The 88,855-nt window shown below is 72.4% G+C and carries 81 protein-coding genes and 2 pseudogenes; 31 read left to right on the top strand and 52 right to left on the bottom strand.

From position 1 onward, the window contains the following. Positions 1 to 132: integrase core domain-containing protein (locus tag HHX41_RS36660; protein ID WP_182909623.1), on the top strand; the 132-nt coding region annotated here is incomplete at its 5' end. Here HHX41_RS36660 and HHX41_RS36665 read toward each other — a convergent pair. Further along, complete coding sequence (locus HHX41_RS36665) at positions 129 to 734, bottom strand: DedA family protein (RefSeq protein WP_182909624.1); 606 nt, start codon at positions 732 to 734, stop codon at positions 129 to 131. The genes HHX41_RS36660 and HHX41_RS36665 overlap by 4 nt on opposite strands. Before the next feature lie 311 nt (positions 735 to 1,045). Here HHX41_RS36665 and HHX41_RS36670 point away from each other — a divergent pair, with 311 nt between their 5' ends. Both HHX41_RS36670 and HHX41_RS36675 read left to right on the top strand, forming a co-directional pair. Beyond that, a complete protein-coding gene (locus tag HHX41_RS36670) occupies positions 1,046 to 2,257 on the top strand; it encodes a cytochrome P450 (RefSeq protein WP_182909625.1) in 1,212 nt (403 codons plus the stop codon). 41 nt (positions 2,258 to 2,298) lie between these two features. After that, positions 2,299 to 2,499: a ferredoxin gene (locus HHX41_RS36675; protein WP_169985118.1), complete on the top strand. Its 201-nt coding sequence runs from the start codon at positions 2,299 to 2,301 to the stop codon at positions 2,497 to 2,499. A gap of 75 nt (positions 2,500 to 2,574) precedes the next feature. On the opposite strand, the gene HHX41_RS36680 is transcribed toward HHX41_RS36675, so the two are convergent. After that, on the bottom strand, positions 2,575 to 3,834 hold the full coding sequence (locus HHX41_RS36680) for a YncE family protein (protein WP_182909626.1): 1,260 nt from the start codon (positions 3,832 to 3,834) through the stop codon (positions 2,575 to 2,577). 186 nt (positions 3,835 to 4,020) lie between these two features. On the opposite strand from HHX41_RS36680, the gene HHX41_RS36685 reads away from it, so the two are divergent. The 3 genes from HHX41_RS36685 to HHX41_RS36695 all read left to right on the top strand — a co-directional run bounded on the left by HHX41_RS36685 (position 4,021) and on the right by HHX41_RS36695 (position 6,140). Then, on the top strand, positions 4,021 to 4,719 hold the full coding sequence (locus tag HHX41_RS36685; RefSeq protein ID WP_182909627.1) for a TetR/AcrR family transcriptional regulator: 699 nt from the start codon (positions 4,021 to 4,023) through the stop codon (positions 4,717 to 4,719). A gap of 393 nt (positions 4,720 to 5,112) precedes the next feature. Continuing rightward, complete coding sequence (locus HHX41_RS36690; protein WP_182909628.1) at positions 5,113 to 5,451, top strand: helix-turn-helix transcriptional regulator; 339 nt, start codon at positions 5,113 to 5,115, stop codon at positions 5,449 to 5,451. Beyond that, positions 5,448 to 6,140, top strand: a complete 693-nt coding sequence (locus HHX41_RS36695) for a cation transporter (RefSeq protein WP_182909629.1) — start codon at positions 5,448 to 5,450, stop codon at positions 6,138 to 6,140. Before HHX41_RS36690 ends, HHX41_RS36695 begins: the two co-directional genes overlap by 4 nt. A gap of 26 nt (positions 6,141 to 6,166) precedes the next feature. Here the strand turns inward: HHX41_RS36695 and HHX41_RS36700 are convergent, their stop codons facing one another. Beyond that, positions 6,167 to 7,264 carry a LacI family DNA-binding transcriptional regulator gene (locus HHX41_RS36700; RefSeq protein WP_220504755.1) on the bottom strand — a complete coding sequence of 366 codons (1,098 nt, stop codon included), beginning with the start codon at positions 7,262 to 7,264 and terminating at the stop codon, positions 6,167 to 6,169. Between the two features lie 274 nt (positions 7,265 to 7,538). Between HHX41_RS36700 and HHX41_RS36705 the strand changes: the two genes are divergently transcribed. The 4 genes from HHX41_RS36705 (at position 7,539) to HHX41_RS36720 (ending at position 12,953) form a co-directional block, all read left to right on the top strand. Next, positions 7,539 to 8,447, top strand: coding sequence for a sugar ABC transporter permease (locus tag HHX41_RS36705; protein ID WP_310742342.1), 909 nt, complete (start codon positions 7,539 to 7,541; stop codon positions 8,445 to 8,447). A 3-nt stretch (positions 8,448 to 8,450) separates the two neighbouring features. Further along, complete coding sequence (locus HHX41_RS36710) at positions 8,451 to 9,377, top strand: carbohydrate ABC transporter permease (protein WP_182909631.1); 927 nt, start codon at positions 8,451 to 8,453, stop codon at positions 9,375 to 9,377. A 79-nt stretch (positions 9,378 to 9,456) separates the two neighbouring features. After that, entirely contained in the window at positions 9,457 to 10,821 is a 1,365-nt protein-coding gene (locus HHX41_RS36715) for a sugar ABC transporter substrate-binding protein (protein ID WP_182909632.1), read from the top strand. Between the two features lie 86 nt (positions 10,822 to 10,907). Further along, a complete protein-coding gene (locus HHX41_RS36720; RefSeq protein WP_310742343.1) occupies positions 10,908 to 12,953 on the top strand; it encodes a beta-galactosidase in 2,046 nt (681 codons plus the stop codon). A 26-nt stretch (positions 12,954 to 12,979) separates the two neighbouring features. Here the strand turns inward: HHX41_RS36720 and HHX41_RS36725 are convergent, their stop codons facing one another. From HHX41_RS36725 to HHX41_RS36745, 5 genes are all read right to left on the bottom strand, one after another. Continuing rightward, complete coding sequence (locus HHX41_RS36725; protein ID WP_182909633.1) at positions 12,980 to 13,648, bottom strand: maltokinase N-terminal cap-like domain-containing protein; 669 nt, start codon at positions 13,646 to 13,648, stop codon at positions 12,980 to 12,982. 117 nt (positions 13,649 to 13,765) lie between these two features. Next, on the bottom strand, positions 13,766 to 15,574 hold the full coding sequence (locus tag HHX41_RS36730) for an ABC transporter ATP-binding protein (RefSeq protein WP_310742344.1): 1,809 nt from the start codon (positions 15,572 to 15,574) through the stop codon (positions 13,766 to 13,768). A 5-nt stretch (positions 15,575 to 15,579) separates the two neighbouring features. Further along, complete coding sequence (locus tag HHX41_RS36735) at positions 15,580 to 16,149, bottom strand: peroxiredoxin (RefSeq protein ID WP_169984934.1); 570 nt, start codon at positions 16,147 to 16,149, stop codon at positions 15,580 to 15,582. 7 nt (positions 16,150 to 16,156) lie between these two features. Continuing rightward, positions 16,157 to 16,672: a MauE/DoxX family redox-associated membrane protein gene (locus HHX41_RS36740; RefSeq protein ID WP_182909634.1), complete on the bottom strand. Its 516-nt coding sequence runs from the start codon at positions 16,670 to 16,672 to the stop codon at positions 16,157 to 16,159. 30 nt (positions 16,673 to 16,702) lie between these two features. Then, complete coding sequence (locus tag HHX41_RS36745; protein WP_169984937.1) at positions 16,703 to 16,912, bottom strand: hypothetical protein; 210 nt, start codon at positions 16,910 to 16,912, stop codon at positions 16,703 to 16,705. Between the two features lie 184 nt (positions 16,913 to 17,096). Between HHX41_RS36745 and HHX41_RS36750 the strand changes: the two genes are divergently transcribed. After that, on the top strand, positions 17,097 to 17,549 hold the full coding sequence (locus tag HHX41_RS36750) for a S26 family signal peptidase (RefSeq protein ID WP_169984938.1): 453 nt from the start codon (positions 17,097 to 17,099) through the stop codon (positions 17,547 to 17,549). Between the two features lie 79 nt (positions 17,550 to 17,628). Here the strand turns inward: HHX41_RS36750 and HHX41_RS36755 are convergent, their stop codons facing one another. The 4 genes from HHX41_RS36755 to HHX41_RS36770 all read right to left on the bottom strand — a co-directional run bounded on the left by HHX41_RS36755 (position 17,629) and on the right by HHX41_RS36770 (position 26,287). Continuing rightward, a complete protein-coding gene (locus HHX41_RS36755; protein WP_182909635.1) occupies positions 17,629 to 20,808 on the bottom strand; it encodes a BTAD domain-containing putative transcriptional regulator in 3,180 nt (1,059 codons plus the stop codon). Positions 20,809 to 21,061: 253 nt separating this feature from the next. Beyond that, a complete protein-coding gene (locus tag HHX41_RS36760) occupies positions 21,062 to 22,099 on the bottom strand; it encodes a hypothetical protein (protein WP_182909636.1) in 1,038 nt (345 codons plus the stop codon). 5 nt (positions 22,100 to 22,104) lie between these two features. Next, positions 22,105 to 25,737 carry a WD40 repeat domain-containing serine/threonine-protein kinase gene (locus HHX41_RS36765; RefSeq protein WP_182909637.1) on the bottom strand — a complete coding sequence of 1,211 codons (3,633 nt, stop codon included), beginning with the start codon at positions 25,735 to 25,737 and terminating at the stop codon, positions 22,105 to 22,107. A gap of 109 nt (positions 25,738 to 25,846) precedes the next feature. After that, positions 25,847 to 26,287: a MarR family winged helix-turn-helix transcriptional regulator gene (locus tag HHX41_RS36770; RefSeq protein ID WP_182909638.1), complete on the bottom strand. Its 441-nt coding sequence runs from the start codon at positions 26,285 to 26,287 to the stop codon at positions 25,847 to 25,849. Positions 26,288 to 26,498: 211 nt separating this feature from the next. Here HHX41_RS36770 and HHX41_RS36775 point away from each other — a divergent pair, with 211 nt between their 5' ends. Next, a complete protein-coding gene (locus HHX41_RS36775) occupies positions 26,499 to 27,611 on the top strand; it encodes an epoxide hydrolase family protein (RefSeq protein ID WP_182909639.1) in 1,113 nt (370 codons plus the stop codon). Here the strand turns inward: HHX41_RS36775 and HHX41_RS36780 are convergent. Both HHX41_RS36780 and HHX41_RS36785 read right to left on the bottom strand, forming a co-directional pair. Continuing rightward, entirely contained in the window at positions 27,605 to 28,030 is a 426-nt protein-coding gene (locus HHX41_RS36780) for a tautomerase family protein (RefSeq protein ID WP_182909640.1), read from the bottom strand. The two genes, HHX41_RS36775 and HHX41_RS36780, sit on opposite strands and share 7 nt — an antisense overlap. A gap of 29 nt (positions 28,031 to 28,059) precedes the next feature. Next, a complete protein-coding gene (locus HHX41_RS36785) occupies positions 28,060 to 28,761 on the bottom strand; it encodes an SDR family oxidoreductase (RefSeq protein ID WP_169984945.1) in 702 nt (233 codons plus the stop codon). A 93-nt stretch (positions 28,762 to 28,854) separates the two neighbouring features. Between HHX41_RS36785 and HHX41_RS36790 the strand changes: the two genes are divergently transcribed. Then, positions 28,855 to 29,337 carry a helix-turn-helix domain-containing protein gene (locus HHX41_RS36790; RefSeq protein ID WP_220504765.1) on the top strand — a complete coding sequence of 161 codons (483 nt, stop codon included), beginning with the start codon at positions 28,855 to 28,857 and terminating at the stop codon, positions 29,335 to 29,337. Between the two features lie 6 nt (positions 29,338 to 29,343). On the opposite strand, the pseudogene gap reads toward HHX41_RS36790, so the two are convergent. Continuing rightward, positions 29,344 to 30,375 (bottom strand): annotated as a pseudogene (gap, locus tag HHX41_RS36795) (type I glyceraldehyde-3-phosphate dehydrogenase); the annotation flags it as partial. 129 nt (positions 30,376 to 30,504) lie between these two features. Between gap and HHX41_RS36800 the strand changes: the two are divergent. Further along, positions 30,505 to 31,206 carry a CBS domain-containing protein gene (locus tag HHX41_RS36800; RefSeq protein WP_182909642.1) on the top strand — a complete coding sequence of 234 codons (702 nt, stop codon included), beginning with the start codon at positions 30,505 to 30,507 and terminating at the stop codon, positions 31,204 to 31,206. Positions 31,207 to 31,290: 84 nt separating this feature from the next. Here HHX41_RS36800 and HHX41_RS41405 read toward each other — a convergent pair. Continuing rightward, positions 31,291 to 31,743, bottom strand: a pseudogene (locus HHX41_RS41405) (universal stress protein); the annotation flags it as partial. Between the two features lie 62 nt (positions 31,744 to 31,805). Here HHX41_RS41405 and HHX41_RS36810 point away from each other — a divergent pair. Further along, positions 31,806 to 32,384 (top strand): hypothetical protein, encoded by a 579-nt coding sequence (locus HHX41_RS36810; RefSeq protein WP_182909643.1) that lies wholly within the window; start codon positions 31,806 to 31,808, stop codon positions 32,382 to 32,384. Between the two features lie 125 nt (positions 32,385 to 32,509). On the opposite strand, the gene HHX41_RS36815 is transcribed toward HHX41_RS36810, so the two are convergent. Genes HHX41_RS36815 through HHX41_RS36825 form a run of 3 tightly spaced genes read right to left on the bottom strand, consistent with a single transcriptional unit; the run spans position 32,510 to position 35,233 of the window. Further along, complete coding sequence (locus tag HHX41_RS36815; protein ID WP_182909644.1) at positions 32,510 to 33,487, bottom strand: ABC transporter substrate-binding protein; 978 nt, start codon at positions 33,485 to 33,487, stop codon at positions 32,510 to 32,512. Between the two features lie 16 nt (positions 33,488 to 33,503). After that, positions 33,504 to 34,268 carry an amino acid ABC transporter ATP-binding protein gene (locus tag HHX41_RS36820; RefSeq protein WP_283246883.1) on the bottom strand — a complete coding sequence of 255 codons (765 nt, stop codon included), beginning with the start codon at positions 34,266 to 34,268 and terminating at the stop codon, positions 33,504 to 33,506. Then, the gene (locus HHX41_RS36825) at positions 34,265 to 35,233 is read right to left on the bottom strand and encodes an amino acid ABC transporter permease (protein ID WP_182909645.1); all 969 of its coding nucleotides are present in this window, start codon (positions 35,231 to 35,233) and stop codon (positions 34,265 to 34,267) included. The genes HHX41_RS36820 and HHX41_RS36825 overlap by 4 nt, the downstream gene beginning before the upstream one ends. A gap of 319 nt (positions 35,234 to 35,552) precedes the next feature. On the opposite strand from HHX41_RS36825, the gene HHX41_RS36830 reads away from it, so the two are divergent. The 5 genes from HHX41_RS36830 to HHX41_RS36850 all read left to right on the top strand — a co-directional run bounded on the left by HHX41_RS36830 (position 35,553) and on the right by HHX41_RS36850 (position 41,168). After that, positions 35,553 to 36,251 (top strand): GNAT family N-acetyltransferase, encoded by a 699-nt coding sequence (locus tag HHX41_RS36830; RefSeq protein ID WP_310742345.1) that lies wholly within the window; start codon positions 35,553 to 35,555, stop codon positions 36,249 to 36,251. A gap of 115 nt (positions 36,252 to 36,366) precedes the next feature. After that, positions 36,367 to 37,716 (top strand): NtaA/DmoA family FMN-dependent monooxygenase, encoded by a 1,350-nt coding sequence (locus HHX41_RS36835; protein WP_310742346.1) that lies wholly within the window; start codon positions 36,367 to 36,369, stop codon positions 37,714 to 37,716. Beyond that, on the top strand, positions 37,716 to 38,906 hold the full coding sequence (locus tag HHX41_RS36840; RefSeq protein WP_182909647.1) for an LLM class flavin-dependent oxidoreductase: 1,191 nt from the start codon (positions 37,716 to 37,718) through the stop codon (positions 38,904 to 38,906). The genes HHX41_RS36835 and HHX41_RS36840 overlap by 1 nt, the downstream gene beginning before the upstream one ends. Positions 38,907 to 38,988: 82 nt before the next feature. After that, positions 38,989 to 40,044, top strand: a complete 1,056-nt coding sequence (locus HHX41_RS36845) for an LLM class flavin-dependent oxidoreductase (protein WP_182909648.1) — start codon at positions 38,989 to 38,991, stop codon at positions 40,042 to 40,044. Then, positions 40,041 to 41,168 carry an LLM class flavin-dependent oxidoreductase gene (locus HHX41_RS36850; RefSeq protein WP_182909649.1) on the top strand — a complete coding sequence of 376 codons (1,128 nt, stop codon included), beginning with the start codon at positions 40,041 to 40,043 and terminating at the stop codon, positions 41,166 to 41,168. The genes HHX41_RS36845 and HHX41_RS36850 overlap by 4 nt, the downstream gene beginning before the upstream one ends. Positions 41,169 to 41,380: 212 nt before the next feature. Here the strand turns inward: HHX41_RS36850 and HHX41_RS36855 are convergent, their stop codons facing one another. The 11 genes from HHX41_RS36855 to HHX41_RS36905 all read right to left on the bottom strand — a co-directional run bounded on the left by HHX41_RS36855 (position 41,381) and on the right by HHX41_RS36905 (position 53,884). Then, complete coding sequence (locus HHX41_RS36855) at positions 41,381 to 42,355, bottom strand: glutathione S-transferase C-terminal domain-containing protein (RefSeq protein WP_182909650.1); 975 nt, start codon at positions 42,353 to 42,355, stop codon at positions 41,381 to 41,383. A 62-nt stretch (positions 42,356 to 42,417) separates the two neighbouring features. Then, on the bottom strand, positions 42,418 to 43,575 hold the full coding sequence (locus tag HHX41_RS36860) for an FAD-binding oxidoreductase (RefSeq protein WP_182909651.1): 1,158 nt from the start codon (positions 43,573 to 43,575) through the stop codon (positions 42,418 to 42,420). Continuing rightward, positions 43,572 to 45,233: an ABC transporter ATP-binding protein gene (locus HHX41_RS36865; RefSeq protein WP_310742347.1), complete on the bottom strand. Its 1,662-nt coding sequence runs from the start codon at positions 45,231 to 45,233 to the stop codon at positions 43,572 to 43,574. Before HHX41_RS36865 ends, HHX41_RS36860 begins: the two co-directional genes overlap by 4 nt. Then, the gene (locus tag HHX41_RS36870) at positions 45,230 to 46,090 is read right to left on the bottom strand and encodes an ABC transporter permease (protein ID WP_310742348.1); all 861 of its coding nucleotides are present in this window, start codon (positions 46,088 to 46,090) and stop codon (positions 45,230 to 45,232) included. The genes HHX41_RS36865 and HHX41_RS36870 overlap by 4 nt, the downstream gene beginning before the upstream one ends. Then, positions 46,091 to 47,050: an ABC transporter permease gene (locus HHX41_RS36875; RefSeq protein WP_182909653.1), complete on the bottom strand. Its 960-nt coding sequence runs from the start codon at positions 47,048 to 47,050 to the stop codon at positions 46,091 to 46,093. Beyond that, positions 47,047 to 48,696, bottom strand: a complete 1,650-nt coding sequence (locus tag HHX41_RS36880; protein WP_182909654.1) for an ABC transporter substrate-binding protein — start codon at positions 48,694 to 48,696, stop codon at positions 47,047 to 47,049. Before HHX41_RS36880 ends, HHX41_RS36875 begins: the two co-directional genes overlap by 4 nt. A gap of 94 nt (positions 48,697 to 48,790) precedes the next feature. Next, positions 48,791 to 49,324 (bottom strand): NADPH-dependent FMN reductase, encoded by a 534-nt coding sequence (locus HHX41_RS36885; RefSeq protein ID WP_182909655.1) that lies wholly within the window; start codon positions 49,322 to 49,324, stop codon positions 48,791 to 48,793. A 150-nt stretch (positions 49,325 to 49,474) separates the two neighbouring features. Then, entirely contained in the window at positions 49,475 to 49,981 is a 507-nt protein-coding gene (locus HHX41_RS36890) for a flavin reductase family protein (protein ID WP_182909656.1), read from the bottom strand. A 219-nt stretch (positions 49,982 to 50,200) separates the two neighbouring features. Continuing rightward, the gene (locus tag HHX41_RS36895) at positions 50,201 to 51,187 is read right to left on the bottom strand and encodes an MsnO8 family LLM class oxidoreductase (RefSeq protein ID WP_220504758.1); all 987 of its coding nucleotides are present in this window, start codon (positions 51,185 to 51,187) and stop codon (positions 50,201 to 50,203) included. A 114-nt stretch (positions 51,188 to 51,301) separates the two neighbouring features. Then, on the bottom strand, positions 51,302 to 52,471 hold the full coding sequence (locus HHX41_RS36900; protein WP_182909657.1) for a sulfite oxidase: 1,170 nt from the start codon (positions 52,469 to 52,471) through the stop codon (positions 51,302 to 51,304). A 21-nt stretch (positions 52,472 to 52,492) separates the two neighbouring features. Continuing rightward, complete coding sequence (locus tag HHX41_RS36905) at positions 52,493 to 53,884, bottom strand: lanthionine synthetase LanC family protein (protein ID WP_182909658.1); 1,392 nt, start codon at positions 53,882 to 53,884, stop codon at positions 52,493 to 52,495. Positions 53,885 to 54,025: 141 nt separating this feature from the next. On the opposite strand from HHX41_RS36905, the gene HHX41_RS36910 reads away from it, so the two are divergent. Continuing rightward, on the top strand, positions 54,026 to 54,163 hold the full coding sequence (locus tag HHX41_RS36910; RefSeq protein WP_169984971.1) for a hypothetical protein: 138 nt from the start codon (positions 54,026 to 54,028) through the stop codon (positions 54,161 to 54,163). Further along, positions 54,163 to 55,269, top strand: a complete 1,107-nt coding sequence (locus tag HHX41_RS36915) for a YeiH family protein (RefSeq protein ID WP_182909659.1) — start codon at positions 54,163 to 54,165, stop codon at positions 55,267 to 55,269. The genes HHX41_RS36910 and HHX41_RS36915 overlap by 1 nt, the downstream gene beginning before the upstream one ends. A 75-nt stretch (positions 55,270 to 55,344) precedes the next feature. On the opposite strand, the gene HHX41_RS36920 is transcribed toward HHX41_RS36915, so the two are convergent. The 8 genes from HHX41_RS36920 to HHX41_RS36955 form a co-directional block, all read right to left on the bottom strand. Further along, entirely contained in the window at positions 55,345 to 55,563 is a 219-nt protein-coding gene (locus HHX41_RS36920; protein ID WP_182909660.1) for a hypothetical protein, read from the bottom strand. A gap of 90 nt (positions 55,564 to 55,653) precedes the next feature. Continuing rightward, positions 55,654 to 58,413 (bottom strand): fumarate reductase/succinate dehydrogenase flavoprotein subunit, encoded by a 2,760-nt coding sequence (locus HHX41_RS36925; RefSeq protein ID WP_182909661.1) that lies wholly within the window; start codon positions 58,411 to 58,413, stop codon positions 55,654 to 55,656. Between the two features lie 2 nt (positions 58,414 to 58,415). Continuing rightward, positions 58,416 to 59,189 carry an ABC transporter ATP-binding protein gene (locus tag HHX41_RS36930; RefSeq protein ID WP_182909662.1) on the bottom strand — a complete coding sequence of 258 codons (774 nt, stop codon included), beginning with the start codon at positions 59,187 to 59,189 and terminating at the stop codon, positions 58,416 to 58,418. Beyond that, the gene (locus HHX41_RS36935; RefSeq protein ID WP_182909663.1) at positions 59,186 to 60,058 is read right to left on the bottom strand and encodes an ABC transporter permease; all 873 of its coding nucleotides are present in this window, start codon (positions 60,056 to 60,058) and stop codon (positions 59,186 to 59,188) included. Before HHX41_RS36935 ends, HHX41_RS36930 begins: the two co-directional genes overlap by 4 nt. Then, entirely contained in the window at positions 60,055 to 61,488 is a 1,434-nt protein-coding gene (locus tag HHX41_RS36940) for an ABC transporter substrate-binding protein (RefSeq protein WP_182909664.1), read from the bottom strand. The genes HHX41_RS36935 and HHX41_RS36940 overlap by 4 nt, the downstream gene beginning before the upstream one ends. A 13-nt stretch (positions 61,489 to 61,501) precedes the next feature. Continuing rightward, positions 61,502 to 61,729 (bottom strand): 4Fe-4S dicluster domain-containing protein, encoded by a 228-nt coding sequence (locus HHX41_RS36945; protein ID WP_079312946.1) that lies wholly within the window; start codon positions 61,727 to 61,729, stop codon positions 61,502 to 61,504. Beyond that, positions 61,713 to 62,462 (bottom strand): GntR family transcriptional regulator, encoded by a 750-nt coding sequence (locus HHX41_RS36950; RefSeq protein ID WP_169984985.1) that lies wholly within the window; start codon positions 62,460 to 62,462, stop codon positions 61,713 to 61,715. The genes HHX41_RS36945 and HHX41_RS36950 overlap by 17 nt, the downstream gene beginning before the upstream one ends. 223 nt (positions 62,463 to 62,685) lie before the next feature. After that, the gene (locus tag HHX41_RS36955; protein WP_182909665.1) at positions 62,686 to 63,327 is read right to left on the bottom strand and encodes a TetR/AcrR family transcriptional regulator; all 642 of its coding nucleotides are present in this window, start codon (positions 63,325 to 63,327) and stop codon (positions 62,686 to 62,688) included. An 83-nt stretch (positions 63,328 to 63,410) separates the two neighbouring features. Here HHX41_RS36955 and HHX41_RS36960 point away from each other — a divergent pair, with 83 nt between their 5' ends. From HHX41_RS36960 to HHX41_RS36970, 3 genes are all read left to right on the top strand, one after another. Beyond that, positions 63,411 to 64,904, top strand: coding sequence for an FAD-dependent monooxygenase (locus HHX41_RS36960; protein ID WP_310742349.1), 1,494 nt, complete (start codon positions 63,411 to 63,413; stop codon positions 64,902 to 64,904). Positions 64,905 to 65,022: 118 nt separating this feature from the next. Continuing rightward, positions 65,023 to 66,801, top strand: coding sequence for a hypothetical protein (locus HHX41_RS36965; protein ID WP_182909667.1), 1,779 nt, complete (start codon positions 65,023 to 65,025; stop codon positions 66,799 to 66,801). 109 nt (positions 66,802 to 66,910) lie between these two features. Beyond that, positions 66,911 to 68,065 carry an alpha-hydroxy-acid oxidizing protein gene (locus tag HHX41_RS36970; protein ID WP_182909668.1) on the top strand — a complete coding sequence of 385 codons (1,155 nt, stop codon included), beginning with the start codon at positions 66,911 to 66,913 and terminating at the stop codon, positions 68,063 to 68,065. A gap of 57 nt (positions 68,066 to 68,122) precedes the next feature. Here HHX41_RS36970 and HHX41_RS36975 read toward each other — a convergent pair whose 3' ends face one another. Next, the gene (locus HHX41_RS36975; RefSeq protein WP_182909669.1) at positions 68,123 to 69,475 is read right to left on the bottom strand and encodes a family 43 glycosylhydrolase; all 1,353 of its coding nucleotides are present in this window, start codon (positions 69,473 to 69,475) and stop codon (positions 68,123 to 68,125) included. A gap of 351 nt (positions 69,476 to 69,826) precedes the next feature. Between HHX41_RS36975 and HHX41_RS36980 the strand changes: the two genes are divergently transcribed. Next, positions 69,827 to 70,723 carry an aminoglycoside phosphotransferase family protein gene (locus HHX41_RS36980; protein WP_182909687.1) on the top strand — a complete coding sequence of 299 codons (897 nt, stop codon included), beginning with the start codon at positions 69,827 to 69,829 and terminating at the stop codon, positions 70,721 to 70,723. Between the two features lie 27 nt (positions 70,724 to 70,750). Here HHX41_RS36980 and HHX41_RS36985 read toward each other — a convergent pair whose 3' ends face one another. The 9 genes from HHX41_RS36985 to HHX41_RS37025 all read right to left on the bottom strand — a co-directional run bounded on the left by HHX41_RS36985 (position 70,751) and on the right by HHX41_RS37025 (position 78,015). Beyond that, positions 70,751 to 71,020 carry a hypothetical protein gene (locus HHX41_RS36985; protein WP_182909670.1) on the bottom strand — a complete coding sequence of 90 codons (270 nt, stop codon included), beginning with the start codon at positions 71,018 to 71,020 and terminating at the stop codon, positions 70,751 to 70,753. 108 nt (positions 71,021 to 71,128) lie between these two features. After that, on the bottom strand, positions 71,129 to 72,019 hold the full coding sequence (locus HHX41_RS36990; RefSeq protein ID WP_310742350.1) for an amidohydrolase family protein: 891 nt from the start codon (positions 72,017 to 72,019) through the stop codon (positions 71,129 to 71,131). Next, a complete protein-coding gene (gene larC, locus HHX41_RS36995) occupies positions 72,016 to 73,143 on the bottom strand; it encodes a nickel pincer cofactor biosynthesis protein LarC (RefSeq protein WP_182909671.1) in 1,128 nt (375 codons plus the stop codon). The genes HHX41_RS36990 and larC overlap by 4 nt, the downstream gene beginning before the upstream one ends. Next, on the bottom strand, positions 73,140 to 73,805 hold the full coding sequence (gene larB / locus HHX41_RS37000; protein WP_182909672.1) for a nickel pincer cofactor biosynthesis protein LarB: 666 nt from the start codon (positions 73,803 to 73,805) through the stop codon (positions 73,140 to 73,142). The genes larC and larB overlap by 4 nt, the downstream gene beginning before the upstream one ends. A gap of 46 nt (positions 73,806 to 73,851) precedes the next feature. After that, positions 73,852 to 74,274 carry an RbsD/FucU family protein gene (locus HHX41_RS37005; RefSeq protein ID WP_182909673.1) on the bottom strand — a complete coding sequence of 141 codons (423 nt, stop codon included), beginning with the start codon at positions 74,272 to 74,274 and terminating at the stop codon, positions 73,852 to 73,854. A gap of 1 nt (position 74,275) precedes the next feature. Next, a complete protein-coding gene (larA, locus tag HHX41_RS37010; RefSeq protein ID WP_169985003.1) occupies positions 74,276 to 75,532 on the bottom strand; it encodes a nickel-dependent lactate racemase in 1,257 nt (418 codons plus the stop codon). Then, on the bottom strand, positions 75,522 to 76,436 hold the full coding sequence (locus tag HHX41_RS37015; RefSeq protein ID WP_182909674.1) for an aldo/keto reductase: 915 nt from the start codon (positions 76,434 to 76,436) through the stop codon (positions 75,522 to 75,524). Before HHX41_RS37015 ends, larA begins: the two co-directional genes overlap by 11 nt. After that, a complete protein-coding gene (locus HHX41_RS37020; protein ID WP_169985007.1) occupies positions 76,433 to 77,170 on the bottom strand; it encodes an SDR family NAD(P)-dependent oxidoreductase in 738 nt (245 codons plus the stop codon). The genes HHX41_RS37015 and HHX41_RS37020 overlap by 4 nt, the downstream gene beginning before the upstream one ends. Next, positions 77,167 to 78,015: a fumarylacetoacetate hydrolase family protein gene (locus tag HHX41_RS37025; protein ID WP_182909675.1), complete on the bottom strand. Its 849-nt coding sequence runs from the start codon at positions 78,013 to 78,015 to the stop codon at positions 77,167 to 77,169. Before HHX41_RS37025 ends, HHX41_RS37020 begins: the two co-directional genes overlap by 4 nt. A gap of 168 nt (positions 78,016 to 78,183) precedes the next feature. On the opposite strand from HHX41_RS37025, the gene HHX41_RS37030 reads away from it, so the two are divergent. Genes HHX41_RS37030 through larE form a run of 3 tightly spaced genes read left to right on the top strand, consistent with a single transcriptional unit; the run spans position 78,184 to position 81,052 of the window. Next, positions 78,184 to 79,473: an enolase C-terminal domain-like protein gene (locus HHX41_RS37030; protein ID WP_182909676.1), complete on the top strand. Its 1,290-nt coding sequence runs from the start codon at positions 78,184 to 78,186 to the stop codon at positions 79,471 to 79,473. Further along, positions 79,474 to 80,181 (top strand): FCD domain-containing protein, encoded by a 708-nt coding sequence (locus HHX41_RS37035; RefSeq protein WP_182909677.1) that lies wholly within the window; start codon positions 79,474 to 79,476, stop codon positions 80,179 to 80,181. Next, entirely contained in the window at positions 80,174 to 81,052 is an 879-nt protein-coding gene (gene larE / locus HHX41_RS37040) for an ATP-dependent sacrificial sulfur transferase LarE (protein WP_220504761.1), read from the top strand. Before HHX41_RS37035 ends, larE begins: the two co-directional genes overlap by 8 nt. A gap of 128 nt (positions 81,053 to 81,180) precedes the next feature. Here larE and HHX41_RS37045 read toward each other — a convergent pair whose 3' ends face one another. Genes HHX41_RS37045 through HHX41_RS37055 form a run of 3 tightly spaced genes read right to left on the bottom strand, consistent with a single transcriptional unit; the run spans position 81,181 to position 84,872 of the window. Next, positions 81,181 to 82,224 carry an ABC transporter permease gene (locus HHX41_RS37045; RefSeq protein ID WP_169985015.1) on the bottom strand — a complete coding sequence of 348 codons (1,044 nt, stop codon included), beginning with the start codon at positions 82,222 to 82,224 and terminating at the stop codon, positions 81,181 to 81,183. Further along, positions 82,217 to 83,782, bottom strand: coding sequence for a sugar ABC transporter ATP-binding protein (locus HHX41_RS37050; RefSeq protein ID WP_182909678.1), 1,566 nt, complete (start codon positions 83,780 to 83,782; stop codon positions 82,217 to 82,219). Before HHX41_RS37050 ends, HHX41_RS37045 begins: the two co-directional genes overlap by 8 nt. 13 nt (positions 83,783 to 83,795) lie before the next feature. Further along, complete coding sequence (locus HHX41_RS37055; protein ID WP_169985019.1) at positions 83,796 to 84,872, bottom strand: sugar ABC transporter substrate-binding protein; 1,077 nt, start codon at positions 84,870 to 84,872, stop codon at positions 83,796 to 83,798. A gap of 328 nt (positions 84,873 to 85,200) precedes the next feature. On the opposite strand from HHX41_RS37055, the gene HHX41_RS37060 reads away from it, so the two are divergent. Further along, positions 85,201 to 85,914: a FadR/GntR family transcriptional regulator gene (locus HHX41_RS37060; RefSeq protein WP_169985021.1), complete on the top strand. Its 714-nt coding sequence runs from the start codon at positions 85,201 to 85,203 to the stop codon at positions 85,912 to 85,914. Positions 85,915 to 86,377: 463 nt separating this feature from the next. Then, positions 86,378 to 88,360, top strand: a complete 1,983-nt coding sequence (locus tag HHX41_RS41415; protein ID WP_182909679.1) for an alpha-L-fucosidase — start codon at positions 86,378 to 86,380, stop codon at positions 88,358 to 88,360. A gap of 49 nt (positions 88,361 to 88,409) precedes the next feature. Here the strand turns inward: HHX41_RS41415 and HHX41_RS37070 are convergent. Then, positions 88,410 to 88,855, bottom strand: a 446-nt coding sequence (locus HHX41_RS37070; protein ID WP_182909680.1) for a FadR/GntR family transcriptional regulator, incomplete at its 5' end; no start/stop codon positions are given.

The following is an 88,855-nucleotide window of genomic DNA, read 5'->3' on the forward strand; positions in this document are numbered from 1 at the left end:
ACCTCCGAGACCCAACGCCGCGCCGCCCTACCCGCCTGGTTACACACCTACAATCACCACCGCGGCCACACCGCGCTGAACGGCCTACCACCCGCCAGCCGCGTACCCAACCTCATGGGACAGAACACCTAGCGCATGCCGCGGTGCCGCCGGACGCGCCACACGACCAGGGCGGTCACGACGACCGCGGCGAGAACGGCCGCGACCACACCGCCGACGGCCGACTGCACCTGCTCGTACGCCGCCCCGGCGAAGAAGCCCAGGAGGGTGTAACCGACTCCCCAGAGCACCCCGCCCAGGACGTTGAACAGGAAGAACCGCCGGTAGCTCATACGCGAGACCCCGGCCAGGGTCGGCATCATGGCGCGGAGGAACGCGGCGAACCGAGCGAAGAACACCGCCTGAGGACCCCACTGGCGGATCAGCACCTGGGCCCTCTCCACGCGGTGGCCACGGCGGCGCAGGACCCGTACGTTCAGGACCGTGGGGCCGAGGCGACGGCCGATGAAGTAGCCCACACTGTCGCCGGCTATCGCGGCAAGCGTCACCACGAGCCCCACCCAGTACACCGACAGCCTGCCCTGACTGGCGAGCACGCCGCCCAGCACGGCGGCCGTCTCCCCCGGCACGACGAACCCCACGAACAACGCGTCCTCGGCGAAGACCAGCGCCGCCACGACCGCGTACAGCACCGTCCCCGACAGGCCCCAGAGCCAGTTGATGATCGCGTCCACCCGTCCTCCATGCGCCTCCCCGTTGTCGTGTCCCCGAGGAGGCGCGCGTACGCGCGCCGCAGGCCGGGCGTGGTTCACCCAGCGTGCCGCCCGGACCGCCCGGTCAGGCGTCCATGCCCCTGCGGAGCAGGGCCCATGCCCGCGCGGACGTGCCCCGCTGAGACACCCGCCCCCTGGAAACGAAGGAACTTTGCACGCGGACGGGCACAGGCACGACCGGCCTTCACGCCGACCCGGGCATACGTGAGGGGCGCCGCCCCTCCAACCGGGAGAGTGCACGGCGGCCGACCGTCTACAGGAGGAGATGCCGAATGAGCACCGACGAGCAGGTCCTGAGCTACCCGATCCCCAACGACGCGGCGCTGGACCCGCCCGCCGAGTGGGCCGAGCTGCGCGCGACGTGCCCGGTGGCCCACGTCACGCTGCCCAGCGGCGACCGGGCGACCCTGCTGACCCGGTACGAGGACGTCAAGCAGGTGCTGGCCGACCCGCGCTTCACCCGCCAGCTCAACGCACCCGACGCCGCCCGGTTGTCGGCGGACGGCGGCGGCGTGTTCAGCGGCGAGATGGCGACGATCATCCCCGACAGCGGCGAGGAGCACCAGCACTGGCGGCGCCTGGTCGGCAGGTGGTTCACCGCCAAGCGCATGAACGCGATGCGGCCCGCCATGATCCAGATCGCCGAGGATCTCGTCGACGACATGGTCAAGCGCGGCGCGCCCGGCGACCTCAGGGCGAGCCTCGGTTTCCCGCTGCCGGTCTACGTCATCTGCGACATGCTCGGCGTGCCCGCCGCCGACCGGGACCGGTTCTCCTACTGGTCCGACACACTGCTCAACCTGACCCGCTACGGCAAGGCCGAGACCGAGGCCGCCCAGGGCGAGTTCTTCCAGTACATGTCCGACCTCGTCACGGCCAAGCGCGCCGAGCCCGGCGACGACCTGCTGAGCGAGCTGATCACGGCCGGCGGTCCTGAGAACGGCGGGCTGTCCGACATCCAGATCCTGGTCACGGGCATGGCGCTGCTGGTCGCCGGGCACGAGACCACCGCCAACATGATCGGCAAGATGGTCTCCATGCTGCTGGCCGACCGCTCCCGATGGGAGCGGCTGCTGGCCGACCCGTCGCTGATCCGCACCGCTGTGGAGGAGTCGCTGCGCTTCGACGCCAACTCCGGCTTCGGCCTGCCCCGCTACCTGAACGCGGAGACCGAGGTCAGCGGCACGATCCTGCCCCGCGGCACGACCGTGGTGTGCAGCATGGCCGCCGCCAACCGCGACGAGACCGCCTTCGAGAACGCCGGCGAGATGGACCTGACCCGCAGCCCGAACCCCCATTTGTCCTTCGGCTCCGGCGCCCACTCCTGCCTGGGGCAGGCGCTGGCCCGCACCGAGCTGCAGGTCGTCCTGGAGGTGCTGCTGCGCAGGCTGCCGACGCTGGAGCCGGCCGTGCCCGTGGAGGGACTGGAACGCGTGGAAGGGCTCGCCGTCGGCGGCCTGCGCGAGGTCCCGGTCCGCTGGTGACCCCTGACCACAGAGGCTCGATCGGCAAGGAGGACATGGACATGAAGGTCGTCGTCGACGAGGCGAGGTGCTGCGGCGCCGGCCAGTGCGTGCTGATCGCACCGGAGGTGTTCGACCAGCGCGACGAGGACGGCGTCGTCGTCCTGCTGGAGCCCGAGCCCGCCGAGGACCGGCACGACGCGGTCCGCGAGGCCGCCGCCGTCTGCCCCGCCGCCGCCATCCAGGTGGACGAGGACGCCTGAACCCCCATCGCCTCTGACCCGGGAGCACGCCCGATGGTGCCGGGACGGGACGATCCGTCCCGGCACCGGGGGGCCTCAGCCGGCGGCCGGAGGGATCCAGCCGGCCGGGACGCGGGCGATGCGTACGCGCTGCGGGTGGTCGCCGACCGGCACCGAGGTGATCTTCTGTCCGGTCGCGAAGTCGATGGCCGTGACCCGGTCGGCGCCGCTCTCGGAGATGACGCAGGCCCGCCCGTCGCCGCTGACGGTCGCCCAGTAGGGCTTCGAGGCGCTCACCAGCGGGCCCTCCCGCAGCGTGGCCCGGTCGACGACGGTGGCGTAGTCGTCCATCGTCCCGGCGACGCACAGCTTGTCGCCGGCGGGGTTGATCGACAACCCGTGGTGCCGGGAGTCGTTGACCCAGGTGGTGCGGTCCTCGCTGGTGGCCGGGTTCTTCGGCAGGGTCTTGATCCGGGTGATCGTGTCGGTGGCCGTGTCGTACTCGGCGAAGCCGTTGAAGAACGAGACCTGGAAATACAGCTTCGACTCGTCCGGGGTGAGGACGGCGGGCCGCACCGCGTCCGACAGGTCCTTGCGGCCGAAGGCGTCCAGCCGGTCGCGCATGTCGATGGTCCTGACGACCTTGTACGTCGAGGCGTCCGCGATCGTGATGTGGCGGTCGCCCTTCAGCCAGTCCTGGGACGGGCTGTCGAAGTCGTTGTTGACCTCGCCGATCGACATGTTCCAGATGTACCTGCCGCCGCCGGTGAAGATGTTCTCGTGCGGCTTGTCCCCCGTGCGGAACGAGCCGAGCTGCCTGCCGGTGGCGATGTCCAGGACGTGCACGGTGTTGGAGGTGGAGGCCGACACCGCGACCCGGGTCCCGTCGGGGGACACGGCCATGTGGTCGGCGCGGAAGCCGGAGACCGGGAAGCGCCATCTGATCGCGCCGGTGGTCAGGTCGATGGACACCACGTCGGCGAAGCTCGGGCGGGAGACGACCATGGCCGTGCCGTCCGGGGTGGCGTACATGTCGTCGACGAACTGGTCGTGCCCCTCGCCCGGCCCCTGCCGGATGCCCAGGAAGAAGGCCAGCTTGATGGGGTTGAGGTAGATCTCGGCCAGCCGCCGGGCCTTGTCGGGGATGACGTCGATCCGGCCGATCCTGGCGAAGTCGCCGCTCGACTCGATGACGTCCGCGGTGCCGTCCCAGTTGTTGCCGACGAACATCACCTCGCGCGGTCCGTCGGCGGCGCTCGCGGGAGCGGCCGGAACGCCGCAGACGACGGCGCCTCCGACCGCCACGGCGGCGGCGAGCAGGGATCTGCGCAGGCGTGCGAGGGCCGAAGCGTGCATGTGCTTCCTCCGGGGGGTGGGAGGTGGGCGGTGAGCGAGCATGGCCGGCCGAGGGTCCGCGCGCCTTCGGCGCGTGGACTCGCACAAGTCTGAACATTTCAATATTCAGACTGTGTTACTGGATAGTAGGCACCTCTGACCTCCGCTACAAGGCCCAAAATTCATGACAACGGAGCGGAGGGCGCGGTGGCGGGCAGGATCACACCGGCGGCGGGCCGGTACGGCGGCAGGCCCGCGGCGGAACGGCAGGCCGAGCGCCGCAGGCGCTTCCTGGAGGCGGGCCTCGACCTGTTCGGCGCCGGGCCCGGCTACCGCGCCACCAGGATCACGGACGTGTGCCGGGCCGCCGGGCTGTCCAGCCGCCAGTTCTACGAGGAGTTCCACACGCTGGAGGACCTGCTGGCCGAGTTGCACCTGTACGTCAACGACGTCGCGCAGCAGGCGGTCCTCGGCGTACTCCCCCAGGTGCGGCACCTGGAACCCATCGAACGCTGCAGCCGGCTGTTCCGTGCGTACGCCGCCGGGGCCACCGCCGACCCCCGCCACACCCGCATCGCCTTCGTGGAGATCATCGGCGTCAGCCCCCGCCTGGACCGCCAGCGCCTGGACCGCCGGGCCCGCTGGATAGCCTTCCTGTGCGAGCAGCTGGACGACGCCGCGGGCCGCGGCGAGATCCCCGCTCGCGACTTCCGCGTCACGGCCGCCGCCTTCATCGGTGCGATCAACGGCCTCATGCACGACTGGGCCGTCGGCTGGGTCGACGCCACCCTCGACCAGATCGTCGACGAGCTCCTGCTGATGCTCCTGGGCCGCCTCCAGGTCCCCGGCGAGACCGGCCCCGCCGGTGCGGCTCAAGACGTTCCGGCTCAGGACGTTCCGCGATAAGCAGTGGCGGCCCCTCCACCATGGCGTGAGATCCTGCGTCCACCCCGAGATCGAGCCAGGCGGCGGAGGCCGAGGAGACGACGTCATGAGCGACAAGACCGCCCTCGGCGACCGCATGAAGGCGTACGAGCGCGTCACCAGGAGCGTGCTGCCGCGTCGTCGTCCGGGAGACCGGGCGACGCGAGACCGGCTACCGGGACGGCCGGACGGGGAAGGCGGAGACCATCCTCACCACACGGTCCTGGTGGGAGGTGCGGGAGGCGTCGCACTTCACCGCGGATCCGGATGGCTGGCTCGCCGCCGTGATCCCCGCCCTGCCGTCGCTGACCGCCCGTCCGTAGACGCGTTGAGTTCAGGATCAGCTGAATTCAAAATCTCCTGTACTGTCGAAGGGTGCTCACCATCGCTCCCGACGTCGAGGTGCTCGCCCGCTTCGGCCGCGCCCTGGCCGACCCGATCCGCTGCCGCATCCTCCTCGCGCTCCGCGAGGCCCCGGCCCATCCCGCCGACCTGGCCGAGCTGCTGGGCGTCTCCCGCACCCGCTTGAGCAACCACCTGGCCTGTCTGCGCGACTGCGGTCTCATCGTGGCCGTGCCCGTCGGCCGCCGCACCCGCTACGAACTGGCCGACGAGCGGCTCGGCCGCGCCCTGGACGACCTGCGCACCGTGGTGATCGCGGTCGCCGCCGACGGCACCTGCCCCGACGCGGCCGAGGAAGGCTGCTGCCGATGACCGCGATCTCCCTCGGCCCCACCCCGGCCCGCCGCGACACGCTCCGGCGGCGCGTCCGGCTCCTGGTGGCCGCCACGATCACCTACAACGTCGCCGAGGCCGTCGTCGCCATCACCGCCGGCACCCTGGCCTCCTCGGCCGCTCTGGTCGGATTCGGGCTGGACTCCGTAGTGGAGGTCGCCTCCGCCGCGGCGGTGGCCTGGCAGTTCTCCACACCCGAGCACGAGAAGCGGGAGAAGACCGCCCTGAGAGTCATCGCGCTCTCTTTCTTCGCCCTGGCCGCCTACGTCACCGTCGACGCGCTGCGGACCCTGCTCGGCGCCGGCGAGGCCGATCACTCCACCCCCGGCCTGATACTGGCCGCCCTGTCGCTGATCGTCATGCCGCTACTGTCGTACGCCCAGCGCCGCGCCGGCCGCGAACTCGGCTCGGCCTCGGCGGTCGCCGACTCCAGGCAGACCCTGCTGTGCACCTACCTGTCCGCGGTGCTCCTGGCGGGACTGGCGCTCAACAGCGCCTTCGGCTGGTCCTGGGCCGACCCGATCGCCGCGCTGGTCATCGCCGCCGTGGCGGTCAAGGAAGGTCGCGAAGCCTGGCGCGGGGACCCCTGCTGTGCCGTCCCGGCGGCCTCGGTCTCCGCACCCGCCGACACCGCTCACGACGACGGCTGCGCCGGCGGCTGCCGCTGACCTGATCCCCGCCCCCGGGGCCTCCCTCAGGCCCGGGGGCGCGGCGGCGCCGTGCTGTGGCGGACGACCAGACGGGTGGGGACGAGGTCGGTGCCCGGCCGAGCGGCCCCGCCTCCGCGGATCTGCCGCAGGACGCCCTGGACGCAGCGCCGGCCGACCTCGGCGAAGTCCTGGTGGACGGTAGTGAGCGGCGGGACGAAGCAGGAGGCGTCGGGGATGTCGTCGAAGCCGACCACGCTGACGTCGGCGGGGACCGCCAGCCCCCGCTCATGGAAGGCGCGCAGCAGGCCGAGGGCCATCTGGTCGTTGGAGGCGAACACCGCCGTGCAGCCGGGTTCGCCGGCCAGCGCCAGCCCGGCGGCGTAGCCGGACTCGGCGGACCAGTCGCCGTGCAGCGGCGGGGGCACCGGCCGCCCGGCCTCCTCCAGGGCCAGCCGCCACGCCTGGGCGCGGCGCTGACTCGCGAAGGACGTCTCCGGGCCGGTGACGTGCCAGACCGTTTCGTGGCCCAGGCCGAGGAGGTGGCGTACGGCGAGCCGGGCGCCCTCGGCCTGGTCGGTGTCGACGACGCTGTAGCGGTCTCCCGCGTCGGAGTCCACCACGACGACGTGGACTCCGGGGGGCAGCGTCACCGTGCCGGCGTCGAGGAGGTGGATCTCGATGATGACGATGACGGCGTCGACGGCGAGCTCGCCCATCCGGGTGAAAGCGCCCAGCACGTTGTCCTGGGTGGGGATGCCGATGGGGATCAGCGTGATCGCGTAGCCCTCGGCCGCGGCGTGGGTGGCGATCGCCTCCACGGTGCGGCTGTTGCCGGTCGACGCCAGCCCGAAGAGGATCACGCCGATCGTGTTGAACTGCCCGTACCGCAGCGCCCGGGCGGCGCTGTTGGGCCGGTAACCCAGCTCCCGCATCGCCGCCAGCACCTGCTCGCGCGTCGCGCCGACGACGCCGGGATGGCCGTTGGCGACCCTGGAGACCGTCTGGGACGAGACACCCGCGAGCCTGGCCACGTCGGCCATCGAGACCCGTTGCTTGCGCCGCCCGCCGGGGATGCCCGAGCCGCCCCGCTGCGCCCCGCCGATCGGCGCCGGGACCTGCCGGGCCGGGCCGTCCGGATCCATTCCTGTGTCGCTCCCGCCTGCTCGCCCCCGTCGCCGGAGATCGTACGCCGCGATCCGACCGGATGTGACCCGGGGGCCCTTGACCTCCCGTAGGGCCGGTGCCACCATACCGCAGCAGAAGTTTACGTAAACATAACTGCGGCGACTCAAGAGATCACCCTTCGCGACGAACCGACCCCACGCTCGTTCGCTCGCGATGTTCACGTAAACACGGTGTTCACGTAAACGCATGGGAGCCACGACCGACGGACACGCCGCGGAGAGGAGCGAACCGGTGGTCTCGGAAGGGTATTCGGACGTTCGGGGAGGCCGGGCCGCCAGACGCCGGTCATGGGCCGGCTGGCAGTTCGTCGCGCCGTTCATGGCGGTGTTCGCGCTGGTCTTCCTGGCTCCGATCGCGTACTCGCTCCACCTGAGCCTGTTCCGCACCCGGCTGATCGGCGGGACGTCCTTCGTCGGCGCCGACAACTACCTCAAGGTCCTGCAGGACCCGCAGTTCTGGTCGGCGTTCGGGCGCGTCGCGCTCTTCCTGGTCGTCCAGGTGCCGATCATGCTCTTCCTCGCACTGCTGGTCGCCCTCGCGATCGACAGCGGCAGGCTCTACGGGTCGGCGTTCTTCCGGATCTCCGTGTTCCTGCCGTACGCGGTGCCCGCGGTCGTCGCCACGCTGATGTGGGGCTTCATGTACGGCACCAGGTTCGGCCTGATCGGCAACGTCAACGAGGCGTTCGGGCTCTCGCTGCCCGATCCGCTGTCGCCAGACCTGATCCTCGCCTCCGTCGGCAACATCGTGACCTGGGAGTTCGTGGGCTACAACATGCTGATCCTCTACTCGGCGCTGCGGGTGGTGAACCCCTCGCTGTACGAGGCCGCCGCGCTCGACGGAGCCGGCCAGTTCCGGATCATCTGGGCGATCAAGCTGCCCGCCCTGCGCGGCGCGCTGCTGATCGCCACGATCTTCTCGATCATCGGCAGCTTCCAGCTGTTCAACGAGCCGAGCATCCTCAAGACGATCGTGCCGAACTCGATCATCACGTACTTCACGCCGAACTACTACGCCTACTCGCTGTCCTTCCAGGGCCAGCAGTTCAACTACTCCGCCACCGTGGCCATCGTCATGGGGATCATCACGATGGTCGTCGCCTACCTGGTCCAGCTGCGCGGCATGCGGAAGGCGGTCTGAGCCATGGCGACCTCCACTCCCACCGCCGGCCGCCCGAAGACCGTCGCGGCCCGGGGCCCTCTGGTCGTCCGGCGGCGACGGTCCCCGCAGGGCCGCCGCAGCGCGACACTGACCGTGCTGACCGCGCTCATGCTCGTCTACACGCTGCTTCCCCTGGTGTGGCTGGCGGTCAACGCCACCAAGACCCAGGAAGGACTGCTGGGCTCCTTCGGCCTGTGGTTCGCCGGCGACTTCGCCCTGTTCGACAACATCGGCGCGACCTTCACCTACGGCGACGGCATCTTCGTCCGCTGGCTGCTCAACACCCTGCTGTACGTGGTCGCCGGGGCGGGCGGGGCGACCCTGCTGGCGGCCCTCGGCGGCTACGGGCTGGCGAAGTTCGACTTCCCCGGCAAGAAGGCGGTGTTCGCCGTCGTGATCGGGGCGGTCGCGGTGCCCGGCACGGCGCTGGCCGTCCCCACGTTCCTGATGTTCTCGAAGATGGGCCTGACCGACACGCCGTGGGCGATCATCATCCCGTCGCTCGTCTCGCCGTTCGGGCTCTACCTGATGTGGACCTTCGCCACCGACGCCGTGCCGGAGGAGATCCTGGAGTCGGCGCGGGTGGACGGCTCGGGCGAGTTCCGCACCTTCTTCCGGATCAGCCTGCCGCTGCTGGCGCCCGGCCTGGTCACGGTCCTGCTGTTCAACGTGGTCGCCACCTGGAACAACTACTTCCTGCCGCTGATCATGCTGAAGGACCCCGGCTGGTACCCCCTCACCGTCGGGCTGAAGTCGTGGAACCAGCAGGCCCTCACGGCGGGCGGCGAGGCCGTCTTCAACCTCGTGATCACCGGATCGCTGCTCACCATCGTCCCGCTGATCGCGGCGTTCCTGCTGCTCCAGCGCTACTGGCAGTCGGGCCTGGCCGCCGGAAGCGTCAAGGAGTGACCGGCGAGGGACGACCCGGCATGGAATGACCGCCCCCATCGACGTCTGCCTCCCCCGACAACCCAGAAAGGCACTCCCCATGGCGATAACCCGCCGTCGCGCCCTCCTGCTGGGCGCGGCCCTGACCGTGTCGCTCACCGCCGGCGCCTGCGGCTCCTCCGGCTCCTCCGGCGGAGGCGGCTCCGCAGGCGACGCCGCCGCGGCGTCCGCGGCCGTCTCCGACGCCGACATCAGGAAGGCCCTCGACACCGGCGGCTCGATCACCGTGTGGGCGTGGGAACCGACGCTGAAGCAGGTCGTCGAGGACTTCCAGGCCAAGTATCCGAAGGTCAAGGTCAACCTGGTCAACGCCGGCACCGGCAACGACCAGTACACCGCCCTGCAGAACGCGGTCAAGGCCGGCTCCGGGGTTCCGGACGTCGCCCAGGTGGAGTACTACGCCCTGCCGCAGTTCGCCCTCGCCAAGTCGGTCGCCGACCTCGGCGCCCTCGGCGCGGGCACACTGGACGGCACCTTCACCCCCGGCCCGTGGAGCTCCGTGCACGTCGGCGGCGGCATCTACGGCCTGCCCATGGACTCCGGCCCGATGGCCCTGTTCTACAACAAGGAGGTCTTCGACAAATACGACCTCAAGGTGCCCGCCACCTGGGACGAGTTCGCGGCGGCCGCGGAGAGCCTGCACAAGGCCAACCCGAAGGCGTACATCACCAACGACGCGGGCGACGCGGGCTTCACCACCAGCATGATCTGGCAGGCGGGCGGCAAGCCGTACACCGTCGACGGCACCACGGTCGGGATCGACTTCACCGAGCCGGGCACCCAGAAGTTCACCGCCCTCTGGCAGAAACTGATCGACGGCAAGCTGCTCGCGCCGGTCACCAGCTGGAGCGACGAGTGGTACAAGGGCCTGGGCGACGGCACCATCGCCGGCCTGGTCATCGGCGCGTGGATGCCCGCCAACCTCGAGTCCGGGGTCAAGGCCGGCGAAGGCAAGTGGCAGGTCGCGCCCATGCCGCAGTGGGAGGCCGGAGGCGGGGCCACCGCCGAGAACGGCGGCAGCTCGCTGGCGATCCCCGAGGCCGGCCCGAACAAGACCCTCGCCTACGCCTTCCTCAAGTACGCCACGGTCGACGAGGGGGTGCAGGCCCGGGTGGACGGAGGCGCCTTCCCCGCCACCACCGCCCAGTTGCGGGACCCGAAGTTCCAGGACAAGGAGTTCCCCTACTTCGGCGGCCAGAAGGTGAACAAGGTGCTCGCCGAGTCCGCCTCGCAGGTCGTGAGCGGCTGGTCGTACCTGCCCTTCCAGGTCTACGCCAACAGCATCTTCAACGACACGGTCGGCAAGGCCTACACCTCCTCCACCACGCTGCGGGACGGCCTGAAGGCCTGGCAGGACGCCTCGCTCAAGTACGGCGAGGAGCAGGGCTTCACCGTCAGGCAGTAGGAACCGGGTCAGGTACGCCTGGGGCCACGCACGGCGGGGCCGACCAGCAGTGGAAGACCACGTAACCATCACTCGAAGGAGACGTTGTGCACTCTGACCACGGCCACCGGTGGCTCCGCTGGCCGTCCGAGCCCGGACGGGCCCGGATGGCGTTCGGCGCCGACTACAACCCGGAGCAGTGGCCTCGCGAAATCTGGGACGAGGACATGCGCGCGATGCGCGCGGCCGGAGTGAACATCGTCTCCTTGGCGATCTTCTCGTGGGCGCGGATCCAGCCGGACGAGGACGTCTGGGACTTCGACTGGCTCGACGAGGCGATGGACCTGCTGCACGCCAACGGGATCGCGGTCGACCTGGCCACGGCGACGGCCTCGCCGCCGCCGTGGCTGACGACCAGGCACCCGGAGATCCTCCCCGTGGACCGGCACGGCCACCCGGTGTGGCCGGGTGCGCGGCAGCACTGGCGGCCGACCTCGCCCGTCTTCCGCGCGCACGCGCTACGGCTGACCCGGGCCCTCGCCGAGCGCTACGGCGGCCATCCCGCCCTCGCCGCCTGGCACGTCTCCAACGAACTCGGCTGCCACAACGTCTACGACTTCTCCGACGACGCGGCGGCCGCCTTCCGTGAGTGGCTGCGGGCCAGGTACGGAACCCTGGACGAGCTGAACCGCGCCTGGGCGACCTCGTTCTGGTCCCAGCGCTACGGCGACTGGTCGCAGATCCTGCCGCCGCGTCTGGCGGCCTCCTTCCCCAACCCCACCCAGCAACTGGACTTCAAGCGGTTCTCCTCCGACGCGCTGAAGGACCACCTGCGCGCGGAACGGGACATCCTGCGCGAGCTGACCCCGGACGTCCCCGTGACCACGAACTTCATGGTCATGGGCGAGACCAAGGGCATGGACTACGCCGACTGGGCCGGCGAGGTCGACTTCGTCTCCAACGACCACTACCTGCTGACCGGTCCGCAGGCCCAGGACGAGCTGTCCTTCTCCGCGAACCTCACCGGCTCGCTCGCCGGCGGACGGCCGTGGTTCCTGATGGAGCACTCCACCAGCGCGGTCAACTGGCAGCCGGTCAACCTGGCCAAGAGGCCCGGCGGCCTGGCCCGCGACTCCCTCACCCACGTCGCGTACGGCGCCGACGCGGTCTGCTTCTTCCAGTGGCGGCAGTCGGCGGGGGGCGCCGAGAAGTACCACTCCGCGATGGTCCCCCACGCGGGCACCGACAGCGAGGTGTTCCGGTCGGTCGCCGACCTCGGCGCGACGCTCGCCGCCCTCGCGCCGGTCGCGGGCACCCGGCGCCGCCGCGCGCACGTGGCGATCGTGTTCGACTGGGACTCGTGGTGGGCCGCCGAACTCGACTCCCACCCCACCTCGCTGCTGCGTTACCGACAGGAGGCCCTCGACTGGTATTCGGCGCTCCTCGACGCGGGAGTCCGGGTGGACGTGGTCGACGTGGACGACGACCTCGGCGGCTACCGGCTGCTCGTGGCGCCGATCCTGCACGTCGTGCCCGGCTCGCTCGCCCGCAGGCTGGAGGACTACGCCGCCTCCGGCGGCCACGTCGTCACCACCTACTTCTCCGGCATCGTCAACGAGGACGACCACGTGTGGCTAGGCGGCTACCCCGGAGCCCTGCGCGACCTGCTCGGCATCCGCGTCGAGGAGTTCTGTCCCCTGCCGGACGGCGACGCCGTCGACCTCGACCTCGGCGTGTCCGGCACCCTGTGGACCGACCGGATCGACCTCATCGACCCGGCGGCCGAGGTCCTCGCGACGTACAAGACCGGGGACCACGCCGGGCGCCCCGCCATCACGACGCGGCGCGCGGGAGCGGGCTCGGCGTCGTACGTCTCCACCCGCCTCGGCCCCGAGGGGCTCGGGGTCGTGCTCCCCCGCCTGCTGGACGTCGCCGAAGTCTCCTCCGAGCTGCCCTCGGAGGCCCGCGGCCTGGTCGACCTCGCCGTACGCACCGACGGCACCGACGACTACTGGTTCCTGGTCAACCGCACCGACCGGCACGTCGACCTGTCCGCGATTCCCGGCGAGCCCCTCCACGGCCCCGCCCTGGCCGCCGGCACGACCCTGGCCCCCCGGCAGGTCCGGATTCTCCGCCGCGCCCGCGACCGGTGAGAACGCCTGGTGGTCGCGACCGGGGGTCAGACGTCCCTGACGACGGCGAACACCCCGCGGACCTCGGCCTCGTCCGGCAGACGCCATCCGGCCGTGATGTGGCCCCGCGCCTCGGCGGCGTCCTCCGCGCCGGGCCGCAGGACGCGGGTCACCCGCACGGCCAGCCGCTCGCCCGGCTCGCCGTCCGCTGCGGTGTGCACGACGACGTCGGTGCCGTGCGGCCCGTCGTCCGTGGTGGCCGACAGGATCGGGCCCCAGGCGGGAGTTCCTGTGAAGCTCCTGGTCACGGTGGGATCGGGGGTGTCGCTCTCGTTCTGGTGCTGCGGCTTGGCATCGCCCCGGAACACGGCGAGAAGCTGGGCGAGGAGGACCGGGTCGTGGGTCCCGTCGTAGATCCATCGCCGGCCCAGGACCCCGTGCTCCCCCGTGCCGATGAGGGCGTGCTCGGCTCCCTCCAGCGGCGCCCCCCGATAGGTGAGCGGGACGTGGTAGGAGACCGGCCGGTCGCCGCTCGCGTCGTTGACCACCATGAACTCCATCCCGACCTCACCCTCGGGATCGTCGAGCCGGAAGCCGCCGGCCTTCGTCAGCTCCGGCCGGCGCCCCGGCGCCTGGTACCAGGGCCGGGCGGGCAGCCACGACGTGAGCAGCTCCAGTTTGCTGGGCGTCAGAGTGGTGTGATGAATGACAGCCATACCGTGCAGGCCTCCGTCGGCGTCCCGTCCCCGTGCTCCCCGGCGTCACCGTCCGGGGCCGATCATCGTCTCACACAGCGCGTGGCGGCGGTGAGCGAAAGCGGACTGGCGGACAGGTCAGGGCTGCGTGAGCTGAAAATCGGCCGCCTGACGGGTGAACAGGCGGGCGTACTCTCCGCCGAGGGCCATCAGCTCGTCATGGGTGCCCTCCTCGGCTGTCCGGCCGTCGGCGAGGACGACGATGTGGTCCGCGGCGCGCACCGTGTTGAGGCGGTGCGAGATGAGAAGGCTCGTACGGCCGCTGCGGTAGTCGCGGAGCCGCTGGTGGACGGCGTACTCGGCCTCGGGGTCGAGTCCCGAGCTGGGCTCGTCGAGGATGAGCAGGTCGGCGGTGTCCGCGCGGAGGAGTGCGCGGGCGAGGGCGACGCGCTGCCACTGCCCCCCGGACAGCAGCACGCCCTGGCCGGGGTCGTCGTCCTGTTCCGCGGCGAAGAAGCGCGACAGGAGGGTGTCGTAGCCGCGGGGAAGGCTCGCCAGCGTGTCGTGGACGTCCGCCCGGCGGGCCGCCTCGTGGATGCGTTCCGGCCGGTCGAGGGAGCCGACGTCGCCGACGGCCACGTTCTCCGCCGCGGTCAGGTCGTAGGCCATGTAGTCCTGGAACACCGCTCCGATCCGGCGGCGCAGGTCGTCGGCGCGCAGGTCGCGCAGGTCGGCGCCGTCCCAGCGGACGCTGCCGCGCTCGGGGTCGTACAGACGGCACAGGAGCTTGACGATCGTGCTCTTGCCCGCGCCGTTGAGGCCGACCAGGGCCAAGCTCCGCCCGTACGGGATGGTCAGGTTCAGGCCGCGGAGCACCCACGGGTGGCCGGGGTCGTACCGGAACCAGACGTCGCGGAGTTCGATGCCGTGCCGTAGCGGTGTCACGTCGCCACCGGTGACGGGCTCGGGCAGGTCGGGTCCGATGGTGACGACGTGGGCGTAGTGGCCGGCCAGGACGAGTGCCTCGTTCAGGTGGGCCAGCTGGATCACCACGCCGGAGAGGGAGGACTGGGTGCCGGCGAGGGCGGCGGTGAGGACTGCCAGGTCGCCGACGCCGGCCTGACCCCCCGCTATCCGGGAGACCAGCACGATCAGCGCGGCCCCCGCGATGACCGTGCTGAGGGCGGTGAGCGCGCCGTTGTAGCGGATGGCCGTCAGGTCCATCCGGCGTTCCGCCCCCTGCTCGGCGGCCAGTTCGCCCAGCATGCGCCGCCGCAGGAAGCCTCCGATGCCGAACAGCCGGATCTCCTTGGCGGCCTGATGGTCGAACATCAGCGTCTGGTAGAACATCCGGCGGCGTTCCGCGGGGGCCATCTCCAGGCGGAGGTACGCCCGCCGGCGGCCGAGCCTGAGCTGGACGATCAGTTCGGGCACGGCGGCCGCGGCCACGACGGCGGCGAGGAGCGGGCTGAGCGTGGCGAGGGCGCCCAGGAGCCCGGCGACGGTGATACCGCCACGTGCCGCTCCGAGCGCCGACTCGGTGACGAGTTGCGGGGCGGTCTGGGCGGACTGCTGGGCCAGCTGGAGTCGATTGTGGAAATCCGGGTTCTCCAGCCTGGTCAGGCCCTGCATGCGGCACACCGCGGTGAACAGTTCGTCGCTGGTGCGCCACGCGATGCGGCGCTGCTGCTCCCGCTGGACGTACCCGGACAGGTGGGGCAGCAGCGCGCTCAGGGCTCCAAGCACGGCCATCGCGGCGGCAAGCGGCGTCGTCGAGGGGCCTGACCCGGTGGTCAGGCGATCGATCAGAAGTTTGGTGAGCCACGTGATCGCGACGGGGGAAGCGCCGTTCAGAACCGCCATGGCGACCTGGGACAGGGCGAGAGCCGGCCCGGCCCGCCAGACGAGCGCCAGGGTGAGCCGCAGCGGCCCGAGTCGTGACCCCACGCCGGTCAGGCCGGGGACGGCACGGCCGTCGGCAGCTCCGGCTTCAGGCTGCTGCCGGCGACGGTCCCGTCGGGGCCGACCAGGAAGAAGGACGGGAAGGCCCTGACCTCGAACGCGTCCGCCATCGCGCCGCCCTCGCTCTCCACGACGACGCTCACGTCGTCCGTGAGGGCGGCGAGCAGCTCGGCGGATCTCTGCTCGCCCTCCACCACCACCGCCAGTACTCGTATGCCGTCGGCCGCGGCGTCACGTGCGGTTGCGACGAAGGTGGGTGCCTTCGGCAGGCAGTGCGGGCAGTCGGTGCTGAAGAACCCGACGAGGGTGCGCTCGCCCGCGAAGTCGTCCGCGGTGACCTTCGTGTCCGTGACCGTGAGCGCGGAGAAGGCCGGGACCTCGGCGCCCACGGCGAGTCCGGGGCTTCCGGGAACCCTCCCGGCAAGGGAGTCCTTGGTGATCTTTCGGAGTTTCCTGATGACCGCGCCGGTCAGGAGCAGGTTCACCAGGACGAGCCCGCCGAGCAGGACGACGGCGGCGGCCAGGACGGCCATGGGCGTTCCCTTCGATTCGAGGGTCATTCGAGGGTCAACGGAGGAGATGGAGCAGGTCGTCGAGGAGCACGACGGCGCCGACGGCGATCGAGGCCCCGAGCAGGCAGAGCACGGCGGCGGGCGGCGCGACGGGCGTGCCGCCCGCCGCGGGCGTCATGGCGGCCCCGGCCACCGCACACGCGACGAGAACGGCGTTGCGCGCCACGTGCCGGCGGTTGACCGGCTCGTCCGATCCGCCGAAGCATCGGCACGCGACGGTCGTTCCGCGCCGCAGCGCCGTCACCAGGACCGCGGCGAACCCGAGGAGCAGGCCCCCGGCGAGCAGGAGGCCCGCCCTGCCGTCGCCGTCGAGGCCGGGCGCCGCCAGCATGGCGACGGTTCCGGCCTCGACGGCGACGACCACCACGGCGGCGGGCGTCCCGAGACGCGGGGGAAGGCCCCCGAGCCGCCGTACCGCCGTGGTGAAATCGCCGAAGGCCCGCCGCGTGCGCAGCTTCGTGAGGACGGAGACCAGGAAGACCCCCATCAGCACGAGCCGGACAGTCAGCACGGCGTAGGCCATTGGACGTGTCGGCCGGCGTCAGCAGTAACCGATGTTCTGCCAGGCGCCGCCGCAGCTGCTCCGCCAGTACGTGATGCAGAGGAAGCCGGTCGGGTTGGGGTAGCAGTCCTTGTAGCGGTTGCAGCCACCCGACGGCCAGTATTCGAAACAGTTGTCGGCCTGGGCTTCGGCACCGGGGAGGAGCTTTTCGAGCAGCCTGTCTCCCAGGCGGTTCAGCTTACGGATCATGGTTTCTCCCTTTGCTGGGTTCGGGCGTGGTAGGCCGCCCGCCCTGTGAGGATGCTCGGCGCGGCCTTCGCCGCGGTTGCGGCCGGTCGCGGGTGCGGCGCAGGCGCCGCGCTACCGCGGCGCTACCTCGGCGCTACCTCGGCGGGACAGAATCGCGATCGGCTGACAGGCCGAAAGGTTGATCATGCAATATTTCGTGATTTCGCTGCTGTCGCTGGCCGTGGTCGCCGGGGTGGTCGCGGCCCGGCGACGCTTCGTCGTGGTACGGGTGGCCGGGACGAGCATGGTTCCGACGTACCAGCCGGGAGATCGGGTGCTCATACGGCGCGGCGGGCGGGCGGTCCTGCGGTGCGGCCAGGTGGTGGTCTTCCGGCGCCTGCAGCCGGACGGCGTCGGCTCTTCTGGACGCGCGTCCGGACTGCGCGGGACGGAGTGGCTGATCAAGCGGGTCGCCGCGATGCCGGGCGACAGGGTGCCCGACCAGGTCGCGCCGGGCGTGCACGCCGCGCCGGGCGACGTGGTCCCGGCCGACCGGCTGGTGGTCCTCGGCGACGGACCCACCAGCCGGGACTCGCGGCATTGGGGCTACCTGCCGGTGAGCGAGGTGCTGGGCGTCGTCATCCGCAGGTTGTCGTGAGACACCTGTCCGCCGCCTCGGGCGAGAGCGGGGGCCGATACGCCGAGGCCGGTCGACGACAGGCGTGCGGAACACCTCCCTAGTTCGGGACACGAGCCATCGGGATTCCGGCGGGGGACGCCCGGTCCGTCAGCAACACGGCGATCTCGGTGGCCTCGGCGGTGTTGCCGAGCCGCTGGAACAGCCGGTGGGCCGCCGCCCAGGACCGTACGGCCCTCTTCTGGTCGCCGCGGTCCCGCTGGGCCCGGCCGAGGGCCCTCAGCGCGAGAGCCTGCTCGTGGAGATCGTGCAGTCCCCGCGTGATGCGCACCGCCTCGGTGAGTGCGCGGACCGCCTCGTCCGCCCGGCCGCCGAGACGGTGGGACTCGCCCAGGACGCGGAGCCCGGTGGCCCGTCCTGACGGGACCGCGTACTCGTCGAACACGGGCATCGCCTGTGCGATGAGCTTCGCCGGGTCCCGGCGCCCGAACCGCAGGGACAGATCTCCGAGGGCGAGCAGGAGGCGGGCCCCGAGCAGCCGCTCGTTCCGCCGCCGGCATATCCGCAGGCCCTCCCACATCTGCTGGGAGACGCGCGTCAACGCGGTGTGGTCGCGGCAGGCGGCGGCCACTTCCCGCAGGGCGAGGGTCCTGGCCACGAGGCTGTTCCCGCGGATCGCCAGGCGCAGCGCGTGGTCCGCGCAGGCGGCCGCGTCCTCGTGGAGCCCCTGTTCCCGGGCCGCGACGGCGCGCAGGCACCACAGACGGCTCAGGGCGGGCTCGTCGCCGATCTCCTCGGCCATGGTCATGGCCTCGTCCGCCGCCGCGCGGGCCTGGTCGGGGTCGCCCGCGCGGCGCAGCGCGAACGCCCGCAGGCACAGCAGGTCGAGCGCGCCGTGCCGTTCACCCGCCGCGAGGAACACCGCGAGTGCCGCCTCGATCGCCTCCGGGTCGGCGCCGCGCCGCACGTCCACGCCGATCATGCGCAGGTGGCCGAGGCCGCGCGTCATCACCGCCTCCCCCCACTGGTCGCCGCCCACCTGGCACGCCCGCAGCGCCAGCTCGTGGGAGGACGACCAGTCCCGGTAGTGGCCGCGGAAGGCGTAGTAGCCGGCCGCGCGGGCGGACAGCTCCCAGGCCGCCTCGCTCATCCCGAGCCGGCAGGCCTGCGCCACCCCCGCCAGCAGGGTCTCCCGCTCGCTGTCGAACCAGGCCGCCGCATCGCCCACCAGGGCTCTGGTGGTGGCGGGGTCGGCGTACCAGCGGGGGGCCGCGCCGCGGATGGCGGAGGCCGCCTGCTCCGGCAGGCCGTCTTCCGCCGCCTCCGCCAGCCCGAGCAGCGCGCCGAGGACGCGGGCGATCGCCGTGTCCCGCTCGCCGGCGGTCTCCTCCAGTTCGGCGCGTTCCCGCGCGTAGAGCCGTACGAGGCCGGGGAGGCGGTAGCGGAACCGCCCGTTCCCTTCGCCGTCCGCGCAGCTCAGGAGCTGGGCGTCGACGAGCTGGTCGGCGTACGTCTCGGCGTCGCGCACCGGCACGTCGAGAGCCGCCGCGAGCATCCAGGCGGCGATGTCGGGAACGTCGAGCAGGCCGAGCATCCGCAGCGCCCGCCGGGCGGTCTCGCCGAGCCTGCCGTAGTCGGCGGCCAGCCCTGCCCGGACCGACAGGTCGCCGACGGCGAGCTCGTCCAGGCGCCGCCGCTCCTCGCGCAGGCGATCCGCCAGGTGTCCGAGGTGCCAGTGCTCGCGCAGCACCAGTTTCGCCCCGGCGATCCGTATCGCCAGCGGCAGATGACCGCAGAGCCGGACGATCTCGGCCGCGACCGCGGGCCGCGCCGCCACCCGGTCCGGCCCGGCGATGCGCGCGAGCAGCTCGGACGCGCATGCCGGGTCGAGCGGGCCGACGCGTACGGCGCGGGCGCTCAGCCCCGCGACCCCGCGCCTGCTCGTCACCAGCACGGCGCAGCCCGGGCCGCCCGGCAGGAGCGGCCTGACCTGCTCCTCGCCCGCGGCGTCGTCCAGCACGACCAGCACGCGGCGATCGGCCAGAAGGGTGCGGAACAGCTCGCCGCGCTCCTCGGCCCCGTCCGGCACCGCCCGCGCGTCCACGCCGAGTGCGATCAGGAACCGCGCCAGCGCCTCGGCCGGGTCGGCCGGCCGCGGGCCGGTCCCGCGCAGGTCGGCGTAGAGCCGGCCGTCGGGGAACGTCCCCCGCAGGCGGTGCGCGACGTGGACCGCGAGCGTCGTCTTGCCGGTGCCCGCCCCGCCGTACAGCGTCACGACCGGCGTCGCGGACGCGTGCCCGCCCGCGCCGGTGAGCCACAGCCGCAGCGACTCCACCGTGTCCCGGCGGCCGGTGAAGTCCGCGATGTCCGGTGGCAGATGGCACGGCACGGTCGTCGCGGCCCCCGTCCGCCCCTCCTCCGCCGGGCCCTCCGCGTCGCTCCCTGCGTCGCCGCCCGCGGTGTATCCGGCTTCGGGGTGCGCGGCGCGTTCGTCCGCGCAGGCCGTCCCCTCCGCCCCGAGGATCTCGTCGATGATCGGACCGGTCGCCTCGTCCCGCAGGACCGCCTCGTGAACCCGCCGCAGCAACCGGCCGGGTTCCACGCCGAGCTCCTCGCCGAGCACGGCCCGCGTCCGCTGGTAGACCCCCAGCGCCTCGGCCTGGCGCCCGGCCCGGCTCAGGGCCAGCATCAGGCAGGCGTGCAGCCGCTCCCGGTACGGATGCAGCCCGGCCGTCTCGGCCAGGCCGGTCACCAGCTCCGCGTGGCGGCCACGGGCCAGATCGACGACGGCCAGCTCCTCACAGGTCAGCAGCCGCTCCTCCTCGAGCCGCCGGGCCTCGTCGGCCACCGGCGCCACGTCCCCGACGTCGGCGAAGGCGGGGCCCCGCCACAGGCCGAGCGCACGCTCGAACAGCATGCCCGCCGTCGCCAGATCGGCGTTTCTCCTGGCGGCCCGCCCCGCCGTCGTCAGTTCCCGGAAGCGCAGCGCGTCCAGCTCCTGCGGCAGTACGGCGACGGCGTAGCCGCCGGTCCCGTGGACGACGCGGTCGCGCTCCCCCATCGCCCGCCTCAGCCGCAGCACGTATATCTGCAGGGTCTTGTTCGCGCTGCGCGGCGGCGTGCTCCCCCACAGGGCCTCGATCAGCGCCGGCACCGCCACCGGCCTGCCCGGCGTACACAGCAGGGCAGCAAGCAGGCGGCGCAGCATCGCCGCGCCCAGCGGGACGGTCACCCCGTCGCGGCTCATCCGCAGCGGCCCCAGAACGTCGAACTCGAACACCGTCACCTCCCGCGAGGCCGGTAACCCTGGCGAGCCTCCGATGGGCCGGGGTGCCCGCCGACTTCCTCCCCCGGCCATGCTCTGCCGTGGCAGCCCCCGTCGCATGGTCACCTTCTGCGGGCTCTTCCGAGCGTCGAAGAGACCGGTATAGGCGAGGTATAGGCCCTGGTGGCGGCCCTGAGAGCCATCGTCCCCCGCCGGTCACGGTCAGCGGCGCCACAGCCTTCGGGACATTCGCGCGGTCAGCTCACGGTCAGTCTGCGGTCAGTTTGCGGACCGGCGACTTGCACGACCGGCGCTGCGCGGGCGCCTGCGAGTCGAAGCGGACGTGCCAGTCGCCCGTGGACGGCACCTTCTTCCGCAGGGTGAACCCGCCGTTCGACCCCGTCGTCGCGGACCCCTGTACGGCGCCGGCGCCCGAGCCCGCGGGGTCGAACCAGAGCCGGACGCGCTGCTGGGGCAGCGGGTCCCACCGGGCGGGCTGCCCGGTGGGCTCCACCCGGACGAGCAGCGTGCCGGTGTGGGTCGCCTTCCTGCCCCGCTTGCCGCTCCTGGGTTTCGCCGAGTAGATGATCCTGGTCCGGGCCCCGGCGGATCGCACCGTCGAACGGACCTCGGCGCTCCTGGCGGTGGTCAGGCGCGCGCGGTCCTCGGTGGAGCCGCGGAACTCCGCCGACCAGAAGCCGGACTCGGTCGCCGTCACCGTCGCGTCGAACCGGCCCGACCTGCCGGTGACGACCCGCGCCACCTCCCTGCGGGCGAGCATGTCGTCGGCACGGAACAGCAGGGCGACCGTCCGTTCGGGAAGACCGCCCCAGTCGTCCTTGCCGGTCGTCGCCTGCAGGCGGCCGGAGACGGTCAGCGGGCTCCCCTCGTCGACCGGGTCGGGGGACAGTTCGACGCCGTCGATCCTCGACCGCCGCGGCTTGTCCTCGGCGTGGACCTCGAACTCCCGCTCCTCGACGATGTCGCCGGCGGCGACCTCGACGCGCCAGCGGCCCGCCGCCGCGTCCCGGCCGAACACGTGCCCGGCCCGCCACCGCTCCTCGAAGGGTGTGCGCTCCACGCACTCGAAGCGCAGCCCCGTACGGGACTCGTCCGGAGCCGTCAGCTCGCCCCTGACCTCGTCGGCCCGGCCGCTGGTGACCACCTCGACGGTCACCTCGGTCGCGTCCTCGCCGCCGATCGGGACGGGATCGGGATCCACCTCGACCGACTCGATCTCCACGAGAGCGTCGCCGAGGGCGGGCCGCCGCAGGAGCCGCGCGAGCAGGTGACGGTTGATCCTCATATCCCTCAGCACACCTTCCGGTAGGGCGCCTCCGGCACGAGGCGCCGCCAGTCGTCTTGTCCCAGGGGGCCGCCCGCCCGCGCGCAGGCCTCCGCCGCGGCCCGTTCCGGGTCGACGGTGAAGCGCCGCAGCGTCCCGTCCCTCCCCGCGCTGTAGAGGTACCGCCCGTCGGCGTCGAAGGCGAGCGCGAGCACCGGGCCGGTGTGGGCGGCGTACGGCAGGCCGAGCGGCGACCGGGAGGCGGCGTCCCACAGGCGGACCTCCCCGCTCGTGCCCCCGGTGGCGATCAGCCGCCCGCCGGGCGCGTAGGCGAGCGCCACGACGTCGTCGAACCGGCCCTTCTCCGGGGCGAGCGTGCCCGCCCGCCGCAGCGTGCGCGCGTCCCACAGGCCCACGCCCGCCTCGTGGAAGCCGGTGGCGATCGTCGAGCCGTCCGGGCTGAAGGCGATTGACCGCACGCCGTCGAGCACCGGCCCGAAGGGACGGCCGGTGACCGTGCCGGCGGCCAGGTCCACCAGGGCGGCGTCCCGCCCGCCGATCGTGAGGGCCCGGCCGTCCGGACCGACCGCCATGACGTCCCATCCGGTCCTGCGCGGGACGGGAATCTCCACGCCGCGGGACAGGTCCCACACCCGGACGGGCCCGTACTCGCCCGCGACGGGCGCCGCGGCGAGGACGTGGCCTCCGGCGGCCAGCCCGCCCACGGACGCGGCCCCCACGATCGGGACCCGGCGGAGCAGGCGGCCGTCCGGCACGTTCCACAGGCTCACCGTCGCGGCGTCGTCGCCCGAGGCTCCCGTGCCGTCCGGGCGGGGCGCGGAGGCGAGCGTGCGGCCGTCGGAAGCGAAGACGAGCGCCCCGGCCGGGACGCCGCCGAGGGACGGCCCCAGGCGGGCGCCCGTGGCCGGGTCCCACAGCAGCGGTCCCGTCCCGTCCGGCGCGACGGCGAGCGTCCGGGCACCCGGAGCGAAGGCCGCGGCGGCGGCCGAGGGAGCGACCGCCGTCGAACGGGCGCCCGCCGCGGCGTCCACCGTGGCGACCCGGCCTCCGCTCAGCAGGTAGCGCAGGACCGGGCCGCCCGCCGTGCCCGTCGCGACCCTGATGTCCGGCATGCCGGTGGTGTCCTCCGGCGTCGAGTAGGCCAGCAGGCCGCCGCCGTCCGCGCTCCAGAGGCCGACGCCGGTGCGGTCGAAGGTCAGGACGAGGCGGCCGCCGTCGCCGTACGCGAGCCAGACGGCGGAGGCGCCCGCCAGGACGGGGCCGCGGCGGCGGCCGGTGGACAGGTCCCAGAACCCCACGTCCTCGCCGCGGCCGACGGCGAGGGTGTGGCCGTCGGGACTGAAGGCGACGGCATCGGCACGCCCGCCGGCGGGGGCGGTGAGCCTCCGCGCCCGGCCGGAGCGCCCGGCCGCCGGCTCGTACAACCGGAACCGGCCGTCGTCCAGCAGCACGGCGGCGTGCCGTCCGGAGACCGCGACGCCCTCCACCCGCTCGTCACGCACGTCCAGCAGCTCGACGCCGCCGAGGGCGTCCCAGACCTGGCCCCGGTGACCGGGCGTGAGCACGGCGAGACGCCTGCCGTCCGGGCCGAAGGCCATCTCCAGCGCGCCGTTCCCGAACGGCGGCCCGAGCGGGCGGCCGCTGCCCAGGTCCCACACGCGCAGCGTGCCGCCGTTCGAAACCGCGAGGCGGCGGCCGTCGGGGCTGAGCGCGACGGCGTCGGGAGCGGGCCCGATGCCCTGGGCGCCCCCGGCCACGCGGTGCGCGGCCACATCCCACAGGACCACCCGGCCGGCGTCGGCGACCACGAGCAGGCGGCCGTCCCCGCTCAGGTCGAACCGGGCCCCGGCGGTGACGGGCGGCGGCGGGTCGATCCGCCGCAGGGGCTGAGCGAGCGAGCTGTAGAGGGCCGCCCGGGCCTCGGGCACCCCGGCCAGCCGCCACGCGGCCACGCTCAGCGCCATCGCCCGCGCGGGATCGGACGAGCGCGAGGTCTCGGCCAGCGCGGCGAGCCGCCGGGCGACGGCCACGTCCCGCTGCCGCTCGGCGGACGACTTCTGGTCGAGAGCCAGCCCGGCCGAGGCCGCCGCGACCGCCACGAGCACGGCGAGCGCGGCGGTGAGGCGGCGCCGCCGCCGGGCGCGGAGCCGGGCGAGCGCCCGGGACTCGTCGAGGAACGCCTTCTCCAGCGTGTTCAGCGTGACGTGGTGGCGCGTGGTGGCCGCCCAGCCGAGCGCGGTCTCCAGCGCCGTCCCCTGGTAGAGGTCGCCGGGACGCCGCCCGTGCCGGTCCCACAGGCGGGCGGCCTCGGTCAGGGGCCGCTGCACGCGCAGGCCCGCGCGGTCCGCGTCGACCCACCCGTGCAACCGGGGCCAGGCCCGCAGCAGCGCGGCGGCGGCGAGGGCGACCGTCTCGCCGTCCCGGACGACGAGATCGGCGCGGGCGAAGCCGGACAGCACCCGGGCGGCGGTCTCCCGGTCGACCACGCCGTCGAGGAGCTCGTCCTCGGGCACCCGGCGGGGCAGGTCGTCACCCCCCTCCCCCGGCGCGACCATCCGCAGCATGATCCGCGGCACCAGCGCCTGGTCCGCCGGGGCGAGCGCGCCGTACGCCTCCTCGGCCACGGCCGCGAGCGAGGGCGGCGCGAGGGCCCGGGACGGCCCTGTGCTCTCGGCCCTACGGGTGCTCTCGGCCCTACGGGTGCTCTCGGCCGTACGGGTGCCCTCGGCCGTACGGGTGCCCTCCGCGAGCAGCCCCTCGCCCCGGCCGTACGGCGACGGGTGGCCGAGCAGCGCCGCGAGGAGGACGGCCGCGTCGGGCCTGGCCTCCGGGTTCTTGTCGAGCGCCCGGGCCACCAGGCCGCGCAGCGGCTCCCGCAGCGCCGTCAGATCCGGATCGGCGGCCAGGATGCGGTGCAGCAGGGCCGCGACCCCGGTCAGCGCCTGCCCCGGCGGGCCGGGAGCGCCGCCGGGCACCGGCAGTGGCGTGGTCCCCCCGGCGAACGGCTCCCGGCCGGTGGCGGCGAACAGCGTCACCGCTCCCCAGGCCCAGATGTCGACGGCGGGGCCACCCCGGGCACCGACCACGATCTCCGGGGCCATGAAGGCCGGTGTGCCGGCGACGTGCCCCGTCGTCGTCAGCGACATGTCGGCGGTCCTGGCGATGCCGAAGTCGATGACCCTCGGGCCGTCCGGGCCGATCAGCACGTTGTCCGGTTTGAGGTCGCGATGGATCACCGACGCCTCGTGGATGGCGGCCAGCGCCGTCGCGATGCCCGTGGCGAGGCGGTGCAGCTCCTCCGGCCCGTACGGCCCGCTCCGGGCGACCGCCGCGCGCAGGCTGGGCCCGGCGACGAACTCGCTCACGATGTACGGCCGGGGGCCCTCCAGGTCGGCGAAGATGACCCGGGCCGTGCAGAACGGCGCGACCCGGCGCGCCGCGGCGACCTCCTTGGCGAACCGCGCCCGCGCCTGCTCGTCCTCCACCTCGCCCGCCGGGCGCAGGACCTTGACGGCGACCCGCTGCCCGGCCTCGTCGTACGCCTCGTAGACGACGCCCTGCCCGCCCTCGCCCAGGCGGCCGGCGAGCCAGTAGCCGCCGAGCCTGCGCGGGTCGCCGGGGAGCAGGACGGTCGCCATCCGGACCTCCCGCCAGCCGCGGACCGCTTGCCCCGATCGTGCTACGGGTGCCCGCCGCCGCCAAGACCGGACGGGTGATCGACACCTAGCCCCCGGGCGGCCGGCCGCCTCACCTGCGTTGGTGATGCGCGAGCAGCCGGGTGAGAAGGCGGGTCAAGGTCTGCCTGTCCTCGGCCGGAAGCGGTCCGAGCAGGTCGTCCTGCACCTTGTCCAGTGCCCGGTCCATACGTCGCAGTTGTTCCTCACCCGCCACGGTGAGGGCCACGATGTTGCGCCTGCGGTCCTCCGGGTCCGGCGTCCGCTCGACGAAACCCTGCCCGGCCAGCTGGTTGATCGCCGCCACCACGTCGCTGCGGTCCATGCTGCATCGGCGGCCGAGCTCGGCCTGACTGGCCACCCCGAACTCGTGCAGCGCGGCCAGGATCCGGTAGTGGTACCCGCGCGCGCCCACCTCGCCGAAGCCGTCGGACGCCAGCCGGTGGGCGTGCACCGCCAGCTGGGTGAGCAGCCAGCTCGGCTTCGCGGTCAGGCGTGCGGGTGTCTCCTCCACGTCAGCCACCCTACATTGTTGGCGCAACCAATGAATCCATGTATGGTTGGCGCTACCAACATTGGCAACGCCAACAAAAAGAGGCCGTCATGTCCACGGACAGTCTGATCGCCGACCGCATCGAATCTGTCCACCGGCGAACGATCTCCCGAGACCAGACGCCGGCCGTCCGGACGGCCGGGCGCACGACGAATCCCCTGGAGTCAGCAGCATGATCAAGCCGTTCCGCATCGACATTCCCCAGGCCGACCTCGACGACCTGCGAGACCGGCTCACCCGCACCCGCTGGCCCAACGAGGTCGCCGACGCCGGATGGGACTACGGCTTCCCGCTGGCGCGGCTCAGAGAACTGGCCGAACACTGGCGCACCGGCTACGACTGGCGCGAGCACGAGGCCCAGCTCAACGAGCTGCCGCACTTCATGACGGAGATCGACGGCCAGAGCATCCACTTCGTCCACGTCCGGTCGCCGAAGCCGGACGCGCTCGCGCTGATCCTCACGCACGGCTGGCCCGGCTCGTTCCTGGAGTTCCTCGACGTCATCGAGCCGCTGTCGCGCGACTTCCACCTGGTGATCCCGTCCATCCCCGGGTACGGCTTCTCCGGGCCGACCCACGAGCGCGGCTGGGACATCGTCCGGGTCGCGCGGGCCTGGGCCGAACTGATGCGCCGTCTCGGGTACGAGCGCTACGGCGCGCAGGGTGGCGACTTCGGCTCGGGCATCTCACTGGCGCTCGGCGCGGTGGCGCCCGGGCAGGTCGTCGGGGTGCACGTCAACTACCTGCCGACCCGGCCGGACCCGGACGCCGGCATCGAACTGTCCGAAACGGAGGAAGCCCGGCTGGACAAGGTGCGGCAGCTGATGGCCAACCGCCCGCCGTACCAGGCTCTGCAGGCCACCACCCCGCAGACCATCGGCTACGCGCTGACCGACTCGCCGGTCGGCCAGCTGGCCTGGATCGCCGAGCGCTTCGCGCAGTGGACCGACCCTCGCTCGCGGATCAGCGACGAGCGGGTGCTCACCGACGTCTCGCTGTACTGGCTCACCGCCACCGCGGCCTCCTCGGCGCGGCTGCACCGCGACGCCCCGCGGCGGACCGAGCCGTGCCCGGTGCCGGTCGGAGTGGCGGTGTTCGCGCACGACATCACGCAGTCGGTGCGGCCGCTGGCCGAGCGGCTGTACGACATCAGGCACTGGTCGGAGTTCGAGCGCGGCGGCCACTTCGCCGCGATGGAGGTGCCGGAACTGCTCGCCGAGGACGTCCGCGACTTCTTCCTCACCTACGACGCCCCGCTCGCCACACGTCGGGGAGACGGTCAGTAGGGAGAGGCCGAGTTGCGCTCCGCCCAGAGCCTCTCGGCGTCGGAGCCCGCCGGAGGCGGCGCGATCCCGTTGATCATCCAGAGGTCCTCACTGGTCTCGTCGACATGGAACTCCCAATGCAGTCCCGCGTGCCGTTCGAGGTGGGGCCGCAGCATGCCCTCGATCCATCGGGCGGTCCGTCGCCGGCTCTCCCGGTCCGGGTTGCGGCGGGCGATGTGGTCGATGACGATGCGGACCCCGGCCGGGGTGGGCTCCCCGCCGACGTGGAAATCCTCGGGCCGGGTCTGGTGGAACAGGGTGACCACGTAGAACCGGGGCAGCCCGACCTGTTCGTAGTGGTCGGTGATGCGGGAGGCGAGCCGGTGCTTCTCCTCGTCGGTGAAGATCCCGGGCGTGTGATGAATGCTCCACAGCGGCATAGCGGTTCCGTACTCCTCGAGATGCGGCGTCAGCGGGCGGCGGAGAAGGTCAGGCGCTCAACGGGGCCGGACAGCGCCGCCTTGGCGGCGATGGACGCGTCGTCGGCGAGCACCTCCACGTCCCCGGCCTCCAGACCGTCGACGATGCGCGCGGCCACCTCGGCCGGCGTCGCCTTCGGCGCCTCGACGGCGGAGACCATGTCGGTGTCGATGAACCCCGCGTGCACGCCGACGACCTGGGTGTTCTGGCGCGCCAGTTCCAGCCTGAGGGAGTTCGTGAGGGACCACGCCGCCGCCTTGGACGCCCCGTAGGCCCCGCTGCCGGCCAGCCAGGACAGCGCGGAGTGCATGTTCACCAGCGCGCCCCCGCCGTTCGCGGCCAGGATCGGCGCGAACGCCCGGGCCACCCGCAGCGGCCCGAAGACGTTGACGTCGAACGTCACGGTGGCGCGTTCGAGGTCACCCGTCAGCAGCGGGGCCGGCAGCAGGATCCCGGCGTTGTTGAACACGATCTCGGCGTCGGCGGCGGCCCCCGCGAGGGCGGCGACCGACGCCGCCGAGCCGACCTCCAGCTCGGCGGTGACCACCTCCGGACGGTCGTCGGTGTACGCGGAGCGCGCCGTCGAGTACACCTTCCGCGCCCCGCGCGCCAGCACCTCGTCGACCAGCGCCGCGCCGAGACCACGCCGGCCCCCGGTCACCACGACCACCCTGCCCGCTACTGCGACCACGACATCTCCCCCTGAGTAACGACCTCGTTAGTGAGAGGATTGAATCACGCCACGCTGGATAACGCAAGCGTTAGTTACAATGACGGGGTGGCGATGAGATTCGAAGAACGACTGAGCGACCGGGACGCATGGTCGATCGGCGAGGGATGCTCGGCAGGGCGGGTGCTGGACCTGCTCAGCACCAAGACGGTGTTCCTGGTGGTCCGCGAATGCTTCTACGGCACGACCAGGTTCGACGACTTCGTGACGCGGACCGGGACCTCGGCGCCCGCGGTGTCGCGGGCGCTCAAACAGCTGAAGGCCGCGGGCATCGTCGCATCCGTTGTCTACCGGGAGCCGGGGAGCCGGGCCCGCGACGAGTACCGGCTGACCGAGGCCGGGGAGGACCTGCTGCCGGTGTTCCTGTCGCTCCTGCAGTGGGGTGACAGGTACCTGCAGGACGGCCGCCCGCCCCTGTCGTTCGTCGAGGCCGGTTCGGGCCGTCCGATACAGGTCCGCGTGACCGCCGACCCGGCGCCGGAGACGACGTGCGACGACATCGAGATCCGGCTGAACCCCGCCTGGCGGCGCGATTAGGCGCTGTCACTCGGACATACGGGCAGCCGTCTCGACGAGCCGGTTGGCGTAGCCCCACTCGTTGTCGTACCAGCCGAAGACCTTGACCAGTTCGCCGTCCGCCTGGGTGAGCGCGGAGTCGAACACGCAGGACGCGGGGTCGCCCACGATGTCGCGGGACACGATCGGGTCGGTGCTGTAGCGCAGCACGCCCTTCAGTTCCCGGTCGGCGGCGTCGGCGAAGGCCCGGTTGACCTCCCGCACCCCGGCCGGGCGAGACAGCACCACCGCGAGGTCGGTGAGCGAGCCGTCCTCGACCGGGACGCGCAGCGCGACGCCGTCCAGCCGGCCCGCGAGCTCGGGCAGCACCTCGCCTACCATCCGAGCGGCCCCGGTCGTGGTCGGGACGATGTTCACGGCGGCCGAGCGGGCCCTGCGGGGGTCCTTGTGCGGGGCGTCCAGCAGCCGCTGATCGCCGGTGTACGCGTGCACGGTCGTCATGAAGCCGTGGACGACGCCGAAGTTCTCGTGCAGCACCTTCACCATCGGGGCCACGCAGTTGGTGGTACAGGAGGCCATCGAGACGATCTCGTGGCGGCGGGGGTCGTACGCCGCGTCGTTGACGCCGGGGACGATCGTGACGTCCACGCTCTTGCCGGGCGCGGAGATGAGCACGCGGCGGGCGCCGCCCTTCAGGTGGCGGGCCGCGTCGTCCCGGGTGCGGAACCTGCCGGTGGCCTCGATCACCAGGTCGGCGCCGTAGGCGGCCCAGTCGATGTGCGCCGGGTCGCTGTGCGCGGTGACCGGGATGCTGCGGCCGTCCACGTCGATGGAGGAGGCACCCGCGGTCACCGGAACGCCGAGGGGGCCGTGCGTGGAGTCGAACCTGAGCAGATGGGCGAGCGTCACCGCGTCCGCGAGGTCGTTGATCGCGACGACCTCGATGCCCATGGGCAGCGCGCGGCGCAGCACGGCCCTGCCGATCCTGCCGAATCCGTTGATGCCGATTCTCATGGTGATCCTCCTCAGCACTGGCTGTGCCGCAATCGTCCGCCCCTGCCGGAAGCGGTCGTAGGGGCCTAAGTGCCGCGGGCAGAGGCGTAACTGCCTTCACACGTGGGTCTTCCGCCTCTCCATCCGCGCGGGGTGACGGCAGTGGGATGGAGGCGCTGTCAGGAGGAGGAAGAGATGCGTGTGAAGGTCGCCGAGGTCATGGCCCGCGACGTCCCGGTGGTGGAGGGCGACACGCCGTTCAAGACGGTCGCCCAGGCGCTGATCGCGGCGGACGTCGGAGCCGTTCCCGTGGTGGACGCCCAGGGCCGGGTCATGGGCGTCGTCACGGACGCGGACCTGCTGCTCAAGGAGGAGTTCAAGGACCAGTACGCCCACGAGGGCTACCGGCCGCCGCTGCGGGCCCGGCTGCGCCACCTGTTCGGCCGGGAAGGACGCGGCGGCCGCGCGAAGTCGCGCGGCGACACCGCCGCCGAGCTGATGACCACGCCCGCCGTCACGATCGGCCCGGGGACGGCGGTGGTGTTCGCCATCCGGCTCATGGACGAGCACGGCGTCGCGCACCTGCCGGTCGTCGGGACCGACGGCGCCCTGGAGGGCATGGTCGGCCGGCACGACCTGCTGCGGGTCTTCACCCGCCCGGACGCCGACATCGCCCACGAGATCACGACCGACATCCTCGGCCGCTCCCTCTTCCGGGACATGAGCATGGTCGACGTGACGGTCGACCAGGGCGTCGTGACGCTGGCCGGCCGTCTACGCCGGCGCAGCGACGCTCTGACGGCCGCCCGGCTGGCGCGCGGAGTCAACGGTGTCGTCGACGTGGTCGACCGGCTGGAGTGGGAGGAGGACGACACCCACACCTGGCGCCACCGCTGACGCATCCCCTGCCCGGTGCCGGCTGCGCGGCTCAGCCGGCCGGCCCGGGCGGTGAGCGTTCCGCCTCCGCCGTGATGGCGCTTCGCGCTCGGGCACGGTCTGCTCCTCCTGGGCCCGCCGCACCTCGTCGATCCCGTAGGAGATCTCCGGCGCGTACGCGTGCACCGGCAACTGCCACGCGTACAGGACCAGCAGACGGCATCCACGCGACCGCGCCTCCTCGAACGCGTAGGTCAACGCGGCCTCCGCCTCGGCGGAGCCGTCGGCACCGGCCACGATCAGCTCGTGCGGCGCCGACACCTCAGGCCGCACCACCACGAACGGGACCGGAACCTGACCGGCGAGATGCGTGCCGACCGAGCCGAGCAGCATGCCGGCGAACCCGCCGTGACCCCTGCTGCCGACCACGAGCTCCACGCCACCGGCGGCCTCCCGGCGCAGCACCGTGACCGGCCCGCCTGGGCCGAAGGTCCCACGATCATGGGACTTCGGGGCGGTCGCGGCGTGCCGTACGGCTCCTGCGGCAGGGCCGCTGATCGCGGTTTGCTTGAGGTGTCAAAGACAGAGCAAAGACGCGAACACGTTGAAAGGGGCCGGTCATGGCCACCATCGAGAGGCGCAACCAGAGGACTCACCTCGACGCCGCCACCACCGCGCCCCGGACGACCCCCGCCACTGCGCCCCGGACGACCGCCGGCCCCGCCCGGTACGCCTGGGCCGCCGCCCGCATCGCCATCGGCTGGGTGTTCCTGTGGGCCTTCCTGGACAAGACCTTCGGCTTCGGCTTCGCCACCCCCGCCGCCAAGGCCTGGATCAACGGCGGCAGCCCCACCACCGGCTTCCTCAAAGGCACCGCCGACAACACCTTCGGCGACCTGTTCAACACCCTCGCCGGACAACCCTGGGTCGACTGGCTGTTCATGACCGGCCTGGCCGGCATCGGCACCGCCCTCATCCTCGGCATCGGCATGCGCATCGCCGCCACCACCGGCACCCTGCTCCTGCTCCTGATGTGGGCCGCCGAACTCCCCCTCACCACCAACCCCTTCATGGACGAGCACATCGTCTACGCCATCGTCCTGATCGGCCTGACCCTCGCCGGCGCCGGCACCACCCTCGGACTCGGCACGACCTGGACCAACACCACCCTGGTCCGCCGCCTCCCGATCCTCAAGTAACCCCGCCGGGTCTCACGGCCCATCGACTCCAGTGCCCGCCCCGGCTGCCGGGGGCGGGCACTGGCATGTCTCCGGGACGGAACCCGCACCTGAAGAAGAACCTCGCTTCCGGCGCGCCGGGGAACCTACTGCTCGCGGGGCAGGCCGGGCGGATTGACCAGGGACTCGGGGACGGCCTCGTTGGGCAGGCCCCACCGGGCGAGGACCTTGCCGTAGGTGCCGTCCTTGATGAGGGCGTCGACGGCGTCGCTGATCGGCTCGGCCAGCCCGTTGCCCTTCTGCGTCATCGCGGCGATGAGCCCCTGGAGCGACGGGCCGGCGCCGGAGTAGGTGCCGACGATCTTCGTGTCGCCGCTCACCGCGGCGTGGTACGCGGAGGTGGGATTGGGTGCGAAGTACGCCTGGATCCGGCCGGACTTCAGCGCGAGGTAGGTGTCGGCCGGCTGCTTGTAGTACTGGATCCGGACGGGCTTCAGCCCGGCGGTGCGGTTCTGCTTGTCCCAGCCCAGCAGGATCTTCTCCTGGTTGGTGCCCGAGCCCACGGCCACGCTGAGCCCGGCGACGTCGGCCGGCTTGGCGATCGAGGTGATCGTGCCGTCCTTCGGCACCTCCCAGGCCAGCTGGTCGAGGCGGTAGGTGGCGAAGTCGTAGATGTCCTTGCGCTCCTCGGTGACCGTGATGTTGGAGAAGCCGGCCGCGTACTTGCCGGACCGCACGGCGAGGAACAGGTTCTCCCACGACGTGGCCTCGAAGCGTGGCTTCAGGCCGAGCACGTCGGCGACGAGGGAGGCGATGTCCTCCTCCACCCCGATCGGGGTGACGTTGTCGTCGGCGAGGAACGACAGCGGCGGGTTGAACGTGGTGGTGCCGACCAGGAGCTCCCCCTTGGCCCGGATCGCGGCGGGCACCTGTGCGGCGATCGCCTCCACCTTCGTGGCCCGGATCCGGTTCTGCTCCGGACTCGTGTTGATCTTCAGTACGCCGGGCGGGGCCGCTGCCGCGGGGGCCGCGTCGGTCACGGCGTCGTCGGGGACCGTACCGCAGGCGACGAGCAGCAGCAGGGCGGACAGGCCGAGCACGGACAACCGGGATGCGGAAGACATGCGATTTCCTTGGAGGTCAGAGCACCTTGCTGAGGAAGGCGCGGGTACGGTCGTGCCTCGGCCGGTCGAGCACCTGCGGGGGCGGGCCCTGCTCGACGATCCGGCCGGCGTCCATGAAGACCACGGTGTCGGCGACCTCGCGCGCGAAGCCGATCTCGTGGGTCACGACGATCATGGTGGTGCCGCTGCGGGCGAGCGCCTTCATGACTTCCAGCACCTCGCCCACGAGTTCCGGGTCGAGTGCCGAGGTGGGCTCGTCGAACAGCACGACCTTGGGCCGCAGCGCCAGGGCCCGGGCGATCGCGACGCGTTGCTGCTGTCCCCCGGACAGCTGCCGCGGGTAGGCGCCGGCCTTGTCGGACAGGCCCACCTGCGCGAGCAGCTCGGTCGCCAGCGCCTCGGCCTCGTCGCGGGGCCGGCCCTGGGCCGAGACCGGGGCCTCGGTCACGTTCTGCCGGACGGTGAGGTGGGGGAAGAGGTTGAAGTTCTGGAAGACGAAGCCGATGTGGGTGCGCTGGCGCAGGATGTCGCGTTCCCGCAGCTCGTACAGACGGTCTCCGGAGCGCCGGTAGCCGACGAACTCGCCGTCGATGGTGACGTACCCGCGGTCGATCTTCTCGAGATGGTTGATGCTGCGCAGCAGCGTCGACTTGCCCGAGCCGGAAGGACCGATGACGACCGTCACCTCGCCGGCCTGGACCCGCAGGTCCACCCCGCGCAGGACTTCCAGCGGGCCGTAGCTCTTGTGGACGCCGCGCACGTCGACCATGGGCGTGCTCATCGCTGCCCGCCTCCGTTCGCGGCCAGGCGCTGCCGCCGGGCGGCCCGCCGTACGGTGAGGATCCGGCGCGCCCGCTGCACCGGCGTGGGCGGCAGGGCCCGCGCGAGGCCCCGGCCGAACCTGCGTTCCACGTAGTACTGCGCGGCCGACAGGACCGTGGTGAGGACGAGGTACCAGATCGCGGCCACCAGCAGCATCGCGATCACCCGGCCGTTGCGGTTGTAGATCACCTGCACCTGGTAGAACAGCTCGGGCAGCGCCATGATGTAGACGACCGAGGTGCCCTTGACCAGGCCGATGATCTCGTTGCCGGCGGCCGGGACGATCGAACGCATGGCCTGCGGAAGCCGGATCCGCAGGATCTGCCTGGCCCTCGGGATGCCGAGCGCGGCGGCCGCCTCCAGCTGACCCGGTTCCACCGACAGGAAGCCCCCGCGCACGATCTCCGCGGCGTACGCCGCCTGGTGCAGCGCCAGGCCGAGCGCGGCGGCCGTCACCGGTCCGATCAGCTCCATCGAGTCGACGGAGAAGAACGCGGGCCCGAACGGCACCCCGAACGAGATCTGCTTGTACAGCGCGGCGAGGTTGTACCAGAACAGCAGCTGCAGGATGAGCGGCACCGAGCGGAACAGCCACACGTAGCCCCAGGCCACCGACGTGAGCAGCGGCACCCGGGACAGTCGCATCAGCGCGAGCACGGTCCCCAGCAGGAAGCCGAGCACGATGCCGAGCGCGGTCAGCTCGACGGTGAACAGCACCGCGTGCAGCACCGAGGGATGGAACAGGTACGCGCCGACGACCGGCCAGTCCCAGGCCGGGTTGGTGATCAACGCGTTGACCGCCATCGCCAGCAGCACCGCCACCACGGCGCCGGCGATCCAGCGTCCCGGGTGACGCGCCTTGACGACGGTCAGGGAGCCGGCGGACTCCGCCGCCTCCTCCTCGATCACGGCGGGCGCGGTCATCGTGCCTCCGCGGTGGCGAACGAACGGACGGTGGTGAGCACGTGGGGCTCGGGGGTCATGGATCAGTCCTCCCGGCGACCGCGTCTGATCGCGGGCGTCCCGACATGTCCCTATCTTCAGCACAGAGATCCATATACCGTCAAGACCTACTTGTTTAGTAGGTAATAGTCTACGATCTCTCCGCAGGCGTACGAGCGACAGGAGGTCCGATGCCGCGGACATGCGTGTTCATCCGATACGGCCGCCCCGAGACGGAGGCGCCGGCACGAGGAGGGCGCGCGAGCGCCGGCCACGGCGACGTGGCGTGGGGAGAGCCGCGGTGAGCGACCGGCACCTCCTGGACAACCCCGTGTGGGCGTCGCTCACCGGGCCACACGCGCGCTTCGCCGAACGGTACGGCAACGCGCTGCGCTACCCGGACGACGTCTCGCCGTTCTTCGCGCTGCCCGGCGAACCCGGCCCCGCGGACTGGAACGACCTCGCCGCCCTCGCCGGACCCGGCGCGATCGTCCCGGTCACCGGCGGCGCCCTCGCACCGCCGGACGGGTGGGAGGTGGTGGCACAGGGCGCGGGCGTGCAGCTGACCGGCGACGACGTGATCCCGGCACCGGACGAGGAGGCGGTCCGCCTGGGGCCGGCGGACGTGCCGGAGATGCTGGACCTCGTCGCGCGCACCCAGCCGGGCCCGTTCCGGCCGCGCACCGTCGAGATGGGCACCTACCTGGGCATCCGTCGTGACGGCGCACTGGTCGCGATGGCCGGGGAACGGCTGCACCCGCCCGGCTGGACGGAGATCAGCGCGGTCTGCACCGATCCGGCCTACCGCCGCCAGGGCCTGGCGTCGCGGCTCGTGCCGGCCGTCGCCGCCGGCATCCGCGCCCGCGGCGAGACCCCGTTCCTGCACGCCGCCGCGAGCAACACGTCCGCGATCCGGGTGTACGAGGGGCTCGGCTTCCACCTTCGCCGCCGGACGACGTTCGCGACCGTCCGCGTGCCCGCCGACGTGCCGGTCGCGTGAACGCCCGCCGACCCTGAGGCCGCCTTCCTGGGCGACATGGGTGCCGATTGACGACAAAACCTTATTTTCCTACTGTATTAATAGGTTTCAACGGGCCGAACTGTCAGGAGTCCCCGTGACCAAGCAGATCCATCTCGCCGCGCACTTCCCCGGCGTGAACAACACGACGGTCTGGTCCGACCCCGCGTCGGGCAGTCAGATCGACTTCGACTCGTTCCGCCATCTGGCCCAGACGGCCGAGCGCGGGAAGTTCGACTTCTTCTTCCTGGCCGAAGGACTGCGGCTGCGCGAGGCGAAGGGACGCATCCACGACCTGGACGTCGTGGGCCGCCCGGAGTCGCTCACGGTCCTGTCCGCCCTCGCCGCCGTCACCACCCACCTGGGGCTCGCCGCGACGGTCAACTCCACCTTCAACGAACCGTACGAGGTGGCGCGACGGCTCGCCACGCTCGACCACCTGAGCGGCGGCCGGGCCGCGTGGAACGTGGTGACCAGCTTCGACGCCTTCACCGGGGAGAACTTCCGCCGGGGCGGCTTCCTCGCCGAGGCCGACCGGTACACCAGAGCGAAGGAGTTCCTGCAGACCGCGAGGGAGCTGTGGGACTCCTGGGCGCCCGACGCCGTAGCCGCGGACCGGGAGTCGGGGCGGTTCCTCCGGCCCGGCGGCGTCGCGCCCTTCCGGCACCAGGGCCGGCACTTCGACATCGCGGGGCTGTTCACCACGCCGCGGGGCCCGCAGGGCCACCCGGTGATCATCCAGGCCGGCGACTCCGCCGAGGGCCGGGAGTTCGCCGCGTCGTCGGCCGACGTGATCTTCAGCCGGCACAGCAAGCTGGAGGAGGGCCGCGCCTTCTACCGTGACGTCAAGCGCAGGCTCGCCGCCTACGGACGGCGGCCCGAGGACCTGAAGATCCTCCCCGCGGTGACCTACGTACTCGGCGACACCGAGGCCGAGGCCCGGGAACGGGCCGTCGAGATCCGGCGCGCACAGGTCAGCCCGCAGACCGCGATCTACTTCCTGGAGGCCGTGTGGGGCCGCGATCTGTCGGGATACGACCCCGACGGCCCGCTGCCCGACGTCGAGCCGAACCTGGACGAGGGCGTCACCAAGGGACACGCGGCGTTCCGCCGCGACCGTGGCGAGGTGGTGGCCAAGTGGCGCGCCCTCGCCGAGGAGAAGAACCTGTCGATCCGCGAGCTCGCCATCGAGGTCTCCGCACCGCAGACCTTCATCGGGACGCCGCGCGCGGTGGCCGACGAGATCGATCGCTTCGTGCAGACCGACGCGGCCGACGGCTTCATCTTCGTGCCGCACCTGACTCCCGGCGGGCTCGACGACCTGGTCGGCAAGGTGGTCCCCCTGCTTCAGGAGAAGGGCGTGTTCCGGGCCGACTACACCGGGCCCACGCTCCGCGACCACCTCGGCCTCTCCCCCCGCACTCCGAACCGCACCGAGGAGATCTGATGACGCTGCATCTCGCCGTCGCACTGGACGGGGCGGGCTGGCACCCGGCCGCCTGGCGGGCCGAGGGCGCGCGGCCGGACCGGCTGTTCACCCCCGGCTACTGGGCCGAACTCGTCGCGGAGGCCGAGCGCGGCCTGCTCGACTTCGTCACCTTCGAAGACGCCCTCGGCCTCCAGTCCTCCCATCTCAACGAGCCCGACGGACGCCTCGACCAGGTGCGCGGGCGGCTCGACGCGGTGCTGATCGCGTCGCGTGTCGCCCCGCTGACCTCGCGGATCGGCCTCGTGCCGACCGCCGGCACGACCCACACCGAGCCGTTCCACGTCGCGATCGGCATCGCCTCGCTCGACCACATCAGCCGCGGCAGGGCCGGGTGGCGGCCCCAGGTCTCCGGCCGCCCCGACCAGGTCGCCCACTTCGGCCGCCGCCCGCCGTTTCCGCCGCAGGACTACTCCCCCGATCGGGACGGCGCCTTCGGCGAGCACGTGCGGGACCTGTTCGCCGAGGCCGCCGACGTGGTCGAGGTGGTCCGCCGTCTGTGGGACAGCTGGGAGGACGACGCCGAGATCCGCGACGTCGCCACCGGCCGTTTCATCGACCGCGACAAGCTGCACTACATCGACTTCAGCGGCGACCGCTTCAGCGTGAAGGGTCCCTCGATCACGCCGCGCTCCCCCCAGGGCCAGCCGCTGGTCACCTCTCTCGCCCACGACACGGTGCCGTACGAGTTCGCGGCGAAGGGGGCCGACGTCGTGTACGTCACGCCGCGCGACCGCGAGGACGCCACCGCGATCGTCGAGCGCGTCCGGGCGGCGGAGGCGGCCGTCGGACGCACCGAGCCGCCGCTGCGGATCCTCGCGGACCTGGTGGTCTTCCTCGACGCCCGCGACGCGGCCGGCCGCAAGGCGCGGCTGGACGACCTCGACGGCGCCGAGCTCGAGTCGGACGCCCGCGTCTTCACCGGCACCCCCGGGGAGCTCGCCGCGCTGCTGCTCGACTGGCGCAACGCGGGGCTGGCGGGCTTCCGTCTCCGGCCGGGCGTGCTGCCCCACGACCTGGCCGCGATCACCCGCGGCCTGGTGCCCGAGCTGCGGGCGGCAGGGGCGTTCCGGACCGCGTACGACACGGGGGACCTGCGCGGACGGCTCGGCCTCGCCCGCCCCGCCAGCCGCTACGCGAAGGCGTCATGAGCGCCGCATCCGGCACGGGAAAGACGCGAGGGGCCGCCGCGCCGGCGCGCACGATCCACGCGACGAAGGAGGACGGCCGGTCGTGAAGTTCCTCGCGATGACACTCGGATTCCATCTGCCCCACCCGCTGACCGGCGAGCTGAAACCGGTGACCGAGCGGTTCCGCGAGATCGTGGCCGCCGCCGTCGTCGCCGAGGAGCTGGGCTTCGACGGGTTCGCCTTCGGCGAGCGGCACGAGCGGCCGTTCCTGTCCTCGGCCCCGCCCGTGGTGCTGAGCCACGTCGCGGCGCACACCAGCACGATCAGGCTGTTCACCGCGGTGACCACGCTGAGCCTGCTCGACCCGGTCCGCGCGTTCGAGGACTACTCGACCCTGGACCACCTGTCCGGCGGACGCCTGGAGCTGATCATCGGCAAGGGCAACGGCGCCGCCCAGGCGCAGCTGTTCCACGTGACCGACCAGGACCAGTGGGACCGCAACCGCGAGGGTTACGAGCTGTTCCGGCGGCTCTGGCGGGAGGACAGGGTGACCTGGTCGGGCCGCTTCCGCCCGCCGCTGACAGACGCCGAGGTGCTCCCCCGGCCGCTGCAGCGGCCCATCCGGATCTGGCACGGCAGCGCCACCAGCAAGGAGTCGGTGGAGCTCGCCGCCCGGTACGGCGATCCCCTGTTCTCCGCGAACGTGACCAACTCCGTCGAACCGTACGCGGAGCTGGTCGCCTACTACCGGGAGCGGTGGGAGCACCACGGCCACGACCCGGCCGACGCCCTGGTCGGGGCGGGCAGCGCCGGCTACTACGCCACACCGAGATCGCAGGACGCCGTCGAGACCTACCGGCCGATCTTCGACGCCCGGGTGGCGTTCCTGCGCAAGCAGGGGCTCGACCCCGTGTTCCCCACGCTGGAGGACGCCATCGAGCGCAGCTCGATCCTCGTCGGCAGCCCCCAGCAGATCATCGACAAGGTGCACCGCTACCACGAACGGCTGGGCCACGAGGTGATGCACGTGTCGGCGGAGGCCGACGGGCTGACCGGCGCGCAGCACCGGGCGTCGCTCGAACTGTTCCAGAGCGACATCGCCCCCGTCCTGCGCAAGGAGATCCCCAGCAGGCCGTTCCCCACCGGAGGTCCGTCATGACCCGCCTGTCCGTCCTCGACCTCGCCCCCATCTCGTCCGGCGGCACCGCCGGGGACGCCCTGCGCAACACCGTCGACCTCGCCCGCCGGGCGGAGGACGCCGGGTACCACCGCTACTGGCTCGCCGAGCACCACCTCACCCCCGGCGTGGCGAGCTCCGCGCCGGCGGTGCTCATCGGCGCGGTGGCCGCCGCCACCCGGCGGATCCGGGTCGGCTCCGGCGCGGTCCAGCTCGGGCACCAGACCCCGCTGACCGTGGTGGAGCAGTTCGGCACGCTCGACGCCCTCTATCCCGGCCGCATCGATCTGGGGATCGGCCGCTCCGGGCAGCGTGCGCGCGAGTTGCGCGAGGCTCCGCCCGAGCCGGCCGCCCCCGCGGCGGCGCGTACGGTCAACGGCCTGCTGATCCCGCCGCCGTTCTCGTTCACCCCGGCCATCACGCAGGCGCCGATCTTCGCGCTGGCGCTGACGCTGCTGCAGCAGCCGGGAGCCCAGAGCCCCGACTTCGCCGAGCAGGTCGACGACATCGTCGCGTTCCTCTCCGGGAGCTACCGCTCGGACGACGGCCACGAGGCGCACGCCCAGCCCGGGGAGGGCGCCGAACTGGAGCTGTGGGTCCTGGGCAGCAGCGGCGGCCAGAGCGCGCAGGTCGCGGCCGAGCGCGGGCTGCCGTTCGCGGCGAACTACCACGTGAGCCCGGCCACCGTGCTGGAGGCGGTGGACGCCTACCGCGACGCGTTCAAGCCCTCGCAGGCGTATCCCGCGCCACACGTCATGGTGTCCGCCGACGTCCTGGTCGCCCCCACCGAGGAGGAGGCCCGCCGCGTCGGCGAGCCGTACGGGCTGTGGGTGAGGAGCATCCGCACCGGCGCCGGGGCGATGAAGTACCCCTCTCCGGAGGAGGCGTCCGCGTACGAGTGGACCGAGGAGGACAGGGCCCTCGTCGCGGACCGGCTGGACACGCGGTTCGCGGGCACGCCCGAGAAGGTGGTGGAGGGGCTGCGGGTGCTCAAGGAGGCGACCGGGGCCGACGAACTCCTCGTCACCACGATCGCGCACGACCACACGGACCGCGTCCGGTCCCAGGACCTGCTCGCGCAGGCGTGGGCGGACGCCGGCGTCTGACGGACATCGCCACCGCCACCAAGGCCGGGCCGGCACCGCGTCAGCGGCGCCGGCCCGGCCCTGTTCGGACCGCGCTGGTGAGCCCGCAGGGCCTTCAGCACGTCCGGCAGGGTGTGCGGGGCCGCCCGCGACGCGGCCGGCGCCTCGACGATCTCTCTGTGCAGGTGCGGCCCGAGTCCCGGCAGCGGGGGGTCACCCCCAGGACACCTCTGTCACGCGTGCTCCCCCGCGAGCGCCTCGCGTCCGTGCGGCTCGTCCCAGTCGGCCTCGTGTGGCTCGACCGTGATCCGCACCGGACCGCCGCGCCGCTGCGCGGGCCTGGCGCCGAGCCGGAAGGCGGCGAAGTCGGTGGTCTCGCGGAACGCGGGGGTCCGGTAGAGGTCGCGGGCGTACGCCCAGAGGTGGGGGTAGGCGGTCAGCGGGCGTTTGGTGATCCCGGCGAGCGGATTGTGCAGCAGGTCGTATCTGACCAGGACCACCCAGAGCTGCACGTCGGACTCGGTGAGGCGGTCCCCGAACAGATACCGCCGGCCGGCCAGGCGGGCGTCGAGGCGGTCCAGAGCGGCGGCCACCCCGGCGCGCCGCCGCTCGTACTCCTCCTGGGTGGCGGCCCCGGCGACCAGGTGCACACCCTGGCTGAGGTCGCGTGCGATCTCCTCGTCCAGGGCCTCGATCTCGGCGCGCAGGTCCTCGGGGTAGAGGTTCTCGGTGGCCCATTCGGCGAACCCGGTGCCGAGGTCGACGGGGATCCGGGCGAAGTCGTTGCTGACGATCCGGCGCGTGCGCCGGTCCCACAGCACCGGCACCGAGATGTGGCCGGGATATCCGGGCTGGGTGGCGTCGTACGCCTCGGCGAGGAGCGTGAAGCCGTTGACCGGGTCGGGCCCGCGCCGCTCGCGGAACGCCCAGCCGCGCGCGTCGCGGTCGTCGTCGACGTAGGACACCGACACGACCTCCCGCAGCCCGGCCAGGTCCCGCACGATGACGGCGCGCTGCGCCCACGGGCACGTGTACGAGGCGTAGACGTGGTAGCGACCGGGCTCGGCGGGGTGGCCGCCGGAGCCGTCGGCGCTGATCCGGCCCTGGAAGGGGTAGCGGGGTCCCGGCCGGTCGGTCCTGCCCGGCCCGTACGGGCCATGGGCGGCGACGTCGGCGGGACTCGCGTAGGCGGGCGCCTGGGTGGTCATGGGGTCTCCTTGCGGTGATCAGCCGGTGGTCAGCCGGTGGTGGGCCGAGTGGTCAGCCGGGGTCAGCCGAGGATCCGGGCCGCGCCGAACCCGGCGGGCAGTTCGCCGCCGGTCGCGAAGCGGCCGGGCCCGAAGGCGGCGAGGCGGGGATCGGGGTCGTCCAGGAGCAGCCGGGCGACGTGGTCGCCCCAGGCGGGAGCGAGCTTGAAGCCGTGCCCGCTGGTGCCCGCGTCGACGAACAGGTGCTCGCCGACCCGGCCGGCGACCGGCTGCCAGTCGGGGCTCACGTCGTAGAGCGAGGCCCAGCCGCCGGCCACCCTGGCGCGGCGGCGCGCCGCGGAGCGGGCGGCGGAGGCCGCGGCGAGCCGGTCCAGCTCGCCGGCGAGCGGGCCGGGGAAGTCGTCGGGGTCGGCGGCGGAGGCCGGGACGACCCCGCCGGTGAGGTACTGGGTGCGGGGCTGCGGGGTCGTGTAGTAGCCGCCGGGAATGTCGATCAGGATGTGCGGCACGATCTCGGCGCCGTCGGCGGGGTCGTGCTCGGACACGGCGACGACGTGCCGTTCCACGGTCAGCGGCAGGTACACGCCGAGCGGCCACAGCAGCGGCGCGGTCCACGGCCCGGCCGCCACCAGCAGCCGTCCGGCCCGGTGCACCGCGCCGTCGGACGTGGTCACCGCCGCCCCGCGGCGCTCCTCTGCGAGCGCGACGACCGGACTGTGGGTGTGGAACACCGCGCCGTGGCGCCGCGCCGCCGCGGCCAGCCCGGTCGTCGTCGCGGACGGGTCCGCGTAGCCGGCGTCGGCCTCCCAGACCGCGACCGCGACGCCGTCCAGGTTCAGGTGGGGCAGCCGGGCGGGCAGCGCGTCGGCGGCGACCAGCTCGCTGGTGACGCCGAGCGAGCCGAGCCGCGCGGCGGTCTCGGCGGCCGAGGCCACGTCGCCGGGGCCGTGCAGGTAGAACGCGCCGGTCCGGCGGAACCCGGACTGGTGCCCGCCGGTGTGCTCCTCGAATCGGGTGAGGAACGCGATGCCGTCCCGCGCCGTCTCCGCCAGGAAGTGATCGGTGTAGTAGGCCCGGCAGATGCCGCCCGACCGCCCGGTGGGCCCGCCCGCGACCGGCCCCTTGTCGAACACGGCCACGGACACGCCGCGCCTGGCCAGATGTAAGGCCGCGGCCGTGCCGTGCACCCCGGCCCCGACGATCACCACGTCGTACGTCATGCGACGGCCTCCCGATCACGCGGCCGGTGTACCGGCAGCCGGGGGATCGCGGCCAGCAGCTCGCGTGTGTACGGCGCGCGCGGCTGGGTGAAGACCTGACGGACGTCGCCGGACTCGACCACCCGGCCGTCCTTCATCACCAGCACCCGGTCGCTGACATGGTGGATCACCCCGAGGTCGTGGGAGATGAACAGGCAGGCCACGCCGAGTTCGGCCTGGAGGTCGGCGAGCAGGTCGAGCACCTGGGCCTGGATCGACACGTCCAGCGCGGAGACCGGTTCGTCGCAGACGATCACCTGGGGCCGCGGGGCCAGCGCCCGCGCGATCGCCACCCGCTGCCGCTGCCCGCCGGACAGCCGCAGCGGCCTGCGGTCCAGGACCGACGTGTCCAGGCCGACCTGCGCGAGCAGCTCGGCCGTACGGTCCCGCCGGGTCCGGCGCGGCTCGCCCCCGGCGGCGAGCGCCTCGTCGAGGATCCGCCGCACGGTGAAACGGGGGTCGAACGAGCTCAGCGGGTCCTGGTAGACGACCTGGATGCGCCGCCGCAGCGCGCGGCGCCCGGCGGAGCCCAGCCCCCGCCAGGACCTGCCGGCGATCTCCACCTCGCCCGCGTCCGGCTCCAGCAGCCCCAGCACCAGGCGCGCCGTCGTGGTCTTGCCCGATCCCGACTCGCCCACCAGCCCGAGGGTCTCCCCCGCCCGAAGCTCGAACGACACGTCGTCCACGGCCGCCCGGGGCAGCCCGTCCGGCCCGGTGAACGACTTGGCCAGGCCGGACGCCCTGATCACCACCTCGCCGGGCCGGGCCGCGGGGAGCGGAGCGGGCGCGGGGGCGGAGCCGTTCCCGGGGACGGTCAGCCGGGTGCCCCTGCCGTGCTCGGAGGGCACCGCGGCCAGCAGCCTGCGGGTGTAGTCGTGCCGCGCGGCGCCGAGCACGTCCCGCGTGGGCCCCTCCTCGACGACCTCCCCGTCCTTCATCACCAGCACGCGGTCGGCCAGTTCGGCCACCACCGCGAGGTCGTGGCTGATCAGCAGCAGCCCGGCCCCGGCCCGGCTGCGCTCGGCCAGCAGCCGCAGGATCTGCGCCTGCACGGTGACGTCCAGAGCGGTGGTCGGCTCGTCGGCGATCAGCAGCGGGGGCGCGCAGGCGACCGCGGAGGCGATCAGCGCCCGCTGGCGCAGCCCGCCGGAGAGCTGGTGGGGGTACTGCGCGGCCCGCAGCTCCGGCTCCGGCACGCCCACCTCGCGCAGCAGCTCCACCACGCGCCGCCGCACGCCGGCACGCGGCACGACCCGGTGGAGCCGCAGGGTCTCGGCGATCTCCTTGCCGACCGGGCGCAGCGGGTCGAGCGAGACCAGCGCGTCCTGCAGGACGTAGCCGACCTGGCCGCCCCGCAGCGTCCGCCACTGCCGCTCGCCGTACGAGGACACGTCGCGGCCTCCCACGACGAGCGACCGCGCGGTGATCTCGGCGCCGGCGCCGGTCAGCCCGATCAGCGTGCGGGCGGTGACGCTCTTGCCCGAGCCGGACTCCCCCACGATGGCGACGCATTCGCCCGGCCTCACCGTGAAGGAGATCGACCGGACCGCCTGGACGGGGCCGAACGAGACCCGCAGGTCGGACACCTCGACGACCGGGTCGACCCGCTGAGTGGTCACGACAGTCTCCCTTCGACGCGCCGCTGCAGGTGGCGGCCGACGACCGTGACGGACAGGACGGTGAGCGTGATGGCCAGCCCGGGGAAGACGGCGACCCACCAGGCGACGGAGAAGTAGTCGCGCCCGGCCGAGAGCATCGCCCCCCATTCCGGGGCGGGCGGCCTGGGACCGAGGCCGAGGAAGCTGAGCGAGGACGCCGCGACCAGCGCGGTGCCGACCTCGATCGTGGCCAGCACGAGCAGCGGCGCGAACGCGTTGGGCAGCACGTGCCGCGCGATGATCCTAGCCTTGGTCAGGCCGAGCGAGACGGCCGCCTCGACGTACCCGGACCGGCGGATGACCATGGTCTGCGCGCGGACCAGGCGCGCGTAGCCGGGCAGCGTGTACGCGGCGATGGCGAAGACCGCGTTGAGCGTGCCCGGCCCGGCGACGGCGATGACCAGCAGGGCCAGCAGCAGCCCCGGCAGCGAGAGCAGGACGTCCACGACGCGCATGACGACCTCGTCCGGCACCCGCCCGCCGAGCGCCGCCAGCAGCCCGGCGAGGGTGCCCCCGGTGACCGCGAGCGCGGTGGCGGCCAGCCCGGCCAGCACCGACGGCCTCGCCCCGTACACGATCCGGGTGAAGATGTCGCGCCCGTTGGCGTCGGTGCCGAGCAGGTGCTCGCCGTCCGGGGGCCGGAGCGCGGCGAGGGCGTCGGTGAGGTCGGGCGAGCCGTGCGCGACCAGGCCGGGCGCGATCGCGATCACCGCCACGACCAGCAGGAACGCGGCGGCCGCCCAGACGCCGGCGCGCGGGACGCGCCGCCGCCTGCGCCCGATCACGACGCCCGGGGAGACGATCGTGGACGTGGTCACTCAGGCACCTCGCAGTCGCGGGTCGATGGCCAGGTAGAGCAGGTCGAGCAGGATGTTGATGACGACGTAGAGCAGCGAGGCGATCAGGACCACGCCCATCACGACCGGCAGGTCCTTGTTGGTGACGGCGGTGAGGGTCAGCCGCCCGATGCCCTGCCGGGAGAAGACCGACTCGGTGATCACGGCGCCGCCGAACAGGTAGCTGACCATCCATCCGGCCAGCGTGACCGTCGGCAGCAGCGCGTGCCGGAGCGCGTGCCGCAGGCGCACGCCCAGGTCGGACATGCCGCGCGAGCGCGCGGTGAGCACGAACGGCTCCTCCAGCGTGAGCTCCAGGCCCTCGCGCAGCACCTGGCTGAGCGTCGCGATGACCGGGATCGCCATCGCGACGGACGGCAGGACCAGGCTCTCCACTCCCTCTCCGCCGGTGGCCGGGAAGAGCCCGAGCCCGAACGAGAAGACGGTGAGCAGCAGGATCCCGGCCCAGAACGACGGAATGGAGATGCCGACCAGTTCGACGCCGGAGAACACCGCCCGCGCCCACCGGCGCCCCGCGGTCAGCACGGCGACCGTGACGGCGACCACGACCGCCAGCGCGAACGAGGCGAGCATGAGCTGGACGGACGAGCCGATCTGTTCGCCGATCGCCGAGGCGACCGGCTGGTGCAGCTGGTACGACTGGCCCAGGTCGCCGTGGAGCACCCGGCCCAGGTAGGTGACGTACTGGACGAGCAGCGGCCGGTCCAGCCCGTAGTCGGCGACGATCCGCGCGCGGACCTCGGGCGTGACGGTGTTGGCGCCGATCAGCAGGTCTACGACGTTGCCCGGGGTGAGGTGGAGCCCGGCGAACGCGACCGTCACCGCCCCCCACAGCACCAGGACGGACGTGCCCAGCCGCACCAGCACCGGGCGGACCACCCGGGCTCGCGCCCGGGTGGCCGGTACGGCCACGGCGGTCATGCCTGCTCGACCCAGGCGTCGTAGAAGGTCGGGTACGCCTGGGGCTCCCAGCCGATGCCGTGCACCTTCTCGCCGGCGCCGAGCAGGTAGTTGAACACGTACACCGGGAAGACCGCGGCCTCGTCGGTCACCCGCTGCTGCACCTTGGCGTACAGCTCGGCCCGCTCGGCCTGGTCGGTCGTGTCCAGCGCGTCGCTCAGCCAGCCGTCGACGTCCTTGTCGGCCAGGCGGGCGGCGTTCTGGCCGAACTTGGCGTCCGTGGGGATGGACGAGCTGTCGAACAGGTTGCGCAGGGTGTCGCCGTCGGCGCGCTGCCAGCTGAAGTCCATCAGGTCGTAGTCGCCCTTGGGGTACTTCTCGAGCCATTCGTTGACGGTGCCGGCGACGAACTCGACGTCGAAGCCGATCTTCTTGGCCTCGGCCTGGATCTGCTCGGCCAGCGTGTCGCGCTGCTCCCGGGCGAACGCCTTGAGGAACCCCCACCGGATCGTCAGCCGCCTGCCGTCCCTGGTGCGGTAGCCCTCGGCGTCCCTCGCCGACCAGCCGGCCTCGTCGAGCAGCCTGTTCGCCGTCGCGGGGTCGTACTTCGCCTTCCCTTCGAGGGTCTTGTCGTACCCGTCGGTCGCGGGCGAGATGGGACCCGCGGCGGGCTGGAACGCGCCGAAGTAGAGGTTCTGCACGATCGTCGCGAAGTCGATGCCGTCGCGGAACGCCTGGCGGACCCGCTTGTCGGCGAACGGCCCGGACGTGGTGTTCGGGTAGTAGTTGTAGTTGCCGCCCGGCGCCTGCCGCGTGGTGATCGTCAGCCGGGGGTCGGCCCGCACCTGCCTGACGTTCACCGGCGGCACGCCGGCGATCGCGTCGACCTGCCCGCTGGTCAGCGCGCCGAGCCGGACCGAGTCCTCGGTGATGACCTTGATCTCCAGCTTGTCCAGGTACGCCGCCCCGGTGTGCCCGGCGCCCTCCGCGGCCCAGTCGTAGCCGGGATTGCGGTGGTAGGTGATGCCCTTCTGCACGACGTACTCGTCGATGACGAACGGCCCGGACCCGACGACCTTCTTGCACAGCGCGTCCTGCGGCTGCTCGAGCGACCGCGGCGACTCGATGCCGAAGTACGCCGTGGCAAGGGCGGACAGGAACGGCGAGTACGGCCTGCTGAAGCTGACCTTCACCGTGTGCGGGCCGACGACCTCGCTGCCCTCGTACGGCTCGATGTAGCCCGCCGCGAGCTGGGACCTGGTCGCGGGATCGACGATGTGGTCCAGGTTGGCCTTGACCGCCGCCGCGTCGAAGGGAGTGCCGTCGGAGAACTTCACGCCCTCCCGCAGCTGCAACGTGTAGGTCTTCTGGTCCTCGGAGACGGTCCAGGAGGTGGCCAGCCAGGGGCGGATGCGCCCCTCGGTGTCCAATGACACCAGCGAGTCGAGAACGGGCCGGGTGAACAGGCCGGCCACATCGGCGGGGCTCTGGTGCGGGTCGAGGCAGGTGGAGGGTTCGGTGTTGACGCCGAAGGTGAGCGTGCCACCCTTGACCGGCCCACCGGGAGCCTTGGCCGCCGCCGCTCCTCCGTCCCCCGTGCCGCAGGCGGTCAGGGCGAGCGACAGGGAGACGAACACGGCGGCGGGTAATCGGATGCTTGTGGACATCGGAGGGCGAGCCTTTCGGTGGTTCTCTGCCGGTGGTTCTCTGCTGGCGGTTCTCTGCTGGCGGTTCTCTGCTGGTGGTTCTCTGCCGGCGGTTCTAGACGAGACCTCGGGGGTGCGGCTGCCGCACCGCCGCGGTCACCTGCGGGGCGACCCGATCCAGCCAGTCGGCGAGGATCCGGTCGAGGTCGGGGATCTCGGCCTCGAGCAGCGCCAGGCCCGGACTGGGCACGAGCGCACCCAGCTCGATCAGCAGGGGACGCAGGTGCAGCTCGACGGCCAGGGCGTGCCGGGGGGCGCCCATGACCATCAGCGGCAGCGCCACCGTTCCGGTCAGCGCGCCGCCGGGGAGGCGGTCGAGGAACGCCTTGAGCAGGCCGGTGTAGGTGGCCTTGTAGGTGGGGCTGGCCACCACGAGCACCTGCGCTCCGGCGGCCAGCTCCAGCGCGACCTCCACCCTGGGCGAGGGGGCGGGGGTGAACAGGTGCGGGCCGATCGCGGACAGGTCCACGACCTCGGGCGGCGCGTCGTGCCCGATCCGGCGCCCCAGCGCCTCGGCCGCCGCCACCGCCGCGAGGTGGGTCCGGGAGCCGCCCCGCGGGTTGCCGGCCAGCGCCACGACAGAGCTCACGACGTCACCCCCTCGTGCCGCGCTTCGGCGGTGTGACGGGCGGGTCCGGTGCGCGGAGCCGCGTGATGCGCTTTCTCACGGAGTGTGCGGGTGGTCAACGGACGTCCTCCATATCGGGGAGACGGCGCTCGGCGCCGAGCGGAAGCGGGCTCACGGGTGGGCGGTGAAACGGCCGAAGCGGCCCTGGTGATACAGCAGCGGACGTCCCGGCACGCGCACCTCGGCCTGGGTGACCAGGCCCACGACGAGGACGTGGTCGCCCACACCGACCCTCTCGTACGGCAGGCAGACCAGGTGGGCGGAGACGTCTTCGAGCAGCGGCGCGCCGAGCGGTCCCGGGCGCCACCGGGTGGGCTCGGCGAACCGGTCGACGCCCTTGCGCGCGAAGCGGGCGGCGAGGTCGGCCTGGTCGCTGGCGAGGACGTTGACGGCGAAGTGGTCCGCCTCACGGAGGGACGGCCAGGTGGTGGACGCCTGGTCCACGTAGAAGGAGACGAGGGGCGGGTCGAGGCTGACCGAGGAGAACGAGGTGGCGGTCAGCCCCACCGGCACTCCCCCGCTCCGCGCGGTGATCACGACGACCCCCGCCGCGTGCACCGCGAGGGCCCGCTTGTAGTCGTCGGCGTCGAGGGCGGGGCCGAGCAGAGTCTCCGTCATGGCGAACCTCCGGTTGGTCGCAGCTGCTCTCGGGGTCGATCCCATCGGCCGGCAGCGTCACGACACGCGGGATCGGGGATTCGGATGGAGGCGGGACCGGGGTTCGGACGAACACCCTGGCTCATACCGCAAACGTAGGATCAGACGATCCTAAAGTCAATATTTCCTACCAGCTATACATAAAATTTCCCGAGACCGGCCCGCGGCTCCGGGTCCGTCTCACAGGGACGAGACGATCTTGGCGACCAGCTCGTAGGAGCGGATCCTGGCCTGATGGTCGGGCACCTGCGTGAGCACGAACAGCTCGTCGGCGCGGGTGCGGCGCAGGAGGTCCCCGAGGCGGGGAGCGACGCGCTCGGGGCCGCCGACGAACTGGGGGCCGATCTTCTCGCGCAGGAACCGCTCCTCGGCCGCGGTGAACCGGTGCGCGGCCGTCTCCTCCTCCCTTGGCAACAGCGTGGCCGGATCGGCCGTGCGCATGAGGATCTGGCCGTACACGAAGGAGGCGGCGAGCCGGTGCGCGCGCTCGTCGCTGTCGTTGACGACGGCGATCACCGCCACGCCGGCGTGCGGCCCGGCCAGGGCCGCCGACGGCCGGAACGCCTGCCGGTACGCCTCCAGAGCCTCCGGCGCCCCGCCGCCCACGATCGCGTGCGCGTACACGTACGGCAGGCCGAGCCGGCCGGCGTACGCGGCGCTGGACGCACTCGACCCGACCAGCCAGATCTCGGGCGGGACGCCCGGCTCGGGGATCGCGCGCACGCCGCCGCTGCCGCCGGCGAAGTACTCGTTCAGCTCGCGCAGCGCGTCGCCGAAGTCGAGCCGACGCGGGTCGCCGAGACGCGCCGCGGCCTCCCCCGAGCCGCCGGCCGCGCGGCCGAGCCCGAGGTCGACCCGGCCAGGGTGGAGCCCGGCCAGCACGCCGAATTGCTCGGCCACCGCGTACGGCGAGTGGTTGGGCAGCAGCACCGCGCCGGAGCCGACCCGGATCGTGGCGGTCGCCGCGAGGATGGCGCCCGCGAGCACCGCCGGGCTGGAGGTCGCGAGCGCGGGCGTGTTGTGGTGCTCGGCCACCCAGTGGCGCCGGTAGCCCAGGGCCTCGACGGCCCGGGCCAGGTCGACGGAACGGCGCAGTGCGTCGCCCGCGGTGTCGCCGCGCCAGACGGGGGCGGTGTCGTGCACGGAGACGGCGATTCCCTCGGCCAAGGTCCTCTCCTTCAGCGGACGGGAAGAGGCATATCCGGAGGATGCCTCACGTTGCCCAGAGTCAACCTGAGGTACCCTCACATTGTCAACGGCGGGGTGGACCGCGAGCCCTGGTCAGGTCACGACGACGGGGTGACGCACCACCGCGTCGAAGCCGTAGCCGAGGGTGTTGCAGGCCGCCCTGCCGGGCTGCGTCGCGCCCGTCTCGTCGGCGGCCCGGGCGAGCAGCCGCAGGTCGCCCGCCATCCGAGGAGTCCAGGGGAAGGTCCACCGGACCCAGCCACGCGGGTGCCGGTCGTCGTGGAGCCGGGCCGGCCGCCACGACGCGCCCTCGTCGTCGCTGACCTCGACCCGGACCACCCGCCCGTGACCCGACCACGAACGGCCGCGCAGCAGATGCTCACGCCCCACCTGGAGACGGGCCGGCCAGGGCAGTTCGAAGGCGCTCTTCACCCCCATGCGGGTCAGCGGCGGCCCGCCCCCGGGCGGGTGGCCGGGGCCGTGCATCCGGTACAGCCGCGTGCTCCACGGCGACTCCAGCGGCTCCGCCGACACCTCGACGTCCCCCAGCCACTTGATCGAGGCGACGCCCACCCATCCCGGCACCACAAGCCGCGCCGGATAGCCGTGGTCGGGCGGCAGCGGCCGCCCGTTCATCTCGTAGGCCACCAGCACGTCGTCCAGCGCCTTGGCCACGGGAAGCGGGCGGCGCACCCTCCCCAGGTTCTCCCCCGCCTCCACGTAGTCGGCGTCGAGCCCGCGCGGCATCAGCGCGACCGCCCGGTCGCTCATCCCCGCCCTGCGCAGGAGCGTCGCGAGCCGCACCCCCCGCCAGCGCGCGACCCCCACGGCGCCGAGCCGCCAGGGCGTGCCCGACACCTCCTGGCCCTGCTGCTCGCCGTACAGGCCGCGGCCGTTGCCGGCGCACTCGATGAACGCGGTCACCGTCTCGGCCGGCATGCCGAGGATGTCCCGGTAGGTGAACGCGACCGGCCCGCCGTCCAGCCCGTCGCCCCACAGTGTGAGGCGCCAGGTGGCGGCGTCGACCAGGGGCGTCGCCGTGTGGTTGCGGACGAAGAACAGGTCGTCCGGCGTCAGGTAGCCCGCACCGCGCAGCGCCTCCCAGCGCGTCTCCGCGTTCGTGCCGTGCACGGCGAACAGGCGTGGCGGCAGGGGTTTGCGGATGCCGGGCCGCGCGGGCGGCGCCTGCGCCGCCCTTCTCGCCCCGGGCACCGTACGGCAGGGTTCCCCGCCGTCCTCGTCGGTGGTGGACCGTGCGTCCATGCGCCCTCCTCACCTGCGGTGTCAGCCGGCCGGCCTCCGCAGGGCGACGGCCGGCACGGGAATGGGCGGAAAGGGGTTGTCCGGCAGCAGGATCACGCGGCGCGGCCGGTCCGCCTGCCCCGCCGCGTCCAGGTGCAGCAGGGCCGCCCCGATCCCCGCCGCCCCCGTCAGGTAGCCGGTGTCGGCCGACACCTCGCCGGGGCGGTGCCGCCGGTACGCCTGGTACCAGCGGTATCCCCTGCCGTCGTAGCCGGTCGCCCGGCCGATCAGGTGGTCGGCGAGCCTGCGGGCGAACTCCAGGTGCTCCTGCTCCCCCGTCGCCGCCCACAACCCCACGTACAGCTCGATGAGTCCCGCGGTGCCGCAGCACTGGCAGGCGACGTTCCACAGCCCCGCCGTCTGCCGGAAGGGCGCGCCGGACTCCCTGACGCCCCTGGCCAGCCGCTTCACCCACTCCAGGTCGCCGCGGTCGCCGGTCACCCGATACAGCTCGTAGAACATGCGGGCGATCCCGGCGGACCCCGAGCAGTAGCCCAGGTGGTCGGTGACCAGCACCCCGCGCCCGGTCGCAACGCCCGCGGCCCGGACGAGGCCCGCGCCGCGGCGTGCCGCGTCGAGGAACGACTCCTCACCCGTCGCGCCGTAGAGGCGGGCGAGGAGGAACGCCGTCCCGGCCGTCCCGGCCAGGAAGCCGGGCGGGGCCGCCTCGGCGGGCAAGGCCGGGCACGCCGCGGGCCGCTCGCGGGGCGCGGTCAGCCGCGCGATCCGGCGTCCCGCCTCGATCGCCATCTCCTCGTAGGCCGGCACGCCGAGCGCCGCCGCGGCACGCAGCAGTCCCAGGACCACGCCGCCGTCGCCGCGCGGGGTGGGATCCCCCGACCAGCCGATCCCGCCGTCGTCCATCGCGCGGGCGCTCCGGACGATCCTGTCGGCGGCCGCGACCGCCGCGGCCTCGAACCGCTCCTCGCCGAGCACCCAGCCGGCCTCGGTCAGCGCGAGGACGACGCCGGCCAGGCCGTGATGGAGCGACACGTCGGCCAGTCGCCGCCACGTCGCCGCGAGGTGACGGGCGCCCGCGCGGGCGTCCTCCAGGTAGGCCTCGTGCCCGGTGCCGGCGGCGAGCTCCAGGAAGAACAGCACGATCCCGGCCGCCCCGGAGTGAAGGGACGCGGAGTGAAGGGACGCGGAGTGAAGGGACGCGGAGTGAAGGGACGCGGAGTGAAGGGACGCGGAGTGGAGAGACGCGGGCCCGCCGGGCGCGGCCGGCCTGCCGTGCGGGTCGGGGTTGGCCCGCCATCGCCTACCGTGCTCGTCGTCGACGGCAGCCGTACGGATCCACCGTCCCGCCATGATGGCGGCCGTCAGCGGGGTGTCTGCGCGCTCGCCGGAGGAGCGGGTCGGGTCCGGGCCCATGGACAGCACTATCCCACAAAGCTGGTAGGTAATAGCAACTATGTCGGCCCGGGATCTTTCCCTGCATTCCCTATTGACTTGATGGGTATTTTCGCCCCACAGTCGAGCCGAACACTCGCACTCCCGAGAAAGGCGTCCGGCGTGAGCGACGAACACCCCCCGACCGTCGGCGAGCACACCCGTGCCGCGATCAACGAGGACTGGGCCGCCACCATCGTCGGCCTCGTCCTCCTCGTACTGGTCATCACCGGCGTGATCCCGACGGGGCTGGTGCCGTGATGAGCGGCGAGGCGGCCGTTCCCGCCGCGACGCGGGCCCCGGCGTGGCAGTGGCCCGCCCTGGGCGTCCTCGTCGTCCTCGCCCTCGCCGCGGGCACCAGGGCCCTGGAGAAGGGCGTGCCCGAGTGGTTCGCCGGCTCCGGCCTGGCCAAGGCGATCGAGTACCCCGTCTACGCGATCGCCCTCGGCCTGCTGGGCAACGCCGTGCTCACCGCGACCGGGCTGCGCGACCGCCTGTCGGCCGGCTTCCGCACGGAGTTCTTCATCAAAACCGGGCTCGTGCTCCTCGGAGCGTCGATCAACCTGAAGGTGATCGTCACCGCGGCCGGCCCCGCGATCCTCCAGGGCATCGTGCTGATCAGCGCGGTGTTCCTGTTCACCTGGTGGCTCGGCGGCCGCCTCGGGCTCGACGACAGGCTGCGGGCGCTGCTGTCGGCCGCGGTGTCCATCTGCGGCGTCAGCGCCGCCATCGCGGCGGCGGGAGCCGTACAGGCCAGGCGCGAGCAGCTCGCCTACAGCGCGAGCCTGGTGATCGCGTTCGCCCTGCCGTCCATCTTCGTCCTCCCCGCGCTGGCCTCGGCTCTGGGCCTGAGCCCGGAGGTGGCGGGCGCCTGGATCGGCGGCAACATCGACACGACGGCGGCGGTGACCGCGGCGGGCACTCTCGCGGGCGAGAACGCGCTGGCGGTGGCGACCATCGTCAAGGTCACCCAGAACGCCCTGATCGGCGTCGTGGTGGTCGCGCTGACCGCGTGGTTCGCCTTCCGGATCGAGCGCCGCCCCGGCGCCGAGCGGCCGGGCGCGGGCGAGCTGTGGCGGCGGTTCCCGAAGTTCGTGCTCGGCTTCGTGGCGGCCTCGGTGCTGGCCACCTGGTATCTGTCCACCGCCGGCGCGGCCGAGGGCAAGGCGGTCATCGGCGTCGCCAACGACCTGCGCACCTGGTTCCTCATCCTGGCCTTCGTCAGCATCGGCCTGGAGTTCAGGGTGGCCTCGCTCAGGGAGGCCGGCTGGCGTCCGGTCGCCGTCTTCGCCGCCGCCACCGTGGCCAACGTCCTGCTGGCCCTGGGACTCGCCACGCTCCTGTTCAGCGGCTTCACCGTCGCCTGAGCGGCACCACCCGAAGCACCACCCGAAGCACCACCTGAAGCACCGGGGACGAGCCGGCCGGCCCGGCGGAACCCGTCAGCGTCGCCGCAGCCAGGGACGCCACCGGGCTCCGGCCTCGTCCTCGTCCTCCTCCGGCGCGGCGTCGTCGTCCGGCAGGTCGTACCAGTGCGTGTCGCCCGGGAAGGGGTCGCGCGGCACGCCGGGCGCCTCGGCGGCGTCCGCCACGGCGGACGGCCGGGCACCGCCGTCCGGAAGGGCGCCGCCGGACGACGGAGCCGGGCGCAGATCGGTCACGGCGATGCCCTTCCGTTATTTCCTACTAACTCGCCCTGGAATGTACCACGCCGCCGACCGTCCTCCCGGGGCGGTATCCCCTCCGTGGCGTCAGACGCCGGCGGGCATCGTCACCGTGGCCGTGACGGCCGTGCCGGCGCGCGCGGCGTCCAGCGCCCTGCGGGCGTAGGCGCGGACGTCGGCGTCGGAGTCGCCGAGAGCGCCGTGCAGGGCCGCGGCCACCTCGGCCCGCACCGCCCACGCGGACAGCGAGAGCACCGCGGCCTTGCGCACGTCGAGATGGGGGTCGGCCAGCGCCGCCACCAGCGGTTCCACCGCCAGGGCCGGATCGGCGGCGGCGAGTCCGCGCGCCGCGCCCACCCGCACCTGCCAGGCCGGATCGGCGAGAGCGCGTACGGCCGTCTCCGCGAAGACCGGCTCCCCCTGGAGAGCCCGGCCGAGCCCGGCGGACGCCTCCAGGGCCGCCGCCCGGACGAGCGGATCGGCGTCGGCGGCGAGCCGCGCGACGGCGGGGGCGCCGTCGGCCAGGCCGATGACACCGAGCCCTCTGGCCGCCCAGACGCGTACCTCGCGGTCCTCGTCGCCGGCCGCGAGCGCCACCCGCGCCGGGTCGTCGAGCGCGACCAGGCCCCTGACCGCCTCGATCCGCACCCGGGTGTCGGCGTCGGCGAGCGCCGCCTCGAACAACGCGGCGTCACCGAGGCGCAGCGCCCGCAGGACGTCCAGAACGGCCGCGCGAACGATCGGGTCCCCCGCTCCGCCCCGGCCCGCTTCCGTGTAGCCGGCGACGGCGCGGAGCGACGCCCCGAACCCGGCGGTCGCGGGCAGCACCTCCACGAGCTCCCGCAGGCCGGTCGCGGCGGCGCGCCGTACCGTGCCGTGCGAATCGGCGAGGGCCCGGGCCAGCGCGGTCTCCACACCCCGGGGCGCGGTCTCGGTCAGCGTCGCGACGGCCGCCCTGCGGACCTTGGGATCGGCGTCCTCCAGGTAGGGGGTGATCTGGTCCAGCGCCGGCTCGCCGTCGGCGAGCCGCAGGAGTTCGAGGATGCGCGGCGAGCGTCCGATCGCCTCCACCGCGAGCCGCCCGCCCGCCCTGCGCCGCGCCGGGCCCGCCGGGCCGTACGTCCCGACCAGGACGGGCTCGGCCGGGCGGGGGGCGAAGCCCTCGACGGGCACGAGGTACGGCTCGACCGGGCGCTTGACGAACTCCATCGCCCCGTCGGCGTTCTTGCGCAGGTTGAGGTGGTAGAGCCACTCGTCGTCGTCCCGCTCGGGCAGGTCGGCGCGCTCGTGGTAGAGGCCCCACCTGCTCTCCGTGCGGACCAGCGAGGACCTGGCGGCCATCTCCGCGCAGTCCCTGATGAACGTGACCTCGGCGCAGCGCATCAGCTCGTGCGGGGTCCTCGCGCCCATGGCGGCGATCTCCTCACGCATCCGCTCGAACGTCTCCAGGGCGATGTCCAGCTTCCTGGCGGTCTTCGGCGGGGCGACGTAGTCGTTGACGAACCGGCGTAGTTTGTATTCGACCTGCTGCTGCGGCGGGCCGTCCGGGTTGCGCAGCGGGCGATAGATCAGCTCGTGCGCCGCAAGGATTTGGTCCTCCGGCAGGCTGCCGGCCGTACGGTGGTGCTCGGCGGCGTGGGCCCCGGCGAGGTCCCCGAAGACGAACGCCCCGATCATGTAGTTGTGCGGCACGCAGGCCAGGTCGCCCGCGGCGTACAGGCCGGGGACGGTGGTGGCGCCGTTTTCATCCACCCAGACGCCCGAGGCCGAGTGGCCGCCGCACAATCCGATCTCGGAGATGTGCATCTCGACGTCGTGGGTCCGGTAGTCGTGCCCGCGTCCCGCGTGGAAGGTGCCCCGGGTGGGGCGCTCGGTGGTGTGCAGGATGTTCTCGAGCGCGGTGAGCGTCTCGTCGGGCAGGTGGCTGGTCTTGAGGTAGATCGGGCCGCGGGCCGACCCGATCTCCCTCGCCACCTCGGCCATCATCTGGCCCGACCAGTAGTCGCAGTCGACGAACCGCTCCCCCTCGGCGTTGACCTGGTAACCCCCGAACGGATTGGCGACGTACGCGCAGGCGGGGCCGTTGTAGTCCTTGATCAGCGGGTTGATCTGGAAGCACTCGATGCCGCTGAGCTCCGCGCCCGCGTGGTAGGCCATCGCGTACCCGTCCCCGGCGTTGGTCGGGTTCTCGTACGTGCCGTACAGGTAGCCGCTGGCGGGCAGGCCGAGCCGTCCGCACGCGCCGGTGGCGAGGATCACGGCGCCGGCGGCGACCGTGACGAAGCGGCCCGATCGGGTGTCGAAGCCGGCGACGCCGACGGCCCGGCCCCCGCTCGTCAGCACACGGACCGGCATCACCCGGTTCTCGATGCGCACCTTCTCGCGGATGTCGCGGCGGCGCAGCACGCGGTAGAGGACCTTCTTGACGTCCTTGCCCTCCGGCATGGGCAGGACGTAGCTGCCCGACCGGTGGACCCGGCGCACCGCGTACTCGCCGTGCTCGTCCTTCTCGAACTTCACGCCGTAGCGTTCCAGCCGCCGCACCATGTCGTAGCCGCGTGTGGCCGTCTGGTGGACCGTGCGCTGGTTGACCACTCCGTCGTTGGCCCTGGTGATCTCGGCGACGTAGTCCTCGGGGGTGGCCCTGCCGGGGATGACCGCGTTGTTCACGCCGTCCATGCCCATCGCCAGCGCGCCGCTGTGCCGCACGTGCGCCTTTTCCAGCAGGATCACGTCGGCGCCGCGCTCGGCGGCGGTGATCGCGGCCATGGTCCCGGCGGTGCCGCCGCCGACCACCAGGACCTCGCATTCCAGATGCGTACGGTCCGCGGGGGAAGGGATGTCCACTTTCACAGCTCCTCGATGATGTGGGCGCGCAGTTCGGCGCGGTCGACGTCGGGGGTGCGCGGCTCCGGCACGCGCAGGATGGTCGCGATGCCGCCGTGTCCGCCGCTGTGTCCGCCGCGATGTCCGAGCACGACGACCCTGTCCGCGAGCAGCAGCGCCTCGTCCACGTCGTGGGTGACGAAGACGACCGTGGCGAGGGTGTCGCGGAGCACGTCCAGCAGCAGGCGCTGCATCTCACCCCGGGTCTGCGCGTCCAGCGCGCCGAAGGGCTCGTCCATGAGCACGGCGCGCGGCGCGCCCGCCAGGGACCTGGCGAGCTGCACGCGCTGCCGCATGCCTCCGGACAGCTCCCGGGGCAGCCGGTCCTCGCAGCCGGCGAGGCCGACGCGGGCGATCCAGCTCTCGGCGGCCGCCCTGCGCTCCCTCCTCGGCACGCCGCGGATGCGAAGCGGCAGCTCGACGTTGCGCCGGACCGTGCGCCAGGGCAGCAACGCGTCGTCCTGGAAGACCATCGCCCGGCCGGGCGACGGCCCGGTGACCGGCACGCCCTGGGCCAGGACCCGGCCGGCCCGCGGCGCCAGCAGCCCCGCGATCGCCCGCAGGACGGTGGACTTGCCCGATCCGGACGGACCGACGATCACCAGGACCTCGCCGGGGGCGATGTCGAGGTGCAGGCCGTCCAGCACGGCGTGCCGCCCGTAGCCGAGCGACACGCCCTCCAGCCGGATGGCGAGCCCGGCGTCCGCGCGTGCGGTCTCCATGGCGGGAGCGCTCATCGGGCGGTCCCTTCCCCGCGCGGCAGCCACCGGGTGAGGCGCCGGCCGAGCAGTTCGACGGAGGCCGAGGTGACCCAGCCGAGCACGCCGATCGACGCCATGCCGACGAGCACCGCCGGGTAGTCGACCACGGTGTAGGCGTGCCAGGTCCGGTAGCCCACGCCGAACTCCCCGGAGATCATCTCGGCGGAGATCACGCATATCCAGGCGACGCCCATGCCGACCGACAGGCCGCCGAAGACGCCCGGCAGCGTGCCCGGGAGGACGACGTTCCACAGCACGTGCGCGCGCCCGCCGCCCATGGTGCGGACCGCGTCCTCCCACAGCGTCGGCAGCGCGCGTACGGCGTGCCGCGTGCTCACCATGATCGGGAAGAACGCCGCGGCGAACGTGATGAACACGATGCCCTGCTCGTCGGTGGGGAACACCAGGATCGCGATCGGGACGAGGGCGATCGCCGGGATCGGCCGGACGACCTCGACGGACGGCAGCAGCACGTCGCCGATCCACCGGGACCGCGCGACCAGGACGCCCAGGGCGATGCCGGCGACGGCCGCCAGCGCGAACCCGGTGAGGATGCGGATCATGCTCTGGGCCAGGTCGAGGTAGTAGATCCGGGTGCCCAGCTGCCGGCCGAACTCCGCCGCGACCTCGGCGGGCGAGGGCAGCCGGTCGAACCGCAGTCCGACGCGGGCGTCCACGGTCGTCAGCCACTGCCACAGCGCGACGACGATCGCCAGGGAGCCGAGCCTGACCGCCCACGCGCGCAGGCCGGCCGCCGTTCTCGTCCGGGCCGTCCGCACCGCCGGGGCGTCCGGGGTTCCGGCGGCGGCGGGGGCGAGCGTCGCGTCCAAGGCCGGAGTGCTCATCGCGACGTACCTCCCGCCGCCGCCTTCAGCGCCCCCGCTGCGGCCTTCAGCGCCTCGTCGTAGCCGACGATCTCGGCCTTGGGATGCTCCTTCACGTACGCCTGCGCGCCGTCCCCGGTGGTGAAGGGCTTGAACCGGTCGTCCTCGCCCGCCGACGGGTCGCGCACCCAGACGGACCTGTCCGCGAACCAGTGCGTCCCCGTGGCCGCGTCGGGCACGTAGGCGGCCCGTACGGCCTTGCCGCCGGAGACGGCGGCGGCGACCTGGCGCAGCAGGCAGGCGGGGGTGGCCGCGGGGCGCAGCCGGTCCTCCCCGGCCAGCCAGACCTCGCCCGCCTTCGCCGGGTCGCCCACGGCGGTCCCGCAGGCCTCGTCGGTCCCGCCGATCTTCGCGGCGTTGGCGGTGCTCGCGGTGTCGGCGTCGTAGGAGGCGCCGTACGCCTTCCTGAGGTAGGAGTCGTTGGCGAACCTCGCCACGTCGACGCCGGCGAAATCGGTGCCGATCGACTTGAGGTACTTCTGGTCGTGGTCGAGGGCGGCCAGCAGCCGCGGCTTCATCGTGACGTCGAACGACGCGATGCCGTCGCGGCCGTTGTAGAGGTAGACGACCTCGGCCGGCAGGCCGGTGGCTTCGGCGACCGCCTCGGCGGCCTCGACGGGATGCTCGTGCAGGTACCTCGTCGCGTCGATCTGCGCCTGCAGGAACGCCTGGACGACGTCCGGGTGCTCCTTCGCGTACGCCTGCCGTACGACGACGCCGTGGAACGTCGGCACGTCGAGCGCCGAGCCGTCGTAGACGAGGCGGGCCTGGTTCCGGAAGACGAGCAGCCCCGGCCAGGCCACGAACTGGGCGTATCCCTGCACGTTGCCCGACTGCAGCGCAGACGCGCCGACCGGCGGCTGCTGGTTGACGACCTCCACGTCGGTCGCGGGGTCGAGCCCGGCCCGTTCCAGAGCCTGGACGAGCGTGCCGTGACCGGCCGACCCGGAGCTGGCGGAGACCTTCTTTCCCTTCAGGCCGGCCAGCGTCCGCACGTCCGACGACGGGGCGACGACCACCGAGTTCAGCCCGCCGCGCAGGTTGTAGCCGGTCACCGAGACGAGCTCGGTCCGCGCGGCGGCCACGCCCTGGGTGCGGGATGCGTTGATGAGGAGCGGGTAGTCGCCCATCGACCCGATGTCGATCTTCCCGGCCACCATCTTGGCGGTGATGGGGGCGCCGGTGTCGTAGTCCTGCCACTCGACCCGGTACCCGTCGCCGAGCCGCTTTTCGAGGTAGCCGAGACCGCGCAGCAGCGTCCCCGCCGTCACGGTGTTGATGGTCTTCGACTGGTATCCGACGACGACCGTCTGCCTGCCGTCGTCGGCGCCGGCGGAGACGGAGCACCCCGCCGCGGCCAGCAGCGCCACGGCGGCGATGAGCTTACGCATGGGGAGTGTCCTTCTATCGGAGCAGGTAGGGGATGTTCACCGTGACGGCGTCGGCGGGGCACCGGTCGGCGCAGGGGCCGCAGTACCAGCACTCGTCCACGTGCATGTACGCCTTGCCGCTGACCTCGTGGATGGCCAGCGAGTCGAGCGGGCACACGTCCACGCACAGCGTGCAGCCCTCGATGCACAGCGACTCGTCGATCGTCACGGGCACGTCGACGCGGCTATTGACCAGGGTCATCGGTGTTCCTCCAGAGATGGCCACGCATGGTGAGGCGGTCGCCGCGGAACCTGACGAACTCCAGGTCGACCGGGCGGCCGTCGGACAGATGGGTGAGGCGCTCGACCATCAGCAGCGCCGCGCCGCGCGGCGCGTCGAGGACGGCCGCGGTGTGGGGGTCGGCGTTCACGGCCTCGATCGTCAGCTCGGCCACGCCGAGCGGCTGGCCGGCGATCCGTTCCAGCAGCACGAACACGTCGTTGTGCACGAGGTCGGCGTCGAAGAGCGGCTCCCCCACCTCGCGGACGAGGTAGGTCAGGTCGAGCGAGAGCGGCAGGCCGTTGAGCCGGCGCAGCCGCTCCACGTAGACGACGTCCTCCCCCGGCGGCAGGCCGAGCCGCCCCCGCACGGCGGCCGGAGGCGGGATCAGCCCCATCGCGCGGACCTCGTTGGTCACCTCGCCGTGCTCCCGGAGGGTCTCGGCGAGGCCGAGCAGCCGGTGCAGGCCGTGCGGGTACTTCTCCGCGGCGACGGTGGTGCCGACGCCCGGGCACCGCTCGATGAGGCCCTCGTCACGCAGCAGGTCCAGGGCGTCCCTGATCGTGTTGCGCGAGGTCCCGAACTCCCGCGCGAGGGCGGACTCCAGCGGTAGGTGACCACCGCCGAAGCCGCCGTGCACGACCTCCCGCCGCAGCAGGTCGGCGACCTGGCGGGCCCTGTCCGCCCGGCGCCGTCTCGCGTCCGCCAACTCCATGAGGCGTAAGCCTACTGTTCAGGTAGGAATATGCGGATAACGACGCGATTACGCCACCCCGGCGGATCGCGTCACCGTCGTGAGCTGCGGTTCCACCGGGAGACCGCCGACAACCGCCACCCCGGGAAGCGGTGACGGAGGTGGGCGGGCTGGACCACCCGCGCCGGCTCAGGCTCGGCGGCACGCGTGTGCCCCCGGGCAGGCTCGTCGAGCCTGCCAGAAGTCACCGCTGCCGGGTCAGCTGCCGCAGTCCGTTCCGCAGCAGCGCGAACGCGTGTTCCGCGTCGGCCACCGCACCCGCGTAGCGCTCGTCGGCGGGCTCCCCGTACGCCAGGCGTTCGGCGTTGTCCTGCGCCAGCGCCCAGTGGACCGCGACGATCTGGGCGGCGGCCAGCCGCGCCGTGAGCTCCGGGACGTCCGCCGTCTCCTGCAACGCCTGGGCGAGTGCGCGTTCGGCGCCGCTCTTGAACCGCTCCATCCGGGCCACCAGCGAGGAGGTGTCGAGGATCATCCGGTGGAGCTTCCGCACCTGGGGCGCGTCGTTGAGCCCGGTGATCGGGTCCCGCTCGCGCAGTCCGTCGAGGAAGTGCTCACGCAGCGCGGTCAGCGGGGCGGTGCGCGGCGGGCGGGCCCGCACGACGCGTGCCATCTCGGTCTCGTGGTCGGCGAGGCGATGCACCACGAGGTCTTCCTTCGCCGGGAAGTAGGCGAACAGCGTGCGTTTGGACACCTCGGCCGCCTCGGCCACCTGCGCCACCGAGACCTGGTTGAAGCCGTGTTCGAGGAACAGCGCGATCGCGGCCTCGGAGATCGCCGCGTGGGTACGCCGCTTCTTCCGTTCCCGCAGCCCCGGCTTGCCGTCCACGACGTCACCGTAGCAGGGTGTTGCCCCAGGGATATTCCTGCACCCGGTATACATTTACCCCGAGGCGAAATGGAGTGATGACGGTGGACGAGATCGAGACCGAGGTCGTCATCGCGGGCGCCGGCCCGACCGGGCTGATGCTGGCGTACGAACTCGCTCTGGCAGGGGTCGAGACCCTGGTGCTGGAGAAGCTGGCCCAGCGGACCGAACAGGTGAAAGGCGCCGGCATCCAGCCCCGTACCGCCGAGCTGCTGGAGTCGCGCGGGCTGCTCGAACCGTTGCTGCGGCGCGCCACGCCGCATGAGCCGGTCGGCGGGCACTTCGCGGCGCTGCCCGTCCCCCTGGACTGCGCCCCCTGGCGGACCAGGCACCCTTTCCCCATCCCGATCCCCCAGTGGGGGATCGAGGAGGTGCTCGAAGAGCGGGCGGTCGCCGCCGGCGCGCGGGTTCTGCGCGGCACCGCCGTCTCAGTGGTCGAGCCCGGCGACGACGGTGTGGTCGTGACAGCCGGAGATTCGCGGGCGCGGGCGCGCTACCTGGCGGCCTGCGACGGCGGCCACAGCACGGTGCGCAAACTGCTCGGGCTGCCGTTTCCCGGCAGGCCCGGAACCCGTCAGGCGGTGCTGGCCGACATCCGCCTGTCCGCCGTTTCGCCGCTGGTGCCGCAACGGATCGGGCACATGAGCAGCCTGACCCGTCAAGCGGACGGCTACTGGGCCATGCTGGTCCCTCTGGGCGGCGACCGGTACCGAATCACCTACGGCCGGACGGACCAGGCCGACACCGACCGCGACACCCCGGTGACCGACGAGGAGATCACCGCCGGGCTACGGGCCGTGTACGGCCACGAGACCACGCTCGGTGCCGTGGACAACGCGTCCCGGTTCACCGACGCCACACGGCAGCTGGAGCACTACCGCGTGGGCCGCGTCCTGTTCGCGGGCGACGCGGCGCACATTCACCCGCCGCTGGGCGGCCAAGGTCTCAACCTCGGCATACAGGACGCGTTCAACCTCGGGTGGAAACTGGCCGCGACCGTGCGGGACCGGGCGCCGAGCGGCCTGCTGGACAGCTACCACGCCGAACGGCATCCGGTCGGAGCCCAGGTCCTGCACCACACGTCGGCGCAGCGCGTCCTGGCCGATCCCGCCCCGAGCGAGGACGTGGCCGCCCTGCGCGACATCTTCATCGACCTGCTGCGCCTGCCCGACACCAACCGCCACCTCGCAGGACTGATGTCCGGCCTCTCGCTGCGTTACACACTGCCCGGCGATCATCCGCTCACCGGACAGCGCATCCCGGACGCCGATCTGGTCACCGACGCCGGCCCCACCCGGGTGTCGGCGCTGTTCGGCGCGGGGCACGCCGTCCTGCTCGATCTGGCCGGAACCGTTCCCGCCGGTTTCCGGCTTCCACCACGAGTCGACCTCGTCCGCGCCACCCGCACCGACGATCTGGGCGCCGCCACCGTGCTCATCCGTCCCGACGGCTACGTCTGCTGGGCCGCGGACGGCCCCGCCGCCTCCGGCGACGCCCTGCTCGCCGCGATCACCGGCAACCTCGCGACGATGCCCTGAGCCGGGTGCCGGGCCGGCGGCTACCGGCACCCGCCCGCGACCGGTTGTGATCGGGGGGCGGGACCGCTCGTTCCACGCTGCCCGCCTGTACGGCGGTGCCACACTAAGATCGCGTTCCGTGCTTCCGGACAGGTTCTGGCGGAATATCAGGATCGGATCAGTAGGTCTGGTTCTCGCGGCGGCGGTCGCGGGCCTGGTGCTCGGCGACGCCTGGCTCTGGGTGGCCGTCGAATGGTCGCCGCCGGCCTACGCGGGGTTCTACGGGCGCGCCGGGTTCGACACCTCGACGACGGTGGCGCTGCTCGTGGCCGCCCTGGTGAAGGCCGCGCTCCTGTGGCTGATCCTGCGTGCCCCCGCGCAGGGACCGCTGGACCGCCGGGCGAGGGCGCTGCGCCGCCTGCTGTATCTGGCGGTGGCGTACGCCCTCGTGCTGTGGTACCCGATCGCGCTGCTCCCCGACGCGGTCGACGCGGCGTTCCAGCTCGCGCTGTGGACCGCGATCGACGTCCTCTACCTGCTCGTCATCCGCTGGCGGTCCCGCGTGCTGCGCGCGGCGGCCGGAGCGATCTTCGCGGTCGAGCTGGCCGGGATGGCCGACGACCTGCTCGACGAACTCGACCTGCCGGAGATCGGATCGGGCGGAATCGTCGAACTGGGCTTGATGCTGAGCGGAGTGGCGGCGACCCTCGTCACGCTCGTCGGGCAGCGGCGCGACGGCCGGTGGAGCCGCGGCACGCAGGCCGCCGGGTGGGTGTCGATGGGCGTCTACGCGCTGGTGATCCCGCTCAACGTCCGCTTCGCGATGATTCCCAGCGGCGCCGATCTGGTGATTCCGGTAGTGATGGACGCGCTGGCACTCGTCGGCACCGTGTGGATCGCGGCGACCGCCCGCGAGCTGCCCGCCGAGGGCCGCCCGGCGGACCTTCCGCCCGCGCGGCGGCGCGTGATCCGCGTCGCGGTGGCGGCCGTGGCCCTGCTGCCGGTCATCGCGATGATCCACCCGGAGCAGACCCCGCACCTCACCTACACCGGCTGGTCGACGGACTGCTACGACCGGCCCAGCTTCGGCGACCTGAAACCCGCGGAACGCGAGGCCGTGTTCCTGTGCCGGGCGCGGAGCACGGACGGCGGAGTCTCGCCGATCTTCCCGGACAGCCTGTCCGACCAGCAGGTCCTCGCGTACGGGCGGGCGCTGTGCCGTACGAAGGACCGCGAGGAACAGGAGGCGATCCTGACGCGGGCCGGGAGCGCGCGGCCCGCCTGGGGCGCGGACCCGTGGGACCTCGTCTACGTCTGCCCGGAGATCGTGGGCGCGACCCACCCCGAGTTGCTGCGGTCGACCGCGGAGACGGAGGCGGCGAACGCCGCCTACATCGCCGAGGAGAACGCGAAGTGCCGCGACCCGTGGCCCCGGACGAAGGGTGTCGTCCAGGCCACGGCCAAATACTTCCTGTTCGCCGACGGCGATCACGGCTATCTGGTCCACGACCCCGACGACGAGGCGGCCGACGAGGCGGCGGAGCAGGCCATCGACGACCTCTACGACGACAGCGCCCTCGTCGGGGTGGCCGGCAGCACGGCGCTCATCGGGCATGTCGAAGACGTCATCGATCTGTGCCTCACGGTGAAGGCCCTCCGCACCCCGCCGCCACCGCGGACGGCCGGGTGGGATCAGGTCGACGAGGTGCCGATCGTCAGCCGCAGCGGCACGCTCACCGTGCCGGAGATGGGCGACGGCGGAGACGTGGGCGCGGGTGCCCCGATGCCGAACCTGGCGATCGTGGGGAAGGGCCGCTACCGGCTCCGTGTCTACGTGCGGATCGGCGATGCGGGAGAGGAGCACCTGGTCGTCGTGTTCCCGGGCGCGTCGAGGAAGAGGCTCACGCTGAAGCCGTGAGCGCGGGCGGGGCGCACGGCCGTTATTCCTTTGGCACGGTCACCGGGAGATTCCGAATACTTGGCCACTCGCCTCGGGTAATGCAACGTGCCAGGGGTAACGCGCACGTATGAATTACGCGGAGTACCAAAACGAGCTGTACGCCCAGGGGCGGACCGGCCGGCAGCCGCCGTATCCCATGACATTCGCGGAGCTGGAAGAGAAGGCTTCGGCCGCGATGCGGCCGAAGGTCTGGGGGTATGTGGCCGGGGGCGCCGGTGACGAGCACACCCAGCGGGCCAACTGCGAGGCGTTCAAGCGCTGGGGCCTGTATCCGCGGATGTTGGTCGCTCCCGCCGAGCGGGACATGTCGATCGAGTTGTTCGGGACGAAGCTGCCCTCGCCGGTGTTCATGGCGCCCATCGGGGTGATCGGGGTGTGCGCCCAGGACGACCACGGCGACCTCGCATGCGCGCGAGCCTCCGTCCGGACCGGCGTCCCGTTCTTCGCGGCGACCCTTTCCGCCGATCCCATGGAGGACGTGGCGGCGGCGCTGGACGGCACGCCCGGCTTCTTCCAGCTCTACACGCCGCCGGACCGGGACCTGGCGGCGAGCCTGGTGCACCGCGCCGAGGCGGCGGGGTTCAGGGGCATCGCCGTCACCCTCGACACCTGGGTGACCGGCTGGCGTCCCCGGGACCTGCGCGGCTCGAACTACCCCCAGGTGCCCAGCGGATGCCTGCGCAACTACACAAGCGACCCGGTGTTCCAGCAGAGACTGCGACCCGGCGAGGACGCCGTCGAGGAGGTGGTGCGCACGTTGCCGATCTTCGGCGGGCCGTTCCGGTGGGACGACCTGGACTGGCTGCGGTCGCAGACCCGGCTGCCGCTGATGCTCAAAGGCATCTGCCACCCCGACGACGTCCGCCGGGCCAAGGACCACGGTGCGGACGCCGTCTACTGTTCCAACCACGGCGGACGGCAGGCCAACGGAGGGCTGCCCGCCCTGGAGTGCCTGCCCGGCGTGCTCGAAGCCGCCGACGGGCTGCCGGTCCTGTTCGACTCGGGGGTGCGCAGCGGCGCCGACGTCGTCAAGGCGCTGGCGCTGGGCGCCACCGCGGTGGGGATCGGCCGGCCCTACGCGTACGGCCTGGCGGTCGGCGGCGTCGACGGCGTCGTGCACGTGCTGCGTTCCATCCTGGCCGAAGCGGACCTCATCATGGCGGTCGACGGGTATCCCACCCTCAAGGACCTCACGCCCGAGGCGCTGCGCCTCGTGGCATGACCGCCTCGCGACGGGCCGCGGACGACGACGGCCCGCCGGAGGCGCCACACTCGATGATCAGTCCTTGCCGTGCCCCGGGTTCCGGCGTGCGACGTACAGGCGGTTGCCCTCGGGGCCGGTCCACTCCAGCCGTACGACACCGGGCACGGCGGCGTCGGCGACGCGCGACGGGTCGGCCCAGTAGCCGAAGTTGGGGTTGCGGAAGAACGTCGCCCACAGCCGGCCGCTGCGGTCCGCGAAGATGTTGTTGTGGCCGGCGCCGACGCCCAGGGTCCACCGCTTGGAGTATGGCCCCTCGAACGTGTCCGCGACGGCGACGATCGCGTCGTACTGGTACTGCACACGGCCCGGGGCGGCCGTGTCGTAGGCGTACCGCGTGCTGCCGTCCGTGTTGACCGACGACCGATCCCATGCGGCGTGGACGAGGTAGTACTTGCCTCCGTACTTGAAGACGTACGCGCCTTCCAGGTACGGCTCGGGCGCGTAGGGCGTCTGCTGGAACTTCGGCAGGTTCGTCGCCGGGACGATGTCCTCCATGTCATCCCGGAACTTCGCGTACAGGTTGTTGTGCAGCACGAGCCACGCGTCGTCGCCCTCGGTGTAGAGGCCGCCGTCGATGTGGTGGTAGGCGCCGGGCTTGATGAAGGCCGGTCCCCCGATGAAGGAGTCACCGAAGGGCTTGTCGTGGTTGCCCTGGACGAGCCGGTACGGACCCTCGACCCCGCCCTCGCTCACGAGCATGAACGAACCGACCTTCTGCGAGTGGTCGCCCATGCACGCGACGATGTACCACTTGCCGCGGAAGTAGTGCACCTCCGGCGCCCAGGCGTTGCCGCGCTTGCCGAACTGGTCGTCGTACCAGTACTCCTGCCACGGAGCGACGACCGTGCGCCCGGGCCGGTTCTCGCCGGCGAACTCGGGCGACCACACCTTGCCCTTCTCGGCGTCCGGCCGGATGCCGGTGGTGTCGGCCAGCCGCCACGGCCCGTGCAGGGACGGGGCCGTCCACACGAAGATGCCGTCGTTCCACGGGCCCGCCGCCTGGAGCCCGGGCACCCGGGTGGTGCCCGTGGCGACGTAGACCGGACGACCGCCGACGACGAAGCAGTTGACGTAGGTGTCCCGCATCCAGACCCGGCCGAGCTCCTCATCACGGGGACGCGGCTCGAGCGGCAGGATGAAGGAGTTGTCGTCGCGCGGCCACAGGTCCGGCCGCGTGTCCGCGAGGCCGTAGGGCTCGAGCTCGGGCCAGTTCGACGGATACCGCCCCTTCGGCGCGCCTCCGTTCGGCAACTCCTTCGGGTCCGCGTGCGCGGCGGCCGCGGGCAGCGCCGCCGCTCCCAGCAGGCCCGCGACGCCGGCCAGTACGGACCGCCGGCCGACGTACAACCCGTTATCGGAATCAGTCATGAGTCACGTCCTCCCACTTGTCCAGGACCAGGTCGCCCTGCCGGGAGGAGACGGTAGTGGGACGTATTTCGACAGTGAACAGACGACAGAAAGGTTTCGGCTCGCCTTCGCCGGCTTCGGCCGCGGATGTCGCCGGGGATTTCCCTATTTCCTACCGGCCGTGAATTCCTCCATTCCGCGGCGCCAAAAAAATAAGAGCCACGGCCGATTCGCTCGGCGAACTCTTCGCGGTGCGGTCGCAGGCGGCGACAGCGGTCCGAGTTCCGCTCCCACCGTCGCAGAGCCGGCCGGTGCGGAGCCGAAAACACGTTGCGGCGGACGACCGCGACGCGGAACGCTCCCGGCGTGAGGATGCACGCCGGCCAGCTGACGGTGACACAGGAGACGGTGCGCGCGTTGGTGGACGAGCAGTTCCCCGAGTGGCGGAGCCTGCCCGTGACACGCATCGGCGCCCACGGGACGGTCAACGCCGTCTTCCGCGTCGGCGACCGCTTCACGGCCCGGTTCCCGCTGCTACCCGGCCCGGCCGACGAGCTGCGGCGCCGGCTGGAGTCGGAGGCGGAGGCGGCCCGCGAACTGGCGGGCAGCACCCGCTTTCCCACGCCCGAGCCGGTCGCGCTCGGTGAGCCCGGCGCGGGATACCCGCTTCCGTGGGCGGTGCAGACGTGGCTGCCCGGTGCCGTGGCGGACGACGAGGACCCGGGCGAATCGGTCGCGTTCGCCCACGACCTCGCCGATCTCATCACCGATCTGCGTGCGGCCGGCACGCGCGGCCGTACGTTCGCCGGCACGGGCCGGGGAGGCGACCTGCGCTCCCACGACGCCTGGATGGAGACCTGCTTCGCGCGCAGCGAACGGCTCCTGGACGTTCCCCGGCTGCGCCGGATGTGGGACAGGCTCCGCGTCCTGCCCCGCGAGGCGGCCGACGTGATGTGCCACGGCGATCTCATTCCCGGCAACGTGCTCGTGTCCGCCGGCCGGCTGGCGGGGATCCTCGACGCCGGCGGCTTCGGGCCGGCCGATCCCGCTCTCGACCTCGTGAGCGCCTGGCACCTGCTGGAGGCGGGGCCGCGCCGGGTGCTCCGCCTCGACCTGGAGTGCGACGACCTGGAGTGGGAGCGAGGCAAGGCGTGGGCCCTCGAACAGGCGATGGGACTCGTCTGGTACTACCTCGACACCAACCCCGCCATGGCCCGGATGGGCCGGCGCACGCTGGCACGCATCCTGGCGGACAGCGGGCCCGCCTGAGCCGGTGCGGCCGCGATCACGGCGTCGTCAGCCGCGGGTGACCCGCACGCCGCCGAAGACGCCGTAGTTGCGCACGCGGATGACCGGTCCGGAGGAGTCCGGCGTTCCCGGGTCCACCCGGCGGCCGCCGAACAGGCTGAAGCCCTCGACCTCCACCGTGCTGTCGGCGGGCACCCGCAGCCGCACGCCGCCCGCGATCGAGATCTTCGTGACCGAAGTGACCGGCGCGATCTCGGCGTCGCTGAAATCGAGGTCGGCGCCACCGAGGGGGGTGAGGACCACGGTGTCCGCGGGCACCCGCCCCGCCCCCCGGCGCTTCAGGCCGCCGAGAAGGGCGACGTGCCAGTCCGTACGCTGCGATGATGTCGTGTTCGTGATGAGAGGCGGCCCGCCGCTCGCGCTCGCTCAGGTGCCGAGGCGGTAGACGCGTTCCGCCGTTCCCCGGAATACCGCGTCACGCTCGGCGGCCGACAGCCCCGCGTCCGTGAGCAGCGCGCGCACGGTCTCCGCCCACAGGGGCAGGGCGCCCGCGAGGAGGCAGACGGGCCAGTCGGAGCCGAACATCAGACGCCCGGGCCCGAACGCGTCGAGCGCGACGTCGGCGTACGGCCGCAGCCGCGCCGCGTCCCAGTCGTCCCAGGCCGCCTCGGTGATCAGGCCGGAGAGCTTGGCCGTCACGTTCGGCTCGGCGGCCAGCTCACGGACGAGACCGGCCCACGGTTCGAGCTCGCCGGACGCGACCGGAGGTTTGGCCAGGTGGTCGAGGACGAAGGCCAACTCGGGAAGGGCCCGTACGGTCTCGATCGCGGCGGGCAACTGGTGGGGCAGGACGAGCAGGTCGTAGACGAGCCCGGCCGCCGCCACCTGACGCAGTCCTTCGCGGACGTCGTCGCGGGCGAGCCAACGGGGGTCGCTTTCGCCCTGCACGAGGTGGCGGATGCCGCGCAGCAGTTCGCCGCCCGGTGAGGCGGCGAGCGCGGCGAGTTCGGCGGCGAGATCGGGCCGGGTGAGATCGGCCCACCCCACCACGGCGGCGACGGTGTCCGACCGCGCCGCCAGCGCGAGGAACTCCCGGGTCTCCTCTGCGTCGGGCAGGACCTGTACGAGCACCGAGCTCCCGATTCGCGCTTCCGCCGCGACGGCGGCGTAGTCGGAGGCGGTGAAGTCGCGGCGGATCCGCGCCATCTTCGGAGGATCGAGCCAGGTCTGCGGCCGCCGGGACAGCTCCCAGAGATGGTGATGAGCGTCGACGATCGTCCCAGTGGATGTCCCAGTGGATGTCGCGGTGGATGTCACAGCGCGTCAAAAGCCTCTCGTGCCAGTTCCCGTAATGGTTTTCCGGTGACCTGGGCCAGCCTGGCCAGGTCGTCGTGCTCGGGTTTGACCCCCCACGGCCCGTGCTTCATCCGCACGTCCTGGCCGTACAGCCGCACGGTCTCGAAGTGCCGGGGCAGCGCCACCTTCTCGACCACGCTGCGCCGCAACCCCAGGCTGCCCGTCTCGGCCAGGACGAGTTCCTGCAGACGGCCGGCCAGTTCGACGGGCGCGAGCACGTGCAGGACGTGCGCGGGCCGGCCTTTCTTCATGACCGCCGGAGTGATCCACGCGTCCGCCGCGCCCGCGGCCAGGGCGCGCTCGATGACGTGCCCGAGAATCTCACCGGTCACGTCGTCGAGGTTCGTCGACAGGACGACCTGGTGGTCCGGGCCGGCGGTGGGCCGCCCGAGCATCGCCACCGTCACGTTCGGCCGGTCGGGCAGCTCGCGGGTGCCCGCGCCGTAGCCCGTGGCGTGCAGTTCCATCTCTGGGACCGTGCCGTACACCGCGCCGTGCACCGTGCCCGCGGCGTGGAGCAGGGCCGCCCCGGTCGGCGTGACCGCCTCCCCCGCCGCTCCGGCTCGCACCCGCGCTCCCTTCAGCAGGGCGAGCGTGGCGGGAGCGGGCACGGGCAGCACGCCGTGACGGGTCCGCACGGTGCCGCTGCCCAGCGGCAGCGGTGCGCAGTGGACGCGCGTCACGCCGAGGTCGCGCAGGGCCGCCGCGCAGCCGACGATGTCGATCAATGTGTCGTGCCCGCCGAGCTCGTGCAGGTGGACGTCGGCGGGCGGAACGCCGTGCAGCGCGCCCTCGGCCTCGGCGATCGCGGTCAGCGCCGCGTCGGCGACGGGCAGGCCGGCCCGGGCCGCCATCGCGATCAGCTCCGCGGCGGGGCGCTCACTTGCGTCGTCCTCGACGTCGATCAGGACGCGGGTGGCGGTCAGCGCTCCGGTCCGCACGCGCTCGGCGTCCAGCCGCCACCCGGTCAGGCCGGTCAGGGCGACGGCCCGGCGTACGGCGTCGAGGGAGGCGCCCGCGTCCAGGAGTGCCCCGAGCAGCATGTCGCCGGCCAGGCCGGTGAACGGATTCAGGAAGAGGATCACCTCGGCCCCCTCGTGAGGCGGAAGGCCGCGAGCGCGGCGCCGAATCCGGAGTCGATGTTGACCACGGTGATCCCCGCCGCGCACGAGGTGAGCATGGCGAGCAGGGCCGTCACGCCCTCCAGCGCGGCGCCGTAACCGGTGCTGGTGGGCACGGCGATCACCGGCGTCTCGACCAGGCCGCCGATCACGCTCGCCAGCGCCCCTTCCATACCGGCGATGACGATGACGCTGTCGGCCGCGCGCAGGTCCTCGACGGCGGCGAGCACGCGATGCAGCCCGGCCACTCCCACATCCCTGATCAGGGTGGTGCGCAGGCCGAGGGCGGATGCGACTGCCGCGGCCTCGGCGGCCACCGGGCCGTCCGCGGTCCCGGCCGTGACCACGGCGACCGTGTGCTCGATCGCCCGGGGCTCGCGCCAGACCAGCAGCCGGGCGTCCCGGTCGTACCGGCCGCCGGGGACACGCCCGAGCACGGCCTCAGCGGCGTCGGGGTCGACCCGGGTCACCAGGACGGGCCCGGTGTTGCGGCCGAGCAGCGTGGTGACGATTCCGGTGATCTCGGTCACCTGTTTGCCCGGACCATAGACGATCTCGGGCAGTCCCTGGCGCGCCTCGCGGTCGAGGTCGACGCGCGCGTAACCGAGGTCGAGGGCGTCGCTCACGGCCTCCTCCCGCTCGACGGCGCGCGGTCGCGTTCGCTCCGCCTGTTCATGACGGGACGATGTATCCGACGGTCAGCAGGAGGTTCGCGTAGAGCCGGTCGTCGCCGGTCGCCACCGCGAAGGCGACGTCGGGGCCCTTCGCGGCCTCGTAGAACTCGAGGCGTCCCATGGGTTCGATGGGCCGCTGCGGGCCGAGCAGCTCCCGGTAGCGGGTGAGCACCTCGGGCTCGCCGCCTTCGTCGGGACGCATCGAGTGGACCGACTCCAGCGGCACGGCGTCCACGAGCACCTCCAGGACGTCGTCCACGCGGACCAGCCCGGGACGCAGGTTGAGGTGGATCACCGGGGCGCCGGCCCGCACATTGGTGGCGTGGGCGTAGTTGGCGTCGGCGAGCAGAACGCGCGATCCGTGGCCGGTGGCCGCGAGCGCGGCCAGCAGCGGCGGGTGGATCAGGGGGTAGCGGAGCACGTCATTCTCCCCCGAGGTACGGAATGGTCATGGGCCCCTCGGGCAGGACGCAGACCCGGCCGGGCAGTGCGCGCACGGTGGCGGCGATGTCGCCGGTCTGTTCCAGGTGGGCGGCAGCGAGGTCGGCGTCGCTCAGGTGCGAGGTGTGCATGACCACGCGGGCGTGCCGCTGGATGCGGGCCTGGATCTGGACCTGCCACTGGTCGGGCACCGTCTCGGTGCGGCGGGAGATCTCCTCGAACAGCGCGTCCGGGGAGGCCGCGGAGGTGAGCACGTCCCGGTAGGAGCCGTGGTCGGGGAACCCGTCCCGGCACTCGGCGGCGCAGACGATCGTGCCGCCGGGCCGCACGACCTGGGCGGCGGCGCTCATGCCCTTCACCGACTGGTAGAGGTTCTGGTCCAGCGGGAATCCGGCGTTGGTGGTCACCACCACGTCGAAGGGCTCGGCGACCGGCCGCATCGCGGCGGCGCGGGCGGCGGCCGTGGCGGCGGCGTGCATCGGCGGCAGGTCGCCGCCGAACGCCCGGACGATCTTCTGCTCCCGGTTGAGCACGACGTCGAGGGCGAAGGTGACCCCGGTCGCCTCCGCGATGGCGCGGACGTCGTCGTGCACCGGGTTGCCCTCGATGACGCCCCAGGTGGCACGGGGATCGCCGATGCGGGCCGCGTCGTGCAGAGTGAGCACGGTCTCCAGGGCGGCGAGGCCGGGTGCGACCAGTTTGGGGCCGCCGGAGAACCCGGCGAAGAAGTGCGGCTCGACGAAGCCCGTCGTGATCCGCACGTCGGCGTCCGTCCACTCCCGGTTCAGCCAAACCGGGACGTCCTTGCCGTGACGGCCCATCCACCTCAGGGACGACGCGTCGCGCGCGTCGTGGTTGACGATCCGCACGGCGTCGACGACCTGGTCACCGAACATCGCGCGCAGTTCCGCGTCGGTGTTGCCGCGGTGGGTTCCGGTGGCCACCAGGATCACCACGTCGCCGGTGTCGACGATCCCGTCCAGCTCCGCCAGGATCGCCGGGATCATCAGGTGGCGCGGCTGGGGTCTCGTGCCGTCGCAGGCGGAGATCGCCACCGTCTGGCCGGGGCGCACCCGCTCGCGCAGCGGCGGGCCCGCGACCGGTTCACGCAGGGCCCGCAGCACCTCGGCGGCCTCGTCCGCCACGGCGGGCCGGGCGACCGGCGCGATCACCGTGGTCCTGTCGTCCGGCAGGTCCACCACGAGACCGTCCGTGCCGTAGGCGAGCTCAACGCGCATGGTCCAGCTCCTCCCACAGTTCCCCGGGCACGGGGGTGGCGGCCAGGTCGAGGTCCTCCCGCACCTCCTCCGCGCTGCGCGCGCCGAACAGGACCGTGGTGACGGCCGGATGCCGGTGCGGGAACAGCAGGGCCGCCGCCGGCAGCGGCACGCCGTACGACGCGCAGATCCGCTCCAGCTCGCGCGCCCGCTGCAGCACGGCCGGCGGGGCGGCGTCGTAGTCGTAGGTGGCGCCCCCGGCGAGGACGCCGCTGTTGAACACCCCGCCGGCGACGACGGCGACGCCGCGCCGTTCGCATTCGGGCAGCAGTTCCCCGGCGGCGGAGCGGTCGAGCAGCGTGTAGCGTCCCGCGACCAGCACGGCGTCCAGGTCGGTCTCGCGGACGAACCTGGTCAGCATCTCGGCCTGGTTCATCCCGGCGCCGATCGCGCCGATCACTCCCTGGTCGCGCAGCTCGGCCAGCGCGGGGTACGCCTCGCCCGCGGCCTGCTCCCAGTGGTCGTCCGGGTCGTGGATGAACACCAGGTCGAACCGGTCAAGCCCGGTGCGCTTCAGGCTGTCGTCCAGCGAGCGCAGCACCCCGTCGCGGCTGTAGTCCCGCACCCGCACGTACTGCGTGCGGCCGGGAAACCCGTCCTCCTCGCCCTGCCCGGGCACCAGGACGCGGCCGATCTTCGTGGAGACGACCGCCTCCCCCGCGGCCTGACCGGGCAGGCCGCGCAGGAAGCGTCCGAGACGCTCCTCCGCCAGGCCGGTCCCGTAGTGCGGCGCGGTGTCGAAGTAGCGGATCCCCGCCTCCCACGCGGCGGCCAGCGCCTGCTCGGCCTGCTTTTCGCTCACCGGCGCGAACAGCCCGCCCAACGGCGCGGTGCCCAGCCCGTACGGCCCGAGGGAGAGCTTCACGAGGTCACCGGCCTCAGCCGCAGGCCGGACATCCCGCCGTCCACGGCCAGCTCGACCCCGGCCGTCGAGGCCGCGCGCGGGCTGGCCAGGTACGCGACGGCGTGGGCGACCTCCTGCGCCGTGACCAGGCGGCCGTGCGGCTGCCGGGCGGACAACGCCGCGCGCTCGGCCTGCGGATCGGGAGCGGCGTCCAGCAGCCGGCCGACCCAGGGGGTGTCGACGGTGCCGGGGTTGACGCAGTTGACCCGGATCCCCTCGCGAAGGTGGTCGGCCGCCATCGCGCGGGTGAGCGCGAGCACCGCCCCCTTGGACGCCGAATACAGCGCCCGCTGCGGCAGCCCCGCGGTGGCGGCGATCGAGCAGGTGTTGACGATCGCCGCGTGCGGGGACATGCGCAGGTGCGGCAGCGCCGCCCGGGTCACCCGGGCGATCCCCACCACGTTCAGGTCGAACACCCGCAGCCATTCGGCGTCGTCGTTGTCGGCCACCGTGCCCTGCGCGCCGATGCCCGCGTTGTTCACCAGCACGTCGATCCGGCCGTAGCGCTCCGCCACCGCCGCCACCGCCGCGCGTACGGAGGCGTCGTCGGTGACGTCGCAGACGAACTCGGTGTCCTTGAGGTCCAGAACGGCGACCCGGGCGCCCCGCGCGGCCAGTTCCTCGGCGACGGCCCTGCCGATGCCCGAGGCCCCGCCGGTGACGATCGCCACCAGGCCCTCGAACTCCTCACTCATGCCTGGCCCACCTGCTGGCGCTGGCGGCCGAGGCCGTCGATCTCCAGCTCCACCACGTCACCCTCCCGCAGGTACGCCTGCGGGCCACGGCCGAGTGCCACACCCGCCGGCGTGCCGGTGTTCACCACGTCGCCCGGCTCCAGCACCATGAACTGGCTGAGGTACCAGATCACGTGATGCACGCCGAAGATCTGGTTCTTCGTGTTCCCGTTCTGGCGCAGCTCGCCGTTGACCCACAGCCGCAAACCCAGCGCCTGCGGGTCGCCGGCCTCGTCCGCCGTCACCAGCCACGGGCCGAGCGGGTTGAACGTTTCACACGACTTGCCCTTGTCCCACTGACCGCCGCGCTCGTTCTGGAACTCCCGCTCCGACACGTCGTTGGCGATCGCATACCCGGCGATCACCTCGGCCGCGTCGTCCGGGGAGTCCAGGTAACGGGCCGTACGGCCGAGGATCACCGCCAGCTCGACCTCGTAGTCGGTCTTCACGCTGCGCCGCGGCACCAGCACCTCGTCGTCGGGACCGACGAGCGTGTTGGACGCCTTCATGAACACCACCGGCTCGGCGGGGATCGCCGCCCCGGTCTCCTCCGCGTGGTCGGAGTAGTTCAGGCCGATGCACACGATCTTCCCCGGCCTGGCGATCGGCGCGCCCACCCGCTCGTACGGCCCGGCCTCGGGCAGGGCGCCCTCCGCCAGGGCGGTCCGCACGCGCTCGACGCCCCCTCCCGAGAGGAACGCGCCGTCGATGTCGGCCGTCAGCGACGACAGGTCGAGCACCCGCCCGTCCGGTCCCATCGCACAAGGCCGCTCCTCACCCGCCGGACCCACTCGCAACAGCTTCACGATCTGTCTTCTCCCGCTGGTGTCACAGGTGCGTATGTTGTGCCGAGCCTGTCAGATTCATCGGGTTGAAGTAAAGCCTCTTATGGGGCATTTGCCGATTCTCTTGACCATCGCTCCCGGTGACCCTACTGTTCGATCCATATTCATCCGACCAATTGGAGTCCGCCCATGCCGGTGATCACTTCCGTGGACGTGATCGACATCAGGTTCCCCACCTCCGCGACACTCGACGGCTCGGACGCGATGAACCCGGACGGCGACTACTCGGCGGCATACGTGGTGCTGGAGACCGACGGCGACCTGGCCGGGCACGGCCTGACGTTCACCATCGGGCGCGGCAACGACCTTTGCGTGGCGGCGGCCCGGCAGATCGGGGCCCGGCTGGCCGGGCGTGACGTGGACGAGCTGGCAGGCGACCTTGGCGGCCTTTACCGGGAGATCATGTCCGACAGCCAGATGCGCTGGCTCGGCCCGGAGAAGGGCGTGGTGCACCTCGCCGCCGCGGCCGTGCTGAACGCCGCCTGGGACCTTGCCGCACGCCGGGCCGGCGTACCCCTGTGGCGCCTCATTGCCGACATGTCGCCCGAGGAGCTGGTGGCCGCCTGCGACTTCCGCTACCTGTCCGACGTGCTGACTCCCGCCGAGGCCGTCGAGATGCTGGCCAGGCTCGCGCCGACGCGCGGGGAACGGATCGCCGAACTCGCCGCGCGCGGCTACCCCGCCTACAACACCACCCCGGGCTGGCTCGGCTACGACGACGGCAAACTGCGCCAGCTTCTCCGTGAGGCCGTCGCCGACGGCTGGACGCACGTCAAGCTCAAGGTCGGCGCGAACGTCGAGGACGACGTCCGCCGCCTGTCGATCGCCCGTGAGGAGCTCGGCGAGCGCACGCTGATGATCGACGCCAACCAGGTGTGGGACGTGCCCCAGGCCATCGAGTGGGTCAACCGGCTCGCGCCCTACGAGCCGCTGTGGATCGAGGAGCCGACCAGCCCCGACGACGTCCTCGGCCACGCGGCCATCCGCAAGGCCGTCGCCCCCGTCGGCGTCGCCACCGGCGAACACTGCCACAACCGGGTCATGTTCAAGCAACTCCTGCAGGCCGGCGCGATCGACTTCTGCCAGATCGACTCCTGCCGGCTGGCGTCGGTCAACGAGATCGTCCCCGTGTTGCTGATGGCGGCCAAGTTCGGCGTGCCGGTCTGCCCGCACGCGGGCGGCGTGGGCCTGTGCGAGCTGGTCCAGCACATGTCCGTCGTCGACTACGTCTGCGTGAGCGGCAGCCTGGAGGGCCGGGTCCTCGAGTACGTCGACCACCTGCACGAGCACTTCACCGATCCCGTCCGCATCGAGCACGGCCACTACCGGCTGCCCGAGGCCCCCGGCTACAGCGGCCGCATGCATCCCGAGTCGATCGCCGGCTACCGCTACCCTGATGGCCACCATTGGGGAGGCTGAGTGGGCGCCATCGAGACGGCGATCGACACGGTCAAGCAGATGATCATCGACGGGAAGCTGCGCCCCGGGCAGAAGCTTCCCGCCGAGAAGGACCTCGCCGAACAACTCGGCGTCGCCCGCAACACCCTGCGCGAGGCCGTACGCGCGCTGATCGCCATGCGGGTCCTGCAGACGCGCCAGGGCGACGGCACCTACGTCACCAGCCTGTCTCCGGACCTTCTGCTCGACGGGATGAGCTTCGTCGCCGACATCCATCTGGACGCCGGGGCCGGGCAGTTCCTGCACGTCCGCAGGATCCTCGAGGCGGAGGCCACGGCCCTCGCCGCCACGCGCATCCCCGACGCCGACCTCGCCCGCCTGGGTGAGTTGCTCGACGACGCCGAGAGGGTCGCCGCGGAAACCGTGATCGACCACGAGAAACTCGTCGCCCTCGACCAGGACTTCCACGCCCTCATCACCTCCCACTGCGGCAACGCCGTGCTCGCCGCCGTGATCCACAACATGTCCGGCCGGACCGTACGCGCCCGCGTCTGGCGCGGCATGAGCGACCCCGAGGCGGTCCAGCGCACCCTGCGGGAGCACCGCGCCGTACATCGGGCCCTGCTGGCACGGGACGCCGAGCGGGCCCGGCTCCACGCCGCCCTGCACGTCCTCGGGGTCGAGGAGAGCGTCACCGGTTCACGTACGTATGGAGGCGCCGATGAGTGACCGCGCTGCTCCCGCGGACCGGACGACGGCGAACGCCCCGGACGGCGCCCCGGACCAACTGACGGCGCAACTGATGGCGCGGCTGACGTCCCGGCTGCGCGAGGAGAGTGCGCTCGTCGTCGCCTACTCCGGCGGCGCGGACTCCGCGTTGCTCGCCTTCGCCGCCGCGAGGGCACTCGGAACCCGGGCGCTCGCCGTCACCGCGGTCTCCCCCAGCCTCGCCGCCTCCGAACGGGCCGCGGCCCGTGACTTCGCGCGCCGCCACGCACTGGCGCACCTGGAGGTGCGCACCGACGAGGCCGACCGGCCCGAGTACGCCGCCAACGGCCGCGACCGCTGCTACCACTGCAAGTCCGCGCTGTTCGACGCGCTCGCTCCGCTGGCGGCCGCCATGGACGCCAGGATCGCGCTCGGCACCAACCTCGACGACCTCGGCGACCACCGCCCCGGCCAACGGGCCGCGGCCGAGCGCGGGGCCGTCGTACCGCTGGTGGACGCCGGGTTCACCAAGGCCGACGTCCGCGCGGTCAGCCGGGAACTCGGCCTGGTCACCGCGGACAAACCCGCCGCGCCCTGCCTGGCCTCGCGGGTCAGCTACGGCGACCCGGTCACCCCGCAGGTCCTGCGCAGGATCGAGACCGCCGAGGCCGCGCTGCGCGACCTCGGCTTCCCGGTGTGCCGGGTGCGCGCCCACGCCGGCGGCACACTCGCCCGGATCGAGGTGCCGCAGGCCGAGATCCCCCGCGCGTGTGAGCTGCGCGAGCGCGTCGACGCCGCGGTCCGCGGCGCCGGCTTCACCTTCTGCTCGCTGGACCTGTCCGGTTTCGCGTCCGGGCGCCTCAACGCACTGCTGCCGCTGCTCCCCTCCTGACCTGCCGCCGCTCCCCTCACAACCCGCGCCGCTCCCCTCACAACCGCCTCGTGACCGGTCGCCGCCGTGCCCTGCGCGGACGCCGGCGGCCCGGGCGCGTACGAGAGCACCCGGGCCGCCGGAATCCGTCAGTCCTGCGACTTGCCGCCGGTGAGGCGGGAGATCGCGAGCGCGGTGAGGATGATCGCCCCGTTGAGCGCCTGGATCCACTGCGCGGGGACGCCCGCGAGAGTGAGGACGTTCTGGATCATGTAGAGCAGCAGGATGCCGGTGAACGCGCCGAACACGGTGCCCTTGCCTCCGTTGAGGCTGACACCGCCGATGACGGCGGCGGCGAACACCGTGAAGATCGCCCCGTCGCCCTGGGCTGCGGCGACGGAGGCGAGCCGGCCCGTCAGCAGGAGGCCGCCGATCGCGGCCAGCAGGCTGGCGGAGATCAGCGTGATCCACAGGACCCGGTCGGTGCGGATACCGGCCGCCTTGGCGGCGTCGACGTTGCCGCCGATCGCGTAGAGCGCCCGGCCGAACCGGGTGAAGCCCATCACCACGATGCCGGCCGCGAACAGCAGCAGGCAGATCCAGATCGACGCCGGCACGCCGAGCCACATCGTGGAGCCGAAGTAGGTCATCGAGTCGGGGAGGTTGAAGAAGGTCTGCCCGCCGGAGATGCCGGTGAGGAGGCCGCGCAGCACGATGAGCATGCCCAGCGTGACGATGAAGCCGTTGAGCCCGAAGCGGACGATGAACAGCGAGTTCACCACTCCGACCAGCACCCCCACCGCGAGGGTGATGGGAATCCCCCAGGCGCCCGGCAACAGCCCGAGCCCGGCCCCCGTTCCGCTGGCGACCGTCAGCCAGGCGGCGACGCCGGGCGCCAGCCCGAAGGTCGACTCCAGCGAGAGGTCCATCCTGCCCGCGATCAGCACGAGCGTCTGCGCCAGGACGAGGAGCGAGATCTCCGACATCGTCTGCAGGATGTTGATCAGGTTGTCGCTCTGCAGGAAGATCGGGTTGACGATCTGCCCGACGATCGCGATCACGATGACCGCGGGGACCAGCGCGAAGTCCCGCAGCCGCGCCAGGGGGATCGCCGGGCGGCGCCGTCCCGCCTCCTCCGGGGGCGGGCTCGGCGGGTGCCCCGTCGCGGCGTGTTCGGCGGTGGTCTCAGGCATCGAGGTCGACTCCTTCCATGGCGGCCACCATCTCGTGGTCGTGCCAGCCGGCGGCCAGTTCCGCGACGACGCGGCCGTGGAACATCACCAGCACCCGGTTGCACAGGCGCAGGTCGTCTAATTCATCGGAGGCGATCACGACGCCGGTCCCGCTGTCGGCGATCTCCTCGACCTTGCCGAGCAGGAACTCCTTCGACCGGACGTCGACCCCGGCGGTCGGCGTGATCAGCACGAGCAGCCGGGGATCGTTCGCCAGGGCCCGGGCCATGACGACCTTCTGCTGGTTGCCGCCGGACAGCCCGGAGACGGGGAGTTCCGGGCCGGGTGTCTTGATCGCTAGGTTTTCGATCATTTCGCGGGCCAGCGCGTCCTTGCGGCGGCCGCTGACGAAGCCCGCCTGACCGAGCCGCTCGGGCACGGTCATCGTGGCGTTGTCAGCGATCGACATCAGGGGGACGAGCCCCTGGTGGTGGCGGTCCCGGGGCACGAAGCCCACACCGGCGGCCAGCGACTCCGGCACGCTTCCGGGGCGGGGGCGGCTCCCGGCGACCTCCAGGGTTCCCTCCTGGGGGGCGCGCAGCCCGACGAAGGTCTCGGCGAGCTCGGTCTTCCCGCTGCCGCCCAGGCCCGCCAGCCCCACGATCTCCCCGGCCCGGACCTGGATGTCGACGTCCTGGTAGACGTCGCCGTCCGACAGGCCCCGTACGTCGAGGACCACCGGGGTCTGCGCCGCGACCGGCGGGCGGACGGCGTGCTCCCGCAGGCCCGCCGCCTCACCGGTCATCGCCGCCACCAACTCGCCCTGCGGCAGGTCCGTCACCGGCGCGGTGAGGATGTGCCGGGCGTCCCGGTAGACGGTGACCGTGTCGCAGATCTCGTAGATCTCCTGCAGGTGGTGGCTGATGAACAGGAAAGTGATTCCCTGCTCGCGCATCGCCCGCATCCGGTCGAACAGACGGGCGATCGCCGCGCCGTCGAGCTGGGCGGTGGGCTCGTCGAGGATGATGAACCTCGCGCCGAACGACAGCGCCCGGGCGATCTCCACGAACTGCCGCTGCTCCACTCCGAGCTCCCCGGCCGGCCGGCGGACGTCGACGTCCACCGACCAGGCCTCCAGCAGCTCGGCCGCCTTCCGCCACAAGCCCTTCCAGCCCACCAGCCCGAACCGGTTCCGGTCGTGCCGGTTCAGGTAGAGGTTCTCCGCCACGGTCAGCTCAGGGATGATCGTGGACTTCTGGTAGACGCAGGCGACCCGCTCCCGCCAGGCGTCGCGGTCCGCGGGCCGCGGAGCGGGGGCCCCGGCGAAGCGGACCTCGCCGTCGTCGGGCGCCTGCAGTCCCGTCAGGATGGAGACCAGGGTCGACTTGCCCGCGCCGTTGCGGCCGACGAGGGCGTGCGTCTCCCCCGGGTTGATCGTGATGTGCGCCCGGTCGAGCGCCACCGTCTCGCCGTATCTCTTGGTGATGCGCTCCGCCTCGGCGACGGGCGAGCCCGTGCGGGTCCGCCCGTCGTCGTGAGCGGGTGGAGGGCTCGCGGGCCCTCCCGCGAACTCATCCATGGGTCACGCCCTCTCAGCTCAGGTTGTTGCCCCACAGCGACTTGTCGTCGTACTTCACGCTGGGGATGTCTCCGTACGTGCCGCCGTCGGCGGTGACGAGCGGCGCGGACAGCTGGTCTTCCAGCAGGCCGGGCCGCACCTGGATGATGGTGCTGTCATGGTCGGTCTTGCCCGGCTGGAAGGTCTTGCCCTCGACCGCCGCCTTCGCGTACGACAGCGCCCACTTGGCGTACAGGTCCGCGGGCTGGGAGACGGTCGCGTCGATGTTGCCGGCGGCGATGTCCTTCAGCTCCTGCGGGATGCCGTCGTTGGAGACCACGAAGACGTGCTTGGGGTCGTCCGGCGGCACCAGCAGGTCACGCTGCTTGAGCACCTGCAGCGTGCCCGCGAGGGCGAAGCTCGACTGCATGTAGACGCCCTTGACGTCCGGGTTCGCGGTCAGGACCGTGGAGAGCTTCTGCGAGGCCACGGCGCCGTCCCAGTTCGTCGCCTCACCGAACACCTTGATGCCGGGATAGTTCTGCTTCATGCAGTCGTTGAACGCCTCGGTGCGGTCCCGGCCGTTGATCGAGGCCAGGTCGCCCTCCAGCATGACCACCTTGCCCTTGCCCTGAAGCTTCTCGCCCAGGAAGCGGCAGGCCTTCTCCCCGTACGCGCGGTTGTCGGCGCGGACGACCATGAAGGCGTTCCCCGTGTCGGGCCGCGTGTCCACCAGCACGGCGGGGATCTTCTTGCTCTCGAGCTGCTGCAGTGTGGGGGCCACGGCGGCGGTGTCCTGCGGCGCCATGACCACGGCCTTCACGCCCTGCCCGACCAGGGTCTGCACGTTGGAGGTGAGCTTCGCGATGTCGTTCTGGGAGTTGGTGGTCTTGGTGTCCGCTCCCAGCTCGCCGGCGGACTTCGGCACGTAGCTGATGTAGGAGTTCCAGAAGTCTGTGTCCGAACGCGGGTAGTCCACGCCGATGACCGGCTTCGCCGCGGTGTCGCCACCGCCACCGGAGCCGCCGTTCTCGCTGTTCCCGCCGCAGGCCACGGCGAGGCACCCCGATAAAGTCAAGGCCGCGGCGAGCGCGAACCGTCTGCGTACCATCGTTTCTCCTTCTGAAGCACCACGGGTGCCATGCCGTCGCTGACCGCGCCGCGCTCGGACAGGGCCCGAGCATGCCGCGCGAACTCCGGCGAGGTTCGCCTGGAGCGGGCTCATCATCGACAGGACATGGGATGTCTTTCTATGACCAAACCCCGGTCAGTGTCCAGACCCTAGGGAAGAATCACGAAAATCCCTCGCACTCGTACACGAAGGGTCCGACGTATCGCGTGCTCCCACGGTCGGGAGGAAGGCAGATACATCGCATGGCCAGCCCTCCGGACAGCGGGGCGTGTGCGGGTTCTCCGCCTGGAGGTATCAGAATCCTCCTATGTCGTTGACCGAGCAGGCGATCGAACGCATCAGGCAGCGCATCAAGGACGGGACCCTCCCCCCGGGCGCCCGGCTGCCTCCGGAACAGGAACTCGCCGCCGAACTGGGCCTGTCCCGCAACCTCCTCAGAGAAGCCGTACGCTCTCTCGTCACCACCCGCGTCCTCGAAGTACGCAGAGGCGACGGCACCTACGTCACCAGCCTCACCCCCGAACTACTCCTCGAAGGCGTCGGCCTCGCCGTCGAGATGATGCGCGGCGACGATCTCCTGGAAATCACCGAAGTACGCCGCCTCTTCGAACCCGTCGCCACCGGACTGGCCGCCACCCGCATCACCCCCGGCCAGCTCGCCGAAGTCGAACGCCACCTCAACGCCATGATCGAAGCCCAGAACGACGTAGAAGCGCTCAACCACCACGACGACGCCTTCCACCGCGCCGTGTTCGAGGCCACCGGCAACAAGTCCCTGTCCGCCCTGCTCGGCGGCATCGCCGGCCGCACCCTCCGCTCCCGCGTCTGGCGTGGCCTCGCCGAGGAGAACGCCGCCGGCCGCACCATCGCCGAACACGCCGCCATCTACCGCGCCCTCGCCCACCACGACGCCCCACTCGCCCAAGCCGCCGCCCTCATGCACGTCAGCACCACCGAGACCTGGCTGCGCGAGAACCTCGGCCGCTCCCTCACCGACACCACCGCGCAACCACCGCGTTGAGCGCACCGCCGGTCGTCGCAGGGGAGTGAAACTTACAGACATCCCACTTACGAGACGGCAGACGGCTTCAAGACGGCACAGACATGGGTTGTCTGGGCGGCCGGGGCAGCAACGGGATCGACGCCAGGCCATCCGGCATGCCAAAACACCGGCGGCACGCACGGAGTCCGCGGAGCTCCCAGCCCAGGACCGGATCTTCGCCGACCTCGGGGACTCTTGGCATTCGCGATCACGCCGGACACGCGTCGGCGTCCGCCGTCCGGCGAGAAGCCTGGACAGATCGCCACCGTTGACTTACAAACATCCCATGTCCACGTGGTGAAGGTCGTCGCACCATGCGACACATCCGCGAAATGCACGTCCTCGGCCTGCAGGACGTCCATCCCACGCACGGCCGGCGAGGTCTGCCGGCCGGTCGGGAACGCCCCAGCAGAGCTCCCCCCGCTCCAGAGAGGTGCCCCACATGTCCTCGTCTTCGTCGTTCCAGTTCAGCCGTCGTCAGCTGCTCGTCGCGGCGGGCCTCGGCGCGGCCGCCGGCATGCTCAAGGTGGGCCCTGCCTGGGCCACCGCCGGTCCGCAGAGCTACAGCCCGAGCTGGTCGTCGGTCGACCAGCACCCCCCGGCCGCCGAGTGGTTCCAGGACGCCAAGTTCGGCATCTACTTCCACTGGGGCGTCTTCAGCGTCCCCGCGTTCGCCAACGAGTGGTACCCGCGCAACATGTACAACAACGGGTCCGGCGAGAACAACCACCACAAGAGCGTCTACGGCGACCCGTCGGCATGGCCGTACCACAACTTCATCAACGGCGCCCGCGACAAAGCCGGCAACTGGGTGCAGTTCGCACCGAAACTCAAGTCCGCCGGAGGCAACTTCGACCCCAACGAGTGGGCACAGCTGTTCGCCGACGCCGGCGCCAGATTCGCCGGCCCGGTGGCCGAACACCACGACGGCTATTCGATGTGGAACAGCCGCGTCAACGAATGGAACTCCGTCGCCACCGGCCCCAAACTCGACCTGCTGCGCCTGCACGCCGACGCCATCCGCGCCAAAGGCCTGAAACTGCTGGTGGCCATGCACCACGCCTACAACTTCACCGGCTTCTACCAGTGGGCGCCGTCCCAGTCCTCCACCTCGCTGAAGAAGCTGTACGGCCAGCTCAGCTTCGCCGACGAACAGCAGCTGTGGCACGACAAGCTCAAAGAGGTCATCGACGGCTACCAGCCCGACATCATCTGGCAGGACTTCAACCTCTCCCGTCTCGACGAATCCCGCCGCCTGGCCTTCCTGGCGTACTACTACAACCAAGCCGTCGCCTGGAACAAAGACGTCGTCGCCACCTACAAAGACGGGTTCAACACCAGAGGCGAGGTCTTCGACTACGAACGCGGCGGACCCGCCGCCATCCAGACCCCCTACTGGCTGACCGACGACAGCATCTCCAGCTCCAGCTGGTGCTACACCAACGGCATCGGCTACTACTCCCTCAACGCCATGCTGCACTCCCTCATCGACCGGGTCAGCAAGAACGGCAACATGCTGCTCAACATCGCCCCCATGGCCGACGGCACCATCCCCTCCGGCCAGCGCTCGATCCTGCTGGGCATCGGCGACTACCTCAAGCGCTTCGGCGAGTCCATCTACTCCACCCGCGCCTGGGCCGTCTACGGCGAGGGCCCCACCCAGATGGGCGGCGGCTCCTTCACCACGCCACGGGCGGGAACCAACACCGACATCCGCTTCACCCGCAGCAAGGACAACACCGTCCTGTACGCCACCGTCCTGGGCTGGCCCGGCGCCACACTCAACATCACTACCCTGGGCGCCAACCGCATCAACCTCAGCAACCTCGCCTCGGTGCAACTACTCGGCTCCTCCGCCGGCCAATACACCACCCTGCCGGGCCGCACCCAGGACGGCTCCGCCCTGCACATCACCATGCCCTCCTCCACTCCCCCGTTCAGCGCGCCCGCGTACGTGGTCAAACTGACCTTCAACGGCCAGATCCCCACCCTCGGCGGCGGCTCCACCCCCACCGGCTACGTGCGGATCACCAACGTCGCCACCGGACTCGTCCTGGACAGCGGCGGCAACGTGGCGTCGGGGTCGACCCTCAAGCAGTGGAACTGGGACGGCAGCACCAACCTCCAGTGGCAGCTGGTCGACCTGGGCGGCGGCTGGTACCGCATCGTCAACCGCACCAACGGCATGGTCGCCGACAGCTGGGGCGACACCACCAGCGGCGCCCTGTGCAAGCAGGCGTCCTGGAACGGCGGCAACAACCAGCAGTGGAAACTGACCGACATGGGCAACGGCCGCTACCAGATCGTCAACCGCGGCACGAACACCTGCCTGGACAGCGGCGGCACCACCACCGTCGGCTCCAGCGTGAAGCTGTGGGCGCCCGGCTCCAGCACCAACCTCCAGTGGACCGTCACCGCGGTCTGAACCATGCCGCCGCACACGCCCTCCGCTCGCGCGCAGGGCGTTCGGCGTCTCAGCGGTCCCCTGCCCGGCGCGCGTCGCCGTCGTCGGGCAGGCGGTTCAGGGACTCCTCGACTCCGATGAGATGGTTGGCCATCCGGATGCGCGCCCGTTCGGGATCGCGTGCCATCAGCGCCGTCCAGATGGCCACGTGCTCGTCGTGGGTGCGCCGGTCGGCGTCCTTCTCGTGCAGGCTGCGCCACAGCCGGCCGTGGACGGTGCGCCTGGCGAACGCCTCGATCAGGCCGACCATGACCGGATTGTCGGAGTGGGCGGCGATGATGCGGTGGAAGGCGATGTCGATCTCGATGAGACGCTCGTGGTCGTGGGGGGCCTGACCGACCATGCGGGCCGCTTCGTCGAGCAGGTCCCTGGCCTGGCAGAGCGCTTCATCGGTGATCCTGGTGGCGGCGATCCGCGCCGCTTCGCACTCGAGCAGGCGCCGGACGGCGTACACGT

This window comes from Microbispora sp. H13382, assembly GCF_014161445.1.
Classification (GTDB): domain Bacteria; phylum Actinomycetota; class Actinomycetes; order Streptosporangiales; family Streptosporangiaceae; genus Microbispora.

Bases quoted from the DNA above. Each gene is read 5' to 3' on its own strand.
- HHX41_RS36670 (WP_182909625.1), top strand. From the start codon at position 1,046: ATGAGCACCGACGAGCAGGTCCTGAGCTACCCGATCCCCAACGACGCG.
- HHX41_RS36675 (WP_169985118.1), top strand. From the start codon at position 2,299: ATGAAGGTCGTCGTCGACGAGGCGAGGTGCTGCGGCGCCGGCCAGTGC.
- HHX41_RS36680 (WP_182909626.1), bottom strand. From the start codon at position 3,834: ATGCACGCTTCGGCCCTCGCACGCCTGCGCAGATCCCTGCTCGCCGCC.
- HHX41_RS36695 (WP_182909629.1), top strand. From the start codon at position 5,448: ATGACCGCGATCTCCCTCGGCCCCACCCCGGCCCGCCGCGACACGCTC.
- HHX41_RS36700 (WP_220504755.1), bottom strand. From the start codon at position 7,264: ATGGATCCGGACGGCCCGGCCCGGCAGGTCCCGGCGCCGATCGGCGGG.
- HHX41_RS36710 (WP_182909631.1), top strand. From the start codon at position 8,451: ATGGCGACCTCCACTCCCACCGCCGGCCGCCCGAAGACCGTCGCGGCC.
- HHX41_RS36715 (WP_182909632.1), top strand. From the start codon at position 9,457: ATGGCGATAACCCGCCGTCGCGCCCTCCTGCTGGGCGCGGCCCTGACC.
- HHX41_RS36725 (WP_182909633.1), bottom strand. From the start codon at position 13,648: ATGGCTGTCATTCATCACACCACTCTGACGCCCAGCAAACTGGAGCTG.
- HHX41_RS36735 (WP_169984934.1), bottom strand. From the start codon at position 16,149: ATGACCCTCGAATCGAAGGGAACGCCCATGGCCGTCCTGGCCGCCGCC.
- HHX41_RS36745 (WP_169984937.1), bottom strand. From the start codon at position 16,912: ATGATCCGTAAGCTGAACCGCCTGGGAGACAGGCTGCTCGAAAAGCTC.
- HHX41_RS36750 (WP_169984938.1), top strand. From the start codon at position 17,097: ATGCAATATTTCGTGATTTCGCTGCTGTCGCTGGCCGTGGTCGCCGGG.
- HHX41_RS36760 (WP_182909636.1), bottom strand. From the start codon at position 22,099: ATGAGGATCAACCGTCACCTGCTCGCGCGGCTCCTGCGGCGGCCCGCC.
- HHX41_RS36765 (WP_182909637.1), bottom strand. From the start codon at position 25,737: ATGGCGACCGTCCTGCTCCCCGGCGACCCGCGCAGGCTCGGCGGCTAC.
- HHX41_RS36775 (WP_182909639.1), top strand. From the start codon at position 26,499: ATGATCAAGCCGTTCCGCATCGACATTCCCCAGGCCGACCTCGACGAC.
- HHX41_RS36780 (WP_182909640.1), bottom strand. From the start codon at position 28,030: ATGCCGCTGTGGAGCATTCATCACACGCCCGGGATCTTCACCGACGAG.
- HHX41_RS36790 (WP_220504765.1), top strand. From the start codon at position 28,855: ATGAGATTCGAAGAACGACTGAGCGACCGGGACGCATGGTCGATCGGC.
- HHX41_RS36800 (WP_182909642.1), top strand. From the start codon at position 30,505: ATGCGTGTGAAGGTCGCCGAGGTCATGGCCCGCGACGTCCCGGTGGTG.
- HHX41_RS36810 (WP_182909643.1), top strand. From the start codon at position 31,806: ATGGCCACCATCGAGAGGCGCAACCAGAGGACTCACCTCGACGCCGCC.
- HHX41_RS36815 (WP_182909644.1), bottom strand. From the start codon at position 33,487: ATGTCTTCCGCATCCCGGTTGTCCGTGCTCGGCCTGTCCGCCCTGCTG.
- HHX41_RS36820 (WP_283246883.1), bottom strand. From the start codon at position 34,268: ATGAGCACGCCCATGGTCGACGTGCGCGGCGTCCACAAGAGCTACGGC.
- HHX41_RS36825 (WP_182909645.1), bottom strand. From the start codon at position 35,233: ATGACCGCGCCCGCCGTGATCGAGGAGGAGGCGGCGGAGTCCGCCGGC.
- HHX41_RS36840 (WP_182909647.1), top strand. From the start codon at position 37,716: ATGACGCTGCATCTCGCCGTCGCACTGGACGGGGCGGGCTGGCACCCG.
- HHX41_RS36850 (WP_182909649.1), top strand. From the start codon at position 40,041: ATGACCCGCCTGTCCGTCCTCGACCTCGCCCCCATCTCGTCCGGCGGC.
- HHX41_RS36855 (WP_182909650.1), bottom strand. From the start codon at position 42,355: ATGACCACCCAGGCGCCCGCCTACGCGAGTCCCGCCGACGTCGCCGCC.
- HHX41_RS36860 (WP_182909651.1), bottom strand. From the start codon at position 43,575: ATGACGTACGACGTGGTGATCGTCGGGGCCGGGGTGCACGGCACGGCC.
- HHX41_RS36875 (WP_182909653.1), bottom strand. From the start codon at position 47,050: ATGACCGCCGTGGCCGTACCGGCCACCCGGGCGCGAGCCCGGGTGGTC.
- HHX41_RS36880 (WP_182909654.1), bottom strand. From the start codon at position 48,696: ATGTCCACAAGCATCCGATTACCCGCCGCCGTGTTCGTCTCCCTGTCG.
- HHX41_RS36890 (WP_182909656.1), bottom strand. From the start codon at position 49,981: ATGACGGAGACTCTGCTCGGCCCCGCCCTCGACGCCGACGACTACAAG.
- HHX41_RS36900 (WP_182909657.1), bottom strand. From the start codon at position 52,471: ATGGACGCACGGTCCACCACCGACGAGGACGGCGGGGAACCCTGCCGT.
- HHX41_RS36905 (WP_182909658.1), bottom strand. From the start codon at position 53,884: ATGGGCCCGGACCCGACCCGCTCCTCCGGCGAGCGCGCAGACACCCCG.
- HHX41_RS36915 (WP_182909659.1), top strand. From the start codon at position 54,163: ATGAGCGGCGAGGCGGCCGTTCCCGCCGCGACGCGGGCCCCGGCGTGG.
- HHX41_RS36930 (WP_182909662.1), bottom strand. From the start codon at position 59,189: ATGAGCGCTCCCGCCATGGAGACCGCACGCGCGGACGCCGGGCTCGCC.
- HHX41_RS36935 (WP_182909663.1), bottom strand. From the start codon at position 60,058: ATGAGCACTCCGGCCTTGGACGCGACGCTCGCCCCCGCCGCCGCCGGA.
- HHX41_RS36940 (WP_182909664.1), bottom strand. From the start codon at position 61,488: ATGCGTAAGCTCATCGCCGCCGTGGCGCTGCTGGCCGCGGCGGGGTGC.
- HHX41_RS36945 (WP_079312946.1), bottom strand. From the start codon at position 61,729: ATGACCCTGGTCAATAGCCGCGTCGACGTGCCCGTGACGATCGACGAG.
- HHX41_RS36950 (WP_169984985.1), bottom strand. From the start codon at position 62,462: ATGGAGTTGGCGGACGCGAGACGGCGCCGGGCGGACAGGGCCCGCCAG.
- HHX41_RS36970 (WP_182909668.1), top strand. From the start codon at position 66,911: ATGAATTACGCGGAGTACCAAAACGAGCTGTACGCCCAGGGGCGGACC.
- HHX41_RS36975 (WP_182909669.1), bottom strand. From the start codon at position 69,475: ATGACTGATTCCGATAACGGGTTGTACGTCGGCCGGCGGTCCGTACTG.
- HHX41_RS36980 (WP_182909687.1), top strand. From the start codon at position 69,827: ATGCACGCCGGCCAGCTGACGGTGACACAGGAGACGGTGCGCGCGTTG.
- larA (WP_169985003.1), bottom strand. From the start codon at position 75,532: ATGCGCGTTGAGCTCGCCTACGGCACGGACGGTCTCGTGGTGGACCTG.
- HHX41_RS37020 (WP_169985007.1), bottom strand. From the start codon at position 77,170: ATGAGTGAGGAGTTCGAGGGCCTGGTGGCGATCGTCACCGGCGGGGCC.
- HHX41_RS37030 (WP_182909676.1), top strand. From the start codon at position 78,184: ATGCCGGTGATCACTTCCGTGGACGTGATCGACATCAGGTTCCCCACC.
- larE (WP_220504761.1), top strand. From the start codon at position 80,174: ATGAGTGACCGCGCTGCTCCCGCGGACCGGACGACGGCGAACGCCCCG.
- HHX41_RS37045 (WP_169985015.1), bottom strand. From the start codon at position 82,224: ATGCCTGAGACCACCGCCGAACACGCCGCGACGGGGCACCCGCCGAGC.
- HHX41_RS37050 (WP_182909678.1), bottom strand. From the start codon at position 83,782: ATGGATGAGTTCGCGGGAGGGCCCGCGAGCCCTCCACCCGCTCACGAC.
- HHX41_RS37055 (WP_169985019.1), bottom strand. From the start codon at position 84,872: ATGGTACGCAGACGGTTCGCGCTCGCCGCGGCCTTGACTTTATCGGGG.
- HHX41_RS37060 (WP_169985021.1), top strand. From the start codon at position 85,201: ATGTCGTTGACCGAGCAGGCGATCGAACGCATCAGGCAGCGCATCAAG.
- HHX41_RS41415 (WP_182909679.1), top strand. From the start codon at position 86,378: ATGTCCTCGTCTTCGTCGTTCCAGTTCAGCCGTCGTCAGCTGCTCGTC.